The 115,343-nt window shown below is 42.6% G+C and carries 94 protein-coding genes (2 of these 94 only partly in view); 47 read left to right on the forward strand and 47 right to left on the reverse strand.

Annotated elements, in window-relative coordinates; all coding sequences use genetic code 11:
* Positions 1–476, forward strand: the 3' portion of a protein-coding gene (locus BMW98_RS12305; RefSeq protein WP_090258882.1) for a DUF3078 domain-containing protein. 427 nt of this gene lie to the left of the window's left edge; only the last 476 of its 903 coding nucleotides appear in the window; its start codon lies beyond the left edge, outside the window; its stop codon occupies positions 474–476.
* A 5-nt stretch (positions 477–481) separates the two neighbouring features.
* Here the strand turns inward: BMW98_RS12305 and BMW98_RS12310 are convergent, their stop codons facing one another.
* Complete coding sequence (locus tag BMW98_RS12310) at positions 482–2,401, reverse strand: putative porin (protein ID WP_090258883.1); 1,920 nt, start codon at positions 2,399–2,401, stop codon at positions 482–484.
* 21 nt (positions 2,402–2,422) lie between these two features.
* Positions 2,423–3,457: a tetraacyldisaccharide 4'-kinase gene (gene lpxK / locus BMW98_RS12315; protein ID WP_162844730.1), complete on the reverse strand. Its 1,035-nt coding sequence runs from the start codon at positions 3,455–3,457 to the stop codon at positions 2,423–2,425.
* Between the two features lie 43 nt (positions 3,458–3,500).
* On the opposite strand from lpxK, the gene BMW98_RS12320 reads away from it, so the two are divergent.
* From BMW98_RS12320 to BMW98_RS12330, 3 genes are read left to right on the forward strand one after another with little or no spacing between them, the layout of a single operon-like run.
* Entirely contained in the window at positions 3,501–4,598 is a 1,098-nt protein-coding gene (locus BMW98_RS12320; protein WP_090258885.1) for a Nif3-like dinuclear metal center hexameric protein, read from the forward strand.
* A 10-nt stretch (positions 4,599–4,608) separates the two neighbouring features.
* Complete coding sequence (locus BMW98_RS12325; protein ID WP_090258886.1) at positions 4,609–5,388, forward strand: zinc ribbon domain-containing protein; 780 nt, start codon at positions 4,609–4,611, stop codon at positions 5,386–5,388.
* A gap of 59 nt (positions 5,389–5,447) precedes the next feature.
* Positions 5,448–6,827, forward strand: coding sequence for a tetratricopeptide repeat protein (locus BMW98_RS12330; RefSeq protein WP_090258887.1), 1,380 nt, complete (start codon positions 5,448–5,450; stop codon positions 6,825–6,827).
* Between the two features lie 4 nt (positions 6,828–6,831).
* Here the strand turns inward: BMW98_RS12330 and BMW98_RS12335 are convergent, their stop codons facing one another.
* Positions 6,832–7,452 (reverse strand): histidine phosphatase family protein, encoded by a 621-nt coding sequence (locus BMW98_RS12335; protein WP_090258888.1) that lies wholly within the window; start codon positions 7,450–7,452, stop codon positions 6,832–6,834.
* 59 nt (positions 7,453–7,511) lie between these two features.
* Here BMW98_RS12335 and BMW98_RS12340 point away from each other — a divergent pair, with 59 nt between their 5' ends.
* The 3 genes from BMW98_RS12340 to menD are packed head-to-tail and all read left to right on the forward strand — an operon-like array spanning position 7,512 to position 10,835.
* Positions 7,512–7,931, forward strand: a complete 420-nt coding sequence (locus BMW98_RS12340) for a hotdog fold thioesterase (RefSeq protein ID WP_090258889.1) — start codon at positions 7,512–7,514, stop codon at positions 7,929–7,931.
* 1 nt (position 7,932) lies between these two features.
* Positions 7,933–9,159: a chorismate-binding protein gene (locus BMW98_RS12345; RefSeq protein WP_090258890.1), complete on the forward strand. Its 1,227-nt coding sequence runs from the start codon at positions 7,933–7,935 to the stop codon at positions 9,157–9,159.
* Entirely contained in the window at positions 9,156–10,835 is a 1,680-nt protein-coding gene (gene menD / locus BMW98_RS12350; RefSeq protein WP_090258891.1) for a 2-succinyl-5-enolpyruvyl-6-hydroxy-3-cyclohexene-1-carboxylic-acid synthase, read from the forward strand. Before BMW98_RS12345 ends, menD begins: the two co-directional genes overlap by 4 nt.
* Here menD and BMW98_RS12355 read toward each other — a convergent pair.
* A complete protein-coding gene (locus tag BMW98_RS12355) occupies positions 10,824–11,957 on the reverse strand; it encodes a carboxypeptidase-like regulatory domain-containing protein (protein WP_090258892.1) in 1,134 nt (377 codons plus the stop codon). The genes menD and BMW98_RS12355 overlap by 12 nt on opposite strands.
* Positions 11,958–11,980: 23 nt before the next feature.
* Here BMW98_RS12355 and BMW98_RS12360 point away from each other — a divergent pair, with 23 nt between their 5' ends.
* A complete protein-coding gene (locus tag BMW98_RS12360; RefSeq protein WP_090258893.1) occupies positions 11,981–13,060 on the forward strand; it encodes an AMP-binding protein in 1,080 nt (359 codons plus the stop codon).
* Here BMW98_RS12360 and BMW98_RS12365 read toward each other — a convergent pair.
* The gene (locus tag BMW98_RS12365; protein ID WP_090258894.1) at positions 13,047–13,916 is read right to left on the reverse strand and encodes a DUF2911 domain-containing protein; all 870 of its coding nucleotides are present in this window, start codon (positions 13,914–13,916) and stop codon (positions 13,047–13,049) included. The genes BMW98_RS12360 and BMW98_RS12365 overlap by 14 nt on opposite strands.
* Before the next feature lie 93 nt (positions 13,917–14,009).
* On the opposite strand from BMW98_RS12365, the gene BMW98_RS12370 reads away from it, so the two are divergent.
* Positions 14,010–15,215 carry a hypothetical protein gene (locus BMW98_RS12370; protein WP_090258895.1) on the forward strand — a complete coding sequence of 402 codons (1,206 nt, stop codon included), beginning with the start codon at positions 14,010–14,012 and terminating at the stop codon, positions 15,213–15,215.
* On the opposite strand, the gene BMW98_RS12375 is transcribed toward BMW98_RS12370, so the two are convergent.
* A complete protein-coding gene (locus BMW98_RS12375) occupies positions 15,216–15,998 on the reverse strand; it encodes an XRE family transcriptional regulator (protein ID WP_090258896.1) in 783 nt (260 codons plus the stop codon). It lies immediately after the preceding gene.
* A gap of 101 nt (positions 15,999–16,099) precedes the next feature.
* On the opposite strand from BMW98_RS12375, the gene BMW98_RS12380 reads away from it, so the two are divergent.
* The 3 genes from BMW98_RS12380 to BMW98_RS12390 all read left to right on the forward strand — a co-directional run bounded on the left by BMW98_RS12380 (position 16,100) and on the right by BMW98_RS12390 (position 22,867).
* The gene (locus BMW98_RS12380) at positions 16,100–16,762 is read left to right on the forward strand and encodes an outer membrane beta-barrel protein (RefSeq protein WP_090258897.1); all 663 of its coding nucleotides are present in this window, start codon (positions 16,100–16,102) and stop codon (positions 16,760–16,762) included.
* 121 nt (positions 16,763–16,883) lie between these two features.
* On the forward strand, positions 16,884–20,180 hold the full coding sequence (locus tag BMW98_RS12385; protein WP_245733581.1) for a WD40/YVTN/BNR-like repeat-containing protein: 3,297 nt from the start codon (positions 16,884–16,886) through the stop codon (positions 20,178–20,180).
* Positions 20,181–20,320: 140 nt separating this feature from the next.
* Positions 20,321–22,867 (forward strand): ATP-binding protein, encoded by a 2,547-nt coding sequence (locus BMW98_RS12390; protein ID WP_090258898.1) that lies wholly within the window; start codon positions 20,321–20,323, stop codon positions 22,865–22,867.
* 158 nt (positions 22,868–23,025) lie between these two features.
* Here the strand turns inward: BMW98_RS12390 and BMW98_RS12395 are convergent, their stop codons facing one another.
* Both BMW98_RS12395 and BMW98_RS12400 read right to left on the reverse strand, forming a co-directional pair.
* The gene (locus BMW98_RS12395) at positions 23,026–24,408 is read right to left on the reverse strand and encodes a sigma-54-dependent transcriptional regulator (protein ID WP_090258899.1); all 1,383 of its coding nucleotides are present in this window, start codon (positions 24,406–24,408) and stop codon (positions 23,026–23,028) included.
* A gap of 147 nt (positions 24,409–24,555) precedes the next feature.
* Positions 24,556–24,891: a hypothetical protein gene (locus BMW98_RS12400; RefSeq protein WP_090258900.1), complete on the reverse strand. Its 336-nt coding sequence runs from the start codon at positions 24,889–24,891 to the stop codon at positions 24,556–24,558.
* Between the two features lie 263 nt (positions 24,892–25,154).
* Between BMW98_RS12400 and BMW98_RS12405 the strand changes: the two genes are divergently transcribed.
* Positions 25,155–27,203 carry a M48 family metalloprotease gene (locus tag BMW98_RS12405; RefSeq protein ID WP_090258901.1) on the forward strand — a complete coding sequence of 683 codons (2,049 nt, stop codon included), beginning with the start codon at positions 25,155–25,157 and terminating at the stop codon, positions 27,201–27,203.
* On the opposite strand, the gene BMW98_RS12410 is transcribed toward BMW98_RS12405, so the two are convergent.
* Positions 27,200–28,180, reverse strand: a complete 981-nt coding sequence (locus BMW98_RS12410; RefSeq protein ID WP_090259455.1) for a GlxA family transcriptional regulator — start codon at positions 28,178–28,180, stop codon at positions 27,200–27,202. The two genes, BMW98_RS12405 and BMW98_RS12410, sit on opposite strands and share 4 nt — an antisense overlap.
* A 122-nt stretch (positions 28,181–28,302) precedes the next feature.
* On the opposite strand from BMW98_RS12410, the gene BMW98_RS12415 reads away from it, so the two are divergent.
* The 11 genes from BMW98_RS12415 to BMW98_RS12465 all read left to right on the forward strand — a co-directional run bounded on the left by BMW98_RS12415 (position 28,303) and on the right by BMW98_RS12465 (position 39,228).
* The gene (locus tag BMW98_RS12415) at positions 28,303–28,878 is read left to right on the forward strand and encodes an alpha/beta hydrolase (RefSeq protein WP_090258902.1); all 576 of its coding nucleotides are present in this window, start codon (positions 28,303–28,305) and stop codon (positions 28,876–28,878) included.
* 4 nt (positions 28,879–28,882) lie between these two features.
* Positions 28,883–29,332 carry a VOC family protein gene (locus tag BMW98_RS12420; protein WP_245733583.1) on the forward strand — a complete coding sequence of 150 codons (450 nt, stop codon included), beginning with the start codon at positions 28,883–28,885 and terminating at the stop codon, positions 29,330–29,332.
* Between the two features lie 64 nt (positions 29,333–29,396).
* Positions 29,397–29,834, forward strand: a complete 438-nt coding sequence (locus tag BMW98_RS12425) for a VOC family protein (RefSeq protein ID WP_090258903.1) — start codon at positions 29,397–29,399, stop codon at positions 29,832–29,834.
* 63 nt (positions 29,835–29,897) lie between these two features.
* Entirely contained in the window at positions 29,898–30,278 is a 381-nt protein-coding gene (locus tag BMW98_RS12430; protein ID WP_090258904.1) for a nuclear transport factor 2 family protein, read from the forward strand.
* Between the two features lie 82 nt (positions 30,279–30,360).
* Entirely contained in the window at positions 30,361–30,861 is a 501-nt protein-coding gene (locus tag BMW98_RS12435; protein WP_090258905.1) for a hypothetical protein, read from the forward strand.
* A gap of 246 nt (positions 30,862–31,107) precedes the next feature.
* Positions 31,108–32,028, forward strand: coding sequence for a transporter (locus BMW98_RS12440; protein ID WP_090258906.1), 921 nt, complete (start codon positions 31,108–31,110; stop codon positions 32,026–32,028).
* An 11-nt stretch (positions 32,029–32,039) separates the two neighbouring features.
* Positions 32,040–33,581: a vanadium-dependent haloperoxidase gene (locus BMW98_RS12445; RefSeq protein WP_090258907.1), complete on the forward strand. Its 1,542-nt coding sequence runs from the start codon at positions 32,040–32,042 to the stop codon at positions 33,579–33,581.
* A gap of 12 nt (positions 33,582–33,593) precedes the next feature.
* On the forward strand, positions 33,594–36,230 hold the full coding sequence (locus tag BMW98_RS12450) for a carboxypeptidase-like regulatory domain-containing protein (RefSeq protein ID WP_090258908.1): 2,637 nt from the start codon (positions 33,594–33,596) through the stop codon (positions 36,228–36,230).
* Between the two features lie 181 nt (positions 36,231–36,411).
* Positions 36,412–37,335, forward strand: a complete 924-nt coding sequence (locus BMW98_RS12455; RefSeq protein WP_090258909.1) for a type I restriction enzyme HsdR N-terminal domain-containing protein — start codon at positions 36,412–36,414, stop codon at positions 37,333–37,335.
* A 301-nt stretch (positions 37,336–37,636) separates the two neighbouring features.
* Positions 37,637–38,263, forward strand: coding sequence for a hypothetical protein (locus tag BMW98_RS12460; protein ID WP_121505262.1), 627 nt, complete (start codon positions 37,637–37,639; stop codon positions 38,261–38,263).
* 119 nt (positions 38,264–38,382) lie between these two features.
* On the forward strand, positions 38,383–39,228 hold the full coding sequence (locus tag BMW98_RS12465) for a 1,4-dihydroxy-2-naphthoyl-CoA synthase (protein WP_090258911.1): 846 nt from the start codon (positions 38,383–38,385) through the stop codon (positions 39,226–39,228).
* An 843-nt stretch (positions 39,229–40,071) separates the two neighbouring features.
* Here the strand turns inward: BMW98_RS12465 and BMW98_RS12470 are convergent.
* The 11 genes from BMW98_RS12470 to BMW98_RS12520 all read right to left on the reverse strand — a co-directional run bounded on the left by BMW98_RS12470 (position 40,072) and on the right by BMW98_RS12520 (position 51,269).
* Positions 40,072–42,369 (reverse strand): glycoside hydrolase family 65 protein, encoded by a 2,298-nt coding sequence (locus tag BMW98_RS12470; protein ID WP_090258912.1) that lies wholly within the window; start codon positions 42,367–42,369, stop codon positions 40,072–40,074.
* Positions 42,353–43,027 carry a beta-phosphoglucomutase gene (gene pgmB, locus BMW98_RS12475; protein ID WP_090258913.1) on the reverse strand — a complete coding sequence of 225 codons (675 nt, stop codon included), beginning with the start codon at positions 43,025–43,027 and terminating at the stop codon, positions 42,353–42,355. Before pgmB ends, BMW98_RS12470 begins: the two co-directional genes overlap by 17 nt.
* A complete protein-coding gene (locus BMW98_RS12480) occupies positions 43,024–44,016 on the reverse strand; it encodes a carbohydrate kinase family protein (protein ID WP_090259457.1) in 993 nt (330 codons plus the stop codon). The genes pgmB and BMW98_RS12480 overlap by 4 nt, the downstream gene beginning before the upstream one ends.
* An 8-nt stretch (positions 44,017–44,024) precedes the next feature.
* Positions 44,025–45,629, reverse strand: coding sequence for a sodium:solute symporter (locus BMW98_RS12485; RefSeq protein ID WP_090258914.1), 1,605 nt, complete (start codon positions 45,627–45,629; stop codon positions 44,025–44,027).
* Positions 45,630–45,654: 25 nt separating this feature from the next.
* The gene (locus BMW98_RS12490; protein WP_090258915.1) at positions 45,655–46,464 is read right to left on the reverse strand and encodes a glycoside hydrolase family 16 protein; all 810 of its coding nucleotides are present in this window, start codon (positions 46,462–46,464) and stop codon (positions 45,655–45,657) included.
* 297 nt (positions 46,465–46,761) lie between these two features.
* Entirely contained in the window at positions 46,762–47,769 is a 1,008-nt protein-coding gene (locus tag BMW98_RS12495; RefSeq protein WP_090258916.1) for a LacI family DNA-binding transcriptional regulator, read from the reverse strand.
* A gap of 5 nt (positions 47,770–47,774) precedes the next feature.
* Positions 47,775–48,191: a (4Fe-4S)-binding protein gene (locus BMW98_RS12500; protein WP_222843643.1), complete on the reverse strand. Its 417-nt coding sequence runs from the start codon at positions 48,189–48,191 to the stop codon at positions 47,775–47,777.
* A gap of 104 nt (positions 48,192–48,295) precedes the next feature.
* Positions 48,296–48,862, reverse strand: a complete 567-nt coding sequence (locus BMW98_RS12505) for a DUF922 domain-containing protein (protein WP_090258917.1) — start codon at positions 48,860–48,862, stop codon at positions 48,296–48,298.
* Positions 48,841–49,491 carry a hypothetical protein gene (locus BMW98_RS20485; RefSeq protein WP_090258918.1) on the reverse strand — a complete coding sequence of 217 codons (651 nt, stop codon included), beginning with the start codon at positions 49,489–49,491 and terminating at the stop codon, positions 48,841–48,843. Before BMW98_RS20485 ends, BMW98_RS12505 begins: the two co-directional genes overlap by 22 nt.
* Before the next feature lie 126 nt (positions 49,492–49,617).
* On the reverse strand, positions 49,618–50,685 hold the full coding sequence (locus tag BMW98_RS12515) for an o-succinylbenzoate synthase (protein WP_090258919.1): 1,068 nt from the start codon (positions 50,683–50,685) through the stop codon (positions 49,618–49,620).
* Positions 50,682–51,269, reverse strand: a complete 588-nt coding sequence (locus BMW98_RS12520; protein WP_090258920.1) for a riboflavin synthase — start codon at positions 51,267–51,269, stop codon at positions 50,682–50,684. The genes BMW98_RS12515 and BMW98_RS12520 overlap by 4 nt, the downstream gene beginning before the upstream one ends.
* Positions 51,270–51,390: 121 nt before the next feature.
* On the opposite strand from BMW98_RS12520, the gene BMW98_RS12525 reads away from it, so the two are divergent.
* From BMW98_RS12525 to BMW98_RS12545, 5 genes are all read left to right on the forward strand, one after another.
* Positions 51,391–52,038 carry a protein-L-isoaspartate(D-aspartate) O-methyltransferase gene (locus BMW98_RS12525; RefSeq protein ID WP_090259459.1) on the forward strand — a complete coding sequence of 216 codons (648 nt, stop codon included), beginning with the start codon at positions 51,391–51,393 and terminating at the stop codon, positions 52,036–52,038.
* Positions 52,039–52,172: 134 nt separating this feature from the next.
* Positions 52,173–52,703 (forward strand): acyl-CoA thioesterase, encoded by a 531-nt coding sequence (locus BMW98_RS12530; protein ID WP_090258921.1) that lies wholly within the window; start codon positions 52,173–52,175, stop codon positions 52,701–52,703.
* Positions 52,704–52,753: 50 nt separating this feature from the next.
* Positions 52,754–53,314, forward strand: a complete 561-nt coding sequence (locus BMW98_RS12535; protein WP_090258922.1) for a DNA polymerase III subunit psi — start codon at positions 52,754–52,756, stop codon at positions 53,312–53,314.
* A 73-nt stretch (positions 53,315–53,387) separates the two neighbouring features.
* Positions 53,388–53,726, forward strand: a complete 339-nt coding sequence (locus BMW98_RS12540) for a PadR family transcriptional regulator (RefSeq protein ID WP_090258923.1) — start codon at positions 53,388–53,390, stop codon at positions 53,724–53,726.
* Positions 53,723–56,311, forward strand: coding sequence for an ABC transporter permease (locus BMW98_RS12545; protein ID WP_162844729.1), 2,589 nt, complete (start codon positions 53,723–53,725; stop codon positions 56,309–56,311). The genes BMW98_RS12540 and BMW98_RS12545 overlap by 4 nt, the downstream gene beginning before the upstream one ends.
* Before the next feature lie 55 nt (positions 56,312–56,366).
* Here the strand turns inward: BMW98_RS12545 and BMW98_RS12550 are convergent, their stop codons facing one another.
* The 3 genes from BMW98_RS12550 to alaS are packed head-to-tail and all read right to left on the reverse strand — an operon-like array spanning position 56,367 to position 61,571.
* Complete coding sequence (locus tag BMW98_RS12550; RefSeq protein WP_090258925.1) at positions 56,367–57,482, reverse strand: TlpA disulfide reductase family protein; 1,116 nt, start codon at positions 57,480–57,482, stop codon at positions 56,367–56,369.
* Positions 57,479–58,945 (reverse strand): Asp-tRNA(Asn)/Glu-tRNA(Gln) amidotransferase subunit GatB, encoded by a 1,467-nt coding sequence (gatB, locus tag BMW98_RS12555; protein ID WP_090259460.1) that lies wholly within the window; start codon positions 58,943–58,945, stop codon positions 57,479–57,481. Before gatB ends, BMW98_RS12550 begins: the two co-directional genes overlap by 4 nt.
* On the reverse strand, positions 58,938–61,571 hold the full coding sequence (gene alaS, locus BMW98_RS12560; protein ID WP_090258926.1) for an alanine--tRNA ligase: 2,634 nt from the start codon (positions 61,569–61,571) through the stop codon (positions 58,938–58,940). Before alaS ends, gatB begins: the two co-directional genes overlap by 8 nt.
* A 106-nt stretch (positions 61,572–61,677) precedes the next feature.
* Between alaS and BMW98_RS12565 the strand changes: the two genes are divergently transcribed.
* The 4 genes from BMW98_RS12565 (at position 61,678) to BMW98_RS12580 (ending at position 67,701) form a co-directional block, all read left to right on the forward strand.
* Entirely contained in the window at positions 61,678–62,670 is a 993-nt protein-coding gene (locus BMW98_RS12565) for a M23 family metallopeptidase (RefSeq protein ID WP_090258927.1), read from the forward strand.
* A 77-nt stretch (positions 62,671–62,747) separates the two neighbouring features.
* Positions 62,748–63,086: a MerR family transcriptional regulator gene (locus BMW98_RS12570; protein ID WP_090258928.1), complete on the forward strand. Its 339-nt coding sequence runs from the start codon at positions 62,748–62,750 to the stop codon at positions 63,084–63,086.
* Positions 63,083–64,189, forward strand: coding sequence for a DNA-processing protein DprA (dprA, locus tag BMW98_RS12575; protein ID WP_090258929.1), 1,107 nt, complete (start codon positions 63,083–63,085; stop codon positions 64,187–64,189). The genes BMW98_RS12570 and dprA overlap by 4 nt, the downstream gene beginning before the upstream one ends.
* A gap of 233 nt (positions 64,190–64,422) precedes the next feature.
* Positions 64,423–67,701 carry a S41 family peptidase gene (locus tag BMW98_RS12580; protein ID WP_170836516.1) on the forward strand — a complete coding sequence of 1,093 codons (3,279 nt, stop codon included), beginning with the start codon at positions 64,423–64,425 and terminating at the stop codon, positions 67,699–67,701.
* Between the two features lie 273 nt (positions 67,702–67,974).
* Here BMW98_RS12580 and BMW98_RS12585 read toward each other — a convergent pair whose 3' ends face one another.
* The 6 genes from BMW98_RS12585 to BMW98_RS12610 all read right to left on the reverse strand — a co-directional run bounded on the left by BMW98_RS12585 (position 67,975) and on the right by BMW98_RS12610 (position 75,382).
* Entirely contained in the window at positions 67,975–70,188 is a 2,214-nt protein-coding gene (locus BMW98_RS12585; RefSeq protein WP_090258931.1) for a DUF5916 domain-containing protein, read from the reverse strand.
* A gap of 114 nt (positions 70,189–70,302) precedes the next feature.
* On the reverse strand, positions 70,303–70,887 hold the full coding sequence (locus BMW98_RS12590; protein ID WP_090258932.1) for an HdeD family acid-resistance protein: 585 nt from the start codon (positions 70,885–70,887) through the stop codon (positions 70,303–70,305).
* A 226-nt stretch (positions 70,888–71,113) separates the two neighbouring features.
* The gene (leuB, locus tag BMW98_RS12595; protein WP_090258933.1) at positions 71,114–72,226 is read right to left on the reverse strand and encodes a 3-isopropylmalate dehydrogenase; all 1,113 of its coding nucleotides are present in this window, start codon (positions 72,224–72,226) and stop codon (positions 71,114–71,116) included.
* Entirely contained in the window at positions 72,226–72,813 is a 588-nt protein-coding gene (gene leuD / locus BMW98_RS12600) for a 3-isopropylmalate dehydratase small subunit (RefSeq protein WP_090258934.1), read from the reverse strand. The genes leuB and leuD overlap by 1 nt, the downstream gene beginning before the upstream one ends.
* 1 nt (position 72,814) lies before the next feature.
* Positions 72,815–74,209, reverse strand: coding sequence for a 3-isopropylmalate dehydratase large subunit (leuC, locus tag BMW98_RS12605; protein WP_090258935.1), 1,395 nt, complete (start codon positions 74,207–74,209; stop codon positions 72,815–72,817).
* Between the two features lie 9 nt (positions 74,210–74,218).
* Positions 74,219–75,382: a 2-isopropylmalate synthase gene (locus BMW98_RS12610; RefSeq protein ID WP_090258936.1), complete on the reverse strand. Its 1,164-nt coding sequence runs from the start codon at positions 75,380–75,382 to the stop codon at positions 74,219–74,221.
* A 172-nt stretch (positions 75,383–75,554) separates the two neighbouring features.
* Between BMW98_RS12610 and BMW98_RS12615 the strand changes: the two genes are divergently transcribed.
* Positions 75,555–77,099 carry a hypothetical protein gene (locus tag BMW98_RS12615; RefSeq protein ID WP_090258937.1) on the forward strand — a complete coding sequence of 515 codons (1,545 nt, stop codon included), beginning with the start codon at positions 75,555–75,557 and terminating at the stop codon, positions 77,097–77,099.
* A 30-nt stretch (positions 77,100–77,129) separates the two neighbouring features.
* Here BMW98_RS12615 and BMW98_RS12620 read toward each other — a convergent pair whose 3' ends face one another.
* From BMW98_RS12620 to BMW98_RS12670, 11 genes are all read right to left on the reverse strand, one after another.
* Positions 77,130–77,813: a GOLPH3/VPS74 family protein gene (locus BMW98_RS12620; RefSeq protein ID WP_090258938.1), complete on the reverse strand. Its 684-nt coding sequence runs from the start codon at positions 77,811–77,813 to the stop codon at positions 77,130–77,132.
* 70 nt (positions 77,814–77,883) lie between these two features.
* Entirely contained in the window at positions 77,884–79,170 is a 1,287-nt protein-coding gene (gene thrC / locus BMW98_RS12625) for a threonine synthase (protein ID WP_090258939.1), read from the reverse strand.
* Positions 79,171–79,185: 15 nt separating this feature from the next.
* The gene (locus BMW98_RS12630; RefSeq protein ID WP_090258940.1) at positions 79,186–80,109 is read right to left on the reverse strand and encodes a homoserine kinase; all 924 of its coding nucleotides are present in this window, start codon (positions 80,107–80,109) and stop codon (positions 79,186–79,188) included.
* 56 nt (positions 80,110–80,165) lie between these two features.
* Positions 80,166–82,598: a bifunctional aspartate kinase/homoserine dehydrogenase I gene (gene thrA / locus BMW98_RS12635; RefSeq protein WP_090258941.1), complete on the reverse strand. Its 2,433-nt coding sequence runs from the start codon at positions 82,596–82,598 to the stop codon at positions 80,166–80,168.
* Positions 82,599–82,623: 25 nt separating this feature from the next.
* Complete coding sequence (gene ilvA, locus BMW98_RS12640; RefSeq protein WP_090258942.1) at positions 82,624–83,886, reverse strand: threonine ammonia-lyase; 1,263 nt, start codon at positions 83,884–83,886, stop codon at positions 82,624–82,626.
* A gap of 79 nt (positions 83,887–83,965) precedes the next feature.
* Positions 83,966–85,039, reverse strand: a complete 1,074-nt coding sequence (ilvC, locus tag BMW98_RS12645) for a ketol-acid reductoisomerase (protein ID WP_090258943.1) — start codon at positions 85,037–85,039, stop codon at positions 83,966–83,968.
* Positions 85,040–85,068: 29 nt separating this feature from the next.
* Positions 85,069–85,617: an acetolactate synthase small subunit gene (gene ilvN, locus BMW98_RS12650; protein WP_090258944.1), complete on the reverse strand. Its 549-nt coding sequence runs from the start codon at positions 85,615–85,617 to the stop codon at positions 85,069–85,071.
* A gap of 3 nt (positions 85,618–85,620) precedes the next feature.
* Positions 85,621–87,342, reverse strand: coding sequence for a biosynthetic-type acetolactate synthase large subunit (ilvB, locus tag BMW98_RS12655; protein ID WP_090258945.1), 1,722 nt, complete (start codon positions 87,340–87,342; stop codon positions 85,621–85,623).
* A gap of 6 nt (positions 87,343–87,348) precedes the next feature.
* Entirely contained in the window at positions 87,349–89,022 is a 1,674-nt protein-coding gene (gene ilvD, locus BMW98_RS12660) for a dihydroxy-acid dehydratase (RefSeq protein WP_090258946.1), read from the reverse strand.
* 1 nt (position 89,023) lies between these two features.
* The gene (locus BMW98_RS12665; RefSeq protein ID WP_090258947.1) at positions 89,024–89,914 is read right to left on the reverse strand and encodes a branched-chain amino acid transaminase; all 891 of its coding nucleotides are present in this window, start codon (positions 89,912–89,914) and stop codon (positions 89,024–89,026) included.
* Between the two features lie 671 nt (positions 89,915–90,585).
* Positions 90,586–92,058 carry a hypothetical protein gene (locus tag BMW98_RS12670; protein ID WP_090258948.1) on the reverse strand — a complete coding sequence of 491 codons (1,473 nt, stop codon included), beginning with the start codon at positions 92,056–92,058 and terminating at the stop codon, positions 90,586–90,588.
* Between the two features lie 31 nt (positions 92,059–92,089).
* Here BMW98_RS12670 and BMW98_RS12675 point away from each other — a divergent pair, with 31 nt between their 5' ends.
* The 7 genes from BMW98_RS12675 to BMW98_RS12705 all read left to right on the forward strand — a co-directional run bounded on the left by BMW98_RS12675 (position 92,090) and on the right by BMW98_RS12705 (position 99,070).
* Entirely contained in the window at positions 92,090–92,809 is a 720-nt protein-coding gene (locus tag BMW98_RS12675; RefSeq protein ID WP_245733585.1) for a 16S rRNA (uracil(1498)-N(3))-methyltransferase, read from the forward strand.
* Positions 92,810–92,835: 26 nt separating this feature from the next.
* Positions 92,836–93,492 (forward strand): hypothetical protein, encoded by a 657-nt coding sequence (locus BMW98_RS12680; RefSeq protein WP_090258950.1) that lies wholly within the window; start codon positions 92,836–92,838, stop codon positions 93,490–93,492.
* Positions 93,493–93,495: 3 nt separating this feature from the next.
* Entirely contained in the window at positions 93,496–94,737 is a 1,242-nt protein-coding gene (locus tag BMW98_RS12685; protein WP_090258951.1) for a nucleoside recognition domain-containing protein, read from the forward strand.
* Positions 94,738–94,781: 44 nt separating this feature from the next.
* Positions 94,782–95,348: a DUF2911 domain-containing protein gene (locus BMW98_RS12690; RefSeq protein ID WP_090258952.1), complete on the forward strand. Its 567-nt coding sequence runs from the start codon at positions 94,782–94,784 to the stop codon at positions 95,346–95,348.
* A 168-nt stretch (positions 95,349–95,516) separates the two neighbouring features.
* Positions 95,517–97,829 carry a S9 family peptidase gene (locus BMW98_RS12695; RefSeq protein ID WP_090258953.1) on the forward strand — a complete coding sequence of 771 codons (2,313 nt, stop codon included), beginning with the start codon at positions 95,517–95,519 and terminating at the stop codon, positions 97,827–97,829.
* Between the two features lie 151 nt (positions 97,830–97,980).
* Positions 97,981–98,682, forward strand: a complete 702-nt coding sequence (locus tag BMW98_RS12700; RefSeq protein WP_090258954.1) for a DUF4328 domain-containing protein — start codon at positions 97,981–97,983, stop codon at positions 98,680–98,682.
* Positions 98,683–98,716: 34 nt separating this feature from the next.
* A complete protein-coding gene (locus BMW98_RS12705; RefSeq protein ID WP_090258955.1) occupies positions 98,717–99,070 on the forward strand; it encodes a VOC family protein in 354 nt (117 codons plus the stop codon).
* 114 nt (positions 99,071–99,184) lie between these two features.
* On the opposite strand, the gene BMW98_RS12710 is transcribed toward BMW98_RS12705, so the two are convergent.
* Together BMW98_RS12710 and BMW98_RS12715 are read right to left on the reverse strand one after the other, a co-directional pair.
* On the reverse strand, positions 99,185–99,559 hold the full coding sequence (locus BMW98_RS12710) for a RidA family protein (protein WP_090259461.1): 375 nt from the start codon (positions 99,557–99,559) through the stop codon (positions 99,185–99,187).
* A 138-nt stretch (positions 99,560–99,697) separates the two neighbouring features.
* On the reverse strand, positions 99,698–100,096 hold the full coding sequence (locus tag BMW98_RS12715) for a DUF4399 domain-containing protein (protein WP_090258956.1): 399 nt from the start codon (positions 100,094–100,096) through the stop codon (positions 99,698–99,700).
* A gap of 164 nt (positions 100,097–100,260) precedes the next feature.
* On the opposite strand from BMW98_RS12715, the gene BMW98_RS12720 reads away from it, so the two are divergent.
* Positions 100,261–100,869 (forward strand): TlpA family protein disulfide reductase, encoded by a 609-nt coding sequence (locus BMW98_RS12720; RefSeq protein WP_090258957.1) that lies wholly within the window; start codon positions 100,261–100,263, stop codon positions 100,867–100,869.
* 145 nt (positions 100,870–101,014) lie between these two features.
* Here BMW98_RS12720 and BMW98_RS12725 read toward each other — a convergent pair whose 3' ends face one another.
* Entirely contained in the window at positions 101,015–102,433 is a 1,419-nt protein-coding gene (locus BMW98_RS12725; RefSeq protein WP_245733586.1) for an alanine/glycine:cation symporter family protein, read from the reverse strand.
* Between the two features lie 1,155 nt (positions 102,434–103,588).
* On the reverse strand, positions 103,589–104,008 hold the full coding sequence (locus BMW98_RS12730) for a DoxX family protein (RefSeq protein ID WP_090258959.1): 420 nt from the start codon (positions 104,006–104,008) through the stop codon (positions 103,589–103,591).
* 194 nt (positions 104,009–104,202) lie between these two features.
* Between BMW98_RS12730 and BMW98_RS12735 the strand changes: the two genes are divergently transcribed.
* Positions 104,203–104,493 carry a hypothetical protein gene (locus BMW98_RS12735; protein WP_090258960.1) on the forward strand — a complete coding sequence of 97 codons (291 nt, stop codon included), beginning with the start codon at positions 104,203–104,205 and terminating at the stop codon, positions 104,491–104,493.
* Between the two features lie 218 nt (positions 104,494–104,711).
* Here the strand turns inward: BMW98_RS12735 and BMW98_RS12740 are convergent, their stop codons facing one another.
* Complete coding sequence (locus BMW98_RS12740) at positions 104,712–106,124, reverse strand: glutamate synthase subunit beta (RefSeq protein WP_245733587.1); 1,413 nt, start codon at positions 106,122–106,124, stop codon at positions 104,712–104,714.
* A gap of 20 nt (positions 106,125–106,144) precedes the next feature.
* Positions 106,145–110,611, reverse strand: a complete 4,467-nt coding sequence (gene gltB, locus BMW98_RS12745) for a glutamate synthase large subunit (RefSeq protein WP_090258962.1) — start codon at positions 110,609–110,611, stop codon at positions 106,145–106,147.
* Between the two features lie 194 nt (positions 110,612–110,805).
* Between gltB and BMW98_RS12750 the strand changes: the two genes are divergently transcribed.
* From BMW98_RS12750 to BMW98_RS12765, 4 genes are all read left to right on the forward strand, one after another.
* On the forward strand, positions 110,806–112,347 hold the full coding sequence (locus BMW98_RS12750; protein ID WP_090258963.1) for a hypothetical protein: 1,542 nt from the start codon (positions 110,806–110,808) through the stop codon (positions 112,345–112,347).
* A 172-nt stretch (positions 112,348–112,519) separates the two neighbouring features.
* Positions 112,520–112,858, forward strand: coding sequence for a PadR family transcriptional regulator (locus BMW98_RS12755; protein ID WP_090258964.1), 339 nt, complete (start codon positions 112,520–112,522; stop codon positions 112,856–112,858).
* The gene (locus BMW98_RS12760) at positions 112,855–113,496 is read left to right on the forward strand and encodes a hypothetical protein (RefSeq protein ID WP_090258965.1); all 642 of its coding nucleotides are present in this window, start codon (positions 112,855–112,857) and stop codon (positions 113,494–113,496) included. The genes BMW98_RS12755 and BMW98_RS12760 overlap by 4 nt, the downstream gene beginning before the upstream one ends.
* Positions 113,486–114,169: a hypothetical protein gene (locus BMW98_RS12765; protein ID WP_090258966.1), complete on the forward strand. Its 684-nt coding sequence runs from the start codon at positions 113,486–113,488 to the stop codon at positions 114,167–114,169. The genes BMW98_RS12760 and BMW98_RS12765 overlap by 11 nt, the downstream gene beginning before the upstream one ends.
* Positions 114,170–114,274: 105 nt before the next feature.
* Here BMW98_RS12765 and metG read toward each other — a convergent pair whose 3' ends face one another.
* Positions 114,275–115,343, reverse strand: partial view of a methionine--tRNA ligase gene (gene metG / locus BMW98_RS12770; protein ID WP_090258967.1) — the 3' portion only. The gene runs 992 nt beyond the window's last position; 1,069 of the gene's 2,061 nt are visible here — the last part of the coding sequence; its start codon lies off the right edge, out of view; the stop codon is at positions 114,275–114,277.

Below are 115,343 nucleotides of genomic sequence, written 5' to 3' on the forward strand. Positions count from 1 at the left end.
AGATTTCGGATTTTATGGCACCGGGGTACCTAAATATTAATTTGGGTATAGATTATGAGCCAAACGACATTTTAACAGCCTCTTTTGCTCCTGCAGCAGGTAAATTCACTTTCGTTTCCGATGATGTACTTTCCGCCCAAGGGGCCTTTGGTGTTGACCCGGGTGAGAAATTTAGAGCTGAATTTGGTACAAACCTTTTACTTGCACTCGACATTCCAATTGCAGAGAACATCTCTTTTAATACAACTGCCAACTTCTTTACCGCATACGATTCTTTCGGTAATGTGGATGTGAACTGGGAAACCCTGTTTACAATGAAAGTGAACAGCTGGTTTAACGCTACCTTCGGAACCCAGTTGATTTACGATGACGACATTCTTATTGACCAAGGAGACGGTACATCTTCAAGAGAAATTCAGTTCAAGCATGTGTTGAACATGGGTGTGAATTTCAACTTGTTCAAGAAATCTGAATAAAGGATTTAATCGAAGAAATACCACCTGGCACCCAAATCGACAGTAAATCGAGTTCCGGTAAAGTCAGGTGTAATAAAATAACCTTTTTCTTCTAATTGATTGAAGTGACTAACCTTAGCAAAAATGCTAAGGTTTTTTACTTTAAAGTTCAAAAAGGCATCGAGCTTTACGAATGAATCATGGCTAAAATCATTCTGTAAGTAGAATTGCTGAATGGTTGGATCATAGGCATACGGCACATACGAACTTCTAAAGTGTGACTCAAGGCCTGTGTGGATCATCATTTTACCATCAAACAGCATATTACGATAAGCCAATTGTGACGTGTTCATAAACTTAGGCACACGGTACTTTTCCGCTGAACCTCCAGTAACTTGGGTAAAGTACGAAGTAGTATAAAACGCCCATTTTTTACTTATCTGCAAACCAATTGTAGCTCCCGGACTCGTAATCACAATATCACTTCCGGCTTGGTCTGGCCGCCTATTTTCATCAAAATACATGTAATTGGCAATGCGGTTAAACCGTAGAAATGGCTCCAACCTCAAAGCCCCCATTTCAAACCTAAACTCTGCGTAAATATTATCCGAAACTTCATTATCGAAGCGCTTGATCCAGTTCTCCTGCTGACCAGCATAGCTGGTCATTAAAAAGTTAGGCCTTCTATTCACTCGCTTGTATTCAGCGCTAAAAAGGCTGCTAGAAAAATCACCAACCAAAGAATAGTTACCATCAAGGCCAAGTTCGCCCGAAGCTTTCAGCAGAATCTTTTTGGTTATGTTCTGCCTTAGCGTACCCCCAAAATAGTTTTCTGTAACATCTCTTGTAGCACCATTTCTCGCTTGGTTATAACTCAGCAATCTATTCTTATAGTAAAGCGTATAAGAAAAAGTCTTGGTCCGACCTTTAAAACCCACTTCATTCATCAGCTCGGTAAAAGTGGAACGCTCTTGCAGTGTGTCAATTTCGCGTTCTATATTAGATACGCCTCTGTGATACATTAATGAATCGCGAGTACTCAAATCGTACTCATCATAATAGCGTACTATTTGCTCTTCGAACGTTGCCGAATGATACACCTCAAAAATAGAGTCTAAGCCATATTGCTGATAGATGTGGATATTGCCTCGCTTGTCGTAGCTACGAGCTTCATCCAGAATCACATTCTGTTCTTCGTACTTAAAATATCCATCCTCTTCATCTTCTGGATTAATAAAAATGCCGCCCTGCTCCGCAGCTTTGTGCACAAAATGAGTCGTGTTAAATAGTAGTAAGTACTTGGGTAACTTTTTAGGGCGAAGAAAACCAAAAACATTCCAATTGGTACTTTCTATTTGCCTGTCCCCTCTTTCCAAATAAGCCAACTGCTTATCAGAGCGTGTTATCTTGTAATTGGCCCCAATATTAAAGTTAATGCTATCATTAAACGTAAAGATGATATCGGTTCGGTTGCGGTTTCCGCCACCAAAGTCTGTTTCAATTTTAGTAAATGGTGACCGTGTATCGTAATATCTGATTTGGTCTGGCGTAGTGTAGAACTGATCGTAAACGTAATATCCGGAGGTGATACCAGAATTTGCACTTGGGTTGTAGAAAAGCTGCCTCATGGCAGTTCCGATATTCCCTAAGTTTTGGATGAGATAATCGTTTTTGGCCAGATCGTCAAAACGGTGCAGGTTTTCCGGCAAGGTGTCAGGCGAATAGAAGACAATATCGTTGTACTTAAAGTTGGCTTCGTATGTAAAACGAGTACTACTAGCCCCATACTTTTTCTCTACCGTAGTATCGAGCAAGCTCTTTTTATTTCGCATGGCTGCAATAGAATCGCGGTTCACATCAGCGCCCTCAGCCATTCTTAGTCGTTGCCCCAAAGCCACCTGAGTAAACAACAAAAACCCAACAAATACCAGAATGCTTTTTTGCACGGCCAAAATTACTAATTCGATTTACTTTTTAATGGATTCCGTGATTTTCCTAACCGCATATTCAAACTCCTCTGCCTCATCAATGGTAACTGTTATTGGTAAATAAAATAGTGAAAAACGCATGAATAAATCGTGGGTGGCGAAAGGCAAAAGTCGTACCATGTCTTTCTCTGTGGTAATTACAGATACACCTTCCGCCTCGGTAAGCTCCAATATAGAGGTCAAATCGTCCTCATCAAACTGGTGATGGTCCGTGAAATTATAATGCGCCAACACATAAAAGCTTTCCTTAAGATGGTCTTCAAAAGGCTTAGGGTTAGCGATTCCCGAAATTAAGATGACTTGCTTTGCCAGATTATTCAATGCAAAAACTGGTTTTAGCTCACCGTACTTTATGCTACTAAAAAAAACTGGTGCCTTTTTATTATACCTCGAAATTCGAGCTTTTATTTCCTCTTTCTCTTCAATTGGCAGTTCCGTAGGGCATTTGGTTACCAAAACCGCATCTGCCCTGTTGGCACCAACGCGCGGCTCTCTCAAATTACCCACAGGAAGAACCACATCTTTATAAAACGGTGCATTATAGTCCGAAAGGAGCAGGTTCAAATCCCTTTGTACCCTTCTGTGCTGAAAACCATCATCTAGCAAAAACAAATCGATGCCTGCATGTTTCTTAAGCACGGTTTGAATGGCATTCACCCTATCTTCTCCAACGGCTACTTTAACGCTAGCACCGTATTTTCTATAAAACTGATATGGTTCATCGCCAATTTGCTCAGCGGTAACTTCTGCCTCAGCCTCCAAAAAACCTTTGGTTTTTCTACCATATCCCCTGCTAATCGTGCATAGTTGAAATTCTTCACCCAAAAGATTGATAAGGTATTCTATGTGAGGCGACTTTCCAGTACCACCGAAAGAGAGGTTTCCAACTGCAATTACGGGTTGACTAAACCCATAGCTCTTTTTCAACCCTTTATTGTACAGCCAGTTACGCAACCTCATAAGCCCGCCATATAAAATAGAGAAAGGAAAGAATATCCATCTAACGAACTTCATTAACTTGCGGTGACTAAATTTAGGGTTCAAATATTCGCCAAATATGCCAAAAATCAATGATATCATCCGTTTTCTAGAAAACATTGCACCCTCTAGTTATCAAGAGAGTTACGACAACTCGGGCTTAATTACGGGAGACAGCAGTGCCGAAGTAACCGGAGTGCTCATTTCGCTCGACTGTATTGAATCTGTAGTTGACGAGGCCATCAGCAAAAACTGCAACCTGATTGTTGCGCACCATCCCATTGTTTTTGGTGGACTTAAAAGGCTGACTGGTAAAAACTATGTGGAGCGAACAGTTATAAAAGCCATTAAGAACGACATTGCCATTTATGCAATCCACACCAATTTGGATAATGTATTGCCTGGTGTAAACAATATGATCGCCCAGAAAATTGGACTGAGCAATTTGAACATTCTTGCACCAAGGCAAGGTACTCTTTGTAAGCTAGAAGCTTTCATTCCACAGGAAAATACAGATGAAGTCCTAGACGCTATTCACAATGCCGGAGCAGGCAATGTTGGTAATTACTCACAGTGTAGCTTTAGAGTATTAGGAACGGGTACTTTTAAGCCGAACCAAGAGGCTAACCCTACCATTGGCACACAAAATCAGCATGAATATGTTGAAGAACATAAAGTGGAAGTGATTTTCCCACAGCATTTACAAGGTGCAGTGCTTGCCGCACTTAAAAAGGCTCATCCGTACGAAGAGGTAGCGTATTATATTCAGCACATTGCTAACACCAATCAAGCTGTAGGTTCGGGCATAATTGGCAAGCTTGCCAAGCCTATGACTAGTCAAGAGTTTCTTGCGCATTTAAAAGACAGCATGAATGTTTCGGTAGTAAAGTATACGCCACTTAAAGATGATAAAATTGAAACCGTAGCCGTTTGCGGTGGTGCCGGAAGCTTTTTATTAAAAACCGCAAAAGCCCGAGGAGCACAAGCTTTTATAAGCGCAGATTTTAAGTATCACGAGTTCTTTGATGCGGAAGGCAAAATAATGATTGCCGATATTGGTCACTATGAAAGTGAAGTCTTTACAAAAGAGCTAATTGATGGGTTTCTGAACGAAAAATTTGCTAATATTGCAACCTATTTGTCAGAGGTGAATACGAACCCCGTAAAATACTTCTAAAAAATTATCAATGGAAAAAACAGTTGCACAAAAACTCGAAGCCCTAAAGAACTTACAATCAATCGATTCTGAATTAGATGAGATTAAAAAAGTAAGAGGTGCTTTGCCTGATGAGGTGGCCGATCTTGAAGATGAGATTGCCGGGTTCGAGACGAGATTACAGAAATTCGAAAACGAGCAGAGTGAACTAGAAGGGAACATTTCTGATCATAAAACACAAATAAAAAATTCTGAAGCGCTTATCAAGAAATATGAGGAGCAGCAGATGAATGTACGTAACAACCGTGAGTACGATGCGATTAGTAAGGAAATGGAGCTTCAAAAATTGGAGATTCAGATTTCTGAAAAGCGTATAAAAGAGGCTTACGCAAAAATCGAGTTCAAAAAAGGTGACATTGAAAAAACCACAGAAGAACTAGAGGAGCGTAAAAAAGACCTTGATAACAAAAAAGCGGAATTAGAAACGCTTACGCAAGAAAGCGAAGCTGATGAGAAGAAGCTTTTGGCATCTCGCGAAAAAGCAGGCAAGCAAATCGAAGAACGTTTGTTGAACTCTTACCAAAAACTAAGAGACAATGCGCGTAATGGCCTAGCTGTTGTACCTGTTAGCCGTGGTGCTTGTGGTGGTTGCTTTAATGTAGTACCTCCGCAAAGACAAGCTGATATTCGTGATGCTAAGAAGCTAATCGTTTGTGAGCACTGTGGAAGAATTTTGGCAGAAGTAACTGACGAAATTGTAACCGAAGAGAAGAAACCAAGAAGAAGCAGAAAGAAAGCTACTAAAGCATAATCTTGCTACATTCTATCAAAATAAGGAAATGGATAGGTCTACTGGCCTATCCTTTTTTTATGCTCTGCATATTGTCGCCCGCCTTACCTCAGAGCAGCGCCTTCGAACTAATTGCCAACTTTAAGTTCGAAGAAGCAACAACACAACTTCAGAAAAACCCTTCGGACAACCCCTACCGAGACATTTATTTGGCAAACCTTGCCGATATCGCCAGCCTAATGCTGGATGAATCAGAAGGTAAATTTGAGCAAGTAAAATCTGCTTTCGAAAAACGCTTGGAGCGCTCAGAAGCTTTACCTACAAATGAGTGGAAGAACTTTGTAACCGCAGAAATGAAACTACAATGGGCATTTGTGGCACTAAAAAACGGTCATGATTGGGATGCCTTCTGGAGCTTACGCAGCGCCTACAAGCTCAACAAAAACAATATTAAAGACTATCCAAATTTCTACCTAAACATACGTACCAACGCCATTTTCGACATCCTGCTTGGCTCTGTGCCCAGTAACAAGCAATGGGTTTTCAACCTGTTTGGCCTCGAAGGAAACGTTATGAATGGTATAAACACTTTGGAAAACTTCAATACTTCTGAACCAGTCTTTCAGTATGAAACCCAACTGATCAAAGATCTTATAAGCGTTTATTTGCTTGAAGAAGAAGCCATTGCCCCACTACCCTTTCAGCCCAATGCAGACTTAAGTCTTTTTGTACAAGCGCTTATTTATCTTAAAACACACATGGCACTAAGCGCGAGGTCCAACCTTATGGAGGTCAAAGCCAATCTGCCAGTCAAGGCATATTTTTTGGCTGAAACTTACTTTTTGGAAGAAAGCTATGAAAAAGCGAAAGTGCATTATCAAGCATTTTTAGAACAAACAAAAGGCAACAGCTACCAGAAGGATACTTACTTAAAACTCGGCCTATGCGAACTCTTCTTAAACAATAAAGCAGCATCGGAAAAGCACCTGAGTAAGGCTAGAGAAATAGAAACCGCCAATACAGAAGTCGACAAAAACGCACGCAAAATGCTTGATAACCTAATGTATCAGCACCTTACTTTACTAAGGTTACGCTACGCCCTCGATGGTGGTTTTTACGAAAAAGCCAAAACAATAACCGAAGCACTTAACAAAGAACCCTTAACACCAAAAGAGAAAGTAGAGCTGAATTACAGACAGGCACGTTTGAACCAACTAACCAATAACTTTAATAAAGCAGCAGACTTTTACCACATGGTTATAGAAAATGCCGCCTTGATAGAAGAGAGCTATTACGCGCCAAATGCCTACTTACAAATGGGCAGAATGATGGAGGTTCAAGGCAAAGTGGCCAGTGCTAAAATGTACTACGAACAAGTGCTCGCTTATAAAAAACACCCCTACAAAGAAAGCTTGGACGCCAAAGCTAAAATTGCCCTTAGCAGGCTAACCACTCAATAGTCCACTACTCATCAAGGTGTGCCAAATGTGCTGTATCACAGAACCGGATTACCTTAAACATACTCCCTGTGTACTCCAACTCGTATAGGCATAGGTTTTCATGACCAAACTTATCCATTTCACTTAAAGGGTAGTTTAAAATTTCCGCCAGCATAATGCGCATTGCACGCCCGTGCATACAAACCAGCACATGCTCTTCTGGCTGAGAAACAATGTATTCCATCCCTCTTCTGGTACGTAAAGCCACTTCATCTGGGCTTTCCCCTCCCTCAATTGCAATGTTCGTCTCACCTTGGTTCCACCTGTCTAAAATGCTCTGGTAATAAGCGTTACCTTCTTCATCAACAGGAATACCTTCCCTAATACCCCAGCTTATTTCATTCAAATCGCCAACAATCTCATGCTGCAAGCCTGCTTTAATAAAACCATCCATCGACTGGTGAGTTCTCTTCAACTCTGTTACATAAAGCTTTTGGAACGGATGATCCTTATATGCCTGATAAAATGCATCGGCCTGTGCCCTACCCATATCATTTAGATCAGAATCTACCCCACTACCCTGTACAATTCCCAGCTTGTTAAATTCTGTTTGTCCGTGTCGTGTAACGTATATTTTTTTGGTCATCTATTTGTTCTATTTTTGCTGCGTTTCGGGGTAAAAGTAACAACTTAATCACAAAGTCAATGTTCCATAAGGAAGCAACTGTTGAGGCCATTAATGCCATGGGTAAAAACACCTTGACAGAACACATAGGAATTGAAATAACGGAAGTTGGTAATGACTACCTAGTTGGTAAAATGCCGGTGGACCATCGAACTCATCAGCCGATGGGACTGTTGCATGGAGGAGCCTCGGTTGTTTTGGCTGAAACTTTAGGCAGTATTGCCGCTACCCTAACTTTGGATTTGAGCAAGCAATATGCTGTTGGTTTAGAGATTAATGCCAACCATATTAAAGGTGTAAGGGAAGGTTTTGTTTATGGAAAGGCTTCGCCAATTCATGTAGGTAAGAAAACCCAAGTTTGGGAAATAAGAATGACCAATCAGGAAGGTCAGATTACCTGCATTAGCCGTATTACCATGGCTGTGATTGATAAAAAGTAATATGAAGGAGAGAGAGGAAGTTGAACTTTTAAATTTTGACGTTAAGCACTTTACCAAAGAAGCGCTCATCAGTGCAGCCATTCAATCGGCATTCGATTTAGGCCTGCCTGTGGCGGTTTGGCGTCTTCCAAACCAAAACGAAATTAACCTGATTGTTAGCTTTACAGCCTTACAGCAGCTTCAGCGCGTGGAGTTCCCTACCCTACCAAAAGGCTTTTTGATTGCTCCTTTCGAAAACGACAAAAAAGGCAACCAATTCATCAAAGCAGATTTTCACCTCTCTTTCGATTTTGATGAAGTAATTGAAGGCTCCGACATTTCTTCAGACGAAACGGCAACCGGAAAAGCCTTCAAAACCCAGCTCATTGAAAGACTCTCAAATCCAATTGAAAAGCCTGAGTACTTTAGTTTAGAAAAAGCTGTAGACACTTCGGTAGATTATAAAGCATTAGTTCAAAAGTCGATTGATTACATCAAATCAGGAGTTTTTGAAAAAGTAGTGCCTGCAAGGGCTGCGCAGTTTCAGTTGCCTCAGCACTTCGACCCTGTAAGCCTTTTCATGAATATTTGCCAGGAGTACACTAATGCTTTTGCATACTTTGTTTCTACTCCAGAAATCGGCACATGGATGGGCGCTACACCAGAATTACTACTGAGCAAACAGCAAAACATATTCAAAACAGTAGCTTTGGCTGGCACCAAAAGATTTGATACAGAAACACCTATTGAAGAAACTGCTTGGCTACAGAAAGAAATTGAGGAACAAGCACTTGTAAGCCGTTACATTATCAGCTGTTTCAAAAAAATACGCTTAAGAGAGTTTGAAGAAAGAGGCCCTAGAACATCAAAAGCAGGTAATTTACTTCACTTAAAAACCACCTACGAGGTGGATGTGGAAGCAACCAATTTTCCAGAACTACCCACAGTGATGCTAGAGTTGTTACATCCGACTTCGGCCGTAGCTGGCATGCCTAAAACAGAAACCTTGCAATTCTTAAGCGAGTACGAAGGGCTCGACAGGGCTTATTATTCTGGCTTTTTAGGACCGGTTAACCTAGATGAACAAACGAATATTTTCGTGAATTTGCGCTGCATGCAAGTAGATAAACACACTACAACCTTGTACGCTGGCGCTGGTGTTACGGAAGATTCTGTTCCTGAAAAAGAGTACCTTGAAACGGAAATGAAATTTAATACGCTTCGCAACCTAATTTATCCGGCCTCTTGATTTTCTCGCACATAAACGAATTAGTGGCGCTTTGCGCTGCACACGGAGTAAAAGAAGCCATCATTTCTCCGGGCTCACGTTCTGCAGCCATTACGCTTACATTCGAAGCCCACCCCGACATTAACGTTCGCATGATTCCCGATGAAAGATCAGCGGCCTTTATTGCCATGGGCATTGCGCAGCAAGCGCAACAACCGGTAGTGTTGGTTTGCACTTCGGGCTCTGCTACACTCAACTACGCTCCTGCCGTTGCTGAGGCTTTCTATCAAGAAGTACCTCTAATTGTAATTACTGCAGATAGACCACCAGAATGGGTCGATCAGTACGATGGACAAACCATCCGCCAAGAAGGCATTTACGCCAATCATATTAAAAGTCCCTATAATCTACCGGTCGATTTAAGCCATAGCGATGCCAAATGGCAAGCAAATCGAATGGTGAACGAAGCACTTTTAACTGCACAAACTGCCCCTTTCGGCCCAGTACATGTTAACGTACCACTAAGAGAGCCTTTTTACCCAGAGGCCCACGAGGAAATTAGCTTCGAAACGCCTCGGGTTATTAGAAAATTCGCAGTAGATCAATTGCCAAACGAAGCACATTGGGAACTGCTACTTGACCAATGGAAAAGCGCTACTAACTGCTGGATAATCGTTGGGCATAACGACCCTTCTAAAGAACTTACTGCTGCTTTAAGTACGCTTAAGCCATATGCTAATGTCTTTTCAGATATTATTGGTAATCAGCAAACTGAAGGCGTAATCACCAGCCAAGACCTATTTCTGCAGCCGGCCAATTTTGGTGCTTTTACTACGGAAGCTCCAGATTTGATCATAACAATTGGTAAGTCTTTGATCTCGAAAAACCTAAAGCTTTTTCTGCGTAAGAACCCTCCAAAACAACATTGGCACATAAATCAAGGCGAAAGGTTGAACGACTCTTTACAGCACTTAAGCCATTGGATTGACGCTCGCCCAGCTCAGTTCTTAAATGAATTAAGTATTCGTATAAAGGATAGTAAATCCTTATCTAATTCCTTCTGGACAGACAGAAATGCTGTTGCGAAAGAAGCCTTGCGCAAACATTTAGCCCAAACGGAATATAGTGAATTAAAAGCCACGCATGAGGTAATGCAGGCGATGCCTGAAAGTACCACTCTCCATTTGGCAAACAGTATGGCTGTTCGTTATGCAAACTTTGTAGGAGTTGATTCGAACCGCACAACGGTTTACAGTAACCGAGGCACCTCGGGTATAGATGGTTGCAATAGTACAGCCCTTGGAGCCGCTTTGGCTACAGACCAAATGGTTACGCTAATTACAGGCGATTTGGCTTTCTTTTACGATAGAAACGCCTTCTGGAACAGCGAAAAATTCAACAACCTGCGCATTATTATATTGAACAATGATGGCGGTGGTATTTTCGGAATGATAAAAGGCCCTAGACAGCAAACGGCTTATCAAAAACTCTTTCAAACCCCTCACGGACTAACTGCAAAAAAGCTTTGCAAAGAGTTTGGAATGAGCTACTTGAGTGTAAAAAACAGCGTAGAACTAAAGGATGTACTCAAGCACTTTTATGCCAAATCAAAAACAGCCAAAATTCTCGAGATCTTCACCGACTCTGAAGAAAGCGCCAAAGACCTTACTAGCCTAAAGCAAGCATTAGTGGTTTGACGGTACTTCATAGTTAGTAGGCACTATATCAGCGATTTTCTCAAAGCCCCAATAACCATTGGAGTAGAAAGCAATCGGGTTAATTACATAACCGTTCTGCTCAAATACTATTGGCTCTTCCTCACTTACCATGGATATCCACGATTGTTGTGGCTTTCTATATTTCTTAGGTACTGAGGACTTTTTACCACTAGAAAACGGGTTCTTCCAATCCATAAACTCAGGACTCTCCAGCTCATTTACATAGGTAATGTAAACGTAGCCTTCAAAATTCAGCTTTTTAGAAATTGGCGTTGGGCCTGGCTCAAGCATGGCAAAAAGATCAACAGGTCTTCCATCTGTAACGCGGCCAAAACCTTTTATGTCCTTCGCCATCTGCACTTCGTAACCTATCTCGTCTAACTCATTATGATAAAGTGCTTTAAAAAAGTGTTCGACTGAACCATTGAGCGCTTCAAGTCTAGCTTCATCCCAGTTTGCTTGCTTGCGTTTTCCTCCTTCCATCGGCTCAAAAACAGGAAAACCATAAAACCGGGTATAGCTCTGCCTGTAGTAAACCACAAACTCCTCTAACAAATAAGTGAGCTTATAGCCCAAAGCCTTGTTTTCAATAATCAACGGTTCTCGCGAAAAAGCCTCTAAGGAATTAGACTGTTCGTCATAAATGAAATCAATGGCTTCTTCATTCAATATCTTGCATTTCTTGGCGTTTGCCGATTCGCCCAAAAACAGCCTCTTGAACTGCTCAAGCCTACTTTTCCACTCAGCATCCTTCTTTGCCACTACTTCAACACTTCCAAGGTTCACACTCTCAGGAATCAGGTTTATTTCGAAGCCAATATCTTCTGGTGTAAGTAATTGAATGGACCTCGCATAGGTTTCGAACCCCACAAATTTCACGATTAGGTCGTATGTACCGGGTCTTTCTATTGTAAGGTTAAATTCGCCAACCTCATTGGTTACGGTACCATAAGTAGTATTGGCCAAAAACACGTTCGCAAAAGGGAGTGTCTCTTGTGTGTTGGCGTCTCGCACAACTCCGCTAATTTTGAAAACATTGGTTTGGCTAAAAGAATTGAGTGCTAAAAAGTAAGAAAAAAGCACAATTAGGCTGAATCTCATGATGAATTGGTTAATCTTGGTTTATGGCGATCAGTTTTGTCCTTGAAGGCAAATTTCATACCACAACAGAGCTACTTTCTATCCCTCAGGAGGAATTACCTGAGTGGTTATATGAAGTTCAGAATTTTGTGCAAAAATGGGTAAATAATGATGCTTTTTTCGAGCAACAAACCTCCGGCTCTACAGGAACTCCAAAAACCATTAGGCTTACAAAAAAGCAAATGGAAGCCAGTGCACAGGCAACCATTAAAGCATTGAACATTCCACAAAAAGCCAGCGCATTACTATGCATTAACCCAGCTTACATTGGTGGTAAAATGATGATTGTAAGGGCAATGCTGGGCGAGTGGAACTTGGAACTGGTTGCTCCAACCAGCAATCCAGTTAACGACTGTACTCTAAAACATTACGACTTTGCAGCCTTTGTACCCATGCAAATGAAACAACTGGCTACATCTAAATCGGGATTGGCCTTTTTACATAGAATTGACTGTGCAATAATTGGCGGAGCACCTGTGGACAGCAGCCTTTTGCAGCAGCTACAGCAGTCATCTTGTATTTGTTATAGCACCTATGGCATGACGGAAACTGTTTCTCATGTAGCGCTAAAACAGCTAAATGGAGCAGAAAAAAGCGACTTTTTCAAAGTGATTGGTAATAATGAAGTTAAGTGCGATGAAAGGGATTGCTTAAGGGTGAGAGGGGCTGTTACCAATAACGAGTGGATTCAAACTAATGATGTAATCGAAGTAGTACAAGGAGGCTTTAAATGGATTGGCCGATCCGACTTTGTCGTAAACTCTGGCGGAGTAAAGATTCAGATTGAGGAGACCGAACAAATCCTGAGCAAGTTACTTGCCTTGAGCACCTCTGATGAGCTGATGCTATGGAAAGCGCCTGATCAAACCCTTGGCGAGGTACTAATTGCCATCGTCAACTCCAAAACGCTGATGACCAAGGTAATGGATATGGAGCAAACGCTTAAAGAAAAGCTACCAAAGTATCACTTCCCTAGGCGCTGGTACATCTCCAAAAATTTCTATAAAACCGATAGTGGTAAACTCGACAGGAAGAAGACCTACGAGTCAGTTAATGCTGAATAAGCTTTTGCCATTCTTCGATATACCCCTCGGCTAGACGAACAAATTCGTCTTTCCCCTCCTCTTCAGCTAATTTTGCAGAAACCTCTGCGGCTGCAATAGCCTCTTTGTACCAATGCATTTGACCTAAAACCAATGCACGTACTCGATAAATGTAGTATTTGGGTCCTTCCAATCTCTCTGCTTCCTCTAGCCACGTTAGAGCCATTCCATGCTTTTTATTACGTTCTTGCATGTATTTAGCAGCCTCGTAATAAGTTACAGCCGTTGGGTTATGATCTATCTGATAATGGATATCGTCCATTACCATTGGATCAGTATCTACTGATATTCTAAAGTCAATTTGAAAATGCTCCCATTGCCAAACCATGGTAGCCGAGGTATGCGTAAACCCCTGAAAATCGATTCTAAAAGTTTCTACAAGATCATTCAATGCTTTGGGCTGAACAGTAAAACGAAGCGCATCCATTTCAGGATTATAGGCATCGCGACCATCGCCCCAGTGTGTGGTATCTTGATGGAATACAACCTCCCAGTTATCTTGATGAGGAAAAGCATATAAAGCATAAGTCCCCGCCTTTAACGGATTACCAGCTACTACCACATCGGTAGAAAAAGAAACCTTGGTAGACTCATTGGCGCCAACTCGCCAAATTCTGTCATAAGGAATAATTTCACCCAAAATTTGTCTACCTCGTTTAGATGGCCGTGAATACTTCACTTCCACTTTAGTAAGCCCAATCATTTGCTCCAGCTTAGCATCAGGGCTTATTCTTGGAATATTCACCTGAGCTTGCAAATTAATGCATGCCAAAAGCAACAATACGTTCATCAACAAAACTCTACCTAACACGCTCATGTTGTGCTTTTTATAATTGCTCAAATCTAGGATTATTCGTTAAATTAAAGAATGCGTTGCCTTGGATTTTTGTTCCTCTTCTATGCATTTTCTATGCCAACGATTGTCGGTCAGTCTCTCTATAAAGATGGCTTTTTACTTCGCAGCCCATTCGACACCATCCATGGCCAAGTTAAATACCTGAGCTACAACAAAGCATCACAAAGTTGTATTTTCATTACTCCCTCAGGCAAAGAGGAACATTACTTGCCCAACGAACTTTTCGGCTACGGTATTGGAACAGAACTACTATTTATCGCCAAAAATATTACCGAAGAAAAGGTGAGATTTATGGAAGTAGTTTATCAAGGAACAGTCATCCTATATGCCTTTCGAGACATCAATCAACGCGACTATTTCTATTTAGAGCATCCGAAAAGCGGTGCTTTTGAACTACTACAACAAAAGACCTTAAGACGGCAGGGCAAAACCATTACGCTTAAGCCATTTAAAGAAGTTATTGCTTCGATGCTTCCTAAAAGCGAGCTTGTAATAGATGAAATTGAACAACTCAGCCTTAAGCATAATGCACTGAGTAACTTTTTGCAGTCTTACGATGAGCGCTATGCGCAATTTCAAGGCAGAACTTTTCAAGGATTTAAGAAAAGATGGCCTCCCAAAATAGCCCCCATTGCTGGTGCTGGAATTTCGGTGCTTACCATTAATGGCTACGATCAACGTGCTACAAACCACTATTTCGAAGCAGGGATTAAATTTCAGAAAGAAGTATCTCGTGGTACCGGCCGGCTATTTATCGATTTGGATTTTCTGCTTCGCTATGAAGACATTAAGTCTGGAATATTTCACAAAGAAGAATTTACTACAGCCGAAACCGTATTAAACAACGGACTCAACATTAATACCTTAGCAGCCAATTTCAACATATCTGGGCCAGTATTGTACGAATCGGAAGTAATGCTAGAACGCTACAATTTAGTAGCACCAATCAACCTCAAATACTTCTTTCCGGCTAAAAACCGTGTATTCTCACTAAACCTAGGTCTCACCAATCAATATGTGCTTTCGAAGAATGGTAGTTACTACGGGCGCGTTAGCCAGAACAATACCATACGGATAGAAGAATTTACTACCGAAAACAGTTATCGTTTTCGAACGGGAATCAACATTGGAATCGGCTTGTACTTACTCGGAAAAAACACTTGGTTTATGGATGTACAGCACTCCCCTGCCTGGCTAGATCAGGGAAACCTCAACTTTGCCTATACAGGGTTACGCTTGGGTGCTTTTATTGGTAACTAGCTACTTTTTAAGCTTTATCACCTCCTGCTGTAGTTCAAGCACTATATCCTTTAACTGCTCAAAATTCATATCGTCTTTTGAATGCTCAGGAAAGTCCATACTCAAATAGGCCTTGGCCTCCCAAATCTCAAGCACATCCTCCACATTTACACGGTAAGGCGAATAGGCTTTGTTATCCGAGACTAAAAACAGCTGATTATGGTCTTTGGTATAATCGAACACGCGCTTATATACCACTCCTTCCTCTTTTGACAACAGGATGTAACATCTACCGTCCTTCAAGTCGCGCAAACTATCTAGATACTGCCCAATAATGATTGTCCCTGGCTTAATTGGTAACATGGAGTCACCTGTAATTTCGAACGCTCGGTGCGTACCCGTACGAGGTAAAGTAGGCAAGTTAAATTTGGGCATTTCTTCTAAGTATTCAGGGTCAGCATAGCCATTTAAATACCCAGCAGAAGCCTTTTGAGGAATCAGATCAATATACTCCTCATTATCTTCATTCACCGTTATTGAAAGTACCTTCATTCCCCCTGACTGATCGCCAAGTGCCTCAATCTTCTCCAAAGAAAGCTTAGTAAGATCCTTAGCAATCAGGTTATCAACGGATACGCCAAACACCTTAGACATATTCAGCAAATTGTTCAATCGAGGATCTGCCCTGCCCTCCTCATAAGCCCCAACAAGCGACCTTTTAATATCAATTTTATCTGCAAAATCACCTTGCGTCCACTGATGGAGCTTCCTTAAGTGTTTAATGTTATCCGAAACAATACTCATACTGCAATTTAAAACAGAAAACTAAATATTTTAGCGTATTGATAATAATTTTAGAGTTCGTTTTGGCACATTTTTAGCTTTAAATCGAAAAACTCAACAACATGAAAACAGCACTCACGTCAATACTACTGCTTTTGGTCACAGCAGTTTATGGTCAATCTACTTGGGGCTTCAATGCCTATGCATTTCTACCCACAGGCGAGCTAAAAAACGATTCTCCCGAAGTGTGGGGAGGCGGTTTTGCCTTTGAAGTAGCGGCTACCATCAAGCAATCGCCCATATATTTAGGCGGCCAGCTGGACATAACCCGATACGGCTCTGAAGTAAGAGACGGTTACCATGGCCCAGACCTAGGCGAGATTAGACTGCGCAGAAACTACGAAATGGCCAGAATGCTTGGCTTAGTCCGGTTCAAACCAGACTGCGGCATTAACTTTTACCCTTATTTCGATTTTCTAATTGGCCCATCGTACATATACACAAGAGCTACGCTAAGAGACGACTCCTTTTCAGAACCCTTCGATCATTATTTTGACCTTGACGACTTTACCATTAGCTATGGTTTTGGCGCTGGAGTCGAGATTTTTCTACACGAATACCTTATACTAGACCTGCACTTAAAAAGCATGACTACGGGCCGTGTTGAATACCTCACCCCTAGCGCTGTTCATTACAACAATTCGGAAGATTACTACGAACTAGACATTCAAAATTCATCCTTCGATAATTTGAATTTAGGAGTAGGAATCAAGCTTGTATTCTAATTAAATCCTGTTTTAGAAGCCATTCAAACCTCAAAATTTGCGTTCCTAAAATTCCCATTTTCTCTATGCTTAACTAAATGATAGCTTAAGCTTAATTCAATCATTGATAAACTAGAGAAGTATGCTTAAAAAGACTGGAGCGCGAAGCTATTCGTTTCGCATCTTTATGTCTTTATCCCTGCTACTGGCCACAGCAATTGTGCATGGTCAAAAAGTGGATATGGACATTTTTAAAGACATGAAGGCCCGTAGCATTGGGCCAGCTGCCATGAGTGGCCGAATTACGGCTATCGATGTGGTAGAAAGTGACCCCAACATTATTTTCGCAGGTGCCGCATCGGGCGGTTTATGGCGCAGCACAGGTGGTGGCTTCGATTGGGAACCACTATTTGACGATGAAGCCGTACTCGGTATTGGTGCCATAGAAATTCACCAAAAGAACCCAGACATTATTTGGGTTGGTACTGGCGAAGGTAACCCAAGAAACTCTGTAAGCTCAGGCTATGGTGTTTACAAATCTATTGATGGTGGCGACACTTGGGAGTTGATGGGGCTTGAAAAAACACGCAACATTCACAGAATCTACATCCACCCAGAAAACCCTGATGTTGTTTATGTAGGCGCAATTGGTTCTCCTTGGGGCGAACACAAAGAAAGAGGACTATACAGAACTACTGATGGTGGTAAAACCTGGGAACAGATCCTATTCAACAACGAATTGACAGGTGTTGCCGACATGGTAGCCGATCCTTCTAACCCAGATAAGATTTTTGTGGCCATGTGGGAGCACAAAAGACAGCCATGGACATTTGAGTCTGGTGGTGAAGGTTCTGGTCTTTATGTAACCTACGATGGTGGCGATACTTGGAAAAACCTAACAGGCGAAGGCGGACTTCCAAAAGGCCCTTATGGCCGTATTGGTCTTTCTGTTGTTCATTCAAAGCCAGATTATGTTTACGCCATTATCGAATCTGAAGCGAATGCGTTGTACAGATCGACTGATGGTGGTAAAACTTGGGAAAGAAGAACAACTACGGAGAAAGAAGGCAACATGGGTAACAGACCTTTCTATTACTCATCTATTTATACCGACCCAGAAAACGAAAACAGGGTTTATAGCCTTTACTCAATGGTTTCTCGCTCAGAAGATGGCGGTAAATCATTCGATGTAATCATTCCTTACTCTGGCGTACACCCAGATCACCACGCATGGTGGATCCACCCTGAAGACCCTTCATTTATGATTGACGGAAATGATGGTGGTTTGAACATTACGCGCGATATGGGTAAAACCTGGACATTCAGCGAAAAACTTCCTGTTGGCCAGTTTTATCACATTAATGTTGATGACGAATTCCCTTACAACCTTTATGGTGGTATGCAAGACAACGGTTCTTGGGTAGGCCCTGCTTATGTTTTCAATTATGCAGGTATTCGCACCAGCGACTGGCAAGAGCTAAGCTTTGGCGATGGCTTTGATGTAGCGCCTATTAAAGGTGATTCACGCTACGGATACACCATGTCTCAGCAAGGAAATGTGTCGCGCTACGACAAAGTTTCTGGTTACAATAAAACCGTGAGACCAATAGCGCCAGACACTGCTACCGACCTTAGGTTTAACTGGAATGCGCCTGTGGCACTCGACCCACATAATAACAATGGTGTTTATTACGGTTCGCAGTTTGTGCATTACAGTTCCAACCGTGGTGATGACTGGGAAATCCTTTCTCCGGACCTAACCACTAATGACCCAGAAAAGCAAAAGCAAAATGCGAGCGGTGGATTAACAATTGATGCCACCGGTGCAGAAAACCATACTACAATTTTGGCCATTGCCCCTAGCCCGGTTGATGCCAACGTAATTTGGGTAGGTACTGATGATGGAAATGTACAAGTAACGCAAGACAAAGGCGATAACTGGACTAACGTGGCTGCTAAGCTACCTGGACTACCTGCTGGCAGCTGGATTCCACAAATCAAAGCCTCTACTTACAATGCAGGCGAAGCTTGGGTAATCGCGAACGATTACAGAAGAAACAACTGGTCGGCTTATGCTTACCACACTACCGACTACGGACAAACGTGGACAAGAATTGCAGACGACAGCCAAGTATTCGGCTACACGCTTTCTATTCTTCAAGATCCGATTGAGCCAAACTTGGTATTCTTAGGTACTGAAAACGGTCTTTATGTAAGTTTCGACAAAGCGCAAACTTGGAACAAATGGACACACGGCTATCCTTCTGCTTCTACCATGGATTTGGCTTTGCAAGAAAGAGAGCATGACTTGGCGATTGGTACATTTGGCCGTGCATTCTACGTGCTTGATGATATCAGACCGCTTAGAGCATTTGCTGCCGGTGGTTACGATGCAACCAAGGCTAAAGACTTAGTAGTTTTTGATGTAGCTGATGCTTACCAAATGACTTACCGCCAGCCGGCTGGTATGCGCTTCCCTGGCGACAACCTTTTTGAAGGTCAAAATAAGTACTTTGGTTCTGCCAACGTGAAGTTCTATGTAAGAGATGATGCTGCAAAACCAGAAGCAACTGAAGACAAAGGCAAGAAAAAGCGTAAGAAAAAAGACGAAGAAGAAGCAAAGCCAGAGCCTAAAAAGCTCCCTGCAAGAATTAGCATGACCGTATTGAACCAAGCTGGCGATACCATTAGAACTACTTCTGGTAAAGTAGAAAAAGGCCAGATCAATACCATTGCTTGGGACTTGAGAAGAAGAAACCCATACCCTGTTGAAGGTGGTAGTGGTTTCGGCCGATTTGGTGGTTTTGGTGGTGGCGGTGGAGATCGCGGACCACGTGAACAAACTGCTGGTAGCGCACTTCCTGGCGAATACAAAATTGTGTTGGAATATGGAGACATTACTGAAACTACTTCGGTAACAGTTCATAATGATCCGCGCTTAGAAGAAAGCCTTTCTGACCTACGTGCAAAGCAAGCTTTTGAAGACGAAGTACTTCAGGCTACTCAAAAATTCGCTGAAATCACGCAGAAAGTTAGAGATGCTGACGAGATCATCGGTAAAGTAGAAGCCCAAATGAAAGGCCTTGAAAAAGATGAAGCTAAGGAGCTAAAAGAAGCTTTAGAAACTGTGAAAGAAGCTTTCAACCCTGCTAGAAAAGTAACCATTGGTTTACCAAGAAACCGCGGTCAAAGAGCAGTGAATGAAAGATTCAGCACAGCAAGCACATACTTGGGCCAAGCTCGCAGATATGCAAGCTCTCGCCTAACCTCTCCTGGTGCAAACGAACGTCAATTATTGACGAACGGTAAGCAAATGATGGAAGAGGCTGTTATTATTGTAAATGAATTCTTTGCCAACGATTGGCCAAAATTTAAAGAGGTTTATGACAATACTGATTTCAGTTATTTCAAAGACCTGTCCGATCCAATTAAGAACTAACCCTATCTGAATCGATAAATTAAAGGCTCCGCAGCAATGTGGAGCCTTTTGTATTTTTAGCAACATTTATGGCTAAAAGTGGTTAGTATAAAACAATCTATTTTTTAAAAAGAACCGCGCAGTTTTGGCGTTATTAATCCATGAGCTCTACCGAAAAGCAACATACCAAAGCTAAAGTTTGGGTAGGTTTTGTAGTACTGCTCCTACTGGTTGGAGCGGCTATTTTTTGGAGCTTTAAAAGCTACAACGAGCTTACCAACTCCATCAATAACCTTTCAAGGCCGGATAACAAGTCTGCTCTTATTCAATACACCATACAAGGCATTACCAAAGCCGAAAATCACATTCAATCCTACATTTTAACCAACGATAGCGACATTTATCAAGAGTACCAGCAGGAAATAAAAAGGGTGCAAACCAGCATAGATTCACTAAAGAAAGAGATGCACCAAGACAGCCTACAAGTGCAACGTGTTGACTCGCTCGAAAGACTGTTTCTTCAAAAACTTAGTTATCTGGACGATTTCCTAAGCGAAAAACGTGCAACTCAAACACGTATTTTCAGTTCGCAAGCACTGGCCGAAATAGAAAAGAACACAGCAGACAGCACCGGTACAGGAACCCAAATTCTTACGAAAGTAAAAACCACTGAAGAAACGCGGCCTTCCTTGGAAAAAGAAGTGGTTGAAACGGAGTACAAAGCCCCTGGTCTTTGGGAAGGTGTGAAACGACTTTTCGGTGCAAAAAACATTCGGATAGATACAGTGAGAAAAATCACCAACGATACCATAAGAACTACCGAGGTGGTAATTGACACGCTGGAAATCACCAATTACAACCCCGACACCATGCTCTTAAAGGTCAAAGAAATCCTTCAGGAAGTGGCCAATCAGGAGTTTAGCAAAAGAAGTCTGCTTTCCACCAAAGAGCTAGAAATGCTCAGAAAAGACCTAGAGTTAAGCCAGTCGATCGACAGAATAATTGACCAACTGCAAGCTTATGAACATCAAAAAGGGCTTGAGCAACGAGCACAAAGCACTCAAATCACCCAAAACTCTACACGGGCTGTTTTGGCTTTCGGCTTGGCCGGCATCGGTATTGGTGGCATTTTCCTCTTCGCTATTGGCCGCGACCTGACCAGGTCCATTTACCTGAGCAAGCGCCTAGCATTAGAGAAAGAAAAAGCCGACCGACTCGGTAAAATGAAGGAGGAATTTCTAGCCAACATGAGTCATGAAATTCGAACCCCATTGAATAGTATTCTTGGTTTTTCAGACTTAATAAAACAAACCAACCTGAATGAAAAGCAAGACTTTTATTCAAAAGCGCTTCAGGAAAATACCAAATACCTTTCTAACCTGGTAAACGATATCCTAGATTTCTCGAAGTTAGAATCGAGTAAAATCAGTCTAAATGAAGTACCGTTTCATTTGCCAACCCTTATAGCAGAAGTTGAATCGTTATTTATGCTACAATGCCAGCAAAAAGGCATCGACCTAAGGGTGACAATTGATGAACAACTCAAGGACATTTCATTGATTGGAGATGAGTTCAGACTTCGGCAAATACTTATCAACTTACTGAGCAATGCCGCCAAGTTTACCCAGCAAGGACATATAAGCCTAAAAGTAAACACCAAAGAAAAATCCGGTACACAACAACTAAAAATTGAAGTTTATGATACCGGAAAAGGCATTGCACCGGATAAGTTCAAAAGCATATTCAAAGCCTTTGAACAAGAGGACTCTTCTATTACCAAAGAGTTTGGCGGTACTGGTCTGGGCTTGGCCATTGTGCAACAATTAGTGCATGCTATGGGTGGAAAAATAACCGTAGATAGCAAGCTGAATGAATACACCAAGTTCACCATAAAAGTAGCCTTTAAGGCAAGTCAAACGCACAAAACATCAAAGCCAGATCAAATACAAAAAAGCTTTCAGCTTGCCGATAAACACATTGTATTAGTTGATGATGACTACTGGAACAGGGCACTTTTAAGCACGCTCTTGAACAAGCTTGTCACCCGTGTTACGCCATTCGAAAATGGAATGGAAGCAACTTCATTTATCGAATCAAATCACGAGCAAATAGACCTTGTGCTTACCGATATAAGCATGCCCGAAGTAAGCGGCATTGACCTACTGAAAAAGTTAAGAACAGCACAAATAGACACACCAGTAATTGCCATTACCGCGCATGCCATGCCTCAAAAACTCAACACCATTAAGGCAGAAGGTTTTGATGATTTGATTACCAAACCCTTTAAGGAAGAGTCCATTAGACAGGCCATTTCTCAAGCACTCAGTATGGAAAATAAACCAGCAAATTCCTCGGAGCAACCGCAGCCATCATTCGATTTTGAGCACATCAGACAGTTTTCAGGAGATGATGAAGCTATCTTCAACCAGCTAGTGCGTGGGCTAATTGAAAACAACAAAGAGAATGTATCGCTCTATGAGCAGTTTTTAGCCGCAGGCGAAAAGTCCAAGCTTGCGGATTTGGCCCACAAAATGATTCAGACCTACAACAGCCTAAACATGCCATTGGTAGTTGAAGCGTTAAAGAGTATTGAGGTTTACCATGAACTGAAGAAGTACCAACAAATGGTTGAAACGGCCAATCAGCTACTGCCCGACCTACAACAGATTAACGATCAATTGATTACAATTAATGATTTTAAGACGTAAAGCCAAGGAGGCTGTCTCAAAAACCAACTATTTCCGTCATTTCTCAACCTGCCTACAGCAGGCAGGATTGACTAGGAATCTCTATCGGGCAGTTTGAAAAGATTCCCGATCGGTGTCGGGAATGACGTCTAGCTTTTAAGACAACCTCTTGAACTATCTTAAGCCTTAATATTATACTTTGCTAGTTTGTTGTATAGTGTGGTGCGGTCGATATTCAGCAGTTCGGCTGCTTTTGTTTTGTTATAGCGAACTTCCATCAATACCCGCTCTATCGTCTCTTTTTCGCGATGTTCTTGCATGTTTTTCAGGTCGTAGCCATTTGTACTAGCCGAAGCCTCTTGCTCCTCACTCCTACTCTCTTCCACCAATGTTGACGGAATGTGAGCCAGACCGATTTCCTCCACCTGACACAAAAGCGCTGCCCTACGCACTACATTCCTTAATTCGCGCAAGTTGCCGGGCCAACTGTACTGCTGAAAAACCGCATTAACTTCTGGACTTACACCTTTTATAGCTTTCTCCAATTCAGCATTGGCTTCTTCCAAAAAGTGGGTTAAGTATTCATCTAAATCGCCTATGCGTTCGCGAAGCGGTATCAACTTAAGCTCAAACTCATTCAATCGATGGTAAAGATCTAACCTAAACTGTTGCTCATCAATGGCTTCGGCCATGCGCTCATTAGTAGCCGCAATAATCCGCACGTTTACATCAATATCCTTTTCGCTACCAACCTTTCTGATCTTCTTTTCTTGCAAAGCACGAAGCAATTGCACCTGAACTTCGTACGGTAGGTTGCCGACTTCATCTAAAAAAAGTGTTCCGCCATTTGCTAGCTCAAACTGCCCTTTTTTATCGGCTAAGGCACCTGTAAACGCGCCTTTTACATGCCCGAATAATTCACTGGCTGCGAGTTCTTTCGACAAGGCGCCACAGTCTACCGCAGCAAAAGCTTCATTGCTTCTCTTACTACTTTCATGAATCATTTTGGCTGCATATTCCTTACCAGTACCACTTTCACCCAAAATAAGCACGCCCATTTTGGTTGGGGCTACGAGTTGAATGTGTTCCCAAGTTTGCCTTGCCTTGGCGCCTCTACCAACAATGTACTTTCTATCGGAAACCGCCTTTTGTTTCCCCAAAGACTTGGCTTCACTAGGCTGATTGATATCACTTTTAGTACTTTGCTTTAACGCTGCATTTACGGTTAACAAAAGCTCATCGGGGTTAACCGGCTTTGTTACAAACTCAAAAGCGCCAAGCTGAATAGACTTAACAGCCGTGCGAACATCAGAGTAATTCGTCATTAAAATCATGCTGGCATTGGGCGCCCTATCCTTGATTTCACGCATTAGCTCCAAGCCGTCCATATCGGGCAGTTTAAAGTCTGTAAGTACCAAATCGGGAGTTTGTTCGCTCAAACTGGCCAATGCCGATGCAGAGCTAAAAACAGAGTTTACGTGAAAATTATTCCTTTTAAGAAAGGCCGATAGCATGTTGTTAAAGGAAGGGTCATCGTCAACTACCAGAATGGTTTGAGGCATAAAAAAATGGTTTGGTGTTTTAATAACGAATAACACCCGCGCTTATGATTCTGTTTCATATAAAACAAAAAAGTAAGGCTGTCCCGAAAGACAGCCCTACTTACACTCACATCAGGGTCACGCGATGTTTAAGAATCAACCAATTCTCTATAGAGTATCTATTACTTTCTCTCTCAAGAAATTACCATTTAGGTCGAAATGTACTGCTTTTTTGTCCATTGTACCTTTTACAATAAACTCGATGTATTCTTCAGAGTCAGTTTTCACCTTGAAAATTTTCTCTACATTTTCTGCTTTATAATCTTTTTTGTCCCAGCCTTCTTTTACAGCCTCAGGAACTTCCTCCATTTTAATGGCGGTTTTGTTTTCTTGCTGCTGAACTTGTGCTTGCTGTGCTTGTGCGCCTTCGGTAGACTGAGCTACTGCTGCTGTTGAGAATCCGAACAATGCGATGGCTAGGGTGCTTAAAACTAACTTTTTCATATCTATTTCTGTTTTTGTGATTAATTATTTGACTGACTTAATGAAAAGCCTGTGCCAAAACAGAAATAAATTTTAATTAACTGATTATCAGTAAAATAAAAACAAACCAACAAATCGGCAGGTGTTTATTGATTCAACAGAGTGTTGAATAATTCTACAGTTTGTAGACCATTAGGTTTAATGGTATTTGAAAAACGGTTCAGGAATATTCATAAACACTTCGTATCATACGTTAGAAAATCACCTTCCTATCACACACCTACATGAGTTATATTTCAAAAGACTTCAAAAATGCCTCACGAAAGGCTATTCTTTCCCTTGTTTTCTTCGCGATATGTTATCTGCTAATTGTGCTACTCACACTAGGAATTGCCGCAGCTGCAGTTTTTGGAGCCTATCTCCTAGTAGTTAGTTTTCCACGTTTCATAACGTTAGCATTAGGAGTAGGCATTTTGGGCTTTGCTGTGATCATTGTCTTGTTTCTATTCAAGTTTCTTGGTAAAAACACCAAGCAAGACCTCTCTCATCTTCATGAAATAAAGGGTGGCGACAATCCATTACTTTTTGCTATGCTAGATGAATTGGTAAAAAACATCAATACCAAATTTCCTAAAAGGGTATTTCTTTCATATGATGTAAATGCTTCTGTATTCTTCAACTCAAGCTTCTGGAGCATGTTCTTTCCTGTAAAAAAGAACCTCCAAATTGGACTAGGTTTAATAAATACAGTGACGGAGGCAGAGTTAAAAGCAATATTGGCGCATGAATTTGGGCACTTCTCTCAAAAAGAGATGAAGATCGGATCTTATGTTTACAATGTTAACCAAGTCATTCACAATCTACTTTTTGAAAACGACTCCTTTGATGATACAGTGGAGAGGTGGGCCGGTATTAGTAGCTACTTTTCTATTTTTGTAATACCAGCAGTTAAAGTTATTTCGGCAGTTAAATGGCTACTGGTTAAGCTCTATACTGTTGTAAATAAGACTCACCTAGCCTTATCTCGTGAAATGGAGTTTCACGCAGATGCGATTGCAGCAGAAACAACTAGCCCCAATAGTCTTAAAACTGGCTTACTTCGACTTGAATTATCTGAAACAGCCCTTTCCTCAGGGCTCTCCATCTACAATATAGAAAAGTACGAATCCAAGAGAAGTGAAAACATATACCCCGAACAGACATATGTGATGCAATTTTTAGCAAAACAAAGAGGCGTAGAAATATTAAACGACCTTCCTTTAGTAAGTTTATCAGTTTACAATTCGCTAAATAACACCAAGCTGGTCATCAAAGATCAATGGGCGTCTCACCCTAGTATAGAAGACAGAATTAACAGCTTGGATGCTTTAAAAATACACCATAGTCACGAGGACAAATTTGCACCTGCCAAACTTCTCTTAGGAGATCATGTTCAGTTGGAGAAACACTTCACTGAAGAGTTATTTTCACACTACCCCAACAAAACCGAGGTAATGAATTTTGAAGACTTTAAGGATGTATTTGTGAAGGAATACAACAAGAGCAGTCTTCCTAGCACCTTCAACGGCTATTATGATAACAAAGCACCTCTAGTTTTTGACATTCCAACCATTTTGAAACAATTGGATATTAGCATTGAATCCTTATTTAATGACGATATGGTTGCGAAAGTTATTGAACAAACTACGCTAGAGAATGACATCAATACATTAGAACATATTGCCAATAAAAATATAAGTACAAAAACGTTCGATTACGATGGCAAAAAATACAACCGGAAAGAAGCTAAGAAGCTTATCGGTACTTTAAGAACAGCCCAAGACAAACTTAAGGAACAAATCTTGGTAAATGATGTCGCAATTTTTGAGTTCTTTCTCCAAAGAGAAGCGGACTCAGATAGGGAAGAATCATTGAAAAGACTTTATTCGAACTATTTTGAGTTTGAATCTAAAACTAACAACCGCCTTGAACTCTATTTTAAGGCGTCAAATGCGCTTCAGTTTATTAACGAAAGAACACAGCACAATGAGATAAAAGTGAAACTGATGGAGTTTGAGCCAATTGAGAAAGCACTTAAAGCGGAACTAGCAGACCTCTATTCTAAGGAGTATTTAAAAGTTGAACTAACCAAAGAAGCACAGAAAAAGGTAGATATATACCTTGCTGAAAAACTGGCCTATTTCGGAAAGAAAGACTATTTCCATGGTAACCTAGAAATTCTATTTACCTCCCTAGAAGCATTCATCAGTTTATTAAATGCTGGACACGCAATCTTAAAAAATGAAATAGTCAACTATCAAGCCAGCCTGATCGGCCAAAAAGAGACAACTTAAGCCGTCTTCAAATTTCTGTACTTATTACTGTACTCAACTGGGGTAATGCCCACATACTTTTTAAAAACTTCCCTAAAAGCTTTGGCATCGTTGTAGCCTACGCTGTACATGGCTTCGTGCACATTAGTATTGCCCGATTCCAACTTGCGCTTGGCGCCTTCCATTCTTACCCTTTGCAGGTATTCAATAATGGAGTTGCCGGTAGCTTTGCGGAATCTCCGTTCCAGTGTTCTTCTAGTGGTAGCATGATTAGCTGCCAAACTATCAACCGAAATTGCCGAATCGTAATCCTTTTCTATACTTTCCTGCACATCTAACACAAGTGCATCTTTATGCGATTTCTGCCCTACGAAAATGGTAAATGGCGACTGACTCCCCTTATCAATATCAATCATGTAGGACTTGGCTGTTAACACGGATAACTCCCTACCACCGTATTTTTCAATCAGGTAAACCAGCAAATTTGTAAAGGCATAAGCTCCTCCACAGGTATAAATCCCATCACTTTCCACCACAATATTTTCAGCCACAACCTTTGTTTTAGGGTAAGCATTTTGAAGCATTTCTGCACTTCCCCAATGGGTTGAGCACTCACGGCCATCGAGCAAACCGGCATGCGCCAGTAAAAACGCACCAATGCACAAACCAGCTACCTCTGCCCCATTACGATGTTGCGCTAACACCCAATCCATTAAATCTTTATTCATTTCGGCCACTTGCTCAAATTCGCCATGTACTGCCGGTATAATTACCAAGTCTGTTTGCTTTACTTGCTCAATCGTCTTCTGTGGCGAAATAGTATAGAAACCTTCCTGATCGTTCGAAGGCTTTTCTACCCCAACCAACTCTACCTCAAAAAGCTTTTGACGGGTTTGATTAAAAAACATATCACTTGCCCAATTAAGGATTTGAAATGCACCACCAATGTTCACAATACTATACTGGCCCTTGGGTACTAAAATGCTAATATGTGTCATGCTGTTTTTTTTATAAAGGTGAGAAAATTCCTTGTCGCAATCCACCCCTTCTATTGTCGTAATTGCACGCAAATATTCCATATCTAACTGGCTAACTTGCCATTACAAACAACAAGCTTTGCATGAAACTCATATTTATTCACGCTGCTGGTCCCCAAGGAGTAAATGAAGGAAGCACCAACCTGCTGCAATTCCTAAAGCAAAATTTGGGTAAAAGCATGGAAATAATTGCACCAGAAATGCCTACTCCAGAAAACCCAAATGCTGCGGACTGGATGGACACTTTGGATGCCGCCATACACAAAGTGGATGAAAGGATCATTTTGATGGGGCACTCACTAGGTGCTTCAATCATCTTTAAATACTTAAGCGAAAGAAAGTGCGAAAACGGCATCTGTGGCATCATTTCGCTGGCAGCACCCTATTGGGGACTTAGCGATTGGCAATCGGAACAGTTTACTATTGGCTGTTGCTTAAAGGAAACCATTAACCCGTCCATTCCAATCCGCCTCTATCACGACTTTGCAGATGATGTGGTGCCTTACCAACATGTAAATGCCTATGCGAACGCACTTCCCCAGGCCGAAGTTATTGGGGTGACGGGTCAGGGGCATTTGTTCGAAAAAGGATTCCCTGAACTTATAAGAGTGATACAATCACTTTCTACGCAAAACGAAAAAACAATCATTAACCCTTAGCATTATGGCCAGTATTCAAAAAATCACTCCGTGCCTTTGGTTCGATCAAAATGGCAAAGAAGCCGCGGAATTCTACTGCTCACTCTTTCCTAATTCGAAAATTGTTAGCACCACTCCTCTAGTAACAGAGTTTATCTTAAACGGGCAAAAGTTTATGACCCTAAACGGAGGGCCGAGGTTCAAATTCACGGAAGCCATTTCCCTTATGGTAAACTGCGATAACCAAGCAGAAGTCGACTTCTTTTGGGAGAAGCTGACCGAAAATGGAGGCGAAGAAAGTATGTGCGGTTGGTTAAAAGACAAGTACGGACTTTCATGGCAAATAGTACCCAAGCAATTAATGGCAATCATGTCAACAGGCACTCCAGAGCAGCAAAAGCGGGCAATGGACGCATTCTCAAACATGCGCAAGCTCGAAATGGCTACAATAGAAAAAGCATTTAAAGGCTTATGAAAACTCGGGATGACCTGTCTCACAAAATACGTAACAACAATTTCAAACTATTTAAAACAACATTATGGCAAGAACGAGCACTTACCTAAACTTCCCTCGCGCAACAGAGGAAGTATTCAGCTTTTACAAATCGGTTTTTCAGACCGAGTATTCATGCGATATCTTACGGTTTAAAGATGCCCCACCAGTAGATGGAGCGCCTCCTTTGGCAGAAGAAGACAAAGACCTAATTATGCATGTTACCCTACCCATTACAGGCGGGCACTACCTAATGGGCACCGATGCTCCCGAAAGCATGGGCTTCAATATTAACATGGGTAATAATGTGTACATCAATTTGCAGCCAGATACCCGGGTAGAAACGAAGCGACTTTTTGATGCACTGGCTGAAGGAGGTCAGGTTAGCATGGAGCTTCAGGATATGTTCTGGGGCGACTACTACGGCTCCCTCACCGATAAATATGGTATACAGTGGATGTTTGACTGTGCCGAAAAAGCATAACTTCACTACTTCATGAAGACTGAGTCATACGGGTTCAGTCTTCGCCAATAAAACCCCACAACTATGACAAAAGTAATTGTAGACCCCAGCTGTGGCAACTCGCCAAAAGCAGCTTTTGTACGCGACTTCAACATTGCCTTTGGCACTGCCGACACCGATTTTCTTGTGCAACATGTAGCAAACGATATCATCTGGACGATTTACGGAGACAAGGTGATCGAAGGAAAAGAAGCCTTTAAAAAGGCCGTGGAAGAAATGAAAGACTATGTAGCTGAAGAAATCGAGATCGCGTCAATTGTTACGCACGGAAAGGCAGCGGCCTCCAATGGCGAAATGCTTATGAAAGACGGTTCACGCTACGCATACTGCGATATGTACGAGTTTGTAAGCCCAGGAAAGCATATTATTCGAACCCTAAAATCCTACGTAATCAAGGCATCTTAGCAAAAATATTTTTCAAACGATTGCCAAAAAGCTTTGTTTTTAAAATCATTATTCTCAAAATTGAGATGATTAAAAAGGAAGTATGCGTAGACTTTTTGCTACTCTTCTTGTTGTTCTAACGCTATTTAATAGCCTCTCATTCTACTTTGTTACAAAGTTCCACAATGAGCAATCGGCTATTGAAGAGTACACCAATCATAAAAAAGAAGTCTACAACATTGCCGATTACGCTGCCGACTTATCTACCTCTTGGTCGCTTTATGTTTACCTACTCAAAGAAGTTCCAGAAATGGAAGACAAGGTGATTCAGGACCATGGAAGATTCATCATGGCACCTCAGTTCCCTGAAGTTCAGGTAAAAATTGAGAAGATCATCATTGAGCAAAACCTTAAGATCAATACTGACGATTTGATGGCTGCGGCCAACAACACCGTGCTCCAAGCACAACTTTACATTGCAACACCTACTACTACAGTACCTACGGCAAATGCCGAAGCGCCTTATTTAGAGCACTATGCTGCGCTTGATCAAAGTATCGGTACTGATGTAAATAAATTAAACACTCCCCCTCCTCGGGCATAATACCATTGCTTAGTTGCTGTTTGAAAGCTTTGGTATAGCTATGCTGGCATTTTGCCACTAGTCATATTTTCATACAATCATTTTATATGCTTCGGTTTGGTATCGTAGCCACGTTTTAGCTAAACCTAAAGTTTTCAAGCGAAAGAGCTAACCTTCAATCGCGCCATTTCAGCACAGCAGCTAAGCATTTTTTCTGACCACACATCTGGTCAATGCTTCAACTTATTCCTTTAACCAAATCGTAAAATGAAAACTCTAAAACTGCTGGTAATAGCTTTAGCTATACTGGCCACCAACAACTTAGCAGCACAAACCCCAACGGATGCTATTCTAATGGGGCCAAAAGAAATCTGCATGGCATTCACCTATCAATATGGTTCTTGGGACCAATATTGGGAAGGCACCAGATTGCGAAAAAATGAAAATGTGGCCACACTCAACCAACAAATGGGCGCATTTATAGCTGCCATTGGTGTACACAAAAAGGTCAACCTGTTGGTGGGCGTTCCTTATGTAAAAACCCACAGCAGCGAACCTAATGGCGGAAAAATGGCTGGCGCTAAAGGCTTTCAAGACATTAGCTTTAATGTAAAAGCACAAGTTTATGAGCGCACTTTTGAGAAGGGTGCTCTAACCGTTTTAGCCAATGCAGGTTATTCCACTCCTTCAACAAACTACTTATCGGACTACCGACCTTACAGCATTGGTTTTGGTGCCAGCGAGTTCAACCTTAGGCTTATCGGCCAATACAAATGGAACAGCGGTTTATTTATGCGAGCTGCCACTGCCCACCTATGGCGCGGGCAAACAGAAGCCGAAAGAGACTATTACTATGCTAACGGCAGTTACTATACCGCACTAATGGACGTACCAAATGCATGGGAATTTAACCTAGTTGCCGGCAAGTGGTTTTTAGACAATAAGCTAAAAGTTGAAGCCAGCTATGTAGGCATTAAATCGGTGAGCGGTGATGACATTCGCATTTACAATGCAGGCCAACCGACCAACAAAGTTCAATTCGATCAGATTGGAATGAACACCCAATTCTTTCTTCCTCCCATTCCCTGGATGAGTGTTTTAGCCTTTTTCTCTCACAATGTGAATGGTAGAAATGCCGGCAAATTCACACGCTTCGGTATCGGTACCACAATTCAATTCGGATTTTAATGACTTGCAAAATGAAAAAGAACAACATCATATTAAGCTTTATTATCGCCTGCTTATTCATACTGCAAGCTTGCGAAGAAGACCTGCCAACAATGGCCAACTACAAAGATTACAGCTTTGCATCGGTAGACAGTGATGCCGGGTCATGGACCCCTGTCCTACTTTCATCGCCCGATAATATTGTCATTGCGGATCCACAGCCCACCAGTTCTGCCGCCTACCAAACGGAGCTCGAAGCTTTGAAGCAAGTGAGAAGCAGTCTGAGCGAAAGTCAAAAGAAGGCAATAGCCTACTGGACGAACAATCCAACTTTACGATGGAATGAGATTGCCCTGGAGTTAATCGCCAAGTACAACCTAATTCCCGGTCCTAATGAAGACGGCTCTTACACTTTGCCAAACCCAAACAATCCTGACGGTCCACCGCCATTTCCATTTGCTCACCCGCCTTATGCGGTGCGGGCCTTGGCCTATATGAGCGTGGCACAATATGACGGACTAATAGCTGCTTGGCATTACAAATACCAGTTTAACAGAGCCGAGCCTTCGGAAGTGGATCCGAGCATTTCCCCAGACTATATTTCGAACAACATTCCTTCTTATCCATCGGATGGTGCTGTGGTGGCACAAGCATCCAAAGAAGTACTCAAAGCTATGTTTCCGCTGGAAGCTGATTACTTGGAAGAAATGGCCAACCAACACTTGAATAGCCTAATGTGGGCTGGCGTAAATGTGCAAAGTGACTTAGATGCAGGCAAAATAATCGGTCAAGAAGTAGCCAGTATTGCTCTAAGCAGAGCGGCCAATGATAACATGTCAAAAGCACAACCCAACAAAGCTGTTTCCGACTCCATTAAAGCATCTGCCTACGATAGGTTTGGCTGGCAGTGGGAAAATCTGGAGTCGCCAGTAAGACCGGTTGGCCTAACCCCGCTCTACAGCCAAGTGGATATGTGGTATGTACCAACGCTTGAAGAGGTGCGACCTATCGCTCCTCCAGGAATGGACTCACCAGAACTGGCAGCCGACATTAAAAAGCTGGTAGACATAGCCGACAATGTAACTGAAGAACAACGGGCAATTGCCAATTATTGGCAAGATGGATTAGGTACTTACACCCCTCCTGGCCACTGGAACAAAATTGCCATCGATCATTTGATTGCGTACGGGCAAAACCCAATACGAAGTGCGCGCACATTGGCGTACCTAAACATTGCCATGATGGATGCTGGCATTAGCTGCTGGGACGCCAAGTATTACTATCACTATCCACGTCCTATTCAGCTTATTCCAAACTTTAAAACTATTGCCGGAACGCCAAACTTCCCAAGCTACACATCGGGGCACAGCGTGTTTTCTGCTGCTGGTGCCGAAGTGCTGAGCTATGTATTTCCACAAGACGCACAGAAATTCAGAGAATGGGCATTGGAGGCCGCAGTTTCACGCGTTTATGGAGGCATTCACTGGACATTCGATGCAGAAGTTGGCACCACACAAGGCATTCAGGTAGCCAGCTACACCATTCAGGCGGCCCAAAACGATGGAGCCAACTAAAACTATACAATCATGAAAAACACATTTTTTAAACTTCTATTTGTGCTAACCCTGACGAATCCATTTTTATCGATTGGTCAGGACACTTTTTCCATCAAGGGGAAGGTCATTGCCGATAATGACCTTCAGCCCTTGGTTGGAGCATTGATTTTTACTCCGCTACAAGAAGGTGGCATTGCCGATGACAAAGGGAATTTCAACTTCACCCTGAAAAGTGAAACCGAATCTGTGACCATTTCCTTTCTGGGCTACGCTTCTCAAACCTTTGAGCTAAACGGCCAAGACAAAGACTTCGGTACTATTACCCTTGCTTTAAAACCAACGAGTTTAAGCGAGATCATTATTACCGGATCGGCCGATCATTCGGTGGATAATTTTGAAGGATCGAGCTATTTGCTGGATAAGAAAACACTTGAACTGAGCAACCCGCTCAATACTGAAGAGTTACTCCGTATTGTTCCCGGGGTGAATATTGTGGGCGATATGGGGCTTTCAAACCGCCCAAATATCAGCATTCGCGGTTCTTGGGGCCGCAGATCGAAGAAGATATTTTTGATGGAAGACGGCACTCCAGCCGCCCCTGCCCCATACATTGCTCCAGGTGCTTATTATAATCCGGTGAGCGACAGAGTGCAAGCCATTGAAGTGTACAAAGGCGCAGATATGCTGCGCTACGGACCGAACAATATGTTTGGTGGCGTAAACTACATTACCGCACTTCCTCCTCAAAAACCAGAGCTTAGATTGAAACTAGTTGGCGGCCAACGCAACTACACCACTGGGCTATTCTCTTATGGAGGCACCTGGAATAACCTTGGCGCCTTGGTGGAAGCCGTGTACAAAAAGTTTGATGGCTTTACCGATAATTCATCGGTTGAAGTACTGAATTTGAATGCCAAGATTTTCGCGGAGCTATCCAAAAAACAATCGCTGTACTTTAAGATCAGCGGCCAGTATGAAGACAACCAAGCCTCGCTAAGTGCTATTACGCCATTTACTTTTGATGCTGACCCAACGCAAAATCCGTTTGATGCCGACCGATTTACCATGCGCAGATACGGCCTGGACATTGTGCACAAATGGGTGCCAAATACCTCGACCAGCCTTACCTCTAAGATTTACGCGACCGACTTTGAAAGAGACTGGTGGCGACAAGTAAACACCGTAATAAAAGCCGAAGATGTGCGCGCTTATGTAGGCGAACAGATCTACCAAAACCGCTATAGCTACTTAGATGGACAAAGCTTTGGTGAGGATGACTATGTACGTGTAGGCCGAATTATTGATGGCAAAGAAAGTACCACCGACAGTCGCTGGATATTTACAGTAAGTGGTTTTAAAGAGCAATTCAATTTTAATTACGGTAGCGCCAACCAGCATGAGTTGGAGGCCTCTTTTAAACTGCACCAAGAAAGCTACAACAACCGCTACTTGCGAGCCGACAGCTCTCGCTGGGCACGTAGCGGCAACCCAGCCACCGACCAAGAGTTCAAACTATGGTCTGCTTCTGGTTATGTGCGCAACCAATTCAACCTTGACAAATGGGCTGTAACGCCAATTTTGCGCATAGAATATGTAGACATGAGCCGCCAAGACCTGTTGGCGCAGGCCGCAGACCCTAACACCCAAAGTGCTGATGCATACACGATTAACAACAATTACACCATCGCTCTGCCCGGAGTAACTGTGGACTACAAACATGGGCAACACAAGCTGTTCAGTAGTGTTTACAGAGGCTTTGTTGCACCGTCCAAAGTCTTCGGATTTTTTGTGGAGCGAAATGGTGTATTGGTTACGCCAGATGAAGGATCGACACTGAATATTGACCCTGAATTGAGTGTGAATGTAGAAGTTGGCTGGCAAGGGGCGCTAATTCCTCAAACCTTGCAAGGTCAGCTTACCTACTTTAACAATTCCATTGAAAACTTTGTGGCTGCCGGAGAAAACGAGCTCTTCAGAAAGCCGGGTAAAGTGAATATTCAAGGCGTTGAAGCCTCGTTTATTACACAACTGCTGCCTGAAAATGCAGCAAGCCAACTAACGCTTGACGTTAACGGAACATTTATGTGGACCAAAGTGAACGATGGCGCGATGGAAGACAGAGACCTTTTTGGGCCAGTAGTGCACTCCGCTGCTTCGCGCAATGAGTTTATTGAAAAAGTGAACGCCAACCGCGCTGCCTACCAACTGTTTGACGCTAACGGACAGGAAATTACCAGCCAAACAATTGATGAAACCACCTTCCAAAATATTAGCCGATCCATTATCAATTTTGGTGATGGCCGAGTGGAAAACGCCAAAGTGCCTTACACGCCCGAGTACAATATTAGCGGCAGGCTCAATTACAAAGTAGGCAGACTATCCGTTGGGCTAACCGGTAATTTTGTGGGTGAGCAGTACACCGAGTTTGCCAATTTTGAAGCCGAGTCTGCCGATGGCGCGCTGGGCAAACTACCAGCCTACTTCAATATGGATGTGCAAATGAATTATGAGTTTAAAGTAAAGGGCTTTAACAAGTTTAGCGCCTTTATCAATGCCAAGAATATTACCAATGAGGTTTACCGTGCATCGCGGCTTAACAGGGCCAATTCGGGCATTTTCCCGGGTGGTTTTAGGCAAAACATTGTAGGCCTAAACCTCACTTTATAGAGTATACAATCGCAATCATTTTAATATTACAATCGACTAAGGTCGCCCTGAGAAGCAGGGCGGCCTTTTTTATGTTTAAAAGCAGTATTAACTACATAAAAACGCGGTATAATGACACTTTTTTGTTATTTATATAGATTATGTAATTAGTTTACATTAGGGAAAATTCCTACAGGTTACAATGAAGCCACATAAACTCCATAATCCTCTTGAAGGCTTTGATTTTGAACTTCTGAACGCCCCAGAATTTAAGGAAGATTCGGTGCGTGAAGAAATTATTGTACCTATAATCAAAGAACTAGGGTATTCAGCACAGAAACCCAATCAAATAATTAGAAGTCGTAATTTACTACATCCATATGTTGCAATCGGCTCTAAACGAAAGGAGATTTATATAATCCCAGACTACCTCTTTGAAGTTGATGGGAAACCAGCATGGATACTTGACGCAAAATCTCCTAAAGAGGCAATTACCAAATCAAAGCACGTTGAACAAGCCTACTCATATGCTATTCACCCTGAAGTAAGGGTGAAGTTTTTTGCTCTTTGCAACGGTAAAGAATTTGCGCTTTATAACATTGAACAAATTGAGCCACTTCTACTATTCAAAATGGAGACTTTGCCACTCTATTTGGGTGACGTTAAAAGATTTCTTTCTCCTTCAACAGTATTTGACCAAAGTCAACTGGTGTTTAAGAAAGATCTAGGATTGCACTTGAAGAGATTGGGTTTTGACCAATTCGAAAGTTTAATGTTTCCAAATGTACCAATAACTCAAATTGGCCAGTTGGATCCTGATCTTTTCACATTGGCCGGTGCGGTGAAGGACAATGGAGAATCTTATGTTGTGTCATTTGATTTTGGACAAGACGCATTTAATCAATTAATCACATTTATTCCAGAAGAAGCGGTTAACAAACTCAATGTACGGAACAATCAATTTAGACAAGCTATCAGCTTTACAAATCAAACTTTCTTAGTTAACGTAGAATCTATCATTGGCGATAAACTTGAGGAAAATGACAAAGAGATATTCTTACCATTATGGGTGAAGAACTTTTTATCTGACGAGCAACTCGCACAGAAAATAAATGAATTTCGCTAATCGAGTAGCCCGCCCACTAGCAAACACTAATAAGGAGAGGCTCTCACATCACTCAGCGTACGGTTCTTCCCGTATGAAGTACTGGACTAGTTCGAAAAGCATAATCAAGCGCTCTTTTCACCGCTACTTTTAAGATAAGGCTACACGAAGGCACCTTGGGAATTTTCACCTTACATTTAGTCCTTCATTGACATGTGAGAACTCCATTAGCTATATTTACCATATAAGGCACACACAAAACCTACATGTCATGTCCAACAAGAAAGTGCGCGTAGCAAAACTCTATAGATAACATTACAAAGTGAAAAGCGAGTTACATGCATCTATTTTCATTCCATCAAATACCATTGACTGGAAACCAAATTCTTCGAAAATGCTATTCGGAGGTATTGTACTACTAATAGCTTTCGGTGGTGCTCATTACTTTCTTGATATCAATACTTTGTTAGGCATAATAATCGCCTTTGTCTTATGGTTAATAGGAGCAATTTGGGGTTTATCGGAGAGACAAATACCAAATGGGGATTTTAAAGGTCAACTTTTCATTTCTGAAGACTCAATAAAAATCAATCAAAAAACATACACCTGGACAGAAGTCAACAACTTTTCTTTTAAGCTTCTTCATTTTTTAGGTCAAGAGCTTCATTCATCCACAATCGAATACTTTCGTTTCCCTACAGGTGGGCCGGCTTATTCTGCAGGCATTGACAATTACATCTACTTTACGAGTAGAAATGAAACTATTAAAGTGTTTTTTCGGATCGAATCACCAAAGCATAAAATAGACTTTTCAACCTTAATCAAAGAGTTGTATTTGAAAGATCGAATTAGTCTTGAAAAAGCTTACAATGGATTAAACCTGCCTTACGAGGAAATACAAAAACTTAAAAAGCTTAAGGTGGAGGTTAAAAGGCAAATTAGCAACTAAATTCCAATCAAGGCCTCACTTTGAGTGAGACCTTGAATAAAAAGCCCACCACTTTCTCAATCCTCTTTTTGCTATTCTATTTTGAAAGGATATGCTAATTTCACCGAAAATTCACGACTATGAGTAAAGTAAACTGGCAGACTGTAAAAGAATACGAAGACATTACTTACAAGAAATCGGGAGATGGTGTGGCGCGCATCGCCTTTAACCGTCCTGAGGTACGCAACGCTTTCCGTCCTAAAACGGTTGGTGAGCTATTCGAAGCGCTTTTAGATGCCAGAGAAGACACTTCTATCGGTGTGGTTTTACTTTCAGGCGAAGGCCCTTCTCCTAAAGATGGCGGCTGGGCATTCTGCAGCGGTGGCGATCAAAATGCACGCGGCCACCAAGGCTATGTAGATGATGACGGCATGCCGCGCCTTAACATTCTAGAAGTACAACGCCTAATCCGCTTTATGCCTAAAGTGGTCATTTGTGTGGCTCCGGGTTGGGCCGTTGGTGGCGGACACAGCTTGCACACCGTTTGCGACCTTACGCTAGCCAGTAAAGAGCACGCCATCTTCAAACAAACCGATGCTGATGTAACCAGCTTTGATGGTGGTTATGGCTCGGCTTATTTAGCTAAAATGGTGGGGCAGAAACGTGCCAGAGAGATATTCTTCTTGGGTAGAAACTATTCGGCACAAGAGGCTTTCGAAATGGGCATGGTAAACGCGGTTATCCCTCACGATGAGCTAGAAGACACTGCCTACGACTGGGCACAGGAAATTCTAGCCAAGTCCCCTACTTCCATTAAAATGCTCAAGTTCGCATTTAACGCTACAGACGATGGCATGGTGGGTCAGCAGGTATTTGCCGGTGAAGCCACGCGCCTAGCTTACATGACAGACGAAGCCAAGGAAGGCCGAAATGCTTTCCTAGAAAAGCGTAAACCTAACTTCAAGGACATTAAGTGGATTCCTTAATTGGTTGATTGGGAAATTGGTCATTGGTGGATTAGTTATCGGTTATTCGTTAATCGGTGAGCAGGGGTTTCAGTTCGTTGTTCAAAGTCAGAGAGCCGCGAAAGCCCTTTTTACCGTCATTCTGAGAAAGTTCATAAGCCAATAAGGCGAATGAACGACCGAAAGAATCTCCAACAGATTGCACCGTAATTGGTCATGAGTATACCAGCTAAACAGAAATTAGGAGCATCCCATTAGGGAATGAGGGTGAAGTGGTTGATTGGGAAATTAGTCATTAGTGGATTTGTTATCCGTTAATCGGTTAAACAGAAATTAGGAGCATCACTTTAGGGACTGAGGGTGAAGTGGTTGATTGGGAAATTGGTCACTGGTGATTAGTTATCGGTTATTCGTTAATCGGGGAACGGGGTTTCAGTCATGGTTCAAAGTTCATAGCTAGGAAACCGCGAAAGCCCTTTTTACCGTCATTCTGAGGAAGTTCATAAGCCAACAAGGCTAATGAACGACCGAAAGAATCTCCAACAGATTGCACCGTAATTGGTTATCGGTATACCAGTTAAACAGAAATCAGGAGCATCCCTTTAGGAACTGAGGGTTAACTAGTTGATTGGTCACTGGTCATTAGTGGATTAGTTATCGGTTATCCGTTAATCGGTGAGCATGGGCTTAATGTCGATTACAAATCTACCTTCCACACATCCTTGTTAAAAACGATGATGAGACCTCCTCATACCGCCAGCTTTAGTGTCCTCACCAAAGCGACCATGCACAAATTGTTTACAAAACAGAAAAGGGCACTTCAATTTATTTTGAAGTGCCCTTTTTATAAAAGTCCTAAGCAATTTACATCGCTACTTTTACGCTGGCGTTCGCGCCAACCTCTCGTGCTTTGTCAAACACGTAAAGCTTTAATGCCTCCGCAGATTCGTTAGAAATTTCTACTTCTCCTTTTCTCGCAGCAATGGTCAGGTTTCTCTCTCTAAACTTAATTTTGAAAGAATAACCATCCCAATGGTCTGGCAAGAATGGGTTAAAGTAAAGCTCTCCGTTTCTTACACGCATACCCGCAAAACCCTTCGCGAAGGACATCCAAGTACCGGCCATTGAAGTAGTGTGACAACCATCTTCTGTGTCGTTATTGTAATCGTCCAAATCGAGCCTAGCAGTACGCAAGTACATTTCGTAGGCCTTCTCTTTTCTACCCAACTTAGCAGCCAAAATAGAGTGCACACATGGCGAAAGCGATGATTCATGCACCGTCATTGGTTCATAGAAATCGAAGTTGCGCTCTATGGTTTCCAGGTCGTACTCATCTTCGAACAAGTAAATTCCCTGTAGCGTATCGGCTTGTTTGATAAAGCAAGAGCGTAGAATTCTATCCCAAGACCAGTTTTGGTTGATTGGTCTTTCACCTGCTGCAATATCACCTACTGGCATCAAATCCTTGTCTAAGAAACCATCTTGCTGAAGGAATACGCCTTTTTCTTCATCGTAACCCAGGTACATGTTCTCGAGAATATCTTCCCACTTCTCAGTTTCCTCGGCTCCTTTAAAGTTCAACTTTTGTAGCAGCGCATTCAGCTTGTCGGTTCCTTCGTATTTGGCCAAACCTTCCAAAGTATACTCTAGCGTCCACAAGGCCATTTTAGAAGTATACCAGTTGTTGTTTACGTTGTTTTCGTACTCATTTGGTCCGGTAACCCCGTGCATAACATACTGGCCTTTATTCTTCGACCAGTGTACACGCTGCGCCCAGAAACGAGAGATTGCGATCAGTACTTCCAACCCATAATCGATCAGGTAATCCTCATCACCATGATAATTGATGTAGTCGAAAATGGCGTATGCAATAGCACCATTTCTATGAATTTCTTCGAAGGTGATTTCCCACTCGTTGTGGCACTCTTCGCCATTCATGGTTACCATTGGGTAAAGTGCCGCACCATTCTTAAAGCCTAGCTTTTCAGCATTTTCGATGGCTTTTTGTAAATGCTTGTAGCGGTAAAGCACCAAGTTTTTAGCTACTTCTTGGTCTGATGTAGCCAAGTAGAATGCCAGGCAGTATGCCTCGGTATCCCAATAAGTACTACCACCATATTTCTCACCTGTAAAGCCTTTAGGGCCAATGTTCAGTCTTTCATCCTCACCAGTGTAGGTTTGGTTAAGCTGGAATATATTGAAGCGAATTCCCTGCTGTGCAGATACATCGCCTTCGATTATAATATCACTTTTTTCCCACTTGCTGGCCCAAGCATCTTTGTGTTCTTGAAGCAAAGCATCGAAACCCGCAGTTACAGCACCTTCCACCTCTTGCTTACACACATTCACCAATTCGTTCTTGTCAAAATACATTGACGAAATGTTGGCTGCGTACTTATAAATTGTGAAAGACTTACCCTCTTCGATGGTTCCGGTTTCGGTTACTTCCACGTATTTTTCGCGCTCTACCGCACTTTTAGCCGACTGTGTCCATGCGCCTTCAATGGAAAACTCCATTCCAGTAGCTACCCAAAAGTCAGTTTTCTTGGTGCTGGCCAATACGTACGAAAACTCAAGATCAGCCTCTTTTTCCTGCTCTACCCAGAATTTTTCATCGTAGTTAGAGTCGGCATTCATCACATCAAAATCTACGTAAGGCGTTACTTGTGCTTCGCCTGAGAAGTTGAGCGGTGTAACCGTGTAGGCAATAGCGCCAACCTTGGTTCGGGCCATGCTGCAGAACCTTGTCGCTTCTACTTTTACCTTGTTGCCGGAAGGAAGTTTGGCCTCAAAGCTACGCTTTAGCCAGCCTTCTTTCATGTTAAGCTCTCTGCGAAAGTTCGAAACTTCAGCAGTAGCTAAGTCTAGTTCTTCACCAGCTAGGTTAATGTTAATGCCTACCCAGTTGGCTGCATTTAACACTTTAGCGAAATACTCAGGATACCCATTCTTCCACCAGCCTACACGGGTTTTATCAGGGTAATAAACACCAGCAACATAGTTACCCAACAGGGTTTCGCCAGAGTATTTTTCCTCGAAGTTGGCGCGCTGGCCAAACATTCCGTTGCCTAAACTGAAGATACTTTCAGATATCTGATTGTACTCAGGTACAAAGCCTTCCTCGATAATCGACCAAGGATCGTGCTTAATGTAATTCTTCATTTGCTATAGCGTTAAAGGTCTCAAGTGTCATATGTGTCATGTCGGCAATCACCAGATCCGCCTCATGCAATATTGCTGGGTCGCCCACACCAATGCATTTCATACCGCCTCTTTTGGCAGCTTCCACACCAGAAATGGCGTCTTCAAAAACCACGCATTCGGCAGGTGCTACACCAAGTGCCTCCGCCCCTTTCAAAAACACTTCAGGGTCTGGTTTAGAATGGGTCACTCCGTTGCCATCAACTATGGCCTCAAATTCGTTTTGCAACCCTACACACTTCAAAATTACTGGCGTGTTTTTGCTGGAAGAGCCAATGGCAATCTTCACCCCGTTATCTTTCAATAACTGAATAAAATCTGTTACTCCCGGCAGAATGTCCGCAGGCGTCATTTTCGAAATGATCTCTACATAAATATCATTCTTTCGTTGGGTCAATTCCAGAATCTCTTGTTCTGTTTTCGTTAAGTTTCCCATGGAAAGAATCTTCTTCATCGAATCGATTCTGCTCACCCCTTTCAGGTGCTCATTATCTTCTTCGTTAAAGGGTACGCCCAGTTCATCGGCAATCGATTTCCAGGCTACAAAGTGAGCTGGCACAGTGTCAACTATGACACCATCCAGGTCAAAAATGCATGCTTTGGTGTTGGCTATATTCATTTAAAATTTGGGTAATGCTCTCTCATCATCTCCTCAGTATTCGTAAGGCTTTTAAAAACCTCGAATGTCGTCCCTTGCGTGCGTTGTGCGCCCAATGCATTTGCATACATGGCTCCCAAAATAAAATTGTCTGCTCCATCCATCAGTCCGTAGGCCAAACCACCTGCAAACGAATCGCCACAGCCGGTAGTGTCTACCACGTTTTCCATAAAGATGGACGGAACAAACTCCTCTTTTAATTCGCCATTGGGTTTAGTAAACACCTTACACCCACTGGCATCTGTTGTTATTATTAGCGCCTTCGGCCCTCTATCCAGAATATAGTCTGCCATAGGGCGAAGGTGATCTTGCCCAATATCATCGAGCAAATCGGTCATTTCTTCTTCCTTATATTCATTTCTGAACCAGGTGCACCACGATTCTTCCAGGTTCATCTTTAACACATCGATATACGGCAGCCATAAGTCTCGGTCTACCCAAAACTTTTTGTGTCTGTTGCCACCAATGGTCATGGTATGGGTTGGCCCGTGCCCATCGAATATAATGGTGCCTTTGCTGTGCTCTTTCAGGTATTTAACTGTGTCGAGCACAATTTCATGATCAGTAATAGGCACAAAAACGAAAGCATCGCAATCCAGAAAAGGCGCCATATCACTTGGCATAATCGGATTCATAAATGCCGTTTGCTTCTCTTCTCTAAAATTCTGATCCAAGAACTTTAGCTTGATCACATCGCCACTATCCGCTTCATCAGAAACCCCTGCCATGTCTATGGCCTTGTAAGGCGCAAAGATTTCCTTTACAGCAGCCATGTCTTGCTTTCGAATATGAGAAACAGGATAAACCGTTCCATTTCCATTCATCAGTTGGGCCAAACCGATGGTAGGGTGCGTAATACAACCGTATTTTTCAATCACTTCGCCACGAAAAGTAGTGATGTGATCTCTTGGAATTGGGCCTACAACGGCAACTTTATAATGTTTACTCATATCCATTTCTAGCTAAAATATGTCCACATCATTAAAATAATGGCAATTAGAATAACTGTCAAAAGAATATCCAATCGACTGCCTTTTGCCTTTCCTTTGGTCTTTCTATCGTAAGTAAGGCCTTCTGTCTTCTCAGGTGCAGGTGGCGCTGTCATAAGCGAAACAATCACCAATATGGTAGCACAAACAACAAACAAGAGTGCAGCAAAATGTAAGAAGTTAATGGTGGCGAATGTATGCCAGAAGGTTCCTTCGGTTAGTCCAGCCTTATTCATTTCGAGTACAAACCTTAATGTTCCTAGTACAAAACCAGAAAGCAAGGCCGACATAGCGCCTTTGGCATTCAGTCTTTTAAAGAAAATACCCAATAGGAATACTGCTGCAATTGGTGGCGAAATGTACCCCTGAACACTTTGTAGGTAAACAAACAGTTGATCAGAAACATTGGCCATGAAAGGAATCCAAGCAATGCCTATTCCCACCATAATAACCGTGGCCACCTGACCTATAACTACCAATTTCTTTTCGCTCGTTTCAGGTTTCCAACGTTTGTATACGTCAATGGTAAATAAGGTAGAACAAGAGTTAAATACAGAGGAAAGGGAGCTCATTAGCGCTGCAAGCAAACCAGCTAACACTAAACCTCTCACCCCTGCCGGCACCATGTTCTTAACCATTACGATAAGCGCCTGATCGTTACTTTCTAATTCAAAATAGCCTTGCTGAGAAAGGCCATAGGCGATAATACCCGGCAATACGAATAGAAAAACCGGTAGCATTTTTAAGAAACCGCCAAAAATGGTTCCCTTTCGGGCTTGCTCAATATTTCTGGCCGAAAGTACACGCTGCACAATGTATTGATCGGTACACCAGTACCATAGCCCTAAGATTGGTGCGCCAAACAGAATACCCGTCCACGGAAAGTCCGGATGATCCATTGGCTGCCACATATCAAAGAAGCTATCGCCAACTGTGGCTTGTAGCTCTCCCCAACCGCCAAGCTTCGATAACCCAAAGAATGTAATAGCTACGGAACCGCCAATTAGTACAAACATTTGAATCATATCCGTATAAAGCACGGCCTTGAGCCCACCAAAAATGGTATAGATACCGGTGGCTACAACTATGATTATAGCCCCCGTCCAAAAAGGTACACCAATGGCTTCGAAAACGATTCCACCAGCGGCTATAGTTACAGAAATTTTAGTGAGTACATAGGCTACAATCGATATCCAAGAAAGATATGTTCTAGCGCCACTCGAGTATCTTTTCTCCAAGAATTCGGGCATTGTAAAAACACCGCTGCGTACATAGAAAGGGACAAAAACCCAACCTAAGAGCAGCAGCATAAAGCCGGCAATCACTTCGAACTGGCCTACTGCAACGCCCGAAGAAGCACCGCTACCAGCCAAGCCCACCAAGTGTTCCGAACCAATGTTCGAAGCGAAAAGTGAGGCGCCAATTACGAACCAGCCCACATTTTTTCCACCCAGAAAATAGTTTGAAGAAGAGGAGTTTACTTTTTCTTTAAAAGTTGCCCATGCAGCAATACCAAAAACAATCAGGAAATACCCAATGAGGAAAACGTAGTCTAAACTTACAAGATCTAGCATAAGATTTACTTAATGTTCAATCGGGTTACTCTGCCGCTGGCAATTCGAAGACCCGAACATAATCAATTTCATAACGGTTTGGAAAGATATCGTTTGCAACGCCATATTTCCCACCCCAGTCCCCTCCAACGGCTAGGTTCAGAATTAAATAGAAGGGCTGATCGAAGGGCCAATCGTCAGGGCCATTACCCGTGTTCTCGAAGGTGTGATAGTGTTCATCATCCATAAAAAAATCAATCTTATTGGCTGACCATTCAATGGCATAGACATGAAACTTATCTGAGATATCGGCAATCTGAATTGAATCGCCTTTTTGTGTGCCTTTTATATGGTTAAACGATTCTGTATGCACTGTTCCGTGCATATTGCCTTGGTCGTAGCCCACGTGCTCCATAATATCGATTTCGCCACTACGGGGCCAGCCGCCATAGCTGTTCTTGGTTGGCAACATCCAGATAGCAGGCCAATTGCCCTTACCGCTGGGAATTTTCGCTCTCACCTCTATCCTACCGTACTTCCAATCGCCTTTATGTTGGGTTACCAATTTGGCCGAAGTGTAGGCGCTATTCTTCATGGAGTCCTTTCTGGCAGTTATTACCAGCTTTCCATCCTCTAGCTTTACATTCTCGGGGTTATCCGTATAATACTGAAGTTCGTGGTTACCAAAACCACAGATTTGTGGGCAGCCATCTCCCACATAGGCCGTCCACTTAGATTCATCTAATGTGTCACCATCAAATTCATCTTGCCAAATGGGCTTGTTAGCATCCGTACAAGAAAACAGCCCAAACAAGGCTCCTGTCAAACATAAGCCTGTTAAATACTTAAAAGTCATAAAGTTGGTTTAGTTAATCAATGAGTCCTCCATTTCATTGTTACTAAGTCCACCTCTAAGCTACAAGAAATTATGGCTGAGCGGCACGCAAATCGTTACAAATTAACGGATGGAGGAAATCGTTTGCGAATGGTTTATGAGGCTTCACCTTTCCAAAAGTTCTAAACTTTTGGAAAGATAGTAAGCGAAAGTGTGGCTAAGGAAATTGAAGTACCAGACAAATGGCCAATAAAAAAGCCGAACGATCTTAACCGTTCAGCTTTTCTTCCTGACGATAGGCCAGTATATATTTCCTATTTATCTCGAAGAATCTCTAATGATTACACGAGAATCGAATTTCTGGTTTTTCTGGTGCGGAGGAATGTGACGGTTCTGAATCACCTTAAAAAGCAACTCTGCCGCAGCCTCGCCCATTTTAATTGGCTCGTGTGTTACACTCGTAAGGTTCGGCTCTACAATTTCACAAAGGTTACTATTTCCGAAACCAACAACCGACACATCTCTCGGAATATTGTAGCCCATTCTCTTCAGCTTTAGAATCGACTCTACCGCCAACTCATCACTAAACGTAAAGAGCGCATCTGGCATATTCTTAGGATCTTCGAACATTTTCTCGATAATGGCATCGTGCTTTTCGTCCGGATCGGTAAACACTACAAAGTCTTCATTTACCTCGTAATCATACGTTCTCAAAGCCTCAAGGTAACCTTCGTAGCGGCTTTTACTAATACCCAAAAGTCCCGGGCCACCAAGGTGTGCAATGCGCTTTCTACCACGCTTGATCAAATGCTCTACCGCCTGAAAACCTCCGGCAAAATCGTTCGCCTCTACGGTTGGCGTATCAAAACCCGGTGCAATCCTATCGAAGAACACGAAAGGCGTATCGTATGCCTCTAGCGTTTCAAGGTGCTCAAACACCTTTGTATCGCTAGCAATAGAAAGAATGATGCCTTCCACTTTACACGAAAGCAAAGACCTGATCTGGTCTATTTCGTTGTGGTAATCTTCATTCGATTGACATATGATAGAGTAATAACCGTGGTCGCTTACAATCTTTTGGATGCCATCGATTGCCGATGCAAAGAAGCTAGAGGTGATGTGGGGCACCAAAATACCAATGGAGTTGGAACGCTTTGTTCTTAACCCGGCAGCAATAAAATTGGCCTGGTATTTCATCTCCTTGGCCTTAGCAGCCACTTGCTTTTTAGTTTCCTCCGATATGTTCGGGTGATCGTTGAGCGCCCGAGAAACTGTGGATGGTGAAATCCGCAGTGCAGTTGCTATATCTTTAATCGTAACAGCCATAATTCTTATTTCGCTTTGGGTTGAGCATGTGTACCATCGCAGTAGGGAAATTTGTTGGATCTGCCACACCTGCAAAAGGACACCGTTTCATGGAAAACTTCTTCCTTGTTTCTATTCGTTACAGTAGCCCCGCCTCTAATAATCAATGGGCCACCGTGTATTAAATTTACTTGGGTTTCACTCCTATCCTCCTCTTTAAACTTAACTCCTTTTATAGAAAGGGCTTTTGAGGGGCAGTCGCGCACCAAGCCTACAATTGCTTCTGAAGAAGCAGCATCCATCGTTACCCATGGTCTTTTTTTGAGATCGAAAACCTCGGGCAATCCTCGCAAGCAAATACCAGAATGTATACAAGCCTGAGGCTTCCATACAACAGTGATTTCGCCATTCGAATATTCCTTAACTATGGGCTCTGTGGACACTTTTTACCGTTGTAAAATTGAAATTAAGTCAAAAAGATAATTAAAAGAAACTCCTAAAAAAAGAAATGAGTTTATTTTAAATGAATAAAACAACATATGTTTATTTAATTGAATTTAAAATCAATCAGCCTTTCTAACTCATGGTGTACAAATTCTTCCCATTCCTGTTGTTGGTCGAAGAATGCTCCGTGCCTAGTTTCGGCATCGTAATCCATTGATTTTCTTTTGTATTCGTCTAAAAGCAGGCGAACGTAACGCTTATACACACTCAGCTTATCTATCCCTTGATTACCGAGCATAACAATCTGTTTTCTGATTTTCCGGCCATACAATTCGGCTAAGTCAAAGTGTAATCGCTCATGTTCAAAAAGTCTCACATTCGTTGTATCCGATGTCCACGAGTCTTTTTTCACAAACAAAACCTTTACCTGAAAGTTGGGTTCACCATTCTTAAGGCCTCCCCTAACGGAATGTGTTACCGAGGTGATTGCAAAGCTAGATGGCTTTTTGCCGAATGTACGAACGCCATAATCTTCCCATGAAATTGGTCGGTCTTCATTCCACTCGATAAATGCCAAAGTATCGACCGTGAGGAACCCTTGCTTTTGAGCAAAACTAAGCTGTGTATAAAAAAGGAGTGCTAACAGTACTACAAACCGATGTCGGAACATGCTTTTAAGGTAAAGAATATTGCGCAAATAAGGCCAACCACTGAGGCTACCTTGAGTACCCTGGCCTTTGGAGCAGTGTCTCTCTTTGCTCGAAAATCGCTTGGCTCCTTTTTCCATCTGGTAAAATACGCCACCAACTCCTTATCTGTTTCGAATGACTCTAATAGATTTAGCTCTGTTGTGATGCCATTTTCTACATAGCCTCTTGAATTATACACTTCATCGGGTGAAAGATAGAGCTCCACGCGCTCATAAGTTCCACCATCCTCTTTCGTCACGTTATCTGTCAGCAAATAATCTTTATCAGAAAGTATCAATTTAAGCCCTCTGTGAGTAGCCTCTGCTCCGATTGCCTCATATTCATAGGGCGGAACAAACTTGCGGACAACATTCAAAAAGGGATCCGTGCCAATTCCGCTTAGCGTTCTGTAATAAGCAAAGCCTATCTCATTGTTTACCACAATATGGTAGTTGTTTTCTGGGTTCAGGTTTGTATCTAAGGTTTGAGGAATACGAATGATGTAATACTGCGTATTAGAATGTGCAGAAGCCTCACCCTTTTTACAGGCAATACCTTCTGGTCCCAGCAACACCTTGTTGTCACCGGCATCAAAAAGTTGATAATTCATGGAGAGAGTAGTTTCGCGTGGATATCTGTAAATTTAACGAAAGTAGGTTCCGTTTTCAACTTATTAGGCACCTAATCCCTAAAACAACCCAAAACAAGAAGTAAAGAACACTAAACTCTATTCAAGCTACATTTTCCAACTGGCGCTGGCATTGTACAACAACTCCCCTCTCCTTATTTCCAAAGGAGACTCTATATTATTATAATAAAGTTGGCCGGTACCCAACCCTTGTGGAAGTTCAGGCTTATAAGTTGCGGTAAACTGTGCAATGGCGTTCAACCCAATGTTTGATTCTAACATAGAAGTCATCCACCATTCTATACCGTATGATTCTGCCACCTCAATCCACTCTTTGCAAGCCAGTATACCCCCTACTAATGATGGTTTTAGAATAATATATTGAGGCTTTGTTTGCTCTAAAAGTGCGGCTTTACCCTGAATGGAATGAACACCAATTAGTTCTTCATCTAAGGCTATAGGGAGTATTTCTTCGTCACAAAGCTCAGCCATTAAATCAAGCTGACGGGGTTTGATGGGTTGTTCAATAGAATGAAGTTCCAAGCTGGCCAAAGCAGTTAACTTATCCCGTACATCAGCTTCAGAAAAAGCACCATTGGCATCGACCCTAAGCGTAATATCGCTAGCTGAATAGCGTTTACGGATGCCTTCGAGCAAAGCCATTTCCTGATCGAAATTAATGGCACCTACTTTCATTTTAATAGTATTAAAGCCAGCTTTCAGCTTTTCCTCAATTTGCTTTTGCATGGTGGCCTCATCAGCCATCCATATCAAACCGTTAATGGGCATGCGGTATTTTCCGTTGCGAAAGTCACCCGGAAAAATGGTGAAGTCACCGCCATAAATCAAATCTAGCAGCGCTGTTTCTAGCCCAAACCTCATAGATGGTTTATCTGACGGAACCTGTGCTTGCACAAAAGCCAGGACCTCGGTCGCTGTTTTGGGAATATCAAGCTCACCAACCTCATCAAGGAGTTTTGCTAATTCCGACTGGTAGGTATCCGAAAAGTCCTCACTTAAGCCTTTCAGCGGACTCGCTTCTCCCCAACCTATTGTTCCATTTTCGCCAATGGCTTTTATAAACCAGGTTGGTTTTTCGGTTAGCGCACCACGAGATGTCCCCGCCTTGAAGGTGAATTTTAAAACATGTGGTATAAGCTCAAACTTTACCTTCATGACTGGCCGAGCAGGCGTTTTACATACTTACCTATAATATCGAATTCAAGGTTCACCTTATCCCCTTGCTTTAAAGTTTTAAAACAAGTGTGATCATATGTATAAGGAATAATGGCTACACGAAAACGGCCTTCTTCCGAATTGAAACAAGTTAAACTTGTGCCATTTACACAAACAGAGCCTTTTTCTACCGTTACATTGCCCAAGCTAGGGTCGTAGGAAAAATCGAAAAGCCAACTTCCATCCTGTTCATCAACCGCTTCAACTGTTCCTATTTGGTCTACGTGGCCTTGCACCACATGCCCGTCAAATCGGCCATTGGCAACCATGCAGCGCTCAATATTTACCAGCGTGCCTACTTCCCAATTTCCCAAAGTAGTTTTCTGAAGCGTCTCGTCAATAGCTGTTACGCGGTGTACGCCATCCGCCAACTGCACTACTGTAAGGCAAACGCCATTGTGCGCTACGCTTTGGTCAATTTTAAGCTCGTGGCTCACGTCACTTTTCACATCAAAATGCAGATTGGAGCCATCTCGCTCAATAGCAACTACTTCTCCAAGGGTTTCAATTATTCCGGTAAACATAGGGCAATGTTAATCATTAAGCTGAAGATATAATCCCCGAAAAGCGTTTTTTGTTCCCAGTAGCTTTAAGCCAAAATCTGCTATGCGAACCCAGCTAAAAGCAATAGATTTGTGGGTTCATATGGTAGATAGTTACAGGCACAAAGGAATGAGGCGCCAGTTGGTTAAGCTGGTAGAAAGTAAAGGAATTAAGGATCAGCGGGTTTTAGCCGCTATTGGCAGAATCCCGCGCCACTTCTTCTTTGAGAATGCTTTTTTGGAACACGCCTACGAAGACAAGGCCTTCCCCATTGGAGCCGGACAAACCATCTCTCAGCCTTACACCGTTGCTTTTCAGTCGGAACTATTGAACATAAAACCAGGTGACAAAGTATTGGAAATTGGCACAGGATCTGGTTATCAAGCCATTGTGTTATTGGAGTTGGGTGCCGATGTTTTCACCATTGAATATCAAAAGGAGCTTTACCTAAGAACAAAAAGCTTTCTGCCCAAAATGGGCTACTCGCCCAACTTCTTTTATGGCGATGGCTCTAAAGGCTTGGAAAGGTTCGCCCCGTACGACAAGATTATTGTTACTGCTGGCGCCCCTACTGTGCCCGATAGCCTAATAGACCAATTGAAAGTTGGTGGTAGTTTGGTAATTCCTGTGGGCAATGCCAAAACCCAACAAATGCTGCGAATAAATAAGGTTACTGAAAAGAAGATCAGCTCAGAGAGCTTCCACGACTTTAAGTTCGTACCACTACTTGGAGACAAAGGTTGGAAATAACATATATTAATACTTTTAAATATTAATACAAACACATGTTAATTTATAAATACATATTATATTTCAAATAAATTAACACCACAACGTTTTTATTCGGAGTTCATTAACTAATTTTGCACTGTAACGAATTTATTATGGCCAAACAACCAAAGACTTCTGCAGACTCAAGAGTAACCATGACAGAATTGGTACTCCCTAACGACACTAACACATTAAATAACTTAATGGGTGGACGTTTGATGCATTGGATGGACGTTGTTTCTGCCATAGCTGCGCAAAAGCACTCCAACCGCATAGTAGTAACTGCTTCGGCCGATAACATTTCGTTCAAAAACCCGATTCAGTTAGGTGATGTGGTTACCCTTGAAGCCAAGGTTACCCGTGGCTTTAACTCTTCAATGGAAGTTTACGTGGAAGTTTATGCTGAAAACATCCCTTCGGGCACCAAGTTTAAAAGCCACAGTGCATTCTTTACATTCGTAGCTGTAGACCAAGGCGGAAGACCAATTGATGTTCCGGAGTTGGTACCTCAAACCCCTGAGGAGCAAGAACTTTACGATGGCGCACTTAGAAGAAGACAATTGCGATTGGTGCTTGCCAAGCGTATGAAAGCAGAAGATGCTACAGAGTTGAAAAACCTCTTCTTCGATCCAACCAAGAAGTAATTTCTCGGCATTTTATTGTTGGAACGCCCGAATCGACATAACTTCACTTTATGACTGATTCTTCTGACTTCCTCCCCCACTTTATTACCGAGCCAATTTATGTAATTGCCGGTGAGGAGCAGACCCCAGCCGCAGTAGAAACTACTACTCCAGAAGTAGCTTCCGCTACAGCTGAAGAAGACAGTAGTCCTCAAATGGTTGAAGAGCCTCAAGAAGCAATCACAATTAAGCCAATACCGACAGAAGGCCAAAACCTTAAAGGCTGTGTGATTTTTGTAGAGTCGAGCGAGCCAATTCTGGATACCGCATCCAAAGAATTCTTATACAAAGTCCTTTCATCGGTTAAAAGAGGAGAAAACGATGTGCTAGTCGCCAACATTGCCGATGTTGAAGCAGATAGTATTGAAGCACTACTTGCCGAACAAAACCACAAGCAAGTACTTTGCTTTGGCAGCAATAAGTTCGATAAACTAAAGGGTGAGACACTCTATTCACCCAAACAAGATGGCCACAAAACCTACCTTAGCTGCGATTCCCTTACGGCTATTGCTCAAGATGTAGAAAGGAAAAAAGCGCTCTGGAAAGCGCTTCAATCTATCTTTTTGGGGTAAACCTTTCACCGTACCACCTATTCGATTTGTTTAGTTTTTGTTCTTATTAATATTATTTACATTATTGTATAATATGAAACGAACAGGCATTGGTGAATTCGAAGAACTAGTCCTTTTAACAATATGCGTTTTGGAGAATGATGCTTACGCACTGGATATTAAAGAAGAGGTAGAGAATCGAACGAATAGACGCATGAACATTAGTGCAATTCATACTACCCTTTACCGTATGGAAGACAAAGGTCTCTTACAATCGAAATTGGGAGAGGCTAGCCAAGTGAGGGGCGGAAAAAGAAAACGGTTGTTCTCGGTAACGGCCTTCGGACTAAAGTCTCTGTCGGAGATAAATGAAACAAGGTCACGATTATGGAAAGACATTCCAAGTTCAATTCTCAATGCCCTAAACACATGAGACAAGCCACACCTCCTCGCCTACTCCAAAAATTGCTAAGCAAAATGTTCAGCAATACGCCAATGGAAGAACTTGAAGGCGACCTACTCGAAGATTACTTGGGGAACTACAAAAAGTATGGCAGAACACGCGCCAACTTATACTATCTACTCGATTTACTGAGGTTAATCAGTTTGATACCCCGAAGCAGGAGAAACACACAAAAGTCAAAAACAATGAATAACCTATTTCTATTTAACCTTAAATACAGCTTTCGTTCCATAAAAAAACACAGCGTATATCAAGCCCTAAATATTGCCTCCTTAACGCTTGGCTTCACCTGTTTTTCATTGATTTATCTCTTTGTATTTAACCATTATCAAAAGGACAATTTCTTGGAAAACCCAGAAGGTATTGTGAGGTTAAATATCATAAGGGATGGTAATGAAAGCATGGGCATTCATTCAGGAATTCCATATTTACTCAAGAAGGATATTCCTGAAATAGAACGAATGTCTCGAATGAGTTCATTAGTTATGGAAGTGTCCTTCACTGGGAATCCAGATAGTTTTACCGAGCAAGTATTATCGGTAGAGCCAGACTTTATGGACATTTTCCAGTTAGAAACCGTTCTTGGAGAGCCATTTCCGAAAGAACCAGCCACGGTATTATTATCGGAATCCATGGCGGCTAAACTTTTCTCTTCTCCACAAGAAGCACTGGGTAAAGAACTAACACTCACCTATAACAAAAAGAGTAGAAAAAAACATGTTGCTGGCATTTTCCGTGACCAACCTATAAACTCCAGTTATTCGCCCCAAATTATTAATCAATTAGGCAACTATGACCGATTTTCAGGCCTGAATGGAGGCCTATCAGTTTCATTGTCGGCATACTTCAAACTACAAAAAGGTACGGATAGAAACGCCTTGGCTCAAAAAATACCTGAAAACCTAAAAAACTATACAGACAAAGAGAGTCACCTAAGCAACACCTATGTCTTCCGAACTTTAAATGAGATTAAAAACAATCCCAAAATATCTAGCGGCTTCATCGATTCATTAGACACACAAACAGTTCTCATCTTTAAAATTGTTGGCTTAGTTATTCTTCTTTTGGCTGTGGCAAACTATGTTAACCTCACTACTGCGCTCACCTTAAAACGAACACATGAGGTAGGCATTAAACATGCCATGGGAGCCACTAAGCATAACTTAATAAGCCAGCTATTGTGCGAGTCCTTTATAATTGGTGGAATATCCATTTTGCTAAGTGGCGTATTCATAGCATTCCTTTTACCTAGAATTGAAAGCTACATTGGCCTACAAATGCAATTAACAGCCAATATGCAGACTTGGCTGATTGTATTAAGTATTTTGGCGCTTTTTGTCCTAGTAGCGCTGGCATCGCTCTACCCTGCCTTCCTATTCTCCACAACCAAATTCAGTCAGTTATTAAAAGGTAAATCAGAAGTTTCTCCTAAAAGCAAATTACTTAGAACGAGCCTTATGGCCATGCAATTTGCTATTTCTACATTTTTGATCGTAGGAAGCCTCACCTTTTTAAAACAACTACAGTTCATCAACAAAAGCCACAATCTAGACCATCTCAGTAATGTGATAATTGTAAGTGGAAAAATTGGAGACAAAAAAAGAGCCATTGAGCACAGACTTGCCTCACTCCCAGAAATTGAGCGCCTGAGCTTTGCATCGTTTGCTCCTGGACCTGTGGATTACGGCAGAAGTGGTTTAGGTACAGATGAATTCAAAGAGAGCTTTGGTTTTTATGTAATTGACGAACACTTTTTAGACCTAATGGGGTTAAGCATTGCTGAAGGCCATGGCTTTTACACTGATGATAGAAACAAACCTAACCACGTTTTGATGAATCAGGCAATGGTGGAAAACGTAAAAGAAGGACATCCTTTAGGTAAAGAGTTCAAGCTCTATGGCGCAACACAGAGTAAGGTTATCGGAATAGTAGAAAACTTCCCAATCGGGTCTCTTAAGAGCCAAATTGAACCAGCCCTCTACATGCAGGCTGCGCTTGATGAATATCTACCCGGTATGATAAAAAAGGTTGCTATTCAACTAAAGCCAGAGAACCGCGTGGCCTCCATTGCTAAAATTGAGTCAGAATGGAACAAGATTTTCCCAGAACAACCATTTCAAGCAGAGTTTATGGATGATAGAATAGCTAAGATCTACACCGATGAGCTTAAAATGGGACAGCTCTTTGGCATATTTACTGGGGTTGCGGTTGTTATATCTTGCCTTGGGTTGGTTGGGCTTCTCACCTATTTGATTCAAATTAAAATGAAGGAAATAGGCATTAGAAAAGTACTCGGAGCAAGTGCTGGTACCTTGACCAAATTGCTCACCTTAAACATTTGGAAGGTACTTTTACTATCTAGCCTTATCTCTTTCCCATTATCCTATCACCTTCTGGAGGACTGGTTAACATCTTTTGTATACAGAACTGAGGTTTCGTCTGAGCTTTTCATACTAACCATTCTATGCTTTGTTTTGATAGTTGGGCTAGCTGTATTCTGGCAAATTAGGAATGCTATAAAAATTAACCCAACAGAGGTGCTTAGAAACGATTGAAGCGCTCCGGAAGGCGCTTCAATCTATCTTTTTTTTGGGGGGTAAATTACTATTCTCATTCACCAAAAATACTTTCCAGCTTATCTCTTAAGAATTGCCCCCTAAGATTCTTGCCGATTACGCGCCCTTCTGGGTCGAGCAATAAGGCAAATGGAATCGCATTGATTTTGTATTGAATTGCAGCTTCGCTTTGGAAATACTTTAGGTCTGACACGTGATTAGGCCAAACTAACCCGTCCTTTTCAATCGCTTCAACCCACTTATCCTTGCCCCTGTCAAGGCTTACAGAGAAGACTGTAAAACCATCGTCTTTATACTTATTGTAAAGGTTCACCACATTCGGGTTCTCTCTTCTACATGGCCCACACCAAGCTGCCCAAAAATCGAGGAGCACGTATTTTCCACGCAAATCAGAAAGACTCATCATTTCACCATCAGGATTTGGCAGCGTAATGTCCATGGCAATATCGCCTACATTAATTGCCGGCCTGAAGTTCTCGAGTTGAGTTGAGAAAAACTGCACATCTTTTGAGCTAGGCAGCTCCTTCTGTAGCTTTTGAGAAAGAGAGTCTAAAAACAAAAACTCATCGGTTTTATTCGGAATAAAATCAGTGATTAAAAGCGAAACCAGCGAACTCTCATAATTCCAAGCCATCTCCTTTAGCTTCTTTACTTTTTCCGCTTCCATAGCTAAACCTTCGGTTGTTAGGTCTTCAACCAATTGTGTGTCGCCACTATTTCTAGCCTGGATATAGCGCTGGTTAAAATCCTGCACCTTCTCCTGATAGCCCCCAAGGTAATCGTACAGTTCGTTAATATACTGCATATCGTCAGAGCCAGTCACGTTAATTGGGCCATCCACTTCTCCTGTAGCTTCTACCTTCAAATCTTCACCATCCAGAATAAGCGTTTCGAACTGCTTACCATAGATATTGATGCGATAAAAACCAGGGCCATCAATGGTCGTTTCGATTTCAAAATTGCCGTTATGATCCGAATAAGCGGTAAAAACAGGGCTAACCTCTCCGATCTGGAACTTCTCCAATATCACCTCTCCTTGCGGAATGGCATTTTCTATGGTTCCGGTAATTTTAACTGTGTTGTCTTGCTTGGTACCGGCACATGATGCCACCAAAGCAACTAGCATTGCAAATGCAAAAAATTTCCTCATTTCTTCTCGTTCAGTTTTTGTTGAAGCAACGGCTGTACTTGCTTAGGGTTGGCCTTTCCTCGGCTCTTTTTCATTACTTCACCCATAAACAGCCCCATCAACTTTTTCTTTCCATTTCTAAAGGCTTTCACCTCTTTCGGTAAAGATATCAATACCTCATCAATAATTGCCTCCAGCTCAGAACTGTCTTCAGCAACCATCAAATTCATGGCCTTGGCCAATTTAGCAGGCGCTTCTTGCTTGCTTTGTAACTCAGGTAACAATTGCTGCACCGCAGTTTGGTAAACCACTTTACCGTCCTCCACTAGCTGAATTAATTCAGCCAAGTATGCTACAGAAACGCCCAATTCATTAATCGACAAGCCTTTTTCGTTCATCAAAGCCCGAATCGGTCCGTTTAACCAGTTGGCCACAGCTTTCGCATTTCTGGTAGCCTCTATCGCACTTTTGGCATATAGCGCAAGTTCCTTCTCTTCGGTTAACAATGCTACATCCTGCAAGTTCAGTTTGGCCGACTCAAAAAAGGTTCTCATGGCTGCTGGTGTCACCTCCATGTCATTTTTGGTCGCCTCAAGGTACTCCTTAGTAATAACCACTGGAGGCAAATCCGGACAAGGGAAGTAGCGATAGTCGTTCATCGTTTCCTTAAAGCGCATGCCATAAGTTTTGCCCTGCGCAGGATCGAAAGTCCTGGTCTCAACAGCAATCTCCTCTCCTGCTTCAGCCATTTCAAGTTGGCGTTCCAACTCATAATTTATGGCCTTGCGCACATGGGCAAAGGAGTTCATATTCTTAATCTCCACCTTGTTTCCAAGAGCAGTATCTTCAATCTTCTTAATGGAAATGTTCGCATCGCAACGCAATTCGCCCTTTTCCATATTGGCTTCGCTAATTTCTAAGTAGCGAACCATTCTTCTAACCTCTTGAAGGAAAGCCGCAGCCACTTCTGCGCTTTTAATAGAAGGCTCCGTTACAATCTCGATAAGTGGAGAACCAGCCCGGTTTAAGTCAATCAGCGTATCTGGTCCATCATCGTGTACGGACTTACCCGCATCTTCTTCCAAATGGATATGATGCAATTCAACGGCATCTTGAATTAAGTTTTCTCCATAAGCCGCTACCTTTCCTCCAACACAAATAGGTGTTTTGTCTTGGGTAGTTTGGTAACCCTTTGGCAAATCAGGATAGAAATAGCTCTTTCGGGCGAAGTGTCCGTTTCGGGTAATCTCGCAACCACAAGCCAAGCCCATCATTACGGCCTTTTCTACAGCCGACTCGTTAAGTACCGGCAATGTACCTGGGTGCCCCAGCGATATGACAGATACGTTTCTGTTCGGTTCAGCATCAGAGCCATTGGCATCGGACGAGAAGATTTTGGTAGCAGTATTTAGCTGCACATGAACCTCTAGCCCGATAGTAGCCTCGTAACCAGCGCTATTAAGTTGCTTTAGAATCTTACTCAAAAGTGGCAACCAATTCGGTCGTTTTCTCAATTACTTTAGGTAGTCCCGACAAGTCCTTTCCACCCGCAGTAGCGAAGAAAGGCTGACCGCCACCGCCACCTTTAATTTCTTTAGCCAAATCACGAATGATCTGACCGGCATTCAAGCCTTTGTCTTTTACCAAAGCCTCGTCAATTACAACAGCAATTTGTGGTTTCCCAGCAATATCGGCTGCCAAAACTGCGAATACATTTTCGACTTCATTCTTTAATTCGAATGAAAGCTTTTTCAATGCATCGGCCGATGGCAAAGTAACTTGCTGCGCAATTACTTTAATGCCGGCTTTATCTTCAGCCTTCGCTATCAAATCGGTTTTCACCTGACCCGATTGCTTGGCGTGCAGTCCTTCAATTTCCTTTGAAAGCTTCTTTTGCTCTTCCAACAACCCCTCAATTGCCTTAGAAAGGTCCTTTGGATTTTTAAGCAAATCCTTCACCGACTTCAGCGCCTTCTCTTGCTCTTGCACATAGTTGAAAGCACCTGGGCCAGTATAAGCTTCTATTCTGCGAACACCAGCTGCAACCGCGCCTTCCGACACAATTTTAAACAAACCGATGTCGCCCGTAGCATTTACGTGCGTACCGCCACAAAGCTCTACCGAATACTTAGGATCGAAAGTAATCACGCGCACAAACTCGCCATATTTCTCCCCAAAAAGTGCGGTTGCACCCAATGCCTTTGCATCTTCAATTGGTACGTTGCGTCTTTCGTCAAGCTTAATGTTTTGGCGAACGTGCTCGTTCACAATCTGCTCAATTCTTTCAATTTCCTCATCGGTCACTTTTTGGAAGTGAGAGAAATCGAAACGCAATAATTGGTCAGAAACCAAAGAACCCTTTTGTTGCACGTGGTCACCAAGTACCTCTCGAAGTGCCGAATGCAATAGGTGTGTAGAAGAGTGATTATTCTTAATCAAAGCTCTTCTTTCTGCATTGATCTTTGCTGTAAAATTAGCCTCAGGTTTGGATGGTAATTTGTTTGTAAAGTGAACGATCAGGTCGTTCTCTTTTTGTGTATCGAGCACATTGATGGTTTCACCATCGCCAACCAACACACCGGTATCGCCAATCTGCCCACCGCTTTCGCCATAGAAAGGCGTTTTGTTCAGTACAATTTGGAATACCTTTCCTTTCTTATCTTTTATCTCGCGGTATTTAATGATTTCCGCCTGAGCTTCTGTAGCATCATAACCCACAAACTCAACCTGCTCATCATCTCCGACCTGAATCCAGTCTCCTTTTTCTGAAGCAGCATCTGCTTTCGAGCGGTTCTTTTGCTCCGCCATAGCCGACTGAAAACCAGCTTCGTCAACTGCAAGTCCCTTTTCACGGGCAATAAGCGCAGTTAAATCAACAGGGAAGCCGAACGTATCGTAGAGTTCAAAAACCTCTTTCCCTTCAATTTCCTTCTTGCCTTCTTTGGTTAGTTTGCTTTCAATTTGATCTAAACGTTTCAAGCCATTTTCCAGCGTGCGTAAGAATGAATTCTCTTCCTCACGAACAACTTTAGCAATAAAGTCTTTCTGCCCGCTTAACTCATCAAAAAAGCCTTCATACTGATCGGCCAATACATCAACCAACTCGTAAAGGAATGGCTCCTGAAAATTAAGGAAGGTGTAACCATATCGAACGGCTCTGCGCAAGATTCTGCGGACTACGTAACCCGCCTTGTTATTAGATGGGAGCTGACCATCGGCTATTGCAAAAGAAATGGCGCGAATGTGATCCACAATTACGCGAATCGCTATATCCGTTTCTTCTTTGTCTTTATAATTTACACCTGCCTTTTTTGCTATTTTCTCAATAAGCGGAGTAAACACATCGGTGTCGTAATTCGAAAGTTTGCCTTGCATGGCCATGCACAAACGCTCGAAGCCCATTCCTGTATCAATGTGCTTAGCAGGCAGATTTTCTAGGCTACCGTCTGCTTTTCTATCGAACTGAATAAATACAAGGTTCCAAATTTCCACCACTTGTGGGTGGTCCATATTCACCAAATCCTTACCCGGTTTCTGAGCAATTTCTTCATCACTTCTTAAGTCGATATGAACTTCAGAACATGGCCCACATGGCCCTGTATCGCCCATTTCCCAGAAGTTATCCTTTTTATCACCATTCAGAATTCTGGCCTCATCAATATGCGATTTCCAAAAGTCGAATGCCTCTTTGTCGAAAGGCACACCATCAGTTTTGTCTCCTTCAAAAACAGTTACATAAAGGCGCTCTTTCGGTAAACCGAAAACCTCAGTAAGTAACTCCCATGACCAACCAATTGCTTCTTGCTTAAAATAATCTCCGAAAGACCAGTTCCCCAGCATTTCGAACATGGTGTGGTGGTAGGTGTCAATACCTACTTCTTCCAAATCGTTGTGCTTACCAGAAACACGCAAACATTTCTGGCTATTAACGGCTCGTGTGTAGTCTTCCTTTTTATTGCCTAGGAATAAATCTTTAAACTGATTCATTCCCGCATTGGTGAACATCAAGGTTGGGTCATTCTTCAACACCATTGGCGCAGAAGGCACATATTTATGACCTCGTGACTCAAAGAACTCAATAAATTTCGATCTGATTTCTTTTGATTGCATACGGAACCGTTATCGGTAAAAAACGTTTTACTAAATTTGTTACATTTGCCAAGCCCAAAGCTTACGCAAAGGCACAAAATTAGGAGATTTTCAAAAAGGATTCTTAATGAGTAAAATAAAATATTACTACGACACAGAGACTTGCAAATACGAGCGTGTAAAGGTCAAAAAACGTGATATTGTTATCAATGCTCTAGGATTCATGTCGCTTTCCTTAGTTTTGGCGGTTGGCATCATTCTCGTGCTAAGCAAATACTTCGACTCACCAAAGGAAACAGCTCTTCGACAGGAGAACGAAGATTTAAAAGGTTATTACGACCTAATGCAAAGCCAGCTGGAAAACATGGACCAAATGTTGAAGGTTTTGCAGGAAAAAGACGACAACGTTTATCGCGCCATTTTCGAAGCAGAGCCAATTCCTGAAACCGTTCGCGAAGCAGGTTCTGGTGGTGCACTCAAATACAAGAACCTACTTGAAAGTGACCTCAGCAATAAAGACCTGGTACTTAACAACCTAACCTCTATCGACAAACTTAAGAAGCGAATCTACATCCAAACGAAATCGTACGATGAGATTTTAGAGTTAGCAGAAAACAAAGATGAGTTTTACGCTGCCATGCCGGCCATTCAGCCAGTAGCCAACGAAGAACTGAGAAGGCTAGCATCGGGCTACGGTATGAGAACCGACCCTATTCTTAAGGTAAAGAAAATGCACTACGGTACCGATTTTTCTGCAGAGCAAGGCACGCCAATATACGCAACTGCAGATGGCACCATTACCTACACCAGAAAGTCTCAAACCGGTTACGGTTGGCACATCAAAATCAACCATGGCTACGGTTTTGAAACACTGTATGGTCACATGAGTAAGTTTGCCGTAAGGTCTGGACAGAAAGTAAAACGTGGTCAAATCATAGGTTATGTTGGAAACTCTGGAAAATCTACCGCCCCACACCTTCACTATGAGGTGCACGTAAACGGAATTGCCAAAAATCCCGTTTATTACTTCTACCAAGACCTAGATGCCAATGAATTCGATGAAATCTTAAGACTTTCATCTATCGAAAACCAATCACTTGGTTCATACTCAAACCGATAATCTAGCGTTTTAACCTTCGAAGTAATTAACAAAAAAGTTTAAAGTAACTCTTTCAGTATTTTTTATAACTTGCTGATATGCCGTACAAAGAGAAACCCATTGTAAAGAAATATTTCACCATTGGTGAAGTAGCAAAAGACCTTGGGGTAGCTACATCTCTCATTCGATTTTGGGAATCGCAATTCGACTTTATTCGTCCAAAAAAGAATGCTAAAGGCAACCGTAAATTCACACAAGACGATCTCAAAAAGCTCCGCTTAGTTTACCATTTGGTAAAAGAAAAGGGTTATACCCTGAGTGGCGCTTACGAACACATCAAGAACAGTAAAGAAAGTATTGACGACAAAGCAGAGATGGTCAACTCTTTAAAGAACATTCGTGCATTCTTTGAAGAGATGAAAAACAACCTGCCATGACAGAAGAGAAGCGTTACCAGATAGCGCTCTCATTGGTTCCCAAAATAGGCCCAGTACTCTCAAAGCAGTTGATCAATTACTTTGGTTCTGCCGAAACCATTTTTAAAACTACCAAGGGCAAACTATCCAAAGTACCGGGACTCGGTGAAAAGCTAGCTTCCGCTCTTAGTAATCAAACCACAATTTTCGAGGCAACCGACAAGGTAATAGCTGACTCTGAAAAGCGCCAAATAGCGATTCATTTTTATAAAGACGCCTCCTACCCTAAGCGTTTATTGCGCGTGAATGACGCTCCTATTATTCTTTATTCTAAGGGAAACACCCAGCTGAATGCAGAAAAGATCATTGGCATTGTTGGTACCCGAAAAGCTACACAGTATGGCAGCCATTGCACCGAACAAATTGTGGCCGATGCCAAAGCTTCTGATGTTACCATTGTTTCAGGCTTGGCTTATGGCATAGATGTTAAGGCGCATAGGGCCGCTTTGCAAAGCGACCTACCCACTTTAGGCGTGTTAGCTTGCGGCTTAGATCACGTTTACCCAACTGCACATAAAAACACAGCATTCGACATGCAACAAAATGGTGGTTTGGTAAGCGAATACCCCGTGGGTACCAAAGCAGACGCAAGGTTCTTCCCTGCGCGTAACAGAATTATCGCGGCACTTTCCGATGCATTGATAGTAGTAGAAGCAGCCAAAAAAGGCGGTGCTTTAATTAGTGCCAACATAGCTCATAGTTACGATAAAGCCGTTTTTGCCGTACCAGGAGAGCTCGGCAAAACCTATTCTGAAGGTTGTAACCAACTCATTCAATCACTAAAGGCACGCATTTACACTTGCTTTAACGATGTGATTGAGGAACTGAACTGGGACCTTCAGGAAGAATCGAAAGCACGAGACCTTAAAAAGCAACTGGCTGAATTAGAAGGCCAAGAACTGAAAGTGGTTGAGATACTTTTAGAGAATAATAAGGAATTAGCCATTGATGATTTAAGCTGGCAGAGCCAGATTCCATTATCGCAGCTAGCTTCGGTACTATTACAGCTAGAATTCAAAGGCTTAGTGAAGCCATTCCCAGGTAAAAAATATAGGTTGGGCTAAGGCTGTTTCTCTGAATGGCTTTTAACCATAACCATTGGCAATGTCCTTAAAGGCACACCCTGATTCCCCCAAAACAAGCTAGCTAACCATCTTCTGTCTCTACAGGACAAAATGAACCTCATAAACATATCCTTGTGAAAAGCATAGCATAAATGCCACTCCATCAACTAAAACGAAACTTTGCCGCATAATTGATTAGCTTAGGGTTTTATCACCGCATAAAACTCAACAACATGCAATTAAATTCGAGAACATGGCTATGGTGCATGGCGCTGCTTTTCGCAGGAATCACCGTCCAAGGCCAAGAAACCCGCTTATTGAGACAACCTTCAATGAGCAGTCAAAACATTGTTTTTACTTATGGTGCCGATGTATGGATAGCAGACCTTGATGGCTCCAACGTAAAGCGCATCACAAGTACTCCGGCAATTGAAAGCAACCCTCACCTTTCTCCAGACGGTCAATGGATTGCTTTTTCATCCAATCGTTCGGGCAACACCGCGGTATATGTAGTTTCTAAAGAGGGCGGAATGCCTACCCGCCTAACTTGGGAGCCCTCTGCCGCTACCGTGCGCGGCTGGTCTCCAGATGGAAAAACCGTTCTTTACGGTTCAGCCAGAGGCACAGCACCAACCGGCTACGACAGGTTATGGACTGTTCCGGCCAACGGAGGTCCTTCTACCCTACTTTCCGCGCAATGGGGCTACGATGGCTCATTTTCTCCAAATGCCAGAATGATTGCATTGGATAAAATGGATAGATGGGATGTGGAATGGCGCGCCTACCGAGGCGGACAAAACACACCACTAATCATTCTGAACCTTAGAAACCAATCGGAGGAATTAATACCGAATGAAAATCGTACGACAGACATTCAACCAACTTGGTTGGGCGACAAGGTCTACTTTTTATCAGACCGAGATTGGACGATGAATGTGTGGGCATACGATACCCGATCAAAAGCGCTGGAACAAATTACTTCTTTTGAAAAAACTGATGTAAAGTGGCTAGGTAAAGGAAACGGTCAATTGATTCTAGAGCAAGATGGCTACATTCATATTCTGAACCCGCAAACCAAAGCACTCACAAAAGTGAGCATTGAAATCAAAGGCGACTTCCCTTGGGCTGAAACGCAATGGGAAGATGTTTCAAATAGAGCAAGTAGCATTTCACTTTCGGCCACGGGTAAAAGAGCCTTAATGGAAGCTAGGGGCGAAATTTTTACAGTACCAGTAGAACATGGCGATGCCAGAAACATAACACAAAGCTCTGGAACAGCGGATAGAAGACCGATTTGGTCACCAAATGGCGATGAAATCGCTTGGTTTTCTGATGAAGGAGGTGACAAATACAGACTGTTCATCACCAAGCAAGACGGGCTTTCTGACAAGCGCAGTTATGATATTGGCGAATCGAAACTCGGTTGGGAGCCAACTTGGTCACCTGATGGTAAAATGATCGCTTTTGTAGATGATGATGTGCGCATTCGTGTACTTAATCTTGAAACAGGCGCTATTCAAACCGCAGATATTGGAGGCACCAACCTAGAGCGCGGCAACAATGGCATTGTTTGGTCACCAGACTCTAAGATGCTGGCCTATTCTAAAACTGCTCCGAATAACTTCAGGCGCATTATGATCTGGGATAGCGAAACTAACACTGTGAATCAGCTTACAAATGACATGGCCGATGCTTTCGCGCCAGCATGGGACGCAGATAAAAAGCACTTTTACTTTTTGGCGAGTACAGATGTAGCATTAGGTACAGGCTGGGCCAACACAAGTGCTATGACGGCCGACCCTAGCTATGCCGCTTATGTTGTGGTATTACAGGAAGGTGTGGACTCTCCATTTATTCCGCGCAGCGATGAAGAAGAGGCGAAAGAGGAACCAAAAGAAACCGAGGAGAAGGAAGAAAAGCCTGATAAAAAGGAAGAAAAACAAGGGGACAAAGTCGATGACAAAGACAAAGGTATTTCTATTGATTATGAAGGAATTGATAGAAGAACCATAGCCCTGCCATTACCTACTGGAAATTACGTAACAACAGCTGCCGGACCTGCTGGCTCAGTTTTTATAGCACAAAGACCTGCTGGAAGCTTCAGCATTACGCTAAAGAAGTTTTCGCTGAAAGACAGAGAGGCGAAGGACTATCTGGAAAATGTACGTCAGTTCAGTATCTCTCCTGATGGCAAACAGTTATTAGCGCAGGTTGGACCACGTTGGCAGGTTTCTAGCACTGGTGCACCAAGTGGTAAAGGTGGAAAAACCGTTCGGGTAGATTTAAAAATGAAGTTAAACAGGCTGGAAGAATGGCAGCAGATTTTTAAAGAAGCTTGGAGGTATGAGCGCGACTATTTCTACGATCCAAACATGCATGGCAGAGATTGGAGTGTGGTTTATGAACGTTATGCGCCTTTAGTACCTCACGTTCGCCACAGGGCAGACTTGAACTACGTTCTCGATATGGTGAACGGAGAGCTATCGGTTGGCCATAGCTTTGTAGGTGGTGGCGATTACCCAAGTGTAGACCGCTCGCAAATGGGTCTATTGGGCGCTGACCTAAAGCTTGATAAGAACAGGTGGCAAATCGGCAGAATTTTCACAACAGAAAGCTGGAACCCTAACCTTACAAGTCCGCTCGATAGACCGGGACTAAAGGTAAAAGAAGGGCACTACTTGGTAGGAATAAACGGTAAGGAGATTACCGGAGTGCAAGACCCTTATCAGTTTTTAGATGGAACAGCTGGCGTACAGACCGTACTGCACATAAACGACAAACCAGAGTTCGAAGGAAGTTGGAAAGAGGTTGTAGAACCTATTCGCAGCGAATACGCCCTACGCCAACGTGCTTGGGTAGAAGACAACAGGCGTAAAGTTGAAGAGCTTTCCGATGGTAGACTTGCTTACATTTGGGTTCCTAATACCAGTGGTGGCGGCTACGTATCATTCAACCGCTACTTCTTTTCTCAGCAAGATAAAGAAGGTGCTGTAATTGACGAACGCTTTAATGGTGGTGGCCTTCTTGATGATTACATGGTTGATTTAATGACCCGCTCAGTACGTGCAGGGTTGACCAATGAAGTGCCGAATGGCAAACCATTCACCTTACCTGCAGGTATTTTAGGGCCAAAAGCACTATTGATCAACGAACTAGCTGGTTCTGGTGGCGACTTCTTTCCATGGGTGTTCCGCCAGCAGCAAGCAGGCCCATTGATTGGTGCTAGAACTTGGGGCGGTTTGGTTAAGTCTTCAACGCACTACCGCATGGTTGATGGTGGTTCACTTACCGCACCAGACAACGCAGTTTTCGACCCGATTAACAACAAATTTGTAGCGGAAAACGAAGGTGTACCGGCAGATATAGCGGTAAGACAAGACGCCAAAGCTTTAAGCGAAAGCCGAGATCCTCAGCTAGAGAGGGCCGTACAAGAAGTGCTGAAGATGTTGGAAGCCAACCCTCCTAAAAAAGTGGTTGTACCTCCATATAATACACCTGCTAAAAAGAATTAAGCATACTTAGCGCAAATGAAAAAGGCACCTTTCGAGTTTCCGAAGGTGTTTTTTTATATGCTTGATATCCATATCACGAGCGAGACGCTCGCGATAGTGACTTTAGGCACCGAACATGGCAATGTACCTAAAGGCACATCGAATCTCCTCACAAACAAATACCTACCCAGCCTTTGTCCCTACGGGACATCTAATCTTAGATGATAATGGCACGAGCGAGACGCTGGCGCTAGCAGGGCACACTCGCACTAGACTATTACCATTATTTAATGGCTAAAAATTCAACCAATAGGTCATTTTGAAAACGAGGGAGCGGGATTTAGGGCCACCAAAGTCGATAAAGCCATCTTCATCTGTGGCCAAATAGTTATCGGTGTACACCAAATAAATATCAGAAACTGGAGCAAAACGCCATTGGAGCCTAGAGTTGATGTTTACATTTTCAATCTGGCTATTGTACTGCACAAAGGTGGTCCAAAATAGTTTTTTGGTAAAAGTAAAATCAAAACGAGGCCCAATCAGTAACAGGTTAGCATCTGCATAAGGATCTGGTAGACGGATGCGATTGTAAGCAAAATCGATACTCGTAAAGCCAAATGGCTGATATCGCCAGGTTACGCTTCCTTCAAGGTTTACTCGCGTTCCATTAAAGTACTCTCCCGACCTTGTGCTCAGCTCAAAAAACACGGGCTTTCGCTGGTCCGACTGAAAACTGGCAATCACCAAATTTGTGGTATAATCAGAATCGCTTGGCAGTTCAAATCCTCCAGAACCACTAGGGTCAAATCCATTAAAAAGATAGGTATACTGTCTTCTTAAGCGCAAGCTGAACTCTGAAGAGCTCTTCCATTTTATGTTATAAAGCAGGTTAACATCCCAATCTAAAAAACCATATTGATCATTACCTACCATGTCAATATCAAAGCCTGGACCATGACTTTGCACTCCACCTTTTTTCGGGAAAAAGCTTCGTTGAATAGTTGAAGACAATTGTTGAATATCGGTACGTCTAACAAAACCTACTTCTGGGTTGTAATTCTCCCCTACTGCCTGGCCTGAAATACGGTAAGACCACTTGGGTACATCATAATTCAGTTCAAACCCAGAAGCATAGGCCTTCTCTGGCTTATTCTCATCAAAAGATTTATGGAAGAAGAGCTTCCCTGTCCAAATATTATCGGCCGATGCCAAATTGTAATCGGCACCAATTGTTCTGTTCCATTCTGCATAATCAACCGTGTTAAAGTCAGCAGGATCGTTAAATGTTTGCTTGTTCACCATTAGAAAAGAAATATTCGAACGCGCAAACACCTTCTGTTGCACTGAAAGCACCGAGAAATTGTAGGAAGGCAAACCCACAGCATCATCGGCACCAGCTTGCATGGAAAGCAGTCCGAGCCTCAGATTATCATTGAGTTTACCACTTAACCTTGCTCCAAATGGAATTGGGGTTTGAATATTTTGTCCGGTACTCTCATCGCGTGCAATTCCTATTCTTCTACTAAAAAACGGGCGGGTTCCTCTGTTACCATAGTTGGCAAACAGGTCAGCATTCTCTAAAAAGAACTGTCTTCTCTCCGGGAAGAATATCTCGAAACGATCTAGATTCGTCACCTGTTGATCTACTTCTACTTGCGAGAAATCTGGGTTAACAGTCAAGTCTAGGTTAAGGCCAGGGGTAACCGCATATTTCATATCAAAACCAGCATTAAAATCGGTTTCGCCATCTTCCCCATCCTCAAAGTTCCTTTGGGCACTGGCCGCTACATAGGGAATAAATGAGATGTTCGAGCCAGGCTTTTCCGTTGGTTTGTCCCAAGCCATTTTCTTCATGGTGGCGAGGTTTACAATGGAGAAATTTCGTGAAATGGGTGCCCAAGTGGAGCGCTCTGTATATTCAGAATCTATTCGGTAAAAATTGATATTCCATTCGGTCTGGCCTTCATTAAACCGAAGTGTTTTAAATGGAATAGCCATTTCTGCAATCCAGTAACCGTCATATTGCTTAGCCTCACCCTTCCATTTATTGTCCCAATCGAGACTAAATGCGCCATCGCCACTCCCTCCATTAGCAATAAGGCCTTCCCTTCGAACACCAAAAGGGTTTATACCGAAAAGTGTAGCATTTGTATTATCCTGAAATGGATCGAAAAGCACCGAAAAAGAGTCATTCGCCTCTCCCCTAAAGTCCCTCCTTAGCGAGGGCGTTATGTAATCCCTATCATTATCAAGGTTGTACATAATACCCGACACGTAAATGTATTGGTCATCATACAGAATTCGGGCAACAGTTTGCGCCTGTGCATAAGAGGAATCGTAAGGAAAGTATTGCTTAAAAAAATCGGCAGAGTCAGCGAGCTGCCATGCTGCTTCATCCAGCACGCCATCAAGCTTTATTGGCCCCGTTGTTCTTCTCAACTCTATATCTTGCCCCATAGCAGTAGCAGCCCACAAAGTGAGTAGTAAAAAATGAATAATTCGGTACATAGTGTAAAACTAAAACATAGTTTCACTCTAGCACTTTCATTTACACTAATGGATTTAAACAGTAATTTATATTGCTGCTCACGCACTTACACCATAAAAATTACGTGTAAGCGGTTACTCTATTACCTGCGCATCTTGTGGCAAAAGTGATTTGAAATGACGCACCCTAAAGGCTACAAAGATAAGCGAAACGCCAATAGAAATAATCCCAAGCCCCGCAATTACAACAATTACTGTTGCGCCAAAAAGTGGATTTAAAATCATTAGAATACCAAAAAGACCGTTGAGCCCTCCTAAGAATAGCACCAACCACCAGTAACCATTGTCGTGACGCTTGAGCTCAAAAGCAACACCAGACAAAAGTGCTCCTTTTAACAGAATCCAAAAGCCTACATAAAGCGGCAACACGCGCATTCCAACTTCTGGATACATAATTAGACTAATGCCCAAGAGCGCTGACATGCAACCAATAGCCAAATGCCAGCCCCAACCATGCATGCGGGTTCTATTGGTAATGGAAAAGAAAATATCGCCAATACCATCGAAGAACATCCCAATGGCTAAAAGCACGGTGAGCGCCACAAAACTTTCGGCCGGCACCGACATGATATAAAACCCTAGGATGATAAAAATGGCACCCATAATAATGAATACCCACCAGTTATTAGCAGCTGCTTTAATGTCTTGTAAAAGGCCCATAGTAAAGGTTGATGTTTAATTTTCAGAAGATAGGAAAAAGCAACCAAACTTTCGGAGCATGATGCTACTAATTGTTTGAATAATATTATTGAGAAAGTGTACTGAGTAGCTAGTACCAAGTATTGGGGTGTGATATTCAGCATAAAAAGCAAAAGCCCTGTACAAAGCAGTACAGGGCCTTCCAAACCAAATAAACCTATAGATAGGTTATCTTCAAATAGGGCGCTTAAATAATTGTGCTAAGGCCCATTTTAATATTCATTGATGAACCACTGTCTTCACCTTCAAGAATATGATTGGCGATAAAATCACCTACTCTATCTGTTCCAACTGGGTTCTCTTTTGTCAAATCTTCAGTTACCATTCCATTTCTCAACGAAGCATTCACTGCTTGTCGTACCTCAATGGCCTCATCAATTAAACCGAGGTGATCGAGCATCATAGCAGCGGAAAGAATAGTTGCCAACGGGTTCGCAATGTTCTTGCCGGCACCCTGCGGATAAGAACCGTGAATTGGCTCGAACATCGCTGACTTCTCTCCTACCGAAGCAGAAGGCAACAAACCCAACGAACCACCAATTACACTGGCCTCGTCAGAGATAATATCGCCAAACATGTTTTCTGTCAAAATCACATCAAACTGCTTTGGATTTTGAATCATCTGCATGGCTGCGTTGTCTACAAACATGGCTTCTAAGGCCACATCTGGGTATTCCTTGGCAATGGCAGTTACTCTTTCCCTCCAAAGCCTTGAAGTTTCAAGCACATTAGCCTTATCCACCAACATGAGTTTTTTATTACGGTTTTGAGCCGCTTGGAATGCCAAATGTGCAATTCTGTCAATCTCATAGTTTGAATAAGTACAGTTATCGTATGCACCATCTTCAGTTCTGCCTTTTTCGCCAAAGTATATACCGCCAGTCAACTCACGATACACTACGAAATCGGCACCACGTACACGCTCAGTTTTTAGCGGAGACATGTGCAAAAGGCTGTCATAAGCCGTAACCGGACGAACGTTGGCAAACAAACCAAGGCTCTTTCTGAGCTTGAGTAATCCCTGCTCAGGGCGCACCTTAGCCGAAGGATCATTATCATATTTTGGATGACCAATGGCGCCAAAAAGAAAAGCATCAGAAGCTTCGCAAACTGCCAATGTTTCGTCAGGCAAAGGGTTACCAGTTTTGTCTATGGCAATTGCTCCAACATCGCCATAATTATATTCAAAAGTGTGGCCATGCTTTTCTGCAATGGCATTCAAAACTTTAACCGCTTCGCGCGTTACTTCGGGGCCAATTCCATCGCCCGGTAGTACGCCAATATTCTTCTTTACTCCCATCAGTATACCGTTCTAGAAGCCTCAAAGGCCTCAATTTCCTCCTTAATATTTACTAAATAGTCAATGTCATCATAGCCATTCAACATGCACTCCTTTTTGTAAGGATTTACATCGAAAGCCTCGCTTTTACCATTAAAAGTAATGTTTTGCGCTACTAAATCGACTGAAATTTCTGTAGATGGATTTTGATGAATTGCCTCAATCAACTCCTGTAAAAAGGGCTCCGATACCTGCACAGGCAGGAGCCCATTGTTAAGTGCATTACCCTTAAAAATGTCAGCAAAAAAGCTTGAAACCACTACTTTAAAACCATAGTCGTAAAGCGACCAAGCTGCATGCTCTCGCGAAGAACCGCAACCAAAATTTCTTCCGGCAACTAGTATCTCCCCACTGTATTTATCATCATTAAGCGCAAAATCTTCTTTAGGCGAATCATCCTTATTAAATCGCCAATCTCTGAACAGGTTATCACCAAAGCCATCTCTAGAAGTTGCCTTCAGAAAACGGGCCGGAATGATCTGGTCAGTATCAATGTCTTCAATCGGTAAAGGAACCGCAGCAGATGTTACTTTTTCAAACTTCTCCATCCTAATTCAAATACTCGTTTATATCTACAATTTTACCTTCAATAGCAGTTACCGCTGCCACTAGTGGACTCGCCAGTAATGTTCTTGCTCCTGGCCCTTGTCTACCCTCAAAGTTTCTGTTTGAGGTAGATACACAATAGGCACCAGCCGGCACTTTGTCCTCATTCATACCTAAGCATGCAGAACAGCCTGGCTCGCGCAGTTCAAAACCGGCTTCTTCTAACACCTTGTCGATACCTTCGGCTTTGGCTTGCTTTTCTACCTGCTTCGAGCCCGGTACAATCATGGCATTTACATTCAAAGCCTTCTTTTTACCACGCACATAATCCGCTACAATTCTCAAATCTTCAATTCGAGAATTAGTGCAGCTTCCTATAAACACATAGTCGATTGGCTTGCCAAGCAGAGATTCTCCTGGCTCAAAGCCCATGTACTTAAGCGACTTAGAAAAACTTTCTTTGTTGGAAGCCTCAATTAAGCCAGGGATATTCCCATTCAGCTTAATGCCCATACCCGGATTGGTCCCGTAGGTAATCATGGCTTCAATATCTTGGGCAGGGAAAACATACTCCTGATCGAAAGTCGCACCTTCATCAGTTTTTAGGGTTTCCCAATAGGCTACTGCCTCTTCAAATTTCTCTCCTTGTGGAGCGAATTCTCTGCCTTTAATATAGTCGTAAGTAATTTGGTCAGGGGCGATCATTCCACCTCTAGCGCCCATCTCGATACTCATATTACAGATGGTCATTCGGGCTTCCATAGAAAGCGAACGAATTGCAGAACCAGCGTACTCGATAAAGTAACCTGTTCCTCCTGCGGCTGTCAATTTCGAAATGATGTAAAGAATAATATCCTTTGCCAAAACGCCCTTCTTGAGCTCACCATCGATGATAATGCGCATGGTCTTTGGCTTCGATTGCAGCAAACACTGCGTGGCCATTACCTGCGCCACTTGGCTAGTACCAATACCAAATGCAATGGCACCGAAAGCCCCGTGTGTAGACGTATGCGAATCGCCACAAACCATTGTTCTACCCGGTTGGGTAATACCTAGTTCAGGCCCAATTACATGTACAATTCCTTGAAACGGGTGTCCAAGTCCATACAGTTCTACATTATGCTTTTCACAATTTTCAATCAGTTTGTCCACCTGCTGGCGCGAAAGCGCTTCTTGAATAGGCAAATGCTGATCTTTGGTCGGAACGTTATGGTCGGGCGTTGCCACCATTTGATCCTTCCTAAAAAGCGGAAGTCCACGCTTTTCTAATTCTGCAAAAGCTTGTGGACTTGTAACTTCGTGTATTAAATGTCTGTCGATGTAAAGGACATCCTGTCCTCCTTCAAGGCTTTTGACTACGTGTGAGTCCCAAACCTTATCGAATAAAGTCTTCGCCATTTCCTCCTATTAAACCGCTACTTTATGCTTTACTTCTGCAATTCGATGCAAATCATCGTCATGCACTTCTTTTAATGAATCTGCTACTTTTAAAAATTCTGGATAAACCACATCCAATTCGTCTCTGGTGAGCTCGTAACCAAGGTTCTTCAATCTATAAGCCAAAGCGGCACGACCGCTACGGGCAGTTAAAATGATAGAAGAATGATCTACCCCAACATCAAGCGGATCGATAATCTCGTAAGTCTCGCGCTTCTTAATCACGCCATCTTGGTGAATTCCACTAGAGTGGGCAAATGCATTCGCTCCAACAATCGCCTTATTTGGCTGCACCGGAACACGCATGGTGTCAGACACATAGCGAGAAATTGCATTCAACTGCTTGGTGTCAATATCTGTGTATTTCAACAAATCAGGGTGTTGACGCATAACCATCACTACTTCTTCTAAAGCAGTATTTCCTGCACGTTCACCAATACCATTGATGGTACACTCAATTTGCCTTGCTCCATTAACTACTCCGGCAATCGAGTTGGCCGTAGCCATGCCCAAATCATTATGACAGTGTGTAGAAAGAATTACATTCTCCACACCTTTTACATTGTCTTGTAGGTATTTGATCTTGGCACCGTATTCGCTTGGCAGGCAATAGCCTGTGGTATCAGGAATATTAAGCACCGTGGCACCGGCTTTTACCGCCTGCTCACATACATAAGCCAAAAACTCATTGTCTGTTCTACCAGCATCTTCGGCATAAAATTCCACATCTTCTACATACTTTTTGGCTAGCTTAACTGCTGCCACAGCTCTCTCCACCACCTTCTCTTGTGTGGTTCTCAGTTTGTATTGAATATGCGATTCGGAAGTACCTATTCCTGTATGAATTCTCGGTCTTTTAGCCTTTTCGAGCGCTTCAGCAGCGGTAATAATATCCTTTTCAACTGCTCTGCTCAGTCCACAAACAGTGGCATGCTTTACCACTTTTGCTATCTCCACTACCGACTCAAAATCACCTGGGCTGGAAATCGGAAAGCCCGCTTCGATCACGTCAACCCCTAGGGCCTCTAGACGTGCTGCAACCGCTACTTTTTCGGCAGTGTTCAATTTGCACCCAGGCACCTGTTCGCCATCTCTCAGTGTCGTATCGAAGATTTGTATTTTTTGTTGATCCATCGTTTATTTGATCGCTGTTCTGTCTTTAATACTTACCTTACTTTCTATTAACTCAATTTATGGAGGCCTTGCTGGTGCACAATGGTAGAAGCCAATTCTTCTACTATTTCAATTCAGACAGAACCCTAAGTATTTAATTGATTATCAAAAACATAGACATTAGTCATTTACAATGGCAAACAGTAAAACAGACCCTCTATTTGAGCTAATAAAATCGTTGAATAAAACTGAAAAGCGACACTTTCGCCTGTTTGCCAAGCGCAGTGGCAACACGGACAATGTGAAGTTCATCAAACTGTTCGATGCCATGGAATCGATGAGAAACTATGACGATCAGGCGATTTTGAAAAAAGTTAAGTCGATAAAAAAAGTCCAACTTTCCAATCAAAAAGCGAACCTTTACAAGCAAATTCTGGCCAGCTTAAGGCAGTATCATATCGGCCAGAATATCGACATACAGTTGCGTGAACAGCTCGATCACGCCAAGGTGCTCTACAACAAAGGTTTTTACAAGCAAGCTTTGAAAATGCTAGACAAAACTAAATCGGTAGCAGCACAAAACAAGCACTTTACCATTGCGCTAGAAGTAATGGAATTCGAAAAACTAATTGAATCTCAATACATTACAAGAAGTATTGAAAACCGTGCAGAAGAACTCACAAATGCCGTTCAGGAGACTATCGAAATTGTAAGTTCGGCCCATAAACTATCTAACCTAACGCTAAACCTTTACAGCCTTTACCTTAAAAAAGGCTATGCACAAGATGAGTCTGACTTTCAGCGAATTCGAGCATATTTCAAGGAAAATTTGCCCGAACTCGACTGGGATAATCTCACTTTTTATGAGCGTTTGTATTTCCACCAAGCACATGTTTGGTACAACAAAATATTGCAGGATTTCCCAAGCGTTTATAAGCACGCCTTGGCTTGGGTAGAGCTTTTTAAGCAAAACCCTGAAATGGTACAAAAGCAGCAGGTACACTTTATTAAGGGATACAGTAACTTGCTCGATGCGCTCTTTCAACTACAATACTACACTAAGTTTTGTGAGGTTTTGGCGGAGGTTGAAACGCTTAGCAAAGACAAAAACATTGTTACCGACTTAAACACTGAGGTACTGATTTTCAAATTTTTATACATCTCGAAAATCAACAAGTACTTTATGGAAGGCAACTTTAAACAAGGCGTAAAGCTTATTCCTGAAATACTCGAAAAACTGGAGCTTTATAAGGAGCAAATTGATCCGGAAAGGGTACTCATGATGTACTACAAATTTGCATCGTTGTATTTCGGAAATGCGGACTATCGCAAGACCATTTTTTACCTCAACAAGATCATTTACTTTAAGGATGTAAAGCTGCGCGAAGACATTCACTGTTTTGCAAGAATTTTGAGCCTGATTGCCCACTTTGAAGACGGCCAAGATTACCAATTGGAATATCAGATTAAATCTACTTTTCAGTTTATTGGTAAAATGAATGAGCAGCAGCAAGTTCAGAAAGAGATTTTCCAGTTTTTGCGTAAATCAGGGAAAATCACTCCTGATGAGCTTAAAAGTGAGTTTAAAGGACTTTACAATCGACTAGAAAGACTCAATGAAGACCCTTCGGAACGCAGACCTTTCCTCTACTTGGACATTTTATCTTATCTAAAATCGCGCATAGAAAACCGCCCTGTAGACGAAGTGGTTCAAGAGAAATTTAGGACGCTAAAGTAGGCCTGATTGAAAAAGCTAACTGAGAAGAGGCTAGTTGCTCACCACTGTAGAAACTACAATTGATGTTGTAATCGCAAGCATAATAGCGGCTTGAATTTCGCGAATGCTTTTGTTCACTACGCTGCTTACCTGTACATCTTTGGTTACTTCTTTGATCTTTTTCTTCACCATTTTGTAGTCATCCTTGCTTCTGAAGGCTTCTTTCGTCAAGTCGGACACATCTATCAGACTAAGTAACATCACGTCATGCGCATCGGCTTTAGCGCCATGCAGCATCACATCGTCTAGGCGCTGGCGCACCTTACTTTCTGGTGTTAAATCGGTAGTTGGGTATTTATCGTTAGGAATCAACCAGAGGATTTTGTGTTCTTCCTTTTTAAGGATGCCCTTATTGATCAGGCGCTGCAAAGTGTCTTGCTTCAATTCATTCGCCTTTTTAGCCAAGTGCTGAATGCAAGTTTTTACACTGCAGTCTTTATTCTCCTTTACATAGTCAATCGCCTTGTTAAGGGCCATTTCCTTCTCATAAGTAGAATCCTTAAGCTTCACTTTATCATCTTCAATGGCAATTTTACCGCGAATGGCCAACTCTAATAAAATAGCTCCTGCAAAACCATAGTGCAAATGCGTGGAACTCGTTACAAACTGCCCCTTGTCATCGTCCAAGGCAATCAACAAATACTCCTCTAATAAATTCAGCTTGGCATTCTCCATTTTCGACCCTTTCGTTGCTAGTAAAAATTAGCGAAGCTTAAAGTTGGGATTTTTTTTGAAGTCGACAAGGTTATTTGGCCATCAAATACGCTTTGAACTCATCGAACGAGCTGCTAACCGATCTTGCCGTTTTCTCCTTTTTCATTAAGTCATTTGCAAAAGCAGGTATTTCCAGCTCCTCTCCCAATGCTTGAGCCATAGTTGGTGCAAACTTAACAGGGTGCGCTGTTTCCAGAAAAACACCTTGCTGACCAACTTTTAGCTTTTCCTTCAAGCCAGCATAACCAATTGCTCCATGTGGGTCACAGAGATAGTCAGTGGATGCTTTACATGCCTTTATGGTTCTTAATATTTCCTCATCACTCAAACTAAACCCATCAACATCGGCTATCAAGTCATCGAATGAGTGGTGATAAAGCTCGAGCATACGAGGGAAGTTACTCGGTTTACTCACGTCCATCGCGTTGGCATAAGTTGCAATGGTTGGCCGCGGATCGAACTCACAGCTTTCTAAATAACGTGGTACCACATCGTTGGCATTGGAACACGCCAAGAAATGGCCAAGCGGAAAGCCCATGCGTTTTGCCAGCATTCCAGCCGTAATATTGCCATAGTTGCCACTCGGAACCGCAATTAAAGCAGCAGGATCACTCAATTCGAGCGCCATTTTCGCAAAGTAAATCGACTGAGGCATCCATCGCGCTATGTTGATAGAATTGGCAGAGGTAAGCGAAAGTGTTTGGTTTAGTTCTTTATCTAAAAACGCTTGCTTTACGAGCGCTTGGCAGGCATCAAAATCACCTGCAACTTCCAATGCAGTAATATTTCCACCTAAAGTGGTCAACTGCTTCTCTTGTAAATCGCTGACTTTCCCAGAAGGGTAAAGAATAATCACATTCACTCCCTCTACGCCTAAAAAGCCATTGGCTACGGCTCCTCCGGTATCACCCGAGGTGGCCACCAAAATAGTCACTTCCTTATCAGACGTTTTGGAGAATTGCCCTAGGCAGCGCGCTAAAAACCTAGCGCCAACGTCCTTAAACGCATAAGTTGGCCCATGGAACAACTCGAGCGATTGAATCCCCTCTTCTACCTGAACCAAAGGAATATCGAAGCTAAAAACTTCTTCAACAATCTGTTTCAACTGATGTTGACTGAATGTTCCCTCTACAAAAGGCCACATCATTTCGTAGCCAACCGAGACTAAGGAAGCTGCTTTCAGCTTGTTGATTATTTGCTGACTTAATACTGGGATTTCCTCGGGAAAATATAAGCCATTATCGGCAGGCAAGCTATTGACCACAGCCTCCTCAAAACCAACTTGTGGCGCACTTCTATTCGTACTAAAAAACTTCACTTTCTTACGCTCCTTTTAATCCTTCAAAACCTCCACTCCTCGTGGATTAATTTTACTCTCATGGAATTTCACCTCTTTACCAATTACCGCATACATTTCTGCAATAACCGTTTTCAGTTCATCCAGCACCGCATCTTCCTTAAAAAAGGCAAACATTGTAGGTCCAGACCCTGAAAGATTAAAACCATAAGCCCCAAATTCAAGGCACTTTCTTTTTACCTCATCGTAGCCGGAGATTAAGGTTTTACGGTACGGTTGGGCGAAATAATCGTGCAAGCTGTCCTTGATCAGGTCGAAATCGGCACTGGCCAAACCGTGCACCAAGCCAGCCATATTTGCCGCTTGTTTTATGCCTGTTCCTATTGGTAAAGCTTTAGGCAAAATGGCCCTGGCCTCAAAAGTTTTAATTGGAATATCAGGGAAAATAATGAGTGCTTTTAAGTTTGCCGGAAACGACAAACCAAAGCCCAAATATGGGTCTGTTTGCTGCACAGCCACAAAACCACCCAACATGCATGGCGCAATATTATCCGCATGCCTGTTACCCGAAGCCACTTGCTCACCATCTAGCGCGTAGTGGATCAGTTCCTTTTTAGAGTGTCCAGTTTTGAGCAACTGACTAGCTGCAAAAACACTGGCCACTGCGCTAGATGCCGAAGAGCCAAGCCCACTGCCCGGGGTAAAGTTCTTTTCAATTTTAAGGTGAAAACCACCATCATAATTAATCGCTTTGCAAAACGATTTTAGCGCAACAGTAGCAACGTTTTTATCAGGATCGAGTGGTAACTCAGCACCAACAGCCTCAATTTCGAATGACTCTGCATCCGTCTTGGTGAGGGTTAACACATCCCCCATGCCTTCTAAGGCAAAACCAAGAATATCGAAACCAGGCCCCACATTGGAAACTGAAGCCGGAGCAAACACTTTTATACTTTCCATAAGCTCTTATCGTAATTAGCTGTGAGTGAGCAACATCAATTCACTTATCAACAAACTTAACTATTGGCGATTCTCAAAACATCAGCAAAAATACCTGAAGCTGTAACCGCGGCTCCTGCCCCGGCTCCTTTCACCACCAAAGGCTGTTCATCGTAGCGTTCTGTGTAGAATAAAACAATATTGTCTTTGCCTTCCAAAAAGTAGAACGGATGACTCTTTTGTACCTTTTCTAAGCCTACTTTGGCCTCGCCATTTTTAAAACTCGCTACTACTCTCAGCTGCGCATCTTCCGCATTTGCATCAGCATAAAGTTGCTGGAAGTGCGCTTCATTCGCATCGAGTAAATCATAGAATTCGTCCAAATCCTTAGCCTTTTCACAAGCTTCTGGCAAAAACGAAACCTGGGCTATTTGATCCATTTCAAACTTTCTACCGCTTTCACGAATCAATATCAAAAGCTTTCTCATTACATCTTCACCAGAAAGGTCGAGACGAGGATCGGGTTCCGTTAAACCTAGCGCTTTTGCATCCTTAACAATACTGCTAAATGGTTTTGTACCATCGTAATTATTGAAAAGGTAGTTTAATGTTCCACTCAAAACCGCCTGAATCGAGTTTACCTTGTCGCCCGATTTGAATAAGTCGTTCATGGTAGAAATAACAGGTAACCCAGCCGCCACATTGGTTTCGAAAAGGAATTGACTACCGTACTTTTTGGTTGCCCATTTAAGCGAAAGGTACTTTTCCATTTCGCGAGTGGCTGCAATTTTATTCGGTGTTACTACCGAAATACTCGACTCTAAAAGCCCTTGATAAACAGCCGAAATACTCTTGGAAGCAGTAATATCTATGAATACCGAGTTGCGCAGGTTCAGCGCTTTCATCCGTTCAATAAAACCATCGATATCGCAAGCATCGCCTGTCTTTAGTAACTCAGTCCACTTGGTTAAATCCATTCCTTGCTCTTCAAAATAGCATTGTTTGGAATTGGCAATTCCTACTACCTGAATATCAACCCTGAACTCTTTGGCCAACATGGCTTGCTGCTTACGCACTTGGCTCAAAAATGCTTTACCAACATTCCCTACTCCCACTACAAACAAGTTGATCTTCTTCAACTCTGAAAGGAAGAAGCTCTCATGAAGTGTGTTCAACGCCTTTTTTAGGTGATTTTGGGCTATTACCACTGAGATGTTTCGCTCCGATGAACCTTGCGCAATAGCCTTAATACTTACGCCATTGGTACCCAAAGTGCTAAACATTTTGCCAGAGATCCCTACATGATCGCGCATGTTAGAACCAACCAAAGCCACAATACATAAGTCCGTTTCAATCTTCACAGGATCAATCTTGCGCAACATCACTTCAGTATGAAATTCTTCGTCAACTGCTTGCTGGGCTAATACCACATCTGCCTGAGAAATACCAACGCATATGGAGTGCTCGGATGAAGCCTGTGTGATAAGGATTACATTCACCTTAGCATCGCTAAGTGCTTTGAACAGACGAGCCGAAAAGTTAGGAATCCCCACCATGCTTGGCCCAGTTAAAGTAAGCAATGCCACATCCTTAATACTCGAAATTCCGCGAATAATCGTCTGCCCATCTTGCCACTCCTTGGTCACATAAGTTTGTGGTCCCCCGGGGTCAAATGTATTTCGAATAGCGATAGGAATGTTTACGTCCAATGCCGGCTGAATGCTCGGTGGGTAAAGCACCTTCGCTCCAAAATGCGAAAGCTCCAGCGCCTCTTCGTAGCTCACATGCTCCAACAATTTTGCCTGACGCACCAATCTTGGATCGGCTGTCATCAACCCATTAACATCTGTCCAAATTTCGAGCTCATCGGCCTTTAATAAGTTTGCAATAAGCGAAGCAGTATAATCGGAACCGCCACGACCAAGCGTAGCGGTTTCTTTATCTAAAGTGCTTGCAATAAAGCCAGGAAACAGATTTACCTGCTTTTTATTCTCTTTTAATGCCTCAAAGTTCTGGGTGGTTGGTTGCCATATCACATTGGCTCCTCCAAATTTTTTATCCGTAATAATGTATTCACGCGCATCGAAAAGTTGCACATCGAGCCCTTGTTTTTCCATGTAGGCATTCACCATATAGGATGAAAGTCTTTCACCTGAGCTAAGGATGTAATCTTTGGTTCTTTCAGTTAGCTCTTTTAGCAAAAAAACACCCTTGCAAACTTCCGTTAGTTGGGTAAAAATATGATCAATGAACTCATCGGTTGTGGAGCCCGTAAGCACCTCAAAAATCTCAAGGTGCTGGGTTTTCAGTTGTGCAATATCTTCTTCGTACGACTTATCGCGAATGGCAGCCTTTTGCGACAGGCTTACCAACTGATTGGTAACACCACCAACAGCCGACACCACCACGTAAACCTGGCTGGTTTGCGCGGCCTTTTCCACAATAGACACGACTTGCTTAATGGCATCAGTACTTCCTACAGAAGTACCTCCAAACTTCATTACTTTCATTACTAAAAACTTTAATTCTTACGGATTAGATAATGTAGCTGAACAGATCGGGCATCTCATTCAGGTATTCCACATTGAATTTCTTCTCTTTCATTCGAGCCATTAGCGGCTCAAAATCCTTTTTGCTTTGATGCTCAATACCAATCAAAGCAGGGCCCTTTTCACGGGCGTTCTTCTTGGTGTATTCAAAATGTACGATGTCATCATTTGGACCAAGTACCTCTACCAAAAACTCTTTTAAGGCACCGGCACGCTGCGGAAAACGTACAATAAAATAGTGCTTTAGACCTTCGTAAAGCAAAGAACGCTCTCTGATTTCTTCGGTTCGGGAAATGTCGTTATTGCTACCTGAGAGCACACAAACTACATTTTTACCTTTAATTTCTTCTTTGTACTGCTTAAGTGCTGCTACGCTTAGCGCACCAGCTGGCTCGACAACAATGGCCTCTCTGTTGTAAAGATTGAGTATGGTTGAACAGATGAGCCCTTCTGGAACGGTGATTACCTCATCGAGCAGGTTTTTGCAGATTTCGAGTGTTTTGTTGCCCACACTTTGCACAGCAGCACCATCTACAAATTTGTCGATATTCTTTAGGACTACCCTTTCATTTTTGGCGATGGACTCCTTCATGGCAGGTGCACCTTCCGGCTCCACACCAATAATTTTAGTGTTCGGACTCAATTGCTTGAAAACCGAAGCCACACCAGAAGCCAAGCCTCCCCCACCAATTGGCAAAAAGAGATAATCGGTTGGTGCTTTTGCATCTTCTAGTGTTTCCAAACCTACAGTTCCTTGGCCGTGCATTACTAGCTCATCATCGAAAGGGTGAATGAATGCACTGCCTTCTTTGGTGCAGAACTCCATGGCCAAATGATAGGCATCATCAAACGTATCACCTAACAACACAACGTCTACCCATTCTTTACCAAAAAAGCGTACTTGCTGCACCTTTTGTTTGGGCGTAGGTGCCGGCATAAATATGGTAGCTTTTACACCCAATTCACGGCAAGAGTAAGCCACACCTTGGGCATGATTACCTGCGCTGGCGCAAACTACACCTTTAGATTTTTCAGTTTCGCTAAGGCTACTGATCTTATTATGAGCACCACGAATTTTGTATGAACGCACTACTTGTAAGTCTTCACGCTTAAAGTAGATGTCTGCATCATATTTTTCGGAAACAGTCAAACTCTTCATTAAAGGAGTATGATTTACCACGCCCTTAATTTGCTCTCTTGCCGCCTCTATAGCTGATAATGATATAATTGTCTGCTGTTCTACTGCCATACTCAAAATATTTAGTCCTTAGCAAAATGGCGGCCTTTCTTATCGATTGGCCGCCATTGTATGCTTACTCTTTTTACATTTATGCGAGTTCTTCTTGCTTGACAGCCGGTGCGTTTTCAGGTCTTAAAGACCTAACTGCTTTACCTGCACGCCACATTTCAGAATTATGCAATTCGTCCAATTCTTCCTGAAGCTTCTCTCTATAATCCGCTTGTGAGTTAGAATCGATAGATTTTTGTGCTTCAACACCTGCTTTTACTGAAGCATAAAGTTTTTCAAAAACCGGCTTAGTTGCTTCGTAGAAAGGATCTTTCCAATCCAATGCACCACGCTGCGCAGTAGTAGAACAGTTGGCGTACATCCAGTCCATACCGTTTTCTGCAATTAGCGGGTAAAGCGACTGCGTAGCCTCTTCTACTGTTTCGTTAAAGGCCTCTGATGGCGAGTGACCATTGGCTCTCAATACCTCGTACTGCGCCTGGAACAAGCCTTGGATGGCTCCCATAAGCGTACCTCTTTCGCCCGTAAGGTCAGAAGTAACCTCTTTAATAAAGGTGGTTTCGAACAGGTAACCAGAACCTACTGCGATGCCCAAAGCAAGAATTCTATCTCTGGCTTTTCCGGTAGCATCTTGGTGAATGGCAAAAGAAGAGTTCAAGCCTTTTCCTTCTACAAATAGCCTTCTCAAGCTGGTTCCAGAACCTTTTGGTGCCACAAGCGCAACGTCAACTCCAGCCGGAGGAACAATGCCTGTTTTGTCTGAATAAGCCACACCAAAACCGTGTGAGAAGTAAAGCATTTTACCTTCGGTAAGGTGCTTTTCAACTGTTGGCCAAAGTTGAATTTGGGCGGCATCGGAAAGCAAATAGCAAATAATGGTTGCTCTTTCTAAAGCCTCCTCGATTGGAAATAAGCTCACGCCTGGCTCCCAACCATCGTTTACGGCTTTGTCCCAAGTTTTAGACTCCTGTCTTTGCCCCACAATTACATTAATGCCATTGTCTTTCAAGTTTAAAGATTGGCCTGGGCCTTGCACCCCATAACCTATAATTGCTACGGTTTCGCCACCAAGAACTTCTTGAGCTTTTGACAAAGGAAACTCATCGCGAGTAACTACATTTTCTTCTACGCCACCAAAATTGATAAGTGCCATGATATTCGTTTTTAAAGTTTAATTTCTGTTTAGTTTGATGTATTCGTTGGCTGCTCACCTTCGGCCAACAGCTTTTGTAAATCCTTTAATTCTTCATCGAGTTTAATGAGCGAAACCCGGCCAGACTTCACATAGTCAATCAGCCCGAATGGTTTCAAAAACTCTAACAACTCGTCATTCTCTACCTTATGACCTGTTTTCTCAATGATCATAAAGTCTTGTTCTACCGAAAGAATTCTGGCGTTTTTATCGCGAATTAATCGCTCTACCAGATTGTGTTCTGCAGCCTTTTCTACAGAAACCTTGAAAAGCACGATCTCTTGAAATACAGTTTCATCATCGAGGTGATAAACCGCCTTCACTATCTCTACTTGCTTCTCTAGCTGAAGCACCACCTTTTTCACAGTGTCTTCGGTAGTGTTTGTTACAATGGTGAACCTGTGGATACCCCGAATCTGTGATTCGGAGGTATTCAGGCTCTCTATATTTAGGTGCCTTCTAGTGAAAATTGAGGTAATGCGGTTAAGCAATCCTATATGATTTTCGGTAAAGGCGGTTATGGTAAAATCCTGTGTCATTTGTTATGAAAGTCTTACATCTGAAACTGATGCGCCCGTTGGCACCATTGGAAAAACATTGTCTTCCTTCCCTACATGAACTTCTAATAAATAGCTTCCTTCATGCGCAATCATTTCTTTGATCGCGCCATCTAAATCATCTCTACTGTCAATTGATTTTCCTTTTATTCCGTAGCCTTCGGCAATGCGTACAAAGTCTGGGTTAACCAGTTCAGTACTGCTATATCTCTTGTCGAAAAACAACTGCTGCCATTGGCGTACCATACCCAAAAAGCTATTGTTCAGCACTACAATTTTTACAGCAGCTTCAGTCTGAAAAATGGTACCCAATTCCTGAATTGTCATTTGGAAACCACCATCGCCAATTACTGCAATCACCTCTCTATTCGGTACACCTAGTTTAGCGCCTATGGCAGCCGGAAGGCAAAAGCCCATGGTGCCCAAACCGCCAGAAGTAATGTTGCTTTTTGTTTGTTTGAACTGCGTATAGCGGCACGCCACCATTTGGTGCTGACCAACATCTGTTACTAAAACAGCATCACCATCAGTTTCTTTATTTATGCGGTTGATTACCTCCCCCATGGTCAGTGCCTCAGAGTTAGGGTTCAACTCTTCATTAATCACCTGATTCTGCTCTATCAAGTCAAGCTCTCTAAAACGCTCCAACCATTCCAAATGGCTGTTGCGATTTATCAAAGCAGTTAGCTGAGTCAAACTCTCTTTGCAATTGCCCAACACAGGGGCATCAACCTTTACGTTTTTGCTGATTTCGGCCGGATCGATATCCAAGTGAACCACCTTAGCTTGTTTGGCATATTCAGAAAGTTTTCCTGTAACGCGGTCGTCAAAACGCATACCCACAGCAATCAGCACATCACATTCATTAGTCAACTTATTCGGACCGTAATTTCCGTGCATGCCCAGCATACCTACATTCAGTGGATGTTCTGTTGGTAAAGCCGAAAGCCCCAATAGTGTCCAAGCAGAAGGCAGGCCTGCCTTTTCAATAAAAGCTTTGAACTCAGCTTCCGCTTCGCCCAAAATCACCCCTTGCCCAAACAGCACAAATGGCTTTTTGGCCTGATTGATCAATTCCGCAGCTTTCGCCACTTGACTAGAGTCGACTTCGGGAACAGGACGATAGCTTCTTATTGCTTCGCACTTTTCGTATTCGAACTCCAACTCGTTGAACTGTGCATCTTTGGTTATATCGATCAAAACTGGCCCCGGACGACCACTCTTTGCGATATAGAATGCCTTTGCGATAGCTCCTGGTATGTCTTCTGCCTTTGTTACCTGAATATTCCACTTGGTAACAGGCATAGAAATACTGATGATGTCTGTTTCCTGAAACGCATCGGTACCCAATAGCGGAGAAGCCACCTGCCCTGTAATGCACACCAAAGGTGTAGAATCGATCATGGCATCGGCAATTCCGGTAATCAGGTTGGTCGCCCCTGGGCCTGAAGTGGCCATTACAACCCCAACTTCACCCGTTGCTCGGGCATAACCTTGCGCAGCATGAATAGCCCCTTGTTCGTGGCGCGTAAGTACATGCTTAATTTGTTCCTGATAATGATACAGCGCATCGTAAACCGGCATAATTGCTCCACCAGGGTAACCAAAGACCAGGCTTGCCTCTTCTGCGACCAGCGACTGAAGCACGGCATCAGCCCCTGAGGTTTTCACTTTTTGAGCAGTCGGTTTTGTTAATACAGCTTCCATTGAATTTTATTTATCAGTTACACATCCTTCCGAAGCAGAGCTTACGGTTTTGGCATATTTATATAGTGCTCCGCGACTGGCTTTCAGCGCTGGAGCTTTCCAAGCGGCTCTTCTTTGAGCCAGCTCTTCATCAGATACTTTTAGTGTGATGGAGTTTTCTACGGCATCGATCACAATTACATCGTCATTTTCAACCAAAGCGATATTACCGCCTTCTTGCGCTTCAGGCGTCACATGGCCTACAACAAAGCCATGGCTTCCGCCAGAAAAACGACCATCGGTAATCATGGCTACCGTTTTACCCAAACCTGCGCCCATTATGGCTGATGTAGGTTTTAGCATTTCCGGCATTCCTGGGCCACCTTTAGGGCCTTCATAGCGGATAACCACCACGTGGCCATCTTTTACTTCTTTATTGCGAATACCATCGATAACGGCATACTCATCATCAAACACAATGGCTTTACCCTCAAATCGCTCGCCTTCTTTTCCCGTAATTTTCGCTACAGCACCATGCGTTGCTAGGTTGCCAAAAAGCATTTGCAAATGCCCCGTTTTCTTAATTGGTGCATCAACAGGTTTTAGAATTGCCCCACTGTTGTCGAGGTCAGGCACCTCTGCTAAATTCTCAGCAACCGTTTTTCCGGTTACCGTCATGCAATCGCCATGCAGCCAGCCCTGCGCTAGCATAAACTTCATTACTGCAGGAACACCGCCCGCCTCATGCAAATCTTCCATCATATACTTTCCACTAGGCTTTAAGTCCGCCAAAAGTGGAGTACAGTCAGTCAATCGCTGAAAATCATGCAAAGTCAAGTCAATGTCCATTGCCCTGGCAATGGCAATAAGGTGCATTACTGCATTGGTAGAACCACCCAACACCGTAACCAATCGGATTGCATTTTCGAACGACTTTTTGCTTAGGATATCGCTAGGTTTCAAATCCAGTTCTAGGGCATTTCGAATGGCCTTGCCAATCTTCTCGCACTCCACTGTTTTGTCTTTGCTAATCGCAGGGTTTGAAGAACTGTAAGGTAGCGCCATACCCAAAGCCTCAATGGCAGAAGACATAGTATTTGCCGTATACATACCACCACATGCGCCAGCTCCCGGGCACGAATTCTTGATGATCCCTTTGTAGTCTTCGTCTGAGATATTGCCAGCGAATTTTTCGCCCAAAGCCTCAAATGAAGAAACGATATTTAGCTTTTTGTTTTTGAAACAGCCCGAGGCAATTGTGCCACCATAGAGCATAATAGAGGGTCTGTTCAACCTTGCCATGGCAATTAGTGCACCCGGCATGTTTTTGTCGCAACCCACCACGGTGATCAAACCATCGTAGTAGTGTGCACCAGCCACAGTTTCAATAGAGTCAGCAATTATCTCCCTGGAAACCAAGGAATAACGCATACCTTCAGTGCCGTTGGCAATACCATCGCTTACACCAATTGTGTGGTACATAAGGCCTACTAAATCTTCTTTCCAAACACTCTCCTTAACCTGCTTTGCTAGGTCATTCAAGTGCATATTACAGGTGTTACCATCGTAACCTGTGCTTACTATTCCTACTTGTGCCTTGGCCATGTCTTCCTCAGTTAAACCAATGCCGTAAAGCATGGCCTGAGAGGCAGGTTGAGTAGGGTCTTGTGTTAATCTTTTGCTATACTTATTTAATTCCATTTCAAGCTTTTATCAGGGTTTTGCCTGAAGATTGTCTTACTAGTTTCTGATATTTTTCTGCGATTTGATATCCGATTGTGTCTTCCCATTTGAGCCTAAAAGGACTGCCGTCCAACAAGCCAACACCGGCAATTTCGGCCGCTGTGCCACACATAAACGCACCATCGGTTCCCTTTACCTTTTGTGGTGGAAAGTAGGCCTCTCGCACCTCCACTCCCATTTCGGCAGCAATTTCCATTACAGTAGCGCGGGTAATACCTGGTAAAATATTTCCTAATGGAGGGGTATATAGCACGCCATTATCTTCATAAAAGAAATTGGCGCCACTGGCTTCGGCCACACTTCCGTTCTCATCGAGTAGAAGTGCTTCGTCAAAGCCTTTGACTTTGGCCTCTGTGGTGGCTAGAATAGAGTTTGTGTAATGGCCAGTAACTTTGGCTTCTACCGGAACAGCTCGTGGGCTTGGTCTTTCGTACGAAGAAACCATTACGTTGAGTAGCTGGCTTCCTAAGTATTTGCCCCATTCCCAAGCACACATGAAAAGATGCGAATCGTCCATCTTTTGCAGTACCATGTTTTCCCCCATAAACAGCAACGGACGGATGTAAGCATCTTTTAGTCCATTTTTCTCGAGCAACTCGTAGGTTAAAGCGGTAAGTTCTTCGACAGTATAATCGCACTGCATGTGCATTTTTTCTGCTGAATCGAGTAAGCGTTGGTAATGCTCTTCAGCCTTAAAGACCAAGGTTTCACCCTCATTCTCATATGCTCGAATGCCTTCAAACACACCACTGCCATAGTGCATGGTTTGGCTGTAAAGGCTCACCTGAGCACCTGATGCTTTACACCACTTTTTGTTTAGAAATACTGTTGTCTGATCTGAATAATACATGTTACTACATTTTGAAATTATGCTTTTGCCAAGGGTTGCTCATTGAAGTTTTACAGTACGCTACTTTTTCAATCTTCACCCTTTCTTATTTATCTATTTGGTTATCAACTATTTAAATAGTTTCACTTTACAATTTTTATATGCTTCTCATTTTCTAAAAGCAATAAAAAAAGCCCTTCTCAAAAAGTGAGAAAGGCTTTAGAATTCATTGAATACAGCAGCGTTCCTCACCCCGGTGGGCAGGTAATAATGACTACTGTAATAATGGTGTTGTATAGTTTCATTTTCTTTAATTCTTTGAACTACCTCAGTCATTCTAAGGGCTTCTTTAGAAAAACCTCATTGATCCTTTTTTGGAGATTCTTCGTTGCGCTATGAATAAGGTGACTAAAACAAAAAAGCCTTCCGGTTAGGGAAGGCTCTTTATCAATTTCTTATTTATCAATAACATCCCTCCCTATTGCGGCTCGACCACAATGGTAATAATGGTTTGGATGTTAATAATTGCTTTCATTGCCTCAAAAGTGTTTGGTTAAATTTTGCAATGCAAGACTTATTTGAAAAAATATTTCGTATTCCCTGCAACAACGAAGATCAAAAAGACATATTTACACCTATGCTCCATTCAAGGAACCACACTGTATAAAGCACTAACTTACAGATACTTATACCTACTCTACTCGATACAAAAACAGCTTATCGGTTACTATTGGAGTGAGCTTGAAACCCCGCTCCATAATTTGTTCTTGAAGTTGCTCCAAGGAGTCAAAGTCATTGTATGCGGCATCCAAATACGGTGGATTATAGAGTAAGAAGTCGCCAGCTTTTGGTGTTACTCCTTTCAACTCAGAGATGTAAAAATACTCATCGTTTGTCTCTTCAAAATTGTAGAAGTATGGATATCCGTAGCTTATGGAGCCATCTGTAAATACCCTTTGCGCAGCTCCATTCTCTACGAATTGTGCTTTCATTAAAGCACTCAGTTGGTGGAAATTCTGGCGACCAGACACTGAGATTTTGTAGGCAGGAATTGCCAAAAAAGGCAGCAATATCACCCATGCAAATTGGGGCTTGAAATACTTTTTAAACAGCGAATTTTCAGACCAGTAGTTAGCCGCTGCCATTAACAACATTGGGATTATAAATGTGATGTGGCGCGTTTCCACCGGCATTGGGCTGTAGTATTTCCAGTTGGTGCTAATAAACCACCAAGAAATAAGGCTAACTAAAGCAGCAATAGACCAAAGTTTTTTCGAGTCTTTCAACCGCCAGTCTGACTTTCTTAGCTTAAAAAAAGCTGGAATAGCCAAGAGTAATGGAATGAAGAACCCCCCTCTTAAAAAGCCGAGAAATGGCAAATAAGTCAGCCGCTTAATTAGCGTTGTTTGAGACTTATCGAAAAAGGTTTTTGTGGTCGCTTCATGGTTAGCCGAAATATTCTGAAACCTGTAGAAGAAGTCACCTTTTTCTTCCACATAATAAAGCCCATTCAACACAAAGAAAAACACGACCAAAATGGCTGATAAGCGCCAAAAAGCGATGTTTTTGTATTGAAAGAAGTAATCATTCACAAACAAAAACAGAAACAATGGCCCAACAATAAACACAGATGTTTTGGTGAGAAAAGCCCCAAACAAACTGGCAGATAATAACAGTGCCATTAAGCGGATATCTGCCTCTCTTCTATTGACCAAATCGTAGCACAAAAGCGCCACAAAAACCATTAAGGCAATCGGAATTTCTGGGAACAAATGTGTGACAAAAGTGATGGTGTGATAATCGCAAACCAGCCAAATTCCGGCTAAAATTGCTACCCATGGATTGTAGGTATAACCATACCAGAATATGAGGTTCAGCAACAATAAGCCACAAATGAGCGGATAAATGGTTACAGTAAATTGATTGAGGCCAAACCATTTAATTCCCCAAGCCACTGGGTATAAAAGCCCTATCCTGCTGGTAAAATGATTCGTGGTTATTTCAAATACTTCAGAATTTATATCGACAGCAAACTTGAGATAGCTAAAGTCATCCCAAAACAAAAAACCGTCATTTGCGAAGTACCAAACCACTAGCATTAAAGCATTTAGGCCAATCCACCACCACTTATAGCTTTTGTAAAAAGGTTGGTTTGCAGTAATCATTGCAGCGAATATAGTTGTTTAGCCGGCTTCATTGCCTAATTTCGTAAAGATCATGCTGCTATTCTATCAACCAGAACTAACAAACGGAGTTAAACACCTCGATGCGGACGAATCGCGACATGCGGTTAAAGTATTAAGACTCAAAGAAGGAAGCCATATTCATGTAACCGATGGGCATGGCAATTTATACGAAGCCAGAATAACGGATGAAAACCATAGAAAGTGTGGGTTTGAACTCCTTCAAAACCATCCGGAACAAGCGTTTCGTACCTACCGCCACTTGGTAATTGCCCCTACCAAAAACATGGATAGAATGGAATGGCTGGTAGAAAAAGCTACGGAAATTGGAGTCGACCGTATTTCGCTGATCAAGTGTAGTAACTCTGAACGCACAGTGGTAAAAACTGATCGGCTCATCAAAAAGGCGGTCAGCGCCATGAAGCAATCGTTAAAAGCTACGCTGCCGCAGGTTGACGAGATAGTGAGTTTTAAGAATTACCTGCAGAATGAGACCGCACAGCAGAAATTTATAGCCTATGTAGATTTTGAGAACCCAGTGGAACTTCAAACTGTAATTCACCCGGGTGAGGAAAATGTAGTGCTGATTGGCCCTGAAGGCGACTTTTCGCCCGAAGAACTGCAAATGGCATTGGACAGTGGCTTCAGAAAAGTATCACTGGGAACCAGCAGGTTACGAACAGAAACAGCTGGGTTAGCCGCTGTACATTTGCTCAATTTATTTGGCAAATAGCTAATTCCTGCTTTTTTTACATTACTATGAAACTGCTTATAACACTCACACTGGTTTTATTCACCAATTTGCTCCTTGCACAAAAGACAGAACTCTCATTTACCAACAGTTTTGAGGTGAACGAAGAAGTCTACAAAGACATTAAAGGCACCCCCTATTTATTCGATGATTGGAAGCCTGGAAAGATCTATTCCTTTTTAGACACATTGGTGGTGCCGTACCAAATCAACTATAACGGTTTTACGAAGGCTTTTGAGATTAAGAATGGCGATAGGTTTATTAACCTTGACGACAGCTATTACAAAGAGCTGGATTTAGACAATGCTCAAAACCCTGATTATCCGTACCATTTTTCTAAGTTTGGACCAAAATCGCTTGGAGGCCGCTGGGTACAGGTAATTCATGAAGGGCCTGACTTTAGTATTTACCTTACGTTTGAGGCCGCCATTAACGAAAGTCAAATTCAGGATGTGGGTAAAACCCTGAACGTAAAAAGCTTTACCGACCGCACACAATACTACATTTATACAGAGGGAAAGGTCGAATTCTTAAAAATGAAGAAGAAAGAACTCCGCGATTACTTCGGCAAAAAACTTGTCGATGGAATTATAAAAGAGAACAAGTTAGACCTTGACGAATACGTTGACCAGGTAAAACTATTCGCCCTTATTGAGCAAAACTAACCTATGGCTTTAAATTACATTTGGATTGGCTTTTTCCTAATCGCCTTTCTTGTTGCCCTTATCAAACTGATATTTTTTGGGGATGTGGAAGTTTTTCCGGCTATGATGAACGCCACCTTTGATATGGCCAAAACCGGTTTCGAAATTTCTTTAGGACTTACTGGAGCACTCACCCTATGGATGGGCATAATGCGTATTGGAGAAAAAGGAGGCGTTGTGGATATTATTTCTCGTGGTATCAGTCCGCTTTTCACTAAAATATTCCCAGAGATCCCCAAAAACCACCCAGTTTTCGGCCCCATGCTAATGAATTTCTCTATGAATTTTTTAGGATTGGATAATGCCGCAACCCCTCTAGGTTTAAAAACAATGGAAGGGCTTCAGGAACTGAACACCGATAAAAAAACTGCGTCCAATTCACAGATTATGTTTTTGGTGTTAAACACATCAGGCCTAACCTTAATTCCCGTTTCAATTATGGCCTACCGCGCCTCTAATGGTGCAGCAAATCCTGCGGATATCTTCATTCCAATTCTGCTGGCCACCTACTTTTCTACCCTAGCAGGGCTTATTACTGTATCATTATTTCAAAGAATTAATCTACTGAACAAAGTAGTTTTAGCCTATTTGGGCACTTTAACTGCGCTCATTGTAGCCGCACTTTTCTACTTTCAGTCAATCCCACAAGAGCAGGTGACTGTTATTTCAAATGTGAGCAGCGCTGCCATTTTACTAGGAATAATTGTTTCGTTCATTTTGCTAGCTGTACGGAACAAAGTGAATGTTTACGACTCATTTATTAGCGGAGCAAAAGATGGTTTTAATGTAGCCATTAAAATCATTCCATATTTGGTGGCCATACTGGTGGCTATAGGCGTTTTTAGAGCATCAGGAACACTAGATTACATAATGGAGGGCATGAAAGCCTTTTTCGGTCTACTTGGTGTTAATGCCGCGTTTGTAGATGCACTCCCTGTAGCGTTTATGAAACCACTTTCTGGTTCTGGTGCAAGAGCAGCCATGCTGGAGATATTCGCAAACCCCGAATTTGGTGTAGATTCTTTTGCTGGCCGCGTAGCCTCTGTATTACAAGGCTCCACCGAAACAACCTTTTATGTGTTGGCTGTATATTTTGGGGCAGTAAAAATCAAAAACACACGATATGCCGCTACCGCTGGTCTTATTGCCGACCTTGCCGGTATAATTGCGGCAATTCTTATTTCATATTTATTCTTCTACCCTTAAAATGCGGTAGCTTTATCATCACGAAATTAACTCTAACGATAACCATGAAAAACAGACTATTACTCACCCTAGCGCTACTTTGTGCAGTTACACTGACCAAAGCGCAAGATTTTCCGGCACTTGACGCCAGCCCACTAGATGTAGCCTATTTTCCTGACGGATTGCCGCTTTTTGAATTAAGAAAAAAGCCTGCTGCTGAACCAAAAATCAAATTATACTACAGCCGTCCGCAGCTTAAAGGCCGCAAAATGATTGGCGACAAAGCAGCTCCATTCGGTAAAGTGTGGAGACTTGGTGCCAACGAAGCCGCAGAAATCACTTTTTACGAAGAAGTAACTTTCGGCAGCGAGCGTATTCAACCAGGTACTTATGCCCTATTTGCTATTCCTGGCGAAAAATCTTGGACATTTATTCTAAGCAATAAAACCGACACTTGGGGTAACTATACTACCGATGAAAGCGCTTTTATAGCACGCGCAACTACCGATAACGTATCTAAACCAGCAGAGCCAATCGAGGCTTTGTCTATTATGTTCAAAGGAGCCGACAATGACGCTGTAATGGTAGTTGGCTGGGAAAACACAGTGGTAGAATTGCCTATTAAGTTTTAAGCAAACGAAAGTCATAAAGCTATAAACGTCCCTCAAAAATATAATCTGAGGGACGTTTTAGTTTAAGCACCTCTTACTTCCGCTTATCCTCTAAAAAACCACCCACAAAAAATGCTGTTGGCATTACAGCTCCCTTCCTCTAATTTCAATTTTCAAACCAAGACGAATATGAAAAGATCTCTTCTCGTTGCCCTTGGCTTATTGTTAATGGCGCCCGCATGGGCTCAACACAAGGCCAATTTCAAAGCGGCAGAAAAATTCAAAGCATCTAATATTCAAAAGATGCTAAAAAGCACACGCGTTAGACCGAACTGGTTTAAAGACAGCGACAAATTTTGGTATAGCTACACCACCACTGAAGGAAAAAAATACTATGTGGTAGACCCAGCCAAAAAGTCGAAGCAATTGCTTTTCGACAACAAAAACTTTGCAGCTCAACTGAGCGAACTCACTGCCAAGCCTTGGAATTTTAACGACCTTGACTTGAAAGGATTCGAGCTGGAAGATGACAACAAAACATTCACCTTTATGGTAGATAGTATTGATTATCACTTCGACCTAAACTCGAAGATGATTACCAAAGGTGACTCTACGGAAAAAGCTGATAAAAGAAACAACTGGGCTACTTACTCGCCTGATAGCACTTGGATTTCATTTGCTAAAAACCACAACCTTTACATTATGAAGGCAGACGATGCCGACTCTACTGAAATTCAGCTGAGTGAAGATGGAGAAAGATGGTTTAGCTACGCATGGGACCAAGACGACACCACTTCTGACAAACGTTCTAGAGCACGCGCCAGATGGTTTGAAGATGAAAGCAAGCTTTACGTAAACCGTTCTGACAGCAGAAAAGTAAAAGACTTCTTTGTAATTGACGATTTGAAAGACCGTCCGGAAGTTGAAATCTACAAGTATGCCATGCCGGGCGATAAAGATGTTCCGCAAGAATACCTTTCCATTTTTGACGTAGAAAGCAAGGAGGAAATCAAGGTAGATATTGACAAATACATTGATCAAACAGTTAGCATCTATTTCCAAGGAGACAAATCGGAGCGTTTGTACATGACGCGTATGAACAGAACCAGCGACACCTTAGACGTGAGCTATATTAACACGGCCAATGGTGCTATTACCGAGCTTTTTGAGGAAGCCAACTACCCTTACTTTAACTGGTCTTACCAGCAACTTTCTATCTTAAATGAAGGTGAAGAACTAATCTGGTGGTCGGAAAGAAACGGCTGGGGGCAGCTTTACCTTTACGATGGCAACACTGGTGCGCTTAAAAACAAAATCACCAACGGTGGCTACTTTGTTACAGGAAGAGTTCAGCAAATTGACACGGTAGGCCGTAAGGTTTACTTTGAGGCAAGAGGTCGCGAAGAAAACGTGGATCCTTACTACGCATTGATGTACAAAGCCAATTTTGATGGTTCTGGATTTAGATCAATCAGCACTGAGCCAGCCAACCATTTTATGAGCATGGCTGAGTCTGCCAACTACTATGTAGACAACTATTCGGCTGTAGACATGGTGCCTCGTTCAGTATTGAAAGACAACAACGGAAACGTAGTGTTAGACCTAGAAACGGCTGACCTAACCTTGCTAAACCAAGCCGGTTGGAAAATGCCTGAGCGTTTTAAGGTGAAGGCAGATGATGGCATTACAGATCTTTATGGCGTAATGTACAAGCCTTTCGATTTCGATTCAACGCGAAAGTATCCAGTAATTTCTTATGTGTACCCAGGCCCACAAACCGAGTCTTTTGTGAACGACTTTACGATTACGGGTCGTTACAACACAGCCTTAGCTCAGCTTGGTTTTATAGTAGTAAGTATGGGACACAGAGGCGGTAGCCCAATGCGCGACAAGTACTACCACACTTATGGTTACGAAAACCTAAGAGACTACGCTTTGGCAGATGACAAGCGCTCTTTGGAACAACTAGCCGAGCGCCACAGCTTTATCGACCTGGATAATGTTGGTATTTTTGGCCACTCTGGTGGTGGATTTATGTCGACTGCGGCACTCCTTACCTACCCTAATTTTTACGATGCTGCTGCATCTTCTGCCGGTAACCACGACAACAACGTGTACAACAAATGGTGGAGTGAAACGCACAATGGTGTAAAGCGTGTAGAGAAAAAGAAGAAGGATAAGGATGGTAATGAAACCACTGAGATCACTTGGGATGCTAAGATCAAAACCAACCCTTCGTTAGCTAAGAACCTAAAAGGACACTTATTGATTACTCACGGAACACGCGATAACAACGTAAACCCTGCTAACAGTATCCGCTTGGCAAACGAGCTAATGAAAGCAGGTAAGCGTTTCGATTATATGCCTATCCCTGGTTCTCGCCACGGTTATGGCAGCAAACGCGACTACTACGAGCAAATGATGTGGTATTTCTTCGCGGAGCACTTGCTAGGCGACTACCGCAACAATGTGGACATGGATTTGCCTGATGGTAATGAATAAGGCTACAAAAGCATAACTCACTAGAAAGCCACTCCAAAATTGGAGTGGCTTTTTTATTGCCATTCATATTTATGGGCATTTTTAAATAAACGGTAATAGCCCTGTCATCTATCACAACTATCTTCCATTTTCAACCGAAACACCCAGACTTATGCTTTTAAAAGACAACACACAAAGAGCCAAACAGGCGCAAACCATTTTTTATGTTGTTATTGGTACCCTTATTCTTAGCGTCCTTTCCAGCGCTTATCAATACAACCTAATATCTAGAATAGAAATCGGTGATTATAATGAAACGGAAGTAACCCTATCCGATACGCTAGACACAGTTATAACACTTTTTGGTATTGTGGTCAGGATTATCACAGTTGTACTTTTCTTAAACTGGCTTAGGCGTGCATACGGTAACCTTTCCAGAGCAGGGTTGAAACATGTTGACGATGAAAGAAAGGCAGTTTGGGCTTGGTTCATCCCGTTTATGAACTTTGTAACCCCTTACAAAATTGTAAAAGAAATTTACACGGAAACAAAACGCCTGATCACTCCTAAAGGAGAACGCTATAAACTCGATCCTTCGACCAGCATTCTCGTTTTTTGGTGGGCAACTTTAATCATTAGTGGAGTGGTTGGAAACATTGCAACACGACTTCTAAATGGCAATACAATCAAAGACATAAAATCTGGAATACTATTTTATGGTATTAGCGACATTATAGAAATTATTCCAGCCATACTGTGTATCCTAATCATTAAAAGAATTAGCGCAGATGAACAAACACTACTTCGCATGGAGGAAGCAATGTTGGTTAAAAAGCAACAAGATTCTAACAACGAAAACCTCGTTTCTGAATAGCATTCGCTAAATTCAAAGTCAAAACTAAAGCACTATGAGCAAGCCAAAAATTCTTCATTTCTCTGTTTCGTTAAATGTTAAAGACATTGAAGCCAGTAAGGCCTTTTACGAAAAACTAGGTTTTGAGCCTTATGAAGGCGCAGGTAGCGTTGAAGAAAAGTGGCTGATTATGGTTTATGGTGATGCTAAAATCGGGCTTTTTCAGGACATGTTTCCACTGAACACCATTACCCTAAACCCTGACGATGCCAGAACAATGATGAAAACCGCTAAGGAAAATGGTTTGGAAACCACCTCAGAAATGGGAATGGACGAAGCATCGGGGCCAGCCGCGTTCAGCTTGGTAGACCCAGATGGAAATCCGGTACTAATCGATCAGCATTTTTAAATGATCTTTCTTCCGCCTGACCTTCTCTATTGACGACCTAAGGCCAGGTAGTGAATTGTGAAGCATTAACTGACTTAGATGACCTAACAGCTAAAAGGTCATCAATATCCTATTTCAACATTCGGCTATACATTCAATTTCCACCAATGCATTGAGCGGCAGCCCTGCTACGGCTACTGTAGTTCTGGCAGGCGTATGGCCTTCTAGCGAATCACCATAAACTAAGTTCATGGCTTCAAAATTCGCCATATCACTAAGGTACACGTTGCATTTTACTATGTTTTTAACACCCAGCCCCTCTGCTGCCAAAACAGCTTTTAAGTTGTTCATTACCTGAAGCGTTTGCCTCTCAACAGTGCTTGCTTCCACCTTATTTGTTACCGGATTAATACCCGTTTGTCCAGAGCAGAAAAGTAGGTTACCCGTCTTGATAGCCGAAGCATAAGGCCCCAAGGCTTTAGGTGCTGTATTTGTAATTATCTTTTTCATTGAGCTTATTTTAGCAGGAATTTCTGTAAAAGTTAAGTCAATTTTTAAACTAAAAGAGGTTACAAAGCAACCTTTCCTGCCCTGTAACCTCTTCAATACTTTTGTGCTGCACGTCCAGCACCTGTTGAAATGCTAAAACTACTTCACGTTTACCGTGATGGTTTTACTCCAAGCCTCACCATATGACTGGTGCAAGCCATTGGCAAACTGTAGTGTCAAAGTATGCTCACCTGGTGTTAACTCAAGTGTAGTTTCCGTTTGTCCTTTTCCAAAATGGATGTGCGTTTTATCCGCAGGCACAACTTCGCCAGTTTTCACCCAGTTATCGTCAATAATAATGTGGTGGTGCCCTTTGCCCTTAGTAACTTCTCCGGCAGGCTCTATTTCCATTCCAGAAACACCCATTTTAACCAAAACAGAAGTACCTACTTCCTGACCGTCTTTTAGGTTTTCGAAGAATACCCCTTCTTTTTGTCCACAAGAAGAAACTACAGCGATTATTGCTAGAACGAATAGTGATTTTACGATTGATTTCATTAGAAATGTCTTTGTTTAAAGTTTATGCGAATTTAGGAAGCTAACAAGGAAAACAAAGCCAGAGTTTACGAATACGCACATTTTAGTGCCAATGGAAACCAATTGCAACAAAAGTGACATTGTATTTGTAATAAAATCGGCTTATTTGAGCATTGAAAAGCGGCATGGCAGAAAAAAAGAAAAAACGGATAAGTAAAAGAGATTGGATTGAGTTGAGCGTAATCGTGGCAATTTTCGCTACCATTTACATCACTGGTTCGCAGGCAGAAGTATTCGGCAGGGTGCAACAAGTGGTGCTTAAAACTGGGGTAATGAATGCCACTGCACTGAATGAAGACGCATATTTCAATGCCGATTATGACTTTTTACTTGTTAATGAAAAAGGTGAAACCGTAGATGCCCGTAGCTTGAAAGGCAAAACAATATTTATGAATATTTGGGCTACATGGTGCCCTCCTTGCGTTGCAGAAATGCCGAGCATCAATAAGTTATATGCTAACTTTAAGGACAATGACAATGTGGTTTTTCTCATGATCTCGCACGATAGAGAGTTTGAAACCGCGAAAAAATGGGTAGCACAAAAGGAATTCGACTTCCCAATCTTTCAGCTAAAAACCCGCTTGCCAGATATTTATGAAACGGGCGTAGTGCCCTCCACTTTTGTGATTTCTCCGGCTGGCGAAATAGTGGCCAGTAAAACAGGAATGGCCAACTATAACTCGCGCAGGTTCCGAAAATTTATGGAGAAACTTTCCGCAGGGGAAGAGTACTAAGGGCTATAGCAGCAACTTTGACAAACTTGCAGCAAAATCCATCTGTACAAACCCCATAACCCTGCACAATGACGGAAAGAAAAGTTTGTCAAAGCTTTCTTTGCAAGTACCATGAAGCCATAGCCTCACTTTTAACCATTAAAGCTTACTTAAACTCCCCTGCCTTGTATCTGGCAAAGTACGATTTTGAAGCGGTTATCACCTTTGGAGCTAGAATAAGAGCAGAAACCATGGTAGGAATTGCCATTAGTGCAAAGCCACTGTCAATTAGATTCACCACAAAGCCAAGCGAAGTGGTTGCTCCCAAAATAATAGTACCAATGTAGATGTAGTTGTACAGATTACCGCGCTTAGCACCAAACATAAACGACATACATTTTACGCCATAATATGAGTAAGAAAGCAAAGACGAAACAGCAAAAACCAGGATACATAAACCAAGTAAATAAACGCCTGCACCACCTGGAATAGCCTCGTTAAACGCCTCTAGCGTAAGACTAACCCCCAATAAACCAGTGTCTTCTACTCCCAAATATTGCTCATGCACACCCGTGCTCAAAATTACCATTGCCGTAAGTGTACACACTACTAGTGTGTCTATAGCCGGACCCAGCATGGCCACAAGACCTTCGCGTACAGGCTCATCCGTTTTAGAATCTCCATGCACCATTGGCGCTGTTCCAAGACCTGCTTCGTTAGAAAAAGCAGCCCTCTTGGCACCAATAATAATTACAGCACCAACACCTCCGCCAAGCACTGCACTACCCGAAAATGCTTCCTCGAAAATTGACACGAAAACAGCCGGCATGCCTCCGATATTTTGGATAATGATGTACAACACCAACACAAAATACAGCACCACCATAGCAGGTACCATTTTGGCAGCAACCTTACCGATTCTTTGAATACCACCGAAAATCACCGTTGAAACCAACACCATAAGGATGATTCCTATAATAAAAGAAGCCTTTGAAACTTGGTTGCCCAATAGGCTGAAAGAAGCCTCAGCATCGTAGCCTGTTGCTGGTGCCAAAACTGTATTCAAAGCGGCTGTTAATTGGTTTGCCTGGAAAATAGGCAGCGCCCCTACCAAAGCAAAAACACAGAAGAAAACAGCCATGGGCTTCCACTTCTTACCAAGTCCTTCAGTAATCACATACATTGGTCCGCCCAGCAGTTTGCCTTCAGAGTCGCGGCCGCGGTACATTTGCGCCAATGTACAAGTAAAGAACTTAGTCGCTATACCAAACAAGGCCGAAACCCACATCCAAAAAATAGCACCTGGTCCACCCATGGTAATAGCCACCGCCACACCAGAAATGTTACCCATTCCTACAGTTGAAGCAAGCGCAGTAGAGAGCGCTTCAAAATGGCTAATTTCACCCTCCTTGTCTTCATCGTGGTATTTGCCACGCAGCACATCTATGGCGTGCTTGAAGTACAAAAAAGGCGTAAAACGTGAGTAAACTAAGAAAAACAGACCTCCGCCCATCACAAGGATAAGCAACGGAAATCCCCAAATCCAGCCAGAGAAACTGGCTACTGCATCTTCTATAAATTTCAAATCTTCTGGTTTAGCGAACTGCCAATAATAGGGCATAGAACGCAAGGCTACAAGTGCTTACGCCCATTTGTATAAAAAGTCCTCATAAAAGGTAGGATTTTGAAATTTAGGTGACTGAAAGGAGTTTGGAAAACTGATTTTTGTAATCAATATTAGTCTCCCTAATTAGACGCCCATTGAAAATCAAAACACTCACTAGATCATTAACTCTCACTAATGTTTCAAAAAAAGATTACATCGAAGGGTTACACCAGTATTTATCAAAAGCACCTTCTAAATGTAGCCCTGGTAACCCCGAGTATGTCGATGGGAAAGTAAATATACAAGGCCACACTTTCATTCTTTACTCTTTCCCAACATGGAAAAGAACTTATCTTGGTTGCACTTGCTATGGCAGGTTGGTTACTGACAATAATGGCGGTAAAAACATTTTATTGGACTTCAAATCAAGTATAATTGGAGCAATTTTCACCGCCCTATTCTTTGCCGTCCCAGTCTAGCTATTTTGGGAAGTAGAAGGTGGATCAATCGTGATTATAGCATCTGTTTCACTATTCATTCTATCAATTTTTGGAGAGATAAGGTTCATCAAAAAGATGAGCAAAAGACACATAGCTTTCTTGAAATTGTTCGATAGTAAAAACAATATGCCGAAGTGGAAGTAACACTACACTCACTGACACATTTCGAAAAACTTACTGGTCTGACCAGTATTAGCCTCTCCTAACTCTAGTCTGTCTCGCTCTGACTTATTTCAACTTGTTGAGAAAACAAAAAGCCCAAGTTACAAGCACTTGGACTAAGAATAGCCTCACCCTCTTATCCCTCTCCTCGGAGAGGGACGACACTTTTTCCAAGTACTTATCCATATAACAATTCCTGCTCTGCGCTTGGTGTCATCTTCCCCTTTGGGGAAGACGGGAGATGGGGCATAAACAGTCCAAGTGCGATGTTTAAACTAGATACAAAAAAACAAAGAATTCACCTTTTAAGTGTGCTGCATTGAACAAACAGATTCTTTCGGCCGACTATTTCTCTAAGGAGAAATTTTCTCCCTCAGAAAGACGGATTTATTCGGCTCAACCTGATCTAAGTTCCTTACTAATACCTTAGTAATCTCTTATAAAACCAGCCTAAAATCGGCTTTCGAGTCAGTTATTTACTGTTTATGCGTGCATCAACCGAGTATTTTCCTGGACCAGAGATAAGCACCGCTGCAAACCCAATAATGAATAAGAAGAGCTTTTCTTGAGTAGAAAAGCCATCGGAACCATGTACCATAAAGCAAGCAACCAATAGCGTAAAGATTACTGGAATGCTCGCCCAACGAGTGTACAAACCTATGAGAATTAAGAATGCACCTAGTACTTCTGCGCCAGTAGCCAGTGCCAAAGAAATCTCTGGGCCTAGACCAATGGGATCTAAAAACCTAATGGGCTCACCGCTAAACAAGCGCTTTACCTTCCCTAGCCCATGACCGTAAAAAAGACAAAATGAAAACACTACCCTGATGAGCAGTGCTGCAATACTGGCGTTTGTAGAAAGTGGTTCGTAGTGTTTAATAGGCGATTTCATCTGTAAAGGTTTAAAAGGTTAAGTAAACATGCAGAAGTTAGCCAAAACCATCTTCACCCTTAAAATTAATCGGTCAACTACCACCCTTTCCCTCCGAACTACCAATACAATCACTTGAAAAGTTTGAGCCGATACACTTCGAAATCAATAATTTTATTTACTTTGTATTTCAAAGTACTTTTAAATAGTTTAACATGAAAGCAAAAACTTCTAGTATCATCAGCGCCTTGTTTGGGCTATTAATCATTACAGTGGGCATAATGAACATTGCTCGTGGAAACGATGCCGGATTTGGCGCATTTTTACTCTTAGTCTCCTTGCTCTATTTCTCACCCGTGACCAACGCGGTAGAAAAGAAAGTTGGGTTTAAAATCCATTGGATATTCAAGCTAATTGTAGCGGTACTGTTTATTTGGGTAAACTTAGCAGTAGGTGCTATTGCCGAAGGCTACTACCCTGAGCTATTAAACGCTAGCCCGAATTAAACTGGAAGTGGTTTAGCGAATGAAAAAGTGCAAGTGTGACTTCCATCAACCAGGATGAGGTACTTGAACTAGATAAGTATGACCTACCTCGTCATTCTGAGTCCCGAGCATTCGGCACGAAAGAATCTGCACATTAAGCGCACTACATACAATAGACAGATTCTTTCAGTCGACTGTTTCTCTCCGGAGAAATTCTCCCTCAGAAAGACGTTTATGTGTTAAACCTTCTCAAGCTCAAACTGCTTTCCCACGGCTTGGGCGACCCTCCTTCCCTCAGCAATGGCCCATACTACTAAGCTTTGGCCTCTGCGGCAGTCGCCTGCAGCAAAAACTGGCTTATCATTCTGATTAGTTCGGCTTGCTTTAAACCCTGTGGTTTTCACATTTCCTCGTGGATCCAATTCCAATCCAAACTGAGCAGAAAGACTCTTTTCATGGTGTATAAAACCAATGGCCAACAGCGCCAATTCACAAGGAACTACCTCTTCTGTACCAACTATTTCTTCAAACTGAAACTTGGCCTTATCCGTCCATTTGATCTTTACCGTTTCTACTCCAGTCAGCTTTCCTTTTTCACCAACAAAACGCTTGGTTAGTACCGCCCAATCACGATCTACACCTTCTTCGTGAGAAGTTGAAGTGGTCAGTGTCATTGGCCATTCTGGCCACGGATTTGTCTCCAACCTTGCATGTGGTGGCTTATCCAAAAGTTCTATCTGTGTTACCTTAACGGCTCCTTGTCTGTTAGATGTTCCCACACAATCAGCACCAGTATCTCCTCCACCAATTACAAGCACCTGCTTACCCACTGCATTGTATTTTGGCAAATGCTCAGTTACCTCACCAGCAATCAGCTGATTCTGGTGCTTTAAAAAGTCCATGGCAAAATGAACGCCAGCCAAATCTCTTCCTTCAATATCCAAATCGCGCGGCACTGTAGAGCCCGTACAAAGCACCACCACATCGAATTGTGCTTTTAATGCTGTAGCTTCAATATCCTTCCCAATTTCTATACCTGTGCGGAATTCAATTCCACCAGCTTTCATCAGGTCTACCCTTCTTTGCACCACTTGTTTGTCAAGCTTAAAATCAGGAATTCCGTAGCGCAGCAAACCACCCGCTTCTTGATCTCTTTCAAAAACAGTTACCTGGAAGCCTTGCTTGTGCAGCTCTTCAGCCGTAGCTAAACCTGCTGGCCCCGAACCAATTACAGCTACTTTTTCCGGTCGCTGCTTCGTTGTTGCGGTTGGCGTTTCCCAACCTTCCAAAAAGGCCGTTTCGGCAATCTGCTTTTCTATATGCTCAATATTCACGGCTTGGTTATTCAAGCCAAGTACGCAGCTTGCCTCGCATGGCGCAGGACAAATTCTACCAGTAAACTCTGGAAAATTATTGGTTTGCTTAAGCACCGACCACGCTTCTTTCCATTCACCACGATAAACGGCATCGTTAAAATCAGGTATTTTATTCCCTAGTGGGCAACCTTCGTGACAGAACGGAATACCACAGTCCATACAGCGAGCCGCCTGTTCTTTATACTCCTCTTGCGCCCAAGGCTTTGAGAATTCTTCAAAATGATGCACGCGCTCCTGTGGAGATTCGTACGCTTTCTTCGCTCTTCCGTGTTTCAAAAATCCTTTTATATCTCCCATTATGCCACTACGTTTTCAAAGTTTCTCTTCTGCATCATTACTTTTTTGTATTCACGAGGAATCACTTTCACAAATTTTCCTCGTACCAAATCCCACTGGCTGAGCAGCTCAATTGCACGCACACTATTGGTGTATCTGTGGTGCTTTTCGAGCATTTGATAAATGAAGTTGAAATCGTCCTCCTCGGGATATTCCAACTCTACCAGTTCCGTATTACATCTCGACTTAAAGTCGAAATCATCCTCAAACACATAGGCGATTCCGCCACTCATTCCGGCTGCAAAGTTTTTACCTGTTTCGCCCAAAATAATCACTCGGCCGCCAGTCATGTACTCGCAACCGTGATCACCGACACCTTCTACCACAGCCTTGGCTCCGGAATTTCGCACTGCAAAACGTTCACCTGCTTGACCATTTACATATAGTCGGCCTCTGGTTGCTCCGTAAAGTGCCACGTTTCCAATTAGGATATTGTCAGCTGCTTTGCAGCCACTTTCAGGTGAAGGATAAATTACCAACTTACCACCGGAGAGTCCCTTGCCCACATAATCATTCGCCTCGCCTTGTAGGTTGAAGGTGATGCCGTGGCTTAAGAATGCCCCAAAACTCTGGCCGGCTGTTCCCTTAAAGTCTACCGTAATGGCACCATCTGGCAAACCGTCTGCCCCGAACTTTCGGGCAAACTCACCAGAAAGCATGGCGCCTGTGGTCCTGTTTTCGTTGTGAATTGACTGTTGGAAGCGAACATACTCGCCATGCTCAAAAGTAGGCTGCGATAGTTCTAATAACTTATGATCGAGCACATCAACCAATCGGTTTGGTTGTAGCTTTGTTTTATGCTGCGGTTCGCCAGTGGTTGCCCAAGGATTCTCTAACAATGGTGTCAGGTCTATGGTACCTGCTCTCTCGTCTGCACGCTGTCTATCGAACTCAAGCAAATCGGCACGACCAACCAGTTCGTTCACCGTTCTTATGCCAAGCTCGGCCATTATTTCGCGTAATTCTTCAGCCATAAAAGTGAAGAAGTTCACAATGTGCTCCACCTTACCGGTGAATAGCTTTCTCAATTCAGGGTTTTGTGTGGCCACCCCAACTGGGCAAGTATTTAAATGGCACTTGCGCATCATTACGCAGCCTTCAACCACCAAAACAGCCGTGGCTACACCCCATTCTTCTGCCCCTAACATGGCAGCAATGGCGATGTCGCGAGCCGTTTTGATTTGCCCGTCCGTTTGGAGTTTAATGCGGTTACGAAGACCGTTTCGCATCAAAGTCTGATGCGCTTCGGCCAAACCGATTTCCCATGGAATTCCTGCATGCTGAATAGAGCTTAGCGGTGATGCTCCTGTACCACCATCATGGCCAGAAATTAGAATGTTATCTGCGTTGGCTTTAGCCACACCAGCCGCGATGGTTCCAACACCAGCCTCTGCAACCAACTTTACATTTACTTCCGCTTTGGTGTTTACATTTTTAAGGTCAAAGATTAATTGTGCTAAATCTTCAATCGAATAAATATCGTGATGTGGCGGTGGTGAAATCAAAGTTACACCCGGGGTAGAATGCCTGATTCTCGCAATATTTTCATCTACTTTTAAGCCTGGCAGTTGGCCACCCTCGCCTGGCTTGGCGCCTTGTGCTACTTTAATCTGCAATTCATCGGCATTTACCAAGTAGTGCGCGGTAACACCAAAGCGCCCCGAAGCTACTTGCTTAATGGCTGAACGCGCCAACATACCGTCTTTATCAATGGTAAATCGCTCGGCATCTTCCCCGCCTTCACCAGAGTTGGACTTACCACCAATAATATTCATGGCCTTGGCAATAGTGGTGTGCGCCTCTTCCGAAATAGAACCGAAAGACATGGCACCGGTAGCAAAACGCTTCATGATCTCGCTGGCTGGCTCCACTTCTGCAACAGGAATAGACTGCCCTTTCTTAATATTGAATAGGCTCCGAAGCGTTACATTTTTATGCTCCTGATTATCTATTTCTTCCGAATACTGTTTGAACAACTCAAAGTCATTCAATCGGGTTGACTTCTGAAGCAAATGGATGGTTTTAGGGTTGAAAAGGTGTTTTTCCCCTTCTCTTCTCCATTGATAGATTCCACCATCTGCGAGTGTTTTCTCTAAATAGTCAGAATCAGCCAAGCGTTGATTTTCTTTTAATTCGGCTTCTAGCTGCGCAAAAGTCTTACCACCTATTCGGCTTGGTGTACCTTTAAAGCATTTGTTCACTACTTCATCCGCTAGCCCCAATATTTCGAAGATTTGGGCACTCTCATACGACTGCAGCGTAGAGATTCCCATCTTACTCAAGATCTTTCTAAGTCCGTAATTGATGGCTTTAATATACTGCTCATTAATGCTATCGTTCTCTTCGGCACTGAACAGACTCCCCAGCGTTTCGAAAGCCAAATAAGGACAAACAGCCGAAGCACCGTAACCAATAAGCGTAGCAAAATGATGGGTTTCCACCACATCCCCAGCCTCTACAATAAGGCTTGTTCTGGCGCGAATACCTTTGGCTATTAAGTGATGGTGTACAGCACCTGTCATGAGCAGAGACGGAATTGAAAGCTGGCCATTAACAGGCTGATTTGATAGTACCAACAGGTTCACTCCTGCCTTCACCTTCTGCTCTGCTTCGAGGCAAAAATCATCAATCGCTTGTGCTAAAGTCTTCTCTTCAGGATTATATGTTGTAGTGATCTTTCCACCTTCAAAGTTAATGCTCAGGTAGTTTGCCAATCTTCTCACTTGATGCGGCAAAAGTACTGGCTGTTCCAATACAATCTTTCGAGAAGTTGGGTCATCATCCTCCAACAGGTTATTCGATTGCCCCAAATAAACCGCTAGAGACATTACCGCCTTTTCACGAATCGGGTCGATGGCCGGATTAGAAACCTGCGCAAACAGCTGGCGACAATAGTTCGAAATATGTGCGTTTCGCTTGGCAAACACTGCTAGTGGTGCATCGTTACCCATGGAACCAACCGGTTCCGTGCCCTTATCACCCATTGGTGAAAGAATGAACTTCAAATCTTCTTTGGAATATCCAAATGCAATTTGCTCTGGCAACAGCTCCTCTTTCGTTCTTGTATCAACACTTTCTTGCTGCGTGAATATTTCATCACCTGTTACAATCAAGTTTTTATTCCATTCTGCATATGGATACTCGGCCGCAATTCTGGCCTTAATCCCCTCGTCTTCCTCAAAGGTATTTTCGGTAAGATCTACCAAAAGCATTTGCCCCGGCTTTAGCTTACCTCTGCACATCACCTGAGCTGGTTCTACATCAACTATACCTGTTTCCGAAGCGAAAATCAGGCGATTATCGCTCGTAAGGGTAAAACGAGTTGGGCGCAAACCATTACGGTCAATACATGCTCCAATTTTGTTTCCATCAGTAAAGCAAAGTGCAGCAGGGCCATCCCATGGCTCTAAAAAAGTAGCGTGATATTCGTAAAAAGCTCTTAACTCATCGCTCAATTCGGTATTCTCTCTCCAGGCCGGTGGCACCAACATAGCCATTACTCTTTCTAATTCTCTTCCACCCATTAGCAACAGCTCTACGGCCATATCCAAATTGGCTGAATCGGAATAAGCAGGGTCGCAAATCGGTAGCAACACCTCAATTTCTTCTTTGGTAAAGTCTGTGCTATTGAACAACGCTTCGCGCGAAAGCATTTTGTTGATATTTCCTTTAATGGTGTTGATTTCGCCATTGTGTGCAACGTAGCGGAAAGGCTGCGCCAACCTCCACTCTGGCAAAGTGTTGGTTGAAAAGCGCGAGTGAATAATTGCGAAAGACGATTCGAAGGACGTTTGGCGCAAGTCTTCGTAGTACTCATCTATTTGCCAAGTACGAAGTTCTCCCTTGTATATTAAGGTATGCGCTGAAGATGAGGACATGTAAAACTCTTTGGCCCGCTCAAGGCCACGGGCTTTAAATTCGGCCAGCTTGCGGAACAAATACAGTCTTCTGTTCAAAGCTATTCCATCAAGGCTAGCTTCTTTACCTTGAATAAAATACTGCCTTACTAAAGGTTCGTTTGACTGCGCAAAATCCCCCAGCTCTTGACTGTTGGTGCTTACCTTTCTTTCCCAAAAACAGATAAGGTCGAGTTCTTCTAGTGATTCTTCGATACACTTTTCGAATAAGGGAAGGCCATCAGTTTTGGGCAAGAAAGTCATCGCTACACCATAAGTACCTTTGGCCGGCATGCTTATGCCCTTCATCAGTGCTTCGGCCTCGAAAAAATCGTGTGGAATACCGACTAAAATTCCGGCACCATCGCCTGTTTTGTCATCGGCAGCCACACCACCACGGTGCTCCATGCGATGCAACATCTTCAGTGCATCGGCCACAACACCATGCGATGGTTTATTCTCTAGCTGGGCGATAAAGCCAATGCCACAAGCGTCCTTCTCATATTCCTCTCTGTAGAGTCCTTTCACCATAATATTATTTGGGTTATTTTAGATAAAGCAATCGATTACCGCGATTCTGTTCGCTCTTATGCTTCTTTCAATATGGAATTTAGCTTCTTTGAAGAACGCATTGAAATGAGTTCGCTAGAGTTATATGAACATCAACGCGTACCAAACACACTTAATAATTTAATTTTCAATTAGTTATAGACTCAATTAATTACATGTCTAAAACACCAAACGACCACTTACTTTTTGAACTAATCCATTCGCTCACTAAATCTGAGAAGCGAAGTTTCAAGCTTTTTGCCAAGCGATCAGGCGCTACCAATGAGTCGAAATTCATTAAGCTTTTTGATGCCATGGAAAAGCGTGAGCAGTACGATGAAGCTGCCATAATGAAAAAACTACCGGGTGTCAGTAAAACGCAGTTCGCCAACTTAAAATCGCACTTATACGGACAGGTTTTGGCCAGTCTAAGGCTTTCGAACCTAAAAGATGATATTGATATAGAGCTACGCGAACAGCTCGATTACATTCGTGTACTTTATAAAAAAGGACTATATACACAGAGTTTAAGGCTACTTAATCGTGCTAAGAAGGTAACGGGTGATTATCGCAAAGACCTTTTTCAGTTGGCACTGTTAGATTACGAAAAGCAGATTCGTTCTCAACAGGTTTTCGATCTTGAAGAGTCTTATGCAGAGGCACTGGATAAGGAAACCGATCAGGCCATGACACGCTTTAACCGTGTGCAGAAATTCTTTACACTGGCAACACGCATGAAAGCCCGTTTTGTAGAAAAAGGCATGGTTAAGAATGATGGCGAAATGAATAACCTGAAAGCCTTATTCTACAGAAACCTGCCAGAGTATAAGGAAGAAGAGTTGGCTTTCAACGAAAAATTCTACCTCTATCGCGCTTGCTATTGGTTTGCTTACCTTACCTACGACTTTGAAGGCTGCGTGACTTACGCACATAAATGGGTAGAGATTTTCCAAGAGACCGGACTGGACAAAAAACGAAGGGCTGGCTACCTAAAAGGACTCAACCGTTTATTACAGTCGGCCTTTAGGGTTGACGATATAGCAGCATTTAAGCAGCACTTCGAGCTTTTGAATAAGTTTGAGGCGGAAGAAGGTCCAACCTTAGCCAGCAACACCGAGGTACTCCTTACCAAGTACAAAACCATACAATCTTTCAACAGGGTATTCCTATTAGCCGATTTCGAAAAACAGCAAGCATCAATAGAAAGCCTTTTGGCAGATATCAAGTCTTCTAAACACCTGATTGACCTGCATAACCTAATGGTGATTTATTACAAAGCAGGCGTTTTCTACTTTGCGATTGAAGACTATGAAAAATCGCGTTACTACCTGAATAGAGTAATTGATGACAAAGGTAAACTGCGCTCCGATTTGAAAGGGTTTGCGCGCATTATCAATATCCTGATAGATTACGATTCAGGTGACGAGGAGCATTTGGAACGTAAAATAAAGTCGACCTACGTTTTCATAGAGCATCAGGAAAACCTCGGGAGCTTTCAAGAGGCATTTTTAGAGTTTTTGGGCAAGCTGGGCACTATTTACCCGCAAGACCTACGCAAGGGCTTTATCGACCTTAAAAATCAATTGGAGGCACTGCAAAAGGGCACATATACCAAAAAGTTACAGCTCTATTTCGATCTGCTTTCTTGGTTAGAGGCAAAAATACAGCGCAAGCGTTTTATTGAAGTTGTAAAGGAAAAAGCAGCAGCCCACCACTAATGATTTTGCTTTCAGCTGAACACTTAAACGTATAAAAAACCATCCTATCAGTTGTGATAAACAGCTGATAGGGTGTTAATGAACCCACTGGAGCTAGCGACATATTTTCTGTAGATGCAAAAATCTACATACTTAAGTTTCTTATGTATAAGAAAATTAGGTATACTTGTATATGTCTTCAAGTAAACTGTTAAAAGGGAGCCTTGCCACCATAGTACTGCGACTGTTAGAAGAAAACGACCGCATGTATGGTTACGAGATTACCCAAAAGGTAAAAGAACTTACAGCTGGTGAGTTTAAAATTACCGAAGGGGCGCTCTACCCCACCCTCCACAAACTGGAAGCCGAAGGGCTTTTAACCACCGAAACCCAACCGGTAGATGGCCGTGTGCGCAAATACTACAGCCTAACCAAAGAAGGAAATGCTGCAGCCCGCAGCAAAGTAACCGAGCTTGAAGAGTTTATCATTAGCCTACAAAAAGTGTTGAACCCTAAACTTGGACTGGGATGAAACTAACCCACTATCAAATAGAACATATTAAGGAATACATCGACCGACAGAACATTTGGTACGATGACATTAAAGATGAGCTTTTAGACCATCTCATCTGTGCCGTAGAAGTTGAAATGGAAACCAACGAAATCAAGTTTATTGACGCCTTAGGCAAAGTATTAACTGAAGTTAACCCCAACGAGCTACAGCGCCAAAAACTAAAAGTGGAGCATATTCAAACCTTCAAGGATTTAGCTTCAGAACTAAAAGCATTCGTTTCAACTAAAAAAGTGATATTCACCCTAGCAGCTACAGCTATCTCATATGCTGTCATTCGCTTTAGTGTTGACTTAGAGGAAGCCATGAAGGTCTTTCAGCCTGCAATGATTCTTGCATTGATGTTGAGTTTCGCTATTCCGACCGTTAGCAATAGAGCCTTAAGACCACTCAAAAATGCATATTTCATCAGCCGATTGAATACCATCTATACAAGCGCATTTCTAGCTTCATCCATCATCAATTTGTTGGCATTGGATTGGTTGATCGTACATCCTAAAGCCTTGATCATCTATATAACCATATTCATATGTTTCGTGATTGCCGGTTTCCTTTTAATGAATAAAACCATGCTAAAACTCAAAGCACGTGTCGCTTAGCAAAGACCAAATCGACCAGATAAAAGCTTTTATCCACTCACGGGGCTTTAAGCATATTGAAGTAGAGACTGAGATATTGGATCATGTGGCCTCAGCGGTGGAAAAGAAGTTGGAAGAAAATCCCAAGAAATCACTCGAAAAGGCTATTCAAGAGGTACATGCCAGTTTTGGTGTGTTTGGGTTTGCTGGTTTTGAGGAGGTCATAATTGGACAAGTCATTAAACAGCTTCGCAAAGAAGTTATCAATGCAATTTACAACTACTTTACTAGCTGGAAATTGTTAATTATTTCCGCATTGATTTTGGTTGGTTACAGTTTCAACAGCCTAATTCATCAAATTGGTATTACGGAGAATTATCAACTGACCATGTACTTGGTTGGAATTATAGCATGTATATATAGCCTAGTGTGTATCTACCCGATTAGTAAAAAATGGCACAAGAAATCAATTACCATAGGACATTTGGGAGCATACTGTGCTTTTACTTTTACACTTTTTGCACAGTCATCAGGAATCGCCCTGAATTATTTACAAGAAACTACCCCTGATAGCATTACCCATTTATTCCCAATATTTTTCGCTATTACCGTGCTATCCGCACTAGTATATGTAGATGCTGCCAAAGCATGCTACCACCGCACTTACGAGCAGTACCTGAGGTTTATTGATTAGCCGCTAAAAAAACACCCAAGACTCATTCAACAATTATGAATAAGCCTTGGGTTTTTATTAAATCAAAGTCCAGACACCTATTATCAGCCCTGAACCCTAAATAGCTTAACTTACTGTAGACCCTGGATTTACCTTAGCGTTCGGCTGCATTAGTCTAAGGTTTCCTTCGGCATCTTCAGCCATCAGAATCATACCATGAGACTCTACTCCCATCATTTTGCGTGGAGCCAAATTCGCAACAATCATTACCTGCTGACCAATCAATTCGTCTGGGTTGTAGTGCTTAGCAATACCACTCAAAATAGTGCGTTTGTCAACACCAGTATCTACCAAAAACTGAAGCAGCTTATTCGACTTCTCTACCTTCTTGGCCTCTAAAATTGTCCCGATTCTGAAGTCCATTTTCATAAAATCGTCAAACACAATTTCTTCTTTCATCGGGCTTACTTCAATCTCCTTATTCTCCATTTCGTTTTGCTTCTTAGTTGCTTCCAATTTATCTACTTGCGCCTGAATGGTGGCGTCTTCTATTTTTTCAAAAAGTAACTGTGCCTTTTCTAATTGATGTCCCGCTGCCAACAACTCATCATTACCAGCCTTAGACCAATCATACCTCTCAATATTTAAGAAGTTTCTCAACTTCTCGCTGCTGAAAGGAATAAATGGCTCGGCAACAATACTCAGGTTCGCTACCAACTGAAGCGCAATATTTAGAATTGTCTTTACGCGCTCCTCATCAGATTTTATCAGCTTCCAAGGTTCGGTATCGGCTAAGTATTTATTGCCCATTCTTGCAAGCTCCATCATTTCGGCCAGCGCCTCTCTAAAGCGATAACGCTCAATAGCAGCACCTACCTTATTTGGCACCTGACCGAGCGCATCTAGCACCTCTTTATCATTATCGAACAACTCCCCTCTTTCAGGCACTTTACCTTCAAAGTACTTGTGTGTGAGCACTACAGCGCGGTTTACAAAGTTGCCAAGAATGGCCACCAACTCACTGTTATTTCTGGCCTGAAAATCCTTCCAGGTAAAGTCATTGTCCTTAGTTTCAGGCGCATTTGCACAAAGTGTGTAACGCAAAACATCTTGCTTACCTGGCAACTCTTCCAAGTACTCGTGTAACCATACGGCCCAGTTTCGAGAGGTAGAAATCTTATCGTTCTCTAGGTTC

The sequence above is a fragment of the Roseivirga pacifica genome, from assembly GCF_900111145.1.
Taxonomy (GTDB): domain Bacteria; phylum Bacteroidota; class Bacteroidia; order Cytophagales; family Cyclobacteriaceae; genus Roseivirga; species Roseivirga pacifica.

Bases quoted from the DNA above. Each gene is read 5' to 3' on its own strand.
- BMW98_RS12405 (WP_090258901.1), top strand. From the start codon at position 25,155: ATGAGTTATATTTCAAAAGACTTCAAAAATGCCTCACGAAAGGCTATT.
- BMW98_RS12390 (WP_090258898.1), top strand. From the start codon at position 20,321: ATGAGCTCTACCGAAAAGCAACATACCAAAGCTAAAGTTTGGGTAGGT.
- BMW98_RS12615 (WP_090258937.1), top strand. From the start codon at position 75,555: ATGGCAAACAGTAAAACAGACCCTCTATTTGAGCTAATAAAATCGTTG.
- BMW98_RS12420 (WP_245733583.1), top strand. From the start codon at position 28,883: ATGGCCAGTATTCAAAAAATCACTCCGTGCCTTTGGTTCGATCAAAAT.
- BMW98_RS12430 (WP_090258904.1), top strand. From the start codon at position 29,898: ATGACAAAAGTAATTGTAGACCCCAGCTGTGGCAACTCGCCAAAAGCA.
- BMW98_RS12700 (WP_090258954.1), top strand. From the start codon at position 97,981: ATGCTTTTAAAAGACAACACACAAAGAGCCAAACAGGCGCAAACCATT.
- BMW98_RS12455 (WP_090258909.1), top strand. From the start codon at position 36,412: ATGAAGCCACATAAACTCCATAATCCTCTTGAAGGCTTTGATTTTGAA.
- BMW98_RS12610 (WP_090258936.1), bottom strand. From the start codon at position 75,382: ATGGATCAACAAAAAATACAAATCTTCGATACGACACTGAGAGATGGC.
- BMW98_RS12550 (WP_090258925.1), bottom strand. From the start codon at position 57,482: ATGAGGAAATTTTTTGCATTTGCAATGCTAGTTGCTTTGGTGGCATCA.
- BMW98_RS12535 (WP_090258922.1), top strand. From the start codon at position 52,754: ATGACTGATTCTTCTGACTTCCTCCCCCACTTTATTACCGAGCCAATT.
- BMW98_RS12570 (WP_090258928.1), top strand. From the start codon at position 62,748: ATGCCGTACAAAGAGAAACCCATTGTAAAGAAATATTTCACCATTGGT.
- BMW98_RS12415 (WP_090258902.1), top strand. From the start codon at position 28,303: ATGAAACTCATATTTATTCACGCTGCTGGTCCCCAAGGAGTAAATGAA.
- ilvC (WP_090258943.1), bottom strand. From the start codon at position 85,039: ATGGCACTTATCAATTTTGGTGGCGTAGAAGAAAATGTAGTTACTCGC.
- BMW98_RS12690 (WP_090258952.1), top strand. From the start codon at position 94,782: ATGAAAAACAGACTATTACTCACCCTAGCGCTACTTTGTGCAGTTACA.
- BMW98_RS20485 (WP_090258918.1), bottom strand. From the start codon at position 49,491: ATGAATTATCAACTTTTTGATGCCGGTGACAACAAGGTGTTGCTGGGA.
- BMW98_RS12630 (WP_090258940.1), bottom strand. From the start codon at position 80,109: ATGGAAAGTATAAAAGTGTTTGCTCCGGCTTCAGTTTCCAATGTGGGG.
- BMW98_RS12585 (WP_090258931.1), bottom strand. From the start codon at position 70,188: ATGTACCGAATTATTCATTTTTTACTACTCACTTTGTGGGCTGCTACT.
- BMW98_RS12360 (WP_090258893.1), top strand. From the start codon at position 11,981: ATGGCGATCAGTTTTGTCCTTGAAGGCAAATTTCATACCACAACAGAG.
- BMW98_RS12520 (WP_090258920.1), bottom strand. From the start codon at position 51,269: ATGTTTACCGGAATAATTGAAACCCTTGGAGAAGTAGTTGCTATTGAG.
- BMW98_RS12470 (WP_090258912.1), bottom strand. From the start codon at position 42,369: ATGAAGAATTACATTAAGCACGATCCTTGGTCGATTATCGAGGAAGGC.
- alaS (WP_090258926.1), bottom strand. From the start codon at position 61,571: ATGCAATCAAAAGAAATCAGATCGAAATTTATTGAGTTCTTTGAGTCA.
- leuB (WP_090258933.1), bottom strand. From the start codon at position 72,226: ATGGGAGTAAAGAAGAATATTGGCGTACTACCGGGCGATGGAATTGGC.
- BMW98_RS12345 (WP_090258890.1), top strand. From the start codon at position 7,933: ATGAAGGAGAGAGAGGAAGTTGAACTTTTAAATTTTGACGTTAAGCAC.
- BMW98_RS12715 (WP_090258956.1), bottom strand. From the start codon at position 100,096: ATGAAATCAATCGTAAAATCACTATTCGTTCTAGCAATAATCGCTGTA.
- BMW98_RS12400 (WP_090258900.1), bottom strand. From the start codon at position 24,891: ATGAAAAAGTTAGTTTTAAGCACCCTAGCCATCGCATTGTTCGGATTC.
- BMW98_RS12480 (WP_090259457.1), bottom strand. From the start codon at position 44,016: ATGAGTAAACATTATAAAGTTGCCGTTGTAGGCCCAATTCCAAGAGAT.
- BMW98_RS12465 (WP_090258911.1), top strand. From the start codon at position 38,383: ATGAGTAAAGTAAACTGGCAGACTGTAAAAGAATACGAAGACATTACT.
- dprA (WP_090258929.1), top strand. From the start codon at position 63,083: ATGACAGAAGAGAAGCGTTACCAGATAGCGCTCTCATTGGTTCCCAAA.
- BMW98_RS12525 (WP_090259459.1), top strand. From the start codon at position 51,391: ATGGTAGATAGTTACAGGCACAAAGGAATGAGGCGCCAGTTGGTTAAG.
- BMW98_RS12450 (WP_090258908.1), top strand. From the start codon at position 33,594: ATGAAAAACACATTTTTTAAACTTCTATTTGTGCTAACCCTGACGAAT.
- BMW98_RS12335 (WP_090258888.1), bottom strand. From the start codon at position 7,452: ATGACCAAAAAAATATACGTTACACGACACGGACAAACAGAATTTAAC.
- BMW98_RS12755 (WP_090258964.1), top strand. From the start codon at position 112,520: ATGTCTTCAAGTAAACTGTTAAAAGGGAGCCTTGCCACCATAGTACTG.
- BMW98_RS12395 (WP_090258899.1), bottom strand. From the start codon at position 24,408: ATGCCTCAAACCATTCTGGTAGTTGACGATGACCCTTCCTTTAACAAC.
- BMW98_RS12490 (WP_090258915.1), bottom strand. From the start codon at position 46,464: ATGACTTTTAAGTATTTAACAGGCTTATGTTTGACAGGAGCCTTGTTT.
- lpxK (WP_162844730.1), bottom strand. From the start codon at position 3,457: ATGAAGTTCGTTAGATGGATATTCTTTCCTTTCTCTATTTTATATGGC.
- BMW98_RS12320 (WP_090258885.1), top strand. From the start codon at position 3,501: ATGCCAAAAATCAATGATATCATCCGTTTTCTAGAAAACATTGCACCC.
- BMW98_RS12410 (WP_090259455.1), bottom strand. From the start codon at position 28,180: ATGACACATATTAGCATTTTAGTACCCAAGGGCCAGTATAGTATTGTG.
- ilvA (WP_090258942.1), bottom strand. From the start codon at position 83,886: ATGGCAGTAGAACAGCAGACAATTATATCATTATCAGCTATAGAGGCG.
- BMW98_RS12580 (WP_170836516.1), top strand. From the start codon at position 64,423: ATGCAATTAAATTCGAGAACATGGCTATGGTGCATGGCGCTGCTTTTC.
- BMW98_RS12565 (WP_090258927.1), top strand. From the start codon at position 61,678: ATGAGTAAAATAAAATATTACTACGACACAGAGACTTGCAAATACGAG.
- BMW98_RS12355 (WP_090258892.1), bottom strand. From the start codon at position 11,957: ATGAGATTCAGCCTAATTGTGCTTTTTTCTTACTTTTTAGCACTCAAT.
- BMW98_RS12365 (WP_090258894.1), bottom strand. From the start codon at position 13,916: ATGAGCGTGTTAGGTAGAGTTTTGTTGATGAACGTATTGTTGCTTTTG.
- BMW98_RS12425 (WP_090258903.1), top strand. From the start codon at position 29,397: ATGGCAAGAACGAGCACTTACCTAAACTTCCCTCGCGCAACAGAGGAA.
- pgmB (WP_090258913.1), bottom strand. From the start codon at position 43,027: ATGAATATAGCCAACACCAAAGCATGCATTTTTGACCTGGATGGTGTC.
- BMW98_RS12445 (WP_090258907.1), top strand. From the start codon at position 32,040: ATGAAAAAGAACAACATCATATTAAGCTTTATTATCGCCTGCTTATTC.
- BMW98_RS12380 (WP_090258897.1), top strand. From the start codon at position 16,100: ATGAAAACAGCACTCACGTCAATACTACTGCTTTTGGTCACAGCAGTT.
- BMW98_RS12695 (WP_090258953.1), top strand. From the start codon at position 95,517: ATGAAAAGATCTCTTCTCGTTGCCCTTGGCTTATTGTTAATGGCGCCC.
- BMW98_RS12485 (WP_090258914.1), bottom strand. From the start codon at position 45,629: ATGCTAGATCTTGTAAGTTTAGACTACGTTTTCCTCATTGGGTATTTC.
- BMW98_RS12710 (WP_090259461.1), bottom strand. From the start codon at position 99,559: ATGAAAAAGATAATTACAAATACAGCACCTAAAGCCTTGGGGCCTTAT.
- BMW98_RS12685 (WP_090258951.1), top strand. From the start codon at position 93,496: ATGGCTTTAAATTACATTTGGATTGGCTTTTTCCTAATCGCCTTTCTT.
- ilvN (WP_090258944.1), bottom strand. From the start codon at position 85,617: ATGACACAGGATTTTACCATAACCGCCTTTACCGAAAATCATATAGGA.
- BMW98_RS12670 (WP_090258948.1), bottom strand. From the start codon at position 92,058: ATGATTACTGCAAACCAACCTTTTTACAAAAGCTATAAGTGGTGGTGG.
- BMW98_RS12505 (WP_090258917.1), bottom strand. From the start codon at position 48,862: ATGTTCCGACATCGGTTTGTAGTACTGTTAGCACTCCTTTTTTATACA.
- BMW98_RS12385 (WP_245733581.1), top strand. From the start codon at position 16,884: ATGCTTAAAAAGACTGGAGCGCGAAGCTATTCGTTTCGCATCTTTATG.
- BMW98_RS12540 (WP_090258923.1), top strand. From the start codon at position 53,388: ATGAAACGAACAGGCATTGGTGAATTCGAAGAACTAGTCCTTTTAACA.
- BMW98_RS12545 (WP_162844729.1), top strand. From the start codon at position 53,723: ATGAGACAAGCCACACCTCCTCGCCTACTCCAAAAATTGCTAAGCAAA.
- BMW98_RS12680 (WP_090258950.1), top strand. From the start codon at position 92,836: ATGAAACTGCTTATAACACTCACACTGGTTTTATTCACCAATTTGCTC.
- BMW98_RS12730 (WP_090258959.1), bottom strand. From the start codon at position 104,008: ATGAAATCGCCTATTAAACACTACGAACCACTTTCTACAAACGCCAGT.
- thrA (WP_090258941.1), bottom strand. From the start codon at position 82,598: ATGAAAGTAATGAAGTTTGGAGGTACTTCTGTAGGAAGTACTGATGCC.
- BMW98_RS12590 (WP_090258932.1), bottom strand. From the start codon at position 70,887: ATGGGCCTTTTACAAGACATTAAAGCAGCTGCTAATAACTGGTGGGTA.
- BMW98_RS12440 (WP_090258906.1), top strand. From the start codon at position 31,108: ATGAAAACTCTAAAACTGCTGGTAATAGCTTTAGCTATACTGGCCACC.
- BMW98_RS12665 (WP_090258947.1), bottom strand. From the start codon at position 89,914: ATGTATTATTCAGATCAGACAACAGTATTTCTAAACAAAAAGTGGTGT.
- BMW98_RS12375 (WP_090258896.1), bottom strand. From the start codon at position 15,998: ATGAGTATTGTTTCGGATAACATTAAACACTTAAGGAAGCTCCATCAG.
- BMW98_RS12760 (WP_090258965.1), top strand. From the start codon at position 112,855: ATGAAACTAACCCACTATCAAATAGAACATATTAAGGAATACATCGAC.
- ilvB (WP_090258945.1), bottom strand. From the start codon at position 87,342: ATGGAAGCTGTATTAACAAAACCGACTGCTCAAAAAGTGAAAACCTCA.
- BMW98_RS12620 (WP_090258938.1), bottom strand. From the start codon at position 77,813: ATGGAGAATGCCAAGCTGAATTTATTAGAGGAGTATTTGTTGATTGCC.
- BMW98_RS12370 (WP_090258895.1), top strand. From the start codon at position 14,010: ATGCCAACGATTGTCGGTCAGTCTCTCTATAAAGATGGCTTTTTACTT.
- BMW98_RS12495 (WP_090258916.1), bottom strand. From the start codon at position 47,769: ATGGCTGTTACGATTAAAGATATAGCAACTGCACTGCGGATTTCACCA.
- leuD (WP_090258934.1), bottom strand. From the start codon at position 72,813: ATGGAGAAGTTTGAAAAAGTAACATCTGCTGCGGTTCCTTTACCGATT.
- leuC (WP_090258935.1), bottom strand. From the start codon at position 74,209: ATGGCGAAGACTTTATTCGATAAGGTTTGGGACTCACACGTAGTCAAA.
- BMW98_RS12750 (WP_090258963.1), top strand. From the start codon at position 110,806: ATGTCTAAAACACCAAACGACCACTTACTTTTTGAACTAATCCATTCG.
- BMW98_RS12530 (WP_090258921.1), top strand. From the start codon at position 52,173: ATGGCCAAACAACCAAAGACTTCTGCAGACTCAAGAGTAACCATGACA.
- BMW98_RS12340 (WP_090258889.1), top strand. From the start codon at position 7,512: ATGTTCCATAAGGAAGCAACTGTTGAGGCCATTAATGCCATGGGTAAA.
- BMW98_RS12330 (WP_090258887.1), top strand. From the start codon at position 5,448: ATGCTCTGCATATTGTCGCCCGCCTTACCTCAGAGCAGCGCCTTCGAA.
- ilvD (WP_090258946.1), bottom strand. From the start codon at position 89,022: ATGGAATTAAATAAGTATAGCAAAAGATTAACACAAGACCCTACTCAA.
- BMW98_RS12735 (WP_090258960.1), top strand. From the start codon at position 104,203: ATGAAAGCAAAAACTTCTAGTATCATCAGCGCCTTGTTTGGGCTATTA.
- BMW98_RS12325 (WP_090258886.1), top strand. From the start codon at position 4,609: ATGGAAAAAACAGTTGCACAAAAACTCGAAGCCCTAAAGAACTTACAA.
- BMW98_RS12720 (WP_090258957.1), top strand. From the start codon at position 100,261: ATGGCAGAAAAAAAGAAAAAACGGATAAGTAAAAGAGATTGGATTGAG.
- BMW98_RS12515 (WP_090258919.1), bottom strand. From the start codon at position 50,685: ATGAAGGTAAAGTTTGAGCTTATACCACATGTTTTAAAATTCACCTTC.
- BMW98_RS12705 (WP_090258955.1), top strand. From the start codon at position 98,717: ATGAGCAAGCCAAAAATTCTTCATTTCTCTGTTTCGTTAAATGTTAAA.
- gltB (WP_090258962.1), bottom strand. From the start codon at position 110,611: ATGGTGAAAGGACTCTACAGAGAGGAATATGAGAAGGACGCTTGTGGC.
- BMW98_RS12435 (WP_090258905.1), top strand. From the start codon at position 30,361: ATGCGTAGACTTTTTGCTACTCTTCTTGTTGTTCTAACGCTATTTAAT.